This window comes from Candidatus Laterigemmans baculatus (assembly GCF_010367455.1).
GTDB classification, from domain to species: Bacteria; Planctomycetota; Planctomycetia; order Pirellulales; family Pirellulaceae; genus Laterigemmans; species Laterigemmans baculatus.
Genome location: NZ_WRPR01000042.1, coordinates 1 through 115,343 on the forward strand (window position 1 = coordinate 1; position 115,343 = coordinate 115,343).

The window sequence follows — 115,343 nt, forward strand, 5'->3', positions numbered from 1 at the left end:
CCGAGGCTAGCGCCTACGGCTCAAAAGACTGAAAACCCTGAGCCGACGGCGCTAGCCGCGGGTGTTGCAGCGAAAATTCTGGGGCTGCCAGGCCCGAGGCTAGCGCCTACGGCTCAAAAGACTGAAAACCCTGAGCCGACGGCGCTAGCCGGAGGCTAGCCCCCGGCGGCGGGTGCTTACGGGTTGAGATTCTTTGAGACGTCGGTGCGATAGCCGACCAGAGCAGGCAGCAGGCCGGCTAGCGCCGCCAGCACCAACACCAGCGGGACGACCATCAGTTCGGCTCGCGAAACGGTCAGCAACCCGACTTGGACCCCCGTCCGCTCCTCAATGAATCCGCCCGCCGCGTACATCGCCACGTGCGCCAGCACCCAGCCGATCAACGCCCCACCGACGGCGATCAAGAGACTCTCGAGCAAGATAATCGCCAGCACCGTATCGCGGCGAGCGCCCAGAGCTCGCATCACCGCGATATCCCGTTTGCGGTCGTTCATCGAGTTGTAGATGCTGACCAAGATCCCGACCGCGGCGACCACGCAGGTCAGGACGGTGATCAGCAGCAACGCCGAGAGGAGCGGTCCGACGATCACGGTCAGCAATCCCGTGATCTCGCCGACCGGCGCGGCGGCCTGCGTCCGCAGACTCTTGTTGATCGTCTTCTGCATCTTGGCCGCAAAGATTCCGTCCGCCCGCAGCAACACGGCGGTCAAATCGCGGCGGTCGATCGGCAGCGGTTCGTAGCTCAGCGTGCCGGCGGCTTCCGGTCCCGGCGATGGTTCTTGCGGCTCGCCTGATGCGACTTCCTCCGCAGACTCCTCTTCCTCAGACTCGCCATCCCCCGGGGCGGCCTCCGGATCGATCACCCGGGCGTGGCCTTCCATCAGGTAAAACCCTTCGAGGTTCACGAATGCCGCCCGATCGTTCGGCGTCCCGGTCGGCTCAAGAATGCCGACGATCGCGAAATGGACATCGTGCCCGTGCCCGTCCGGGTCGCCGTGCGAAGGATCGATCGTGTCGCCGACTCCGACTCCCATGTCGGCAGCGACCCGCGACCCGATGACCGCTTCGAAGGGCCCATGCTCGGGATCATCGAGGCGGAAGTTGCGTCCTTCGGCGAAGCGGAATTCCTGGTCCAGATTCGGTCCGTGTCGCAACAGCTCAAAAAAATCGGGAGTCGTCGCCACAACGCGGAAGGGACCAAAATAGTCTCCCAAGCCGACGGGGATCGCGAACCCGCCCATCATGTACGGGGCGTAGCGGCCGTCGCGATCGGTATCGACGTCGCCGATTCCGTTGAACAGTTCCGCTTGCCGCTGCCGCTCGCTCTGCGGCAAATACTCGAGGTACTCGTCGTAGGGGATCGTCTCGATCGGCTGGCTCAGGTAGTAGACGGTGTTCAGGGTCAGCTGCAGCGGGCTCCCCTTGGCACCGACGATCAAGTTGTAGCCGACCGAGGAATTGCGGCGGAACGCATCCTCGATGATCCCGTAGATGCCGAGCACCAGCACGGTCAGGGCGATCCCGAGGGCGAGCGACAGGAGCGTCAGGGCGGAGGACAATCCTCGCTGCCGCATGTTTCGCCAAGCGATTTGAATCAGGCTCATCGGAAAACGATCAGGTGGTTTGGAAGATGCGGTTGAGCGACTCGAGCGATTCGACCCGTTCGAATTGCTCGGAGACCTCGCTGGAGTGGGTGACCATCAGCAGCGTGATGCCCTCCTCGGTGCAGGTCCCGCGGATCAGATCGATCACCGCCTGCTGGCTCGCCGGATCGACGTTGGCGGTCGGTTCGTCGGCCAGGAGCAACTTGGGCCGTCCGGCCATGGCCCGGGCGATCGCCACCCGCTGCTGCTGGCCGACCGACAGTTGGCTCGGCCGGTAATCGAGCCGATCGCCGAGCCCCACCCGCTCGAGCAGCATCCGGGCCCGCTGCGAATCGTGCCGCCCATGACCAAACGTCATGCCCAGCCGCACGTTCTCCAGGGCGGTGAAGCCGGCAAGCAGATTGAACGTCTGAAACACATACCCGATGCGGGCAGCCCGAAAGCGATCTCGCCCCGATTCGCTCAGTGCGGCGATGTCGATCCCGTCGACGACGACCGACCCGGCATCGGGCAGGGTGATCCCGGCGATCGTGTGCAGAAGCGTCGTCTTGCCCCCGCCCGAACGGCCGACCAGGACGACTTGCTCGCCGGCGGCGACCTGCAACTCGGGGATGTCGAGCACCGTCAGCCGTCCGCCGCCCGGCTGCGGAAAGGTCTTGAGGACATTTTTCAGGTTCAGCATTATCGGCCTCGCATGGCCCGCTGCAGGCCTCTTTCGGTGTCGCGTTTCTTGATCGTTTCTCGTTTGTCGTGCAGCTTCTTGCCTTTGACCAGCCCCATCACGCACTTGGCCAGCCCGCGGCTATTGAAGTAGACCCGCAGCGGCACCAGCGTCAGCCCCCGCTCGTGGGCCCGGCCGGCGAACTTGCGAAACTCCGCCTGGTGCACCAGCAGCTTTCGCGGGCGGCGGGGATCGTGGTTCCAGAACCCGGCGTTGTGGTAGTGGGCGATGTCGGCACCGACCAGCCACAGCTCGTCGCTCTTCACGCGAATGTAGGCTTCATCGAGCGAGAGCTTGCCGTCGCGGAGCGATTTCACCTCGCTCCCTTGCAGCATCATCCCGCACTCGACCGAGTCGAGAATCTCATAGCGAAACTTCGCTTTGCGATTCTCCGAAATAATCTGGAAGGCTGGCTCCGACGACTTCTTCTTCTTGCCGCTCGATTTCTTGCTGTTTTTGGCCATGTAGTTCTCGTTTTCCGACGCTAACAGCCGATCTTCATGCGGACGTCGGTGATCCCGGCTTCGGGATGGTCCTGCTGCAGCTGCTTGAGGATCTGACGCTTCTTGAACGTGAGTTCCTGGAGCGACGGGGAATCGCTGGCGAACAGCTGCAGCACGCCGCGGCGGACGTTGCCGGCACGCACCCCGCTGGCGAGCAGCGGTCCGACCGCCGCAGCCACCGAACGCTGCAGACCTTCGGCCGATTCCACCTGAGCATAGCCGCGACGGGCCATCAGCTGGTTGAGAATCGAGCCGATGCGGCGGGGAGCATTCATGGGAATCGCCAGTTCACCGATCGCGGGCCATCGGCATGATCACGTAAGCATAGCCGTCGTCGGTCGTCAACAAGGCAGGGGACTGACCCGAATCGATCTCCAGCACAAAGCTGCTCTCGGCTTCGAGCACCTTGCAGAAATCGGCGATGAACCGGTGGTCGAGCGTCAGGGTCACCGAGTCACCGTCGTAGGCGATCGGCAGCTCGACGTGCGACTGGCCCACTTCCGCGGTGCTCGCGTCGAGCCGCAGCGTGCCGTCGGCGAACGTCAGGTCGATGCCGCGGCTCTCCTGGTCGGTGACGATCGCCGCTTGCCGGAGAGCGGTGAACAGCGGGCCGACGGTCATATCGATCCGCGCCGCATTTTCCCGGGTGGGAAGCACCTGCCGCCAGTTCGGGTACCGCCCCTCGACCAGCCGCGAGTAGATCGTGCAGCGGGGTGTGCGGAGCAGCAGATCGTTGCTGCGGGCGGCAATATCCACCGTCTCATCCCCGGCCGCCCGCTCCATCAACTGGATCGCCCGCGTCGGTACGATCGTGTTGGTTCCGGTCGTGTGATGCCCGCCGACCGCCGTCCCTTTGCCTTCCATCCGAGCCAACCGCCGCCCGTCGGTCCCGACCGCCGTCACCCGCTCCTCCTCCAGCTCGAGCAGCACACCGCCGAGGGCATACCGGCTGCTCTCGGCATCGGTCGCGAACACGGTGCGGCGAACCAGCTCGCGGAACAGTTTGGCGGGGATCGTGTGGTAGGCCTCTTCCTCGAAGCCGACGACGCGGGGGAATTCGTCCGGGTTGGAGCTGGGGAGCCGAAAACGGCTGCGGCTGCCGGAGATTTTGATCCCCGCCTCGTCGGTCTCCAGGACCAACGCTTCGTCGCTGCTCTCCCGCAGAATTGCCCCGGTCCGCGAAACCGGCAGCAACGCCGCTCCCTCTTGCTCGACCTTCAATCCCTCTTGGATCGCCAGCCGAATGCCGACTTCCATGTCGGTGGCCGTGAGCGTAGCGGTGTCGCCGGTGACGGTCAGTTTGACGTTTTGCAGGATCTCCTTCGGCGATCGCGACGGTGCGACACCGGCAGCCAATTGAAAGGCGGCAGCCAGAACGTCGCGGTCGCAGGTGATTTTCATCGAAGCAGACTCTTCAGAGGGCGGCGGGGAAGCGGGAGACAGCCAGGGCCATTTTTTACCCCTACCGCGGTGTTCTGTTCCAGTGGCACTCGAGGCTTCACCGCCCCAGCAGCCGAGAGGAGTCGAGGGCTCGCTCCGCCTCTGGCTCTTCTTCTTACTCTTTTAAAAATCGTCGTCGAAAGAATGCGGGCGGCCGAAGCGTCGAAAACCGCCCGCTGGTGGCCGCTAAGCCGAGGCGGCCGCAGGCTTTGAGAAAATCGCTCGGCGGTGGATAAGCGGTCGAGCGGGTGTCGATCGAGTGACGGAAACTGTCGAGCGTGAGGTGGGTTTCCAACGTCCTCGGCCGAGCCCCCGAAATGCGAACAAAACGGGCGACGCAAAGCTGACAGGGAAGTGACGAGTTATGCACCGAGAAAATTATTTTCGAAGCACCCGCCGCATCGACCTCTTCCGCCCCGCAGGGGCCCGAACAAATTAGCCCAGGGCACAGCGCCGCGGCGGAGCCGCAGAGCGACGCCCTGGGTTACGGATTTCCACAAAACCCATCCCGAGCCCCATCGGGGCGTAACAAACCTCCGCGACCGGCAGACCCTGTGACGCCCCTTCAGGGCTGTACATTCGGGGTGCGTTCGGAACCCAGGGCGGCGCTCTGCGGCTTCGCCGCGTTGCTCTGCCCTGGGCTGATCTGTTTCCGCCCTTCGGGCTGGAGAGCGACGTGCCGCAAGTTCCTACGCACTCACCCGTAAGGTTTCGGTGACTTCGTCGGCCGCCCGAGAGAGTTCGGGGTTTTCGCCCAGCAGCGATTCGGTTTTGCGGCAGGCATGCAGCACGGTCGTGTGGTCGCGGCCGCCAAAGTAGTCGCCGATCTGCTGCAAAGAGCGGTCGGTCAGTTTGCGACCGAGGAACATCGCCAGCGCCCGTGCGCGGACGACTTGCTGCCGCCGCGTGGGACCTTTGAGGTCGGAGGTGCGGAGTTTGAACCGCCGAGCGACCGCCCCGGCGATCGCGGGGATCGTCGGTTCATTCTGGTTCGCGGCGGCGTCGATCGCTCCTTGGATCGCTTCGCTCGTCAGTGGCCCCTCGGCGTTGCGACACCACAGGCGAAGGTGCTGGATCGAGGCGGCCAGCCGCGGGGCGGACAAACCGGCCGGGAGTCCCGCGGCGAGCAGCTCCAGCAGAGCATCGTCGAGCACCAGTCCCGCTTCATCGGCCAGAGCCCGGAGCAGCAGGGGGCGGGTTTCGGCTCCCGGCAGAGCGACCGAGATCGCCAGCCCCGGAAGCATCCGGCTGGCGAGCAACGGGCGAAAGCCGCGGATCTCCGTGGGGAGCCGGCGGCAGGTCAGGATCGTGACTCGGCCAGCGTCGAGCCGCTCGGCCAATCGCGAGGCCAGCTCTTCCTGGGCCGCTCCCTTGTCAGCGATCAGATGCACGTCGTCGAGCAGCAAGATCTCGGCTTGGCGGAGCGGCTGCCGAAAATGCTCGATGTCGTCGCCGTCGACCGCTTCGGCGTACCGGCGGGCGAAATCGATCGCCGGCATCCAAAGGACGTTGCCGCTTCGCTTGGGCTGGCTGCCCCCTCGGCTCGGTTCGGTGCCCGCTGAGTCGTCCTCGCCGCCCGCTGAGAGATGCTCAGCCTCGGCCGCCGCGAGCGTCGCGGCGAGTGCCGATTTGCCGCTCCCCGATGGTCCGATCAACAGCAGCGGATTGCCGCGGCCGACGATCGATTCACGGCCGCCACAGACGAACGCGGCCAACCGGTTCTCCGGGCCCGCGAAAAAGTAGGGCAGCAAGGGGCGATCGGCGACCGGCTGCCGACGCCGCTGACCCGTGGCCGGGGCTTTCAACTCGATGCGTACAACCGACCTGTTCACGCCAGGCAATCCGAAAGGTGGAAAACGAACCGATTCGTACGTTCATTAATCTAGTTCGTTATCGGCCCAAGTGGTACTGCTTTGGGCAACTTTTTCCACAGCTCAGCGGAATCGTAACTTGCTGTAGCAACTGATGATGCGGTCGGATGCGGAAATCACTTCTTCGGTTGTGGAAAACCTCGACAGCCCAAACCGCAGGGCGGCCTCGACCAACTCGGTCTCGACCCCCATCGCTCGCAGCACGTGGCTCGGCTCGCTGCTCCCGCTGCTGCAGGCCGATCCGCTACTGCACGCCACCCCGGCCATGTCGAGCCGCATCAGCAGCGTCTGGCGATCGACCCCCGGGAACGAGACGCAGGTGGTCCCCGGCAGCCGGGGAGCGTCGGCCCCGTGGATGACGCATTCGGGAATCGCTTCCCGGAGCCGCGACTCGAGGAGCTCGCGGAGCGCCGCGATCCGGCTTGCCGTCGCAGTCAACGATTCAACGGCCAACCGCAGGGCCCGCTCCATGCCGACGACCAGGGCCACCGGTTCGGTCCCCGGGCGAGCTCCCAACTGCTGCTCGCCGCCATGCATCAGCGGAGCGAGTTCGATCCCGGGAGCGAGCAGCAAGCCGCCGACCCCCGCCGGGCCATGGAACTTGTGAGCGGCAAAGCTCACCGCATCGAGCCCGAGGGCCGTGAAGTCGAAGGGGATCCGCCCGACGGCCTGCGTCGCGTCGGTGTGACAGCGAACCCGATACTCGCGGCACAGCTCGGCGATCTCCGCAATCGGCTGCAGAACTCCCGTCTCGTTGTTGGCCGTCATCACGCTGACGAGACCCCGCACCGCGGGTGCGGGTGCGGGCGCTGCACTCGGCGGAGCGAGCGTTTGGCGCAGCGAATCGGCCAGCGCGTCGAGCCGCACGCGGCCGCTGGAGTCGACCGGGATGACCCGCACCGAGCGGCCCTGCTGAGTGGCGACTTCGGCGGTCGCCAGCACGCTTGGGTGTTCGATCGCGCTGATCCAGAGAGGCGTCTCGGGTGGCGCCAGCGAGGTCAGCGCCCAGTGGTTCGACTCGGTCCCACCGCTGGTCAGCAGCAAGCGTGCCCCGCCGGTGCGGACGATGTCGGCTCCCAGCCGGCGAGCGATTCCCGCGGTCGCTTCGTCGAGCCAAGTCCGGGCGCGGCGTCCGGCCGCGTGCTGGCTCGAAGGGTTTTGGGGTCCGAGGGCCCAGATCTCGCAGATCGCCTCTACCACCTCCGGGTCGATCGCCGTGGTGGCATTGTTGTCGAGATAAATCATGCTCGAGCTCAGCGCCAGGGAAAAAGTTCACGGCCGTGAGGTTTCGGCGACGCTCTTCCGCAGCTCGTCGATCCGCGGATCGTCGGGGAAGTCTTGGGCCGCATCGGCCAATACGGCCGCGGCCAGCTCGCGATGGTCGGCCGCACGGAGGTCGATCGCCAATTCGGCGTAGGCATCGCGGAGGTAGCGGTCGATTTCGCTCGCGAGCTGCGTGGGATTCGTGTGGTGGCTGGCCAGCTCGAACAGTTCGGGGAGCAGGATGTACAATTCCCGCTCCGAAAGCCGCTGGACGACGGGCCACAAGACGCGAGCCGCCGCGGGGTTGTCGCTGCTCCACTGCTCCCAGATCGGTCCGTCCGGATCCTCCAGCTTCAAATAGCTGATCAGGATTTCGGCGTCGGCGGGAGCCGGGCTGTTGATGCCGCGGCGCAGCTCGACCAGATGCCACTGCCCAGCTCCAGGTGCCTGCTTGGGGACGCTCACCAAGTTCTGGCTGCGGAGATAATTCGTCACGGAAATCGTCTCCGCGTTGCGGCGGATCGGCGAGACCTGCAGATGCAGGATCGGCAGTTCCCAGAACGAGAAGGTCCGAGCGGTGAAGTGGGTCGGAGCGAACTCGGTCCCCTGGACTTTGCCAACGAGCAACGTGACCAGCGAGACGAGCCCTCCCAGAAGCAGGGCCGAGAGAAGACCGACGAGGATCGCTCGGCGACGTCGGGAGCGGATGCGAGCCATAGCGATCGGGAAGCAAGCAGCGAAGAATGAACCGGAGAGGAAGTAGTTTACGCGGGCGGGCGGTTCGTGTAGCAACGGCTGGTCAGAGTTTTTGGTTTTTTCGAGCCCCGAGCAGACGGCGACTGGGAGCATGGAGAGATTTGGCTGGCGGAAGTCCGCGACAGGCGGTCGCGCAGCCGGAGGTCGTGCAGCCGGAGGTCGTGCAGCCGGCAGCGGCTGGGGGGGCGGCGGCTGGGGAAGCAGCGGCGTGCGGGAGGCGGCGGCGTACGCAGTCCTCTCTCCGGGGCTGGTGCCGCTGGGCGAGGCCGCGGGATGGTCCGTCGGTGGGCCGGGAGTGGGCGAGTCGCAGCCGGATGGGCCCGAGCCGGATGGGGCTGGACCGGATGGGGCTGGACCGGATGGGGCTGGGCCGGGTGGGGCGGATGAGGAGGATTCGCTGGTCCGCCGTCAGCGGGTCGAGGCGGTGTTGTTGCTCAGCCGCACACCGCTGACGGCGCGCAAGCTCTCGCAGTTGGCTGGCTTGGCGGACGCGACCGAGGCGCGTACGCTTGTCCGACAATTAAATCAAAGCTATGCCGAGTGGGGGCGAGCCTTTCGGGCGGAGGAAGTCGCCGGGGGATTTCAACTGCTCACCCGGCCGCAATTGGCACCTTGGTTGCGGCGGCTCGGACACATTCCCAAGTCGGTCCAGTTGACGCCGCCGGCGATGGAGACGCTGGCGATCGTCGCTTACCGCCAACCGGTGCTGCGAGCGGACATCGAGGCGATCCGTGGCGTGGCCTGCGGGGAGATCCTGCGGCAGCTGATGGAGCGCGACTTGGTGCGCATCAGCGGTCGCAGCGAGGAATTGGGGCGACCCTACCTTTACTCGACGACAAAGCGTTTTTTACAACTCTTCGGTCTTGGGGCCGCCGAAGCGCTGCCCGCGGTGGAAATTTCCGAACTGTCGGATTGGAGTGACACCCCCGCGTCATCCGATCCGAATCTTGAGCAACAACCTGTTTTAGGCGTCCCCGAGGAGGAATCTGACGTGAGCACCGCTGTGGCCGAAGTGGGCCTCGAGTACCCCGTAAGCGACGACCCGCAGCTCGGCGGGATGGGCGAGCCCTCGCTCCACCCTTCGCAACTCGCGCCTTCGCAACTCGCGGTCGCCGCGATCGATGACGATCCGGAAGACGACATCGACGATCTCGACGACGAGGAAGACGAGGACGATCGCGACCTCGACGACTTCGACGACGAAGATGATGAGTGGGACGAGGATGACGACGAGGAGGAGGATGAAGACGCCGACGAAGAAGACGTCGACGCCGACTCCGACTGGGAAGAAGTCGACGACGAATGGGTCGACGAGGATGAGGACGAGGACGCCGACGAAGACGAGTGGGACGAGGAAGAGGGAGAGGGAGAAGACGAGGACGAAGACGAAGAGGAGTGGGACTGAGGAACTAGTCGCCGAGCTGAAAGAGCCGACGGAGGGCGTCGAGCAGCCCCTGTCGGTGACCGTCGGCCGCGTCGTCCCGCAGCGAGGCGAGCGGTGGGTGCAGCAGTTTGTTGACCACGCGGTCGAACGCCTGCGTGATCTCGGCTCGTCCCGCGTCGCTGCTCACCTGAGGAGCGACCATCTCGAGCCGTTCGAGGCGTTTGAGCAGCCGGTCGAGCTCTTCCCGCTTGACCGCTTCGGCCCGTTCGCGGAGTTGCCGGATCACCGGCCCGGCCGCCCGCTGCTGCAGCGAAGCTAAGAACTGCTCGGTCTCTTCAGCGATGATCGCCCGCGCCTTGGGCCACTCCCGCTCGCGCTCCCGCCGGTTGCGATCGCAGGAGGCTTGCAGGTCGTCGACCGAGAAGAGGTAGACATTCGAGAGGTCGCCGATCGCGGGATCGAAATCGCGGGGGACCGCCAGATCGAGCACCAGCAGCAGCCGCTCGTACCGCGCGGCTTGGATCGCTCGGAACCGCTCGAGCGTCACGATCGGCTCGGTCGATCCGGTGGTACTGACGACGAGATCGGCGGCGGCCAAGTGCTCGTCGAGCGATTCCCAGGGTGCGGTCTGGGCGGCGAGGTCCGCGGCCAGGCGGGTGGCCCGCTCGGCCGAGCGGTTGATGACGGTGATGTCGCGGGCTCCACCGTCGCGGAGGTATCGCAGCGTCTCGGCCCCCATCTCGCCGGCACCGACCAGCAGAATTCGCTTGTCGGCGAGCGTCTCGAAAAATTCTGGGGCGACTTCGCCGACCGCCACGCTCGGGACACTGACCCGGCGGCGGTGGATCGCCGTCTCGGCCTGGACTCGCTTGGCAACCCGGCTGGCCGTTTGGAAGATCGCGTGCGTCAGGGCCCCGGTCGAGCCGGTCGCGGTGGCCCGCTCGTAGGCTTGCTTGACTTGCGAAAGGATCTGGGCTTCGCCGACCACCATGCTGTCGAGCGCCGCGGCGACGGTGAAGAGATGCTCGACCGCTTCGGCGCCGCTGCGATGGTTCAACCGCTCGAGCAGCTGGTCGGGCGGCAGCTTCCGCTGGGCGGCGAGAAAGCCGACCACTTCGGCGTATTCGGGACAGGCATCTTCCTCGACCGCCGCGGTGTACAGCTCAACGCGGTTACAGGTGCTCAGGAGGACGATTTCGGCCGAGGGAAACCGCTGCCGAAACTCCTCCAACGCCTCGACCGCTTGCGATTCGGTGAAGGAGAGTTGCTCACGAAATTCGACCGCCGCATCCTTATGGCTGCAGCCAATCATTTGCAATTTCACCGGGCCGCCTCCCCGCGCGCGGCGGTCCGCTCCGCGCTTCCGACCGTGCCCGGCGTCGCTTCGGGAAGATTTTTACCGCCAGTGGACAGTTGTGCTCCAGCCTTGGTGCCGTGGTTGCTCTCCAACACGCCTCCCATCGCCAGCACCAGAAAGCCGAAGCTGGCCAGGGTCAGGTAGGCGACTTTCCGCCCTTGGCGAGCCGGCTTGTAGAAGAACTCGATCCCCACGGCCGCGAGCAGCCAGATGAGCAAGACGAACGAGAGCACGATCCCGCGGCTGGTCCAGGCCACGCTCCCCGATTCGTTCAAACTCATGATCACCCCGGCCAGCGTCCCCAGGCCAACCGCTCCGGTGCTGAAGACCAGACAGCCCCGGTTGAGCTTCTGAAGCCATTCGAGCGTTGGCAGCCGCAGCCCCCGCGATCCCGGCCGCTTCTGTTTGAGCCGCACCGACTGGACCAAGAACATCACCCCGGCGACGAATCCGAGCAGCACCGCAGCCGCTCCGAGCAGCATCGAAAATCCGTGCATCGAACGCCAAAACCCGGCCGCCCGCTGCCGCGTGAACGGTTCCCAGTCCTGGACGAGCATCGCCAGCACGATCAGGCCAAGGACCGGCGGAAGCAGGAAGTAGCCGATCGTCGTATCCGGCCGCCGCAGGAAGAGGACCAGATAGCAAGCGGCCACCGCCCAGGCGAGCAGCAGCGACCAACTGTACCAACCGGCCAGCAGCCCAATCTCCGCCGCGGTGGCCGACGGATCGGCCAACATCACCAGGTAGACCAGATGGGACAGCAGCCCGGCGACAATGAAGCCGACGGTCACCACGCCGCGGACCGGAACGCGGAACAGCGGGCGGGTGAGCTCCAGCGCGAGGGCGACCAAATAGCTGCCGACGAAACAGGTGACGGAAATACCAGAAAGGAATTGCTGCATCGCTTCGGGGAACGGGGGAGAGTCCGATTGTTCGCGGCGGCGGGAGCACAGGGCCCCCTCAATCGTACTCGCCGGAGCAGGGAACACGAAGCGGCGGTCGCGTTTGCCGCCGATTCCTGGTCATAATGGACCCACCCTCGTACTCCCACTCGTACTCAGCGCAGCGGTACTCGTACTCGTACTCAGCGCAGCGGTACTCGTACTCGACTCCCGCACTGACGCCCGACCCGCGGCGATAACCCGCAGCCGGTTTTTCGAGTACGAGTACGAGTACGAGTAGGAGTAGGAGAAAGAGAAAGCGAAAGAGAAAGCGACGACCCCCGAAACCGAGCGCTGCCGGGGACAAGTTCTGACCACCGACCTTTTTTTGAGCCCGCCATGTATTTGCGGATGGCCAAACGGCTGCTGACCGAGACCGACAAACGCTTGCTCTGGAAAGCGGCTTGGACGCTGGGCGTCAAAGGGCTGCGGAGCGTCCACCAGCACAAGCGACGGCTCAAGCGGGGCGAGTTCTTTCCGCCGTTTTTGTATCTCTCGGTGATCAACAGCTGCAATCTGCGTTGCCAAGGGTGCTGGGTCGACGTGGCGTCGAAGCAGCACCGGATCGAGGTCGAGGCGGCGAATCGCACGATCGCCGAGGCCAAGGCGATGGGGAACAGCTTTTTCGGGATCCTCGGCGGCGAGCCGTTCATGCACCGCGATCTGCTGAAGATCTTTGCCGCCAATCGCGACGTCTATTTCCAGGTCTTTACCAACGGGCACTTCATCACCGACGACGTGGCCGCGGAGCTGCGGCGGCTCGGCAACGTGACGCCGCTGATTTCGGTCGAGGGGACGGAGATCATCAGCGACCAGCGGCGGGGCCGCGACGGCGTCTACAACGCCACGATGCAAGGGCTCGAGGCGGCCCTGCGGCACAAGCTGATGGTGGGGGTCTGCACGAGCGTTTGCCAGACGAACATCGATGATCTGGTCAACGACGCTTGGGTCGAGCGGTTGATCGAGATGGGCGTGATGTACTGCTGGTTCCACATCTACCGGCCGGTCGGCCCCGAGCCGAATCCCGCCCTTGCGCTGAGCAGCGCGCAGCAACGGCGGGTGCGGCAGTTCGTCGTCGACACGCGGGCCACCAAACCGATCATCGTGATCGACGCCTACCACGACGATGCCGGCAATGCGCTCTGCCCGGCGGCGACCGGCTTCACGCACCACGTCGGTCCCTGGGGGGACATCGAGCCGTGTCCGGTGATCCAGCTGGCGACCGACTCGATCCACGACTCGCGGCCGCTCGCCGAGACCTTCAACCAGTCGGTGTTTTTGAAAGAGTTCCGCGAGCTGACCGCCCAGCACACGCGGGGCTGCGTGATCATGGAGCGTCCGGACTTGCTGCTCGAGTTGGCCGAAAAGCACGGGGCCCGCGATACGACCGCGCGGAAAGCGGTGATCGACGAGCTGCGGGCGGTGACGCCGCGCCGCAGCCAGTACCAACCGGGAGACGAAATTCCCGAGCGGAGCCTGGTCTATCGCTGGGCCAAGAAGTACGCCTTCAACGACTTTGGAACCTACGGCCGGCACTTCGACGCGTCCCGCTACCGGGATCCCGACCCGCAGTCGAAACCCGAGGGCAAGCTCCCCATCCTCCAGTAGACGCTGTCAGAAAACCGCCCTTTCCTATCACCCACCCGCTTGCGGGAGGGTCGGGCTCTCAGGCCCGGGGAGGGCCAGCTAAATCCCGGTGCTTCGACGTTGACGTCCCGGCTTGCCCTCCCCGCTCGTTCCTAGCGACCCACCCAGGGGGAGGGTGTCGATTCGGTTTTCTGACAGAGCCTCGCCTCGGGCCTCGCCTCTCCCGGTTTTTCCGCTGCAGAACCCGCGGCTAGCGCCGTCGGCTCAGGCCGATTTCCGCAGCGGCGATCCGCAGAGGCTGCGGTAGAAGGGATTGCGTGCGAGCAGTTCCGCGTGCGAGCCACAGTCGCTGACTTGGCCCGCTTCGATCACGGCGACGCGATCGGCGAGGGCGAGCGTGGTCGGGCGGTGCGTGATCATGATCCCGGTGCGGCCGACGAGGAACTCGGCCAGCGCTTCGTGGATCAGCTGCTCGCTTTCCAGGTCGATTTGGCTGGTCGCCTCGTCGAGGATCAGGATCTCGGGATCGCGGAGGAAGGCCCGAGCCAGGGCGATCCGCTGCATTTGGCCGCCGGACAACTGCGCCCCGTCGTGCCCGAGGATCGAGTCGTAGCCGTGGGCGGTTTTGGTGCGGATGAATTCGTCGGCGTGCGCCCGCTCGGCCGCGCGCTTGACCTCGGCGTCGCTCGCTCGCGGTGAACCGTAGCGAATGTTGTTCAGGATCGTGTCTTCGAAGATCACCGTCCGCTGGGTGACCAGACCGATCCGCCGCCGCAGGTCGCGGGTCCGCATCTCTCGCAGCGGCACGTCGTCGAGACAGATCTCGCCGCGCGAGGGATCGTCGAAGCGGCACATCAGCCCGACCAGCGTGCTCTTCCCCGAACCGTTCGGGCCGACCACCGCCAGCGACTCGCCGTGCGGAATCTCGAGGTTGAAGTCGCGGAGCACTTCGGGACCGCTCGGATAACGGAAGGCGACGTCCCGCAGCGTGATCCGGTGATGGGGCAAAGCGACTGTCTGCGGATGCTCCGGTTCGGTCACGCGGACCGGTGCGTCGATGACTTCGATCAAGCGTTCCGAAGCCGCGATGCCTCGCTGCAGGTTGCTCCACACGTCGGTCAGTTTGCGAGCCGGATCGGAGGCCCCGATCAAAAACCCAAAGAACAGAATCATCTCACCGACGCTCAACGGCATCGTCGTCAGCCGCACTCCGAGCAGATGCGTTTCCTGATTCAACACCAGGTAGCCGCCGGCGAGCAATCCGATGCAGAGCACGGTCGTGCCGAGCAGCTCGCTGGTGAAGCGGGTGGCCGCGTTGTAGAAGGCGACCTTCATCGATTTGCGGTAATACTTCCTCGCTCCGATCCGAAACCGCGAGCGCTGGAAGGCTTCGGTGTGATAGGCCCGCACGATGCGAATCCCGGCAAAAGATTCGCTGAGCATCCCATACAGCTGGGTCATCTCTTCCATCACGCGGCGGCTCGAGCGACGGATGCTGCGGCTGAGCGAACCGATCGCCAGCCCCACGATCGGGGAGATGATGAACGTGACCAACAGCAACCGCCAACAAACCACGCCGGCTCCGATCAGGCAGACGATCATCTTCAGCGGTTCGCGGACCATCCGCCCGAGCATCACGCTGACGCCCATCGCCAGATCGTTGATGTCTCCGGTCAACCGGCTGGTCAGCTGCGACGAGCCGGTCTCGCCAAAATGCTCCAGGTCCTGGCGGAGGGCGCGGCGAAAGAAGAGCTCGCGAATCTGCATCGCGACCCGCTGAGATAGCTCCTGGACCAGCATCAAATTGGCGATCAAGGCGAGCAGCTTGACGAGCGTCGCCAGCACGAACACGCCGATCACGAGCAACAGGGTCTCGTAGGGCCCCGCAGGCAAATACCGCTCGGCCGCCGGCTCGATCCACCGCAACCACTCGCCGCTGCGGCGATAACCCTCGCTGAGCGTCTCGGCCGATTCGATCTGCAGGATCAGCGCGCGGCGGGCCGCCGGGTCGGTGGTCGCGGCAAGCTGGCGGCGATAGTCTCCCGCCTCGGCCGATCGGACGCACGCCAGCTGCTCGCTCTGCTCCGCCTGCTCGCTGACGTAGACCGCAGCCCCCCGCCCGCCGAAAATTACCTCGACCATCGGATACAGCGTGGAGATGTTGAAGCCCCACAGCAGCGCCACGAGCAGCGAAGAGAGGAGACAGCCGCCGAGCGTCCACCGCCGACGTGCGACCATCCGCAGCACGCGTCCAAATTCTCTCATGTCTGGTCTTCCCTGACCCTCGAAGCGATCGCTGAGTTTGAGCCGACCCTAGCAAACCGCTGTCGTGGAAGCAATCCGCAACGAGATGCCGACGAAAAAAAGAGGGCGGCAGAGCCAATTTCTCTGGCTTTTGGGGAGAGCGCGACGGTATTTTTAACTAGGAGCCGAAAAATACGCTTCACCCGCAATCGATCGTTTTGTTGCGACAAACCGGAGTAATGGAGGGTTTCGGCGATTTCGCGAATCTAGGTGATTCACCCCGAGGGGAGGTCCGAGAGATGAGCGCAGATTGGTTTTTCCTTCGCCACGGCTGGTTCTACAACTGGTTTCACAAAGGCAAGAAGATCGGCCCGATCGACGAGCACGACTTCTTGGAGCGGATCGATCGGGGGGAGATCCTCCCCGACACGCTCGTGCAGAGCGCCCACAAGACGCGTGGGCATTGGGTGCGGATGGCCAAGGTGAAGCCGGCCATCGAACGCTGGAAGCGAGCCCACCCCGAGGAGCTTCCGGCAGGGAAGTAAGCGGCCCGCTCCGCCCCCTTTCGCTCCGCCAGAGTCGCCTTTCGCTCCGCGAAAGTAGCGTTCTTTCACGCAACTTTCGCGGAGCGAAAGGCGACTATGGGAAGAATTTGGCCAGCGTCTCGGGTTTCGGTTTGGGGGTTACCAGCGAGACGGCGACGGTGGTGAGGCTCGAGCTGAGCAGCATCACGACGACCGGCATCAGCTCGATCGACTCGCTCCCCAGCTTCCAGTGGAGGTGAAATCCTCCGAGTCCGCCTTGCTCGATCGGCACCTGCAGCCCGTGATAGAACAGCACCGACCAGCTGATGATCGCCGCACAGATGCCGCTGATCGCTCCGGCGGCTGAGAGTCCTCGCCAGTAGAGCGCCGCGACGATGATCGGGAACAGGGCCGTAAAACCGCTGAAGCACCACACCCCGAGGGCGAAGACGCTCCGCACGTTCCCGAGGCTGAGCAGGTAGGTGACGGCGACGATCGCAATGATGAAGATCCGCGTGAGCAGCACTTGGCGGCTGTCGCTGATCCGCTCTTTGCCCACGTAATGGGTCACGATGTCGTTGCTGAAGATCGTCCCGATGCACAAGAACTGGCTATCGAGGCTGCTCATGATCGCTGCCAGCAGCCCGGCCGCGAGGAAGCCGCTGAGGATCACGCCGGTCTGCGTATTGACCAGGAACGGCAGAATCTTGTTGGAGTCGACCGTCCCGCCAGCGGTCATCGGCAGCGGCGGCTCCGAGGGCATCAGCGACCCGGTGGCCCAGGCGCCGATGAGCACGCAGGGAAACCAGACGATCATGATGAACAGCGGGTGGAAGACGACCGGCAGCTTGAAGGTCGCCGCGCTGCGGGCTGTCATCCAGTGCTGGAAGACGTGGGGAAACATGCCCACCGAGAGCGGGATCAGCAGATAGCAGAAGAACAGCGACCGGCTCATCTCGACCCGCGTCGCCTTCTCGTACGGAAGCGATTCTCCGAGGGCGACCAGATTCGCATACAGCCCGTCCTGGCCTCCGAGGCGGCTGGCAATCACGACGAACGTGACCACGCCGAGGATCATGAAGATCAGCGTCTGAAAAGTGTTCGCCCAGGTCGTTCCCCGCATGCCGCCGAAGAACACGTAGACCAGAACCACACCGCAAATCACCAGCGAGCCGAGCCAAGCGGGAACTCCGCCGTGCAGGGCGAGGTCCGGGGTGCCGTCGTCGGTGAGCACCGGAAACATCTCGGGCGCCAGTCCGGCGGTCAGCGCTTGAATGACCCCGCCGCCGCCGATCACGCCGATCAGCAAGTAGGGGATCACCAGCCCGACCAGGATCGGGAACAGCAACAGCCCGATCAGATCGCTGTCGAGCCGCTGGCGGAAAAACTGGATCTGCGTCGTGTAGCCATGGGTTCGAGCGACCGACCAAACTTTGACGCCGATCAAGAAGAAGCACAGCGAATGGACGATTCCACTGCTGCTGGCCAGCATCCCGTAGACGCCGATCCCTTCGCGAAACGCTTCGGCGCTGCTCCCGACCAGCGCAAACGCCGTCATCGTCGTCCCGAACATGCTCATCAGCAGCATGAACGGTCCGATCGAGTGACTCGCCACCTGGTAATCGGCCAGCGTTCCCCGAAACAGCCGGCTGGAAAACAGCCCCAGGACGAGCAGCGCCGAGAGGTAAACCAGGATGATGATCAGCTGGGGAAGGCCGGGATGATTCACCGCTCGCTCTCCTCCCGAGGTCCTGTCGAGTGAAGGGGGTTCGCCGCCGGAGTGGGACTCGACGCTGGAGTGGGAGTGGCCAATTGGGCGGCGCGAATCGTCTCGGCCGGCCAAGCGATCTTCGTCGCCAGGATCCAGACGAGCGAAGCCAGGATCGAAAGGCAGACGTGGTAGAACAGCCCCAGCGGGATCCAGCCGAAGACGAGCGTGTCGTTCCGCCAAAACCAGTAGTCCTGGTGAAGCACCAACAGGACGACGACCAGCACCCCGATCAGCAGCGGCCCACCTCGTCGCGACGCAGTCCCCTTGGAGCCAGTCTTTTGCGGCGTTCGCTGACGCTCGGCTGCGGGGCTCTGGTACGGATCGGGCGGGGAGGCGTGCATCTCTGCCATCGCTTTGACTTGGACATCCGCGGTTCGGGTCGGCACGAGCAACAGCGGCAAGTGTAACGCGGAGCGGGGAGAAAACCCACAATGGCAACTGCTGCGGGGGCGACGAGTCGTGAACCTGCTGTTCTCTGGTGATGTCTTCTGAATGCCATCTACTTTCGCGGATTTTTGTTATCAGCCGCAACGCGCTAGCGTCCGGTTCCTGGGGAAATGCAAAGAACCGGAGGCTAACCCCCGGTTTCTAAAAAACGCCGTGACAACCGGACGCTAGCCCGGATTATTCATCAGCCGCCGGGCGCTAGCCCCCGGTTCCCGAAAACGCCGTGATAACCGGACGCTAGCGCGTGGCGGCTGATGGTCCAAAGTAGATAGCATTAGGCTAGCGCCGCTGGCTGCGGGTTTTCTCACGGTGCCTAGCCGTGGAGCGATTATTTTTATATACGCTCGAAGCTGATATACGCTCGGGGGGCCAAGCGGCTCTTCCTTTACTTCACTCCGTCGGACTGCATCGTGCTCCCCTGGGAAGCTTGGTTTTCACTCTCGATCGCCCTGTTCTTGTTGTTGGGACTGGCCCTGCGGATCGCTTCGACCGACTTGTTGGCGATGTTCAGCTTGGCCCTTCTGGCGGTGGTCGCCGACCTGAGCGGCTCGCCGTTGCTGCCGGGATTGGGGGAGTTGGTCGCTGGCTTTGGCAATCCCGCGCTGGTGACCGTGGGATTACTGTTCGCGGTCGTCGCCGGGTTGGAGCTGACCGGCGGCACGGATCTGGCGACCTCTTGGCTGCTCAGACGGCCGCGGAATCTGTTCGACGCCCAGCTCCGCTTGCTCGCTCCGGTGGCGGGGCTGTCGGCATTTTTGAACAACACGCCGATCGTGGCGGCGATGCTTCCGGTCGTGACCGATTTGGGCAAACGCACCGGGCTGCCCAACAGCCGGTTCTTTCTGCCGCTCTCCTACGCGGCGATTCTGGGAGGGATGTGCACGACGATCGGGACCAGCACGAATCTGTTGGTCAACAGCAAGATCGTGGAGCAGGGGGGGGTGCCGCTCGGCTTTTTTGGTCCCGGTTGGGTCGGCCTGCCAGCGACGCTAGTCGGTCTGGTGTATATGTTCGTCGCCAGCCGGCGGCTGTTGCCCGACCGTCGACCGGCGCTCAGCCCGCACGATGACCCTCGCCAGTACACGGTGGAGGCGACCGTGGTGACCGGGGGACCGCTGGTCGGGCAGACGATCGAGGACGCCGGGCTGCGGCACCTGCCCGGGTTGTACTTGGCGGAGATTCAGCGGGACGGCGATAGTTTGCCGGCGGTTGCTCCGACCGAGCGGCTGATGGCGGGCGACCTGCTGCTGTTCGTGGGGATGCTCGACTCGGTGGTCGATTTGCAAAAGATGCGGGGGCTGAGCACCGGGACCGACCAGGCCCGCAAGCTGAACGTCCCGGCGTGGAGCCGCAAGATGGTCGAGGCGGTGGTTTCGAGCCGCTGCCCGCTGGTCGGCAAATCGATTCGCGCCGGTCGCTTCCGCACGCACTATGGGGCGGCGGTGATCGCGGTCGCCCGCGGCAATCAGCGGGTGGCGGGAAAGATTGGCGACGTGGTGCTCGAGCCGGGCGATGTGCTGCTCCTGGAAGCCTCGCCGCAGTTCATGCAGAACCGCCGTGAAAGCCGCGACTTCTTTTTGGTCAGCACGATCCACAACGCGGCGGTCCGGCGGCCGGAGCGGGTCTGGATCAGTCTGGGAATCCTGCTGGCGATGGTCACGCTGGCGGCAACCGGCACGCTCGACATTCTGTCGGCCGCCTTGGCTGCCGCCCTGGCGATGATCCTCTTCCGTTGCTGCACGATGATCGAAGCGCGGCGAAGCGTCGACTGGTCGATCCTGCTGGTGATCGGTGCAGCCTTGGGGATCGGCGCGGCGCTCGACCGCAGCGGGGCGGCCGAAGCGATCGCCCATGGACTGCTGAACGTCGCCGGGACCAATCCGCTGATGGCTCTGGCCGCGGTCTACCTGGCGACGATGCTCTGCACCGAGATGATCACCAACAACGCCGCGGCGATTTTGATGTTCCCGATCGGCTGGGAAGCGGCCGAGTCGCTCGGGGCCAACCCGATCGCCTTTTCGGTCGCCGTGATGATCGCCGCTTCGGGCGGGTTTTCCACGCCCTTCGGTTATCAGACCAACCTGATGGTGTTTGGACCCGGAGGCTACCGGTTCAGCGACTTTCTGCGGTTTGGAATCCCGCTGAACTTGCTCGTGTTCCTGGTCGCGATGATCGTCATACCGGTCGTCTGGACGCTTCGTTGATCGCCATGTTGTCGCGGTGGACGACCGATTCGTAGGGGCAGTTGCCGAGCATCTTGGCGATGTCCTCGCTGGCCACCCCGCGGATCGAGCGAATCTCTTCGCTGCGGTAGTGCGTCAATCCGCGGGCGATCTCGGCACCGTCGAGCGAGCAGATGGAGACGACCGCTCCCCGCGGGAAATTCCCTTTGACCTTGCGGATCCCGACCGCCAGCAGGCTCGCCCCGCCGCTGAGGATCGCCTCGCAGGCTCCCTTGTCGACGAACAGGGTGCCGGAGATTTCGGCGGTCGAACCGATCCAGCGGCGGCGGCCGCGGACCGAGCGTTTGCCGGGCACGAACAGGGTGCCGACTTTCTTGCCGCGGAGAATTTTTTCCAGCACGTGGTCGTCCGAGCCGGCGGCGATGATCGTGTGGTGTCCGTGCGAAGTCGCCAACCGGGCCGCCCGCAGTTTGCTGATCATCCCTCCGCGGCTGACTCCGCTCTCCTTGTCGACCGCCAGCTCGAGGATCGATTTATCGACGCGGCGGACGGTGTCGATCACCTTGCTCCCTTCGGCTCCGGGGGGGCCGTCGTAGAGCCCGTCGATGTCCGAGAGAATCACCAGCAGCGCCTCGGGGAACAGGCTGGCGACGGCGGCCGCCAAGCGATCGTTGTCCCCAAACGTCGTCCGCAACTCGGCGACGCCGACCGAATCGTTCTCGTTGACCACGGCAATCGCTCCCAGGTTGTGAATCTGGCGAAGCGTATTGCGGACATTCAAGTAGCCGCTGCGGCGTCGCAAGTCGCCGGCGGTCAACAGGACTTGGGCCGCATGCCGGCTGGAGGGAGCGAAGGCTCGCTCGTACGCCTGAATCAGATCGGCCTGTCCGATCGCCGCGACCGCTTGCAGTTTGGAGAGTAGCTGGGGGCGTTCGGCGAGCCCCAATTTGGCGACTCCGGCTCCCACCGCGCCGCTGCTGACCAGCACCGTTTGTCTTCCGCTCTCGGCCAGCAGACAGAGCTGGGAAGCTAAAATATCGATCCGTCGCCGATCCAGTTTGCCATCCTTATCGGTCAGCACTTGGGTGCCGACTTTGACCACCACGGCTCGTGCCGAGTTGATCGCCCGCTTGCGAAGATCCGCCAAAGTTCTTTCCCTCCGGGGACGTAAAAAAGACGACGCTCCACGTCGTTTCCAATCTCCAATAATCTCATTTAGCGCACCGGGCCGTGAAGCCCGATCAGTAACATCATGAGGGAAGCGGACAGATTGCGGAACCAACGATGCGCGGAAAGTCCCCCATTCGGCTGGGAAAACCGTCGTTTTCCAGCCTTGCCGGCCTCGCCCGCTTTGCCGCGGCCGGTCCGCTTTGCCCTCGACCGACTCGTGGCCAGGTGTAGACTTAAACCGAGTCTCCCGATTCGCGCCGTTCTCTCAGGTCGCCGCCCCTCACCCCCTTCGGTTTCGTGAGCCAACTGCACCACGAATGCGGCGTTGCCGCCGTTTACCATCTGCTCGGCCATGAGGTCAGTCCGCTCTGTCCGTCCCAAGGCCCCGGGCAAATCTCGCGGCTGCTCCCGCGGATGCTGCTGGACATCCAGAACCGCGGCCAGCTCGCCGCCGGGATGACCGCCTACGACGCCGATCGCTCCGAGATCCTCCGCACGCTCAAGGACGTCGGCACGGTCAGCGAAGTGTTTCGGCTGAACCATCGGGCCAAAGCAGAAAATCTGATGAAGGCCCACACCGGCAACGCGGCGATCGGACACGTTCGCTACGCCACCTGCGGCAAGGACGATCGCTCCTACGCCCAACCGTTCGAACGCGAACACATCCACAAGCGGAAGTGGTTCTCGTTCTGCTTCAACGGCCAGCTCGCCAATTACACGTTTCTCCGCAAACGGTTGCTGGCCGAAGGGGACCACCACCTGTCGCGGAACACCGACACCGAAATCATCCTCCACGAACTCGGTCGGCTGCTCAGCGAACTCAAGGAACAACCGAACTGGGTCGAGCTGATCTCGCGAGCCACAGCCGATTTCGATGGCGCCTACTCGTTGGCCCTCCTGACCGCTCAAGGCGAAATGATCGTCGCCCGCGACCCGCTGGGCATCAAACCGATCTGCTACGTGCAGGAAGGCCCGCTGTTCGCCTCGGCCAGCGAGAGCGTGGCGCTGCTGAACCTCGGCTTCGAACCCGAGCAAATCCACTCGCTCGCCCCCGGTCACCTGATCCACATCCGCCCCGAGGGAGGCGTGCGGGTGGCCCGCTTCGCCCGCCCCGTCGTCACGACGACCTCGGTCGGAGTTGCCGCCTCGCTGGGGGCTGCCGCCGCGGCGAACGGCGAACTGGACGCGGGCGAATCCGAAGCGGTGGAAGCCGAAGCGAGCGAGTCGGACGCGAATGAGTCGGGTGCGAACGAGAACGGGGCCCGCAAGACGTGCTCCGAGCAAGACGGCAGCGCCCACTGCTTCTTCGAGTGGGCCTACTTCGCCAACGTCGCCAGCACGCTCGACCAGCGGAGCGTCTACCTCAGCCGCACGCGGCTCGGCGAGGAACTGGCGCGAGCCGAATTGGCCGACGGCCGCGTGCCGCTCGACCCCGAAGACACGATCGTCGTCCCAGTGCCGGACACCAGTAAAGCGGCCGCCGACGCGATGGCCTACTACCTGAAGATCCCCAGCCGCGAAGGGCTGATCCGCAATCGCTACGCGGGCCGGACCTTCATCGAAGGGGGCGTCGGGCGGAAGGCGAAAGCGTCGACCAAGTACACGCCGCTCCGCGAAGTCCTCGAGGGACGCCGCGTGATCCTGGTCGAAGACTCGATCGTCCGCAGCACGACGATGAACGTGCTGCTCGATCGAATCCGCGAGCAGGGACGGGCTCGGGAAATCCACGTCCGCGTCGCCTGTCCGCCGATCATCGCTCCCTGTTTCTACGGGATCGACATGAGCGACATCGACCAGCTGATCGCCCCCAAGTACTTCCGCGACGGAAAATTGACGGCCGAAGACCAGCAGCGATTGGCCGACGATCTGGGAGCCGACACGCTGCGGTATCTGCCGGTCGAGGCCCTCTCGCGGGCGATCGATCTGCCGGCCAACCGGCTCTGCCAAGCCTGCGTCACCGGCCGCTACCCAACCCCCTGCGGCCAGGAGCTGTATCAGCTGCAGGTCGATGGGCTCCGCACCCAGCAGAGCACCGAACGGGCATATGAGCTGACTTAGTCCCAGGAGACGGGATCCCAGGAGACGGGATCCCATGAGGACGGGGGAACCACGAAGGACACGAAGGACACGAAGGACACGAAGAGCACGAAGAGCACGAAGGCGGGGGAGCTGAATCGCGGATAGCACAGATAACACCGATTCTTGGTGCTTGAACTTTCCTTTCATCTGCGTTCTCCGTGCTATCTGTGGTCCTTCCCCCTCTGCGCACCCATTCGTTTGATTCGTGTCATTCGTGGTTGTTTACCTGACTAGGTCCAGGCATCGATTCGCTGTGAGCTAGGCGAGTGGACCCAACCCGCGCAACCCGATTCTGGCGATCTTCGTTTCAACTGGGTCGCCAGAAAGTTCGATACGTTCAGACAGCGCCACGGAAGGCCCGCGTCGTCTGAACGCCGCAGCAGTGCGAAGGTTGTTCGGCGGGGACTCTCCGGCCGCTCCGGTTACGTTCGCCACTTCGGCCCCCCTCGCCAAACTCGCTTCGCGGTTTCTCCATGAGCCATGCCGCAGCTCTGCTGCTCGCGATCTTCGCTGCGTCTCCCTCCACTGCTGGAGAGGCGACCGTGGCGGAGCACTGGAGCGCCGACCAGGTGGGGCAGATGGCCAGCGCGCATGCGCCGGCCGCTCGCGTGTTTGAGTCCGAGCGGCGGGCGATCGCCTGTGGAATCGACCGCGACGATCCGGCGGTGTGTGCCCAAGTCGCGCTCGTCCAGTCGATCTATGCTTCGCTCGCCGCCCACGAGCGGAACAATGCAGCAGCCGAAGCGCTGACCGCTTACTGGCAAATCGTCGCCGTCAATCGCCAACTGCAGACGCTCGATCAGGCCGCGCCGCTGCTCGACTCGCTCGAGGAGTTGGCCGAGACGGCCGAGCGGTTGGAGCTGCCCAGTGGAGTTCGTGAGGGAGCTCGCGGGGAAGACCGCGACGGGCTGGCCGAGCGGCGGCTCGAGCTCGAGGACCGCTGGTTCGAAGCCGACTTTGCCCGCCAGCGACTCCGCAATCAGCTGGCGGCGCTTCTCGGCACGAGCCCGACCCGCGCCCGAACCGCGACGCTCAGCGACCCGCTCAGCGATTTCCTGCCGGCGGCCGACGAGACCTCGCCGTGGGACGTGGAGCGCGAGATCGCCGTGGCCCTGGCCAACCGCAGCGACCTCGAGGCGCTCGAAACGCTGTGCCGCTGCACGACCGCCGAATCGTTGCCGGCCGCTCGCGAGTTGCTGGGAACCCTCAGCCCAGGCGTGGGACTGGCCCTCGCAGCCGCACCGAGTGGCGGCCGGCTGCTCGCGGTGCTGCACGCTCCACGGCCTTCGCCAGCCGATCTTGCGTGTCGCCGCACGCAGTGTCGCGAGCTGGTCGAGCGGCGCCGCGAACAGATTCGCTTTGAGGTCCGCGATGCGGTGCTCGAGATCGAAGCGGCCACCGCCCGGGCCGATGTCGCCCGCCGCCGTTTGGCGCTGGCCCAAGAAGCAGCCAGCCGAGCCGCTCGAGCGACCGAGCTCGATCAACAACCGCCTGGGAGCGAGACGACCGCCGAGCTGAAAGTCCTGGAGCGGCGGGGAGAGCTCGTCGAAAAACAGCTCGCCATCGCCGAAGCCCGGGTCCAACTGCGGAAAGTGCAAGGCATCGCCGCGTCATCCGCCGCTTCATCAGCCGCCACGCGCTAGCGTCCGGTTCTCACCGCGTTTTCGGAAACCGGGGGCTAGCGCCCGGCGGCTGATGAATAATCCGGGCTAGCGCCCGGCGGCTGATGAAGCAAACCGCTCCCCCCATCACCCTCCCCCCGGGAGGGTCGGGCTCTCAGGCCCGGGGTGGGTCCGCTGAATTCCGCCTCGCTTCGATCTTTACCTCGCGGCTCGCCCTCCCCGCTCGTTCCTCGCGACCCTCCCCCCGGGAGGGTGTCGAATGCCTCAAAACAAATTTGCCGGGTCGGCGCGGACGAGCTTTCGCAGGGCGAGCAGACCGCTGACCACGCACATCGCCAGGGTCAGCAGGAATACTACCGCGACGCGCTCCGGCGTCATCAGCATCGGCAACCCGGCCAGCTCCTGGAGGAGCTGAAAGAGACCCCAGCTGACCAGCAGCGCCGGGACGAACCCCAGCACCGACAGATAGATCGACTGGCGGACCACGACGCCCATGAAAAAACCATTCGCGTAACCCATCGCCTTGAGTGTCGCGAGTTCCGGAAGCGAGTCGTGGATGTTGGTGTAGAGGATCTGATAACAGATGATCACACCGACGGCGAAACCCATCACCGTGCCGATGAAAAAGATCATCCCGATCGGCGTCTGAGCGTCCCAAAAAGCGATCTCGCGGGCGACGATTTCGGAGCGGGGAACCACTCGCCACTGCTGCGGCGCTAGCGCCGAGAGCCGGGCGGCGACGACTTCGGGATCGGCTCCCGGCCGCAACCGGATCAGGCCAAAATCGACGACCGAGAGCGGATCGCCGTTGCCACGGAAAGGGAAGTAGTGCGCCAGACTCTCGGGGCTGAGCAGCAGATTGCCGTCGTTGGCAAAGTCGGTGCCGATCTCAAACGTCCCCACCACCCGCACGCGGCGGTCGAGCAGCTCGATCCGCTGAGCGGCAAGTCGCTCGGGATCCCGCCGCGCGAACCCATACTGCCGCTTGCTCTGACGGTCGACCAGCGCGTTGCCGAGGGGACGCAGGGCGGGCAGCTGCCGCCGGATCTCGGCGTCGTCAAAAAGGTGCTCCTCGAGCGGCGCGGCGATCACGCGAATCGAACGCCGAGGCTGATCCTCAACCCGGATCCGGGCACTCGCTCGCTCGATCATCACCGGGGCGACCCAAGCGACGTCCGGGTCGCTGCCGGCTCGGCTCAGCAGATCGCGGGGGAACCGCTGCTCGGCGGTCATCGCATAGCGGATCACGCTGGTCGCGACCAAGTCGCCGCGGACCGCTTCGACCAGCTGGACAGGGCTGTCGAGCAGCGCGTTGCGAAATCCGTTTTGCATGAACATCAAGACCGCGGCAAAGCACACGCCCGCGGTGCCGGTCAGCAACCGCCGCCATTCGCCCGTCAGATTTTTCCAAGCCAACGCCGTCCGCATCGCAAGATCTCACCAGCGGAACGATTTTAAAACAAGCTGGCCGGTTCGGCCCGCGACAACTTCCGCAGCGCGATCAGACCCGCCGCCATGCACATCGCCACGCTCATCGCGGCGACCAGCACGATCCGCTCGGGCGTCATCCGAATCGGCACCGCGGCCAGTTCGCTCGTCAAAGAGTAGAGCCCGAGCGAGATTCCCAAAGCGGGAAGAAAGGCCGCGGCGGCCATCAGGAGCGATTGCCAGAGCAGCGTGCGGTTGAGAAAGGCATTGGAGTAACCGATCGCTTTGAGCGTCGCGTACTCGGGCAGCTTCGCCAGCACGTCGGCCGAGAGGACCATGTAGCAGATCACGCCACCGACGACGACCGCCAAACCCACTCCCATCGCAAAGATCAAACCGATCGGGGTCTCGGTGTACCACCGCATCCGCTCGAGCCACATCGCCTCGCTGGCGGTCAAAACCTCCAGCCCTCGGTAGTCGCTGCGGGCGAGCGCCTCGGCAACCGCGTCGCGTCCGCGGTCCGCATCGATCCCCGGCTGCAGGCGGACCAGCAGCAGCGAGGCGCGGTCTTCGTGCGGCAGCGGCGAAATGCGGCGAAAGCCTTCGCGGTTGAGCACCATCGCTCCGGCTGCCGCCAGCCCGGTGCCCATCTCAAAGGTTCCCACGATCCGCACGCGGCGACCACTCACTTCCGCCGTTCGCCCCACATCGTCGACGCCAAACCGCACCCCGCTCGCCGGCCCGAACTCCTCGCGGCTGGCGCGGTCGACGAGCACGAATTCGGGACTCGAGAGCCGCCGGAGCTTCTCGCTCAGCTCCGGCAAGACCACGCCGGGGCGGGGCGGGTCGAGGCCGATCGCGGCGATCGCCCGCGTCTCAAACGTTTCCGGATTTTGCCAAGGAGCGAGGACCGCATCGAGCGCGCGGACCTCGGCGACCTCCGGCATCGCGGCCAGCGCATAGACCGCCCCCTCGTCGATCGAGTCGGGCTCGAACAGGTGCAGGTAGTCCGGCGAGCGGACCAGCACGTCCATCGGCAGCCGCTGGTAGACGACCGTCGCAGTGTCTCCCACCGCTCCCAAAAAACCGAGCTGCATGAACATCAACGTGATCGCCAGCGTCAGCCCGCCGATCGAGACGAGCGAGCGGGAGGCCTGGTGGGTCAGGTTGCGGATCGCGAGCGGAGTCCGGCGCATGCTCACCGCCCGTCTGCCCCGCTCGCCCCCGCCTCGACTGCCCCCGCCTCGACTGCCCCCGCGTCGGCTGGCCCCGCGTCGACTGCCCGAATCGCGACGTCGACGCGGGCATGCACGACGCGGGCGGCGGCCTCGGCGTCGGCCGGATCGATCTCGATCACGACGTCGACCGCCCGCCAATCGACCTGGGCCATCGGATTGGGGCTCGGCAGACGTGGGGCGCCGATCACGCGGCTGATCGAGGCGACGCGGCCGCTGAGCGGTTGGGGCAAGCCGCCCCCGTCCATCTTCGCTTCGGCTCCGAGCGCGACCCGCGTCAGCTCGGCGATCGGAACTTCGGCTCGGCAGACCATCCGCGAGGTGTCGGCGACGCGGAGCACGGCCGCCCCGCTGGTCGCTGCGCCCGACGAGGCGTCGACGGCCAGCACGACGCCGTCGATCGGGCTGATCAGATCGCTGTTTGCGACTTGCAATTGGAGCAACTCGATCTGCTTTTGCAGCGAGGCGAGCGGCGCGGTGGCCGTGGCGGCTTGAATCGCCAAGCGGCTTGCCTGCAGCTCCTTTTCGGCCGCTTCGAGCGCCAGCGCCGCCGACTCGACGGCCGCCTCAGCTTCCCGCTCGGCCGCTTCCAGCTCGGCTCGAGCCGCCTCGGCCGCGAGCGCCTGTTGGCGAACCGAGGTTTCGCTGACCAGCCGCCGCGAAGCGGGCTCGGCGGCTGCCTGCCGCAGCTGGGCGAGTTTTTCTTCGGCCAAGCGGGCGGTCCGCTCCAGCAATTCGAGCTCGCCTCCTTCGGCTCTCGCCTGGGCGAGGTAGTTTTCGGCCCGGCGGAGCTGGTTCTGGTTTTGCGTGACTCCCACCTGAGCGACCTGCAACCGGGCCTGAGCGGTTGCCGTTTCCGCTTCGACCGTTTGCCGCGCCTCGGCCAGCCGCGCCTCGGCGACCGCCAATTCCGCCTCGCGAGCGGCGCGACCGGCCAGGCGAACGACGACCATTCCCTCGCGGACCGCATCGCCCGCAGCGACCGTGATCGCTTCGATCCGATCTCCTGGCGGTGCGACGATTGCAAGCACTCCCCCGGCTGGTTCGAGCTGGCCCTGCGCCAAGATCGCTTCACCGGGCGGAGCGTCGAGGGCCGCGATCACCGGTAGCCGCTGCGGCTCCTCCACGGCGGCTGCCGGGCGCTCGCGATCGCAGCCGGCCAACGGAAGTGAAGCCAGGAGTAACGCGAGGCAGGGGAGGAGGGGCTGAGTCAGGCGTTTTCTTGCCCCCTCTCCCCCGGAGAGCCGGCGTCCCAAAAACGCAGAGACACCTACCGACGATATCGCCGGCTCTCTGGGGGAGAGGGACGGGGTGAGGGGGTCTTCAATAGCGGCCGGCTCACCGGTTGCCGTCCGCTGAGTGCCAAGCCCCCTCACCCTAACCCTCTCCCCCAAACGGCTCGCGGTCGAGTCTCGGATTCCAGTGGAGCTTTCCCGCGCGAGCCATTTGGGGGAGAGGGGACCGGAAAGGCGTACGCCCTCCTTACGGGAGGGTGATGAACCGAAGCCGGCGAATGGCGAGGGACGGGTACTCATGCGGCGGATTGTATCGCGATGTAGATTAACGTTGCTGGCTTACCACTCGATCGGCTTCTTCCTTGATGCTCGCCACTCAATACGATCCGGCTTTCGCCCATCTTGCTCCGGCTATCGCGGTCGACGAGGTGTCGCATCATTACGGCACGGGAGAGGCTCGCAAGCAAGTTTTGTTCGACAATCGCCTGGCGGTCCGCCCGGGCGAAATCGTGATCATGACCGGGCAGAGCGGCTCGGGGAAAACGACGCTCCTGACACTCGTCGGCACGCTCCGTCGCGTCCAGGAAGGGAAGCTGACGGTGCTCGATTGTCCGCTGCACCAGGCGAGCGACCGCGACCTAGTGCAACTTCGCCGCCGGATTGGATTTATTTTTCAGGCCCATAATCTGTTTTCCTCCCTGACGGCGCTCGAAAACGTGCGGATGGCGCTCGAACTGCAACCGGATCGCGGCTCGCGGCGAGCTCAAAATCGGCGTTGCCGCGAGATGCTCGAAGCGGTGGGACTCGGGGACCGCGTGCATGCCAAACCGTCTTCCCTCTCGGGAGGACAGAAGCAGCGAATCGCCGTCGCCCGCGGTCTGGTCCACCAGCCCGAGGTGCTGCTCGCCGACGAGCCGACCGCGGCGCTCGATGAGGAGTCGGGGCGGCAGGTGGTGTCGTTGTTTCAGCGGCTCGCTCGCGAGCATCGCGTGGCGATCGTGATCGTCACGCACGACAACCGGATCCTCGATGTGGCCGACCGGATCGTGAAGATGGATTTCGGCAGGATCACCCGCGATGCCCGCGTGGGCGAAGCGGCGCGGATCGGCGAAATGCTGTCCAGCTGCGAAGTCTTTCGCGGCGTGACCGTGCGGACGCTGACCGAATTGGCCGAAGCGATGCACGCCGAACTCTTCCCGGCTGGCACGCGGATCATCCGCCAGGGTGAACCCGGCGACCGATTCTACGTCGTGCGCAACGGCCAGCTGACGGTCCGCCGTGAGGGCGAAGCAAACCCGCTCGCGCGGCTCGGCCCCGACGACTTTTTTGGCGAAGCGGCGCTACTGACCGGTCAACCGCGGAATGCCCACGTCGAGGCCGACACCGACGTCGTCCTGTTTTCGCTCGACAAAGCAGCCTTCCACCGGGCGATGGCCGAGCGGGCGACGATCGACGAAGAGGTCCGCAGCACGTTGTTCAATAGCTGAGGGCTGCCCTGCTTGGCGGCTGCGGGTTGCTCGAGTTGCTCGCCGCAGGACGCGCGAGCATTTTTACGACGGCAACCACACAGAACCAGGTGATCAGAAAAAAGACGATCAGCCCAATCGTCGCCCACCATACCGGTGAATCCTCAGGTACGACCTGCAAGACCAATTCGGCAACCGGGTGATGAACGGCATATGCGATCAAGGCATTCTGTCCAAACAACGTAAACAGACGCACGCGCATCGATGCCAGGTCACAGAGCACGACAAAGACCGCGTAGGTCAAGCAAGTAAAACCGGTCGAAAACCAAACGAAGCTCTGAGTGACCACCCGCTTATCCATCATCCAATAGTTCAGTTTCCGCTCCGCAGTGCCCGGCGGCTCGACAAACGGGGGTTCCGACAACAGCGAACTCCAAGGCCGACCTGCGGCGTTCGCCCACGGAGGACTCACCGGAGACTGGGCAAAGGGGCTGTCGGTTTTACCGGTGATTGGAAACGGATTCTCCTCACGGACATCATAAAGCCTCGTCAGGCAGGAGGCGGCATAACCGACTCCCATCAACACGAGGCTCCAGAGAACCAGTGTCGATGCGGCGTGGCGGGCGGTTCGAGCCGACATCAGGTCGTAGGTGAGGGTGCCGGCCAGCATCACGACGCTCCAGCTGATGGTGCCAAAGAAACCCCCGTCCCAAGCGCGGCGGCCGGTCGTCCCCAGAAACGTATCCAACGCATTGGCTTGGCCGTACACGAACCAATAGTTAAACCACCCCGATAGAGCCACGTGGCCGAGCGAAAGACCGACCGCAATCGCCAGCCGCAGACGCGGCGACGCTTCGATCACCGGTAATAGCAGCAGCTGGACAACCCCGATGATCGCTAAAACTTCCCAAAGGTCGGCTTTGAGCATCTGAGCGGCGAACGATTGCACGGCGAGTGCATCAATCGATTGCCAAGAATCGAAGCTGTTCCCTGCCCCATATAACACCAAGGACAACAGCACCAAACCGAGCGATCGACGCACCACACCCAGCCAGGTTGCCCGACGGCCCAGCTCAGGAATTTTCCGCAGGATCGAGAGCCGATACGAAAACCCGCAAGCAAACAGAAACCCGGGCATGATCGAGTCGGCCCAGCTGAAGTGCGTGTTGTTGTGCTTGAGTACCTGATGCGTGACCGCAAGTCCGCCGAGAAAATTCACAACGAACATCCCGGTGACGGCGAACCCGCGAAATTGATCCATCGAAACCACTCGCGACGTTCGCGATAGCGAGCATCGCGATCGCGACGATGAAGCTCGAGCGGTTGACAGTAACATGCCGCATCCCTGAGAAGAGAAACCCGCGATCGGGTCACAACCGAATGAATATTTTTTGTTTCTCCAGACTCCGGACGAACGCCCATGTAATCACGAAGAACACGAGCAATCCCGATGCGACGTACCAGCCGGGGGAGTCTTTTGGAATGAACGGTTTTACCGCCATCCCGACCATCTCATGCAATACGTACGCGGCCAGTGCGTTGGTGCCAAACGTCGCGAGGAACGAAGAATGGAAGCGGAACTGGTCGCAAGCGATGTAAAACAGCAGATACAGTAACACCGACAGTCCGGCACAGAACGTCGTATACGAAAGCGTGCTGCCCCGCTGACTCATCATCCAATAGTTCCACTTGCGACTTTCCTGATTGGGCGGTGCGACAAAAGGCGGCTCGGCCAGCCACTCACTCCAGTGGCCGGCTTGCAACCAAAGTTGAACTCGCTGCGACGAAGGGAGCACGGGGTCGCTGGCTAACTTCGAATCGCTCGCTGCCGCGTACGACGGGTGTGGGACATCGTAGAACCGCGTCCCGCAAGACATCAAATAGCCCAACATCATCAGGCACAGTCCCCAACTCGCAAGTCGCATCCGCAATGCTCCTCCGGGGGCGGCCATAATCGCATCGCACGTGAAGGTGCCCATCATCGCCGGTACCGACCAAGCCAAAAAGCCCAACGGTCCCCCATCGATCCCATTGGGACTGGTGTTCACCCATTCGTAGTTGAACCCATAGGAAAGCAAAACATGCAATACTGCGCTGCCAGTCATCCAGGCTAGTCGAACCTTGGCGCTGGCGGTGATCACCGGCAACAACCACAGCGAAGTCACCGCGATATGCATCAGCGTTTGGAACCAGACCCGTTTCACCAGTTCGGGAAGAATCCCACTCGGCCCCAACGCCGTCAATCCAGCCCACGTGGTTGCCGGCGGTGAGATATTGTAGATCACCACCGATACCAGCATGAGGCCCAAAAGACGCCTCACCATTCGTAAATTGGCAGCGGTCGCACCGTCACGCTTCACCCGGCGGCCGAAGGTGAGCCGGAAAGCGAATCCAACCGCAAACAGAAATTGCGGCATGATCGTGTCGGCAAAACTGCAATAATCGTGGTGGTGTTTTAGAGCCGTTGGCGAGATGGAAAAGCTGGCAAGGAAATTCACCAGCAACATGCCGGCAACCGTGTAGCCACGGAACTGATCAAGCGACAGGATTCGGGTGCCGCCAACGGTCTTTTCTGCGACCGCCGAAGAGGAATCGAAAGAGGCCGACATGGATGCGCGTTCCGTGGACCCGTGGTTGAACCGAAGCGAGCGTTACGGTGCGGTCGCGAGGGCTGATTCAATCTCCTTGATTGCCGCTTCGGCATCGGACCGCACCTGGGCGTCGGAAGTGCCTTCCATCGCTTTGCGCAGTTCGGCGATTGCCGGCGCCGCGATCGCTCCCATGCGACCGAGCTCTCGCGCCGCTTGAGCATTTTTCTTGAGGCTGTTCTCTCGATGCAGCATTTGGATGAGGTAATCCATTTTCTGTTCGTCGGTCTTCGCCATTTGGCCGGGCGCTTGCGGTTCGGTCGCTGTCGGTACCGGATCGCCACCGCAACCTGGCAATACCATAAATACAGCCCACATGCAGGCCCAAAGAACGCTTCGCATCATCGAGAGGTCTCCAGTGGTCGTAGGATCGCCAGCGATATCGCGGCGGCAATATCGCGGCGGCAATATCGCGGCCGCGATGGCCTGGTGCCGAGCGGTCCATGCATTCCCGGACCGACCGGCAAACCCTATCGCGGGCACTCGCCAGTCCGCATACTGGCGCTCGCACAGGGGAGTCGAGGTCTTGGTTCGGTACGCTTAGAACACGGCAGCAGGCTCGCCGCCACCGATTGTTGATGTATTGCGATAGATCGTCATATCGATCGTTTCGCTGACGAAGTGCACCGAGCCATCGGCCATCAGGAACATCCCGCCGCTCGGATGCTGGCTGCGGAAATTGGAAGTGCTATTGAGGCCTCCGTTGGCGCTGCTCCGCGTGTCGCGTTGCTGCGCACGGCGGTCACCTCCCAACGCCATATAGCTGTCGGTAACCGGCCACTTGTTGAGCCGTTCCATCGTACATCCAAAGGCATTGGTGCCGAGCACGCTCGGTTGATCCTCATCACCGGGCTGGCCGATCAGCCATCCGGTGTTCGCAGGAAAGCGTCGCCCATTGAAGACCGGATCGGTGCAGTTCACGCCTCGGCACAACGGCCATTGGGTACCTCCCGCCGCTTCGCCCATTGCGAAGGTGTTGGTTGTTCCATCGGTGATCTCGGCAATCCGTACCTTGAGAGCGCGATTGAACATCCCCTTTTCCGAAGCGGGAATGGGGCCGTTCAAATACCCCTTCTTCGAACCTCGCTGAGGACGGCCGTTGTCCGGTAGAATAAATCCAGGTGCACTCTGATCGGCGCGATCCCAGTCGACGGCCCAGGAATCGTTGATGCCTTTGCAAAAGGCGTAGTGCATCGCCCCAAACTCCGGCACCCCGACGCTGGGGCTGTGAATCTCATCGCCCATCGGTCCCCACAGGTCGACCGGGTTTGTGGGGCCATTCGTCGCGGAGGGGCAAACCGCGGGCGGGAGCACAGCCAGATCGACATCCGTATCGGCTGCGGCCTCGTACCAGTCTGTAGTCACGCTCGGCGCGTCCTGCAAGGTCGACTGTTCCATGTATGGCAGCAGGGCGATCGTCGCATGAGACCGGACATACATATATCCATCTCCGGCGGCACGAGGTGCGTCGCCCAGCGGAAATGCGTTGTACACGCCGTGAAAGTTGTGCAGCGCAAGTCCGAACTGCTTCATGTTGTTGGTGCACTGCATCCGGCGTGCGGCTTCGCGAGCCGCTTGAACGGCCGGCAGCAACAATCCGACCAGAACGCCGATGATCGCAATCACCACCAACAATTCAACGAGCGTGAACCCACGCTTGGGGGAGCGGGCATTTCTGACATGGGACATGTCATGCCTCCGTAAGAAAGAACGTGGAAGGTGCGAAGAGAAGAACACGCGATCGCGCAGGGGGGTCTAGACCCCCGGCCCCCGCGGGCGGCGGACAATGACCGCTATTGTAGGGGGACGAGGACCCGAGTCAACTTTTTATCCTGCGATCGTGAAAAAAAGTATCCGCAGGGCCCCGCGGCCGGCCGAGGTCCGGTCGATTCCTTCCCACCGCGGCGACCATTCTCGTCGCGACTCAACTTCATCGGCTCTTCATTTACTTCTTGCTGGCTCCTCATACGCGCGCGATAGCATCCGCCTCCAACGGAAGCGGACGCGTTCATCTCGGCGGTGAAGGGTCCCTCCGCCGCAGTTCTCAACTGGAGATCATTGAAGTGTCTTCGTCGTCACGATCGTTTTTCGGTTCCTTCGCGTTTGCGAGCTCTTCGAGCCACCGTGGGCGTCGGCCGAGAGCCAACCGACCCCACGGCTTCACGCTGGTCGAACTGCTGGTGGTGATCGCCATCATCGGCGTACTGGTCGGGCTCTTGCTGCCGGCCGTCCAAGCGGCTCGCGAATCGGCTCGGCGGATGCAGTGCAGCAACAATCTAAAACAGATCGGCTTAGCCGCTCACAACTTCCAAGACACGTTTGGACAGCTTCCCAACGGTGCTCGCGACGGCGATGTAGGAGATCCGCTCAATAGTTGCTGCAATTCGCTTAGCCGCCACGGTTGGAGTTGGGCCTACCACATCCTCCCCTTCATGGAGCAAAACAACGTCTATGAACTGGGCGATGAGGATGATCCAGTGGGAACGCAAAATATAGTTGCCCAGCAGGGCATTCCAGGTTACTACTGCCCCACGCGGCGAGCGCCCAAAGCGTATGGAAGTGGAAAGTTCTATCGCACCGACTATGTGGGCAACGGTGGGATCTACAACACCGATGGTCTCGATGGCGTGATCATGAAAACCGATGCCGGGACGATCACGATCGAGCAGATCCGCGATGGCTCGTCGAACACGATCATGTTCGGTGAAAAGGCGCTCCACCCCGACGCGCATGGCACCGACGGCGGCGACAACGAACGCTGGAACAACGCCGGCTGGGACCAGTGCGTGATCCGATTCGGCTCGGTCAAGGATTCCTCGGGCAATCTGGTCGGCGTCCCGCCGCTGTTCGACAACGACGCGCCTTCGCCGGTTGGTGGCACCAAGTGGTACCCGAACTTCGGCTCGTCCCACGCCGGAGCCTTCAACGCTTGCATGGCGGACGGTGCGGTCCGCTCGATCAGCTATACGGTCGACGTGGAAGTCTTCCGCCGGGCCAGCCAGGCCAAAGACCGCATGCCGCTCGACACGAGTGCGCTGTAGTCAAGCCACTGACACCGCTCGGTCCTGATACGTCACCCTCCCCCCGGGAGGGTCGCGAGGAACGAGCGGGGAGGGCATTGCGGTCTGGAGCAGGCGTCCAGCTCGAAGCCAGCAAACCGCCGCCATCACCTTCCACGACCCATCATCCATTGCGGCTCTGGTGCGTGGATTACGCCGGCCCTCCCCGGGCCTGAGAGCCCGACCCTCCCGGGGGGAGGGTGACAATTTTCAAGCTGCTTATAGCCACTTGGCATATCTCAACTTCCACCCAAAACCTAACACCCATGAAACGCTACGCTCACGAGTTTATCCTCTCCTCGGCTCTCTGCCTGACCGCAGCCGTGACGCTCGGCTGTGGCTCGGAACTCGAGCCGGCACCGCAGCTGACCGATTCGGTGCAAGCTGAAATCGCAGCCGAGGACGCGGAGGTCGAGTCCGCAGAGATGCAGCAGATGAACCAGCAGTAAGCCGCGTTCTACGACTCAGTTCTGCGAGGGGTGTTTGACGACCCTGTGCAAGACGCGGCCGGTGTCATCGCGAAACTCGATCACCAGCCGCGACTTGTTTGCGCCCTCAGCAGAACCTTGGGGTTCGCTGGTGACCTGCAGGAATCCGCCGGTCGGTTGGTCGTAGGTATAAGGCTGGTCGATCAAGGCATCGGGATCGGTGCCCCGCTTCGATCCCGGGGCGACTCCGCGGCGGGAGTTTTCATCATTCAGCGCCCCGCAGCTAAACTCCTCCACTCCAGAGGGATGGATGCTGTGGTATTGCCAGTGACGATCGCCACAGAAGGTGAGTAAATTATTGACCTCGTTTTCCTTCAGCCACGCAAAAAACTGCTCGGCTTCGTGGCGAAAACCTTCAAGATTGGTGTGGTTGTCTTTCTTGTATGCGTCATCGGGACCGACCATTGGAGTCGGTGTGATCAGGATCTTCCAAGTGGCGTCGCTCTCTTTCAGCGTTCGCTTGAGCCACTCCCGCTGTTCGCTTCCCCATAGCGATTTCTCCGGACCATCGGGCATCCGATTGGGTGAGCGATAGTCGCGGCCTTCGGTGAACCAAAGTTGCAGATCGCGATTGATGCGATGTGTCCGATAGGTGGGGGTGCTGCGATCGCCCGCCGCGAGAATCGGCATTTGTTCGCGAAACAGATCGATGCCGGTTTCGGGCAAGGGGAGCTTGTCGCCCACCAAGTCGGAATCATTAAAACGGAAATCGTGGTCGTCTTTAGACCAGTAGGCCGGGGTGTGGCGAAAGAGGTCGATCATCCGCGGGAAGCGAAACTGCTCGTGCCAGCACTTCCGTAGCTCTTCGAGTGTTTGAGCCGGGGCCGGATTGAGGTGGTCGTAGTAGACGATGTCGCCGGTTCCGATAAAGAAATGGGGAGCGAGGGCATCGATTGCCGCGAACGCTGGGTAACCGAGCTGTCGATCTTCTTCGGTCGCCGTGATCGGGCCGCTCGCTCTGGATTTTTTTCCCAGCATGAACGAGGTGTAATTCATGCAGCTGCCCATCACGAAGGAGACCGCTGCGTGGGAATCGCTTACCGGCAGGGTGCGGAACTCGCACACGGGTCCCGGCTCGGCGTGCTCCGCATCCCCGCCGTAGATGGCTCGGTAGTAGTAGGTCGTGCCGGGGCGGAGATCGCGGAGCGCGGCCCGGACGATGAAGTCGGACTCGGCTGTCGCTCGGCTCCAGGGAGTCCGCTGGGCGTCCGCAAACTCGCCGCTCGTGCTCCACTCAAAGCAGGCCACGCCGGGGGCACCCGGCAGATCGCCGGACGCATCCAAGCGGTCGCTGGCGGTCAGCCGCGTTTGCAGCAGCACCGACGATGCGGTCACTTCGCCGCTCATCGTCCCTTGAGCCAAATGAATCGCGGCACGGGCGGAGAGAGGAGCTGCGAGCAACAGGCTCAGCAGCGAAGCGGCGAACAGCATGCGCATGAGGAGCACTCGTGGAACAAGTTGAGGGTCACGGTGAGGCGGGCACAGGGTTTGCGTTGAACCTGCGAACGGTCCGAGGCGATTGGGCGAGCCCGGTCCGCGGGCACGATTCATTGCGCGGGCTTGGTCCGCCGCCCGCACCTGAGATTCGCAGATCGAGATTCCCAGCACGGAGTTCAACGACGGATGTTTGCCTTCTTCTCCAGCCGGCTCGGCTGCCTCGGATCGATCGCCGTCTCGATCATCGGAACGCTGATTCTGATGCTGTTGCTCGGTTTGCTTTAGGACTTGAGCCGACGGCGCTAGCCGCGGGTTCCGTCGCGCTGCCGAATGGTCCAACTTTGGGACGGGATGGCGCTCCAACGAGACCTTTTCCCGCGGTGCGGACCGGATTGGGCCCGCGGCTAGCGCCGTCGGCTCAGGGTGCTCTGACAGAGGTTCTCAGGTGATCGGGAACCGGGGGCTAGCGCCCGGCGGCTGATAAACAGTCCCGCCGCCGGGCTCCCTTTATGCAATGATTTCCAGCCCGGTGAGGGTGCCGGTGCTGGTGGCAAAACGGTCTTGCTCGAGCCCCATCCGCTGCAGCAGCGAGACGTACAGGTTGGGCAGCGGATGGTTCTTGGAGCGGTCGAAGGCGAGGTGTTGGCCGTGGCGGAAACCGCCGCCAGCGAGCAGCACAGGCATGTTGCGGTTGTCGTGGTTCGAAGCGTTGCCGAGGTTGCTGGTCAGCAGCACTGCGGTGTGGTCGAGCAGGCTGCCCCCCTCGTCATCGGTCTCGCGCAGCGAGCGGAGGAAGTCGCCCCAGGCGCGGAGGATCGCCGCTTCGACTAGCGCCAGTTGGACCAGCTTCTCTTCGTCACGGCCGTGGTGGCTGAGCGCGTGGTAGCCTTCTTCGACTCCTTCGATCGGCAGCACGCCTCCGCTGCCTCCCATGTGGAAGGTGATGAACCGCGTCGAGTCGGTCGCCAGGGCCAGACGGATCACGTCGCTCATCAACCGCTGGCGACCGACGAAATCATTAGCGTTGCCGATGTCGACTGGCCGGCGGGCGTCGACTTTGGGTTTGGGCAGGTGAGCCCATTTCTCCGACTCGGCCATCCGCTGCTCGAATTCGCGAACGCTGGTGAAGTAGTTGTCCAGCCGATCGCGGTCGCCGGAGCCGAGTTCCCGAGACAGCCGGCGGGCGTCTTCGCCGACCAGATCCATGATGCTTCGCCCCTCGCGAACCCGCTCCGCTTGCCGCGCCCGCTCGGCGGGGCTGTCGTCGACGAACAAGCGGGTGAAAATCCGCGACGGAGAATCTTCCGCCGGAATCATCGCTCCATTCTCGGTGTAGCAGGGGCTGTTGCTGCCGTTGATGCTGGCGACCAGCGAGGGGAATCGCGTCCGGTCGCCGAGGTGTTTGGCCAAGAGCTGATCGAGCGAGATCGTGTTTTTCGATCGCCCCGAGGCTCCGCCGGGATTGGCGGTCAGCAGGCTCGCTTCGGCGCGGTGCCCGCCGCTGACGCCCGGGTGAGAAGTTCCGGAGATGACGGTCAGCGATTCGCGGAGATCCTCGAGCTCGCGGAGGTACCGGCTCGGCTGGTAATTTCGCCCGGCCGCTTCGGGGTAGAGATTCTCGGCGTGCAGACCGAGCCCCATCGTCATGGCGACGAACCGCCGCGGCCGAGCGTGCTCCGCGGTGGGAGCGGCGAACGACTCCTGCATTGCGCTCAGCCACGGAATCCCCAGCGCAACGCCGGTCCCTCGGAGCACCGTGCGACGGTCGAGGCGGCGACGAAAATTGAAGTGGATGCGGTTCTTCACGCTTCCGATTCCTGTTACTTGGACAAAAAGATCGGGCTGGCAACGACAGCGTGAACGAGCGACCGGAATCCATAATCGGACTCGGCCGATGCGTCGACGATCTCGGAGATCATCGCGTTGTCGACAAATCGAGGTGCAGCACCGGTACCGTAGGTGACTAGCTTTTCGGTCACGTTGCGAGCCAAGCGACGCGGATCGCTGAGCACCAGGCGGCGGAAGCCGGCGAGGTCTTCAAAGGGACGCCCATCGGCCATCGTAAAGCTGGTATCGATCGCCGGGCCGCGGTTCTTGCGGCCTTTGCGAGGATCGCCGTAGTGCGTCCGCCACCGCCCCGCGGGATCGTAGTTCTCCAAAGCGATCCCCGGGGGGTCCATTTTTACATGGCATGAGGCGCAGCTCGCGTCGGCCAGATGCTTGGCCAGCATCTCGCGAATCGTGGTCGCTCCGCGGGTGTCGGGCTCGATCGCCGGGACGCTCTCCGGGGGCGGCGGAACATGCTCGCCGAGCAATCGCTCCGCGACCCACACTCCGCGGATCACTGGCGAAGTCGTCGTGCCGTTGGCGGTGACTTTCAGAATCGCTCCCTGGGTCAGCACGCCGCCGCGGTGATCCTCCGGCCGCAGCGCGACGCGCTGCAGATGCTCCGCTTCCCATTCCTCGTTGCGATTCTCTCCCTCGGCAGCAATCTCATAAAACCGGGGAATCTTATAGAACCGAGCCAGGCGGCTGTTCAAATAAGTGAACTTTGAATCGATCAAGTGGGTGACGCTCAAGTCCTCGCGGAGCATCGTGCTGAGAAAGGCATGCGTCTCGTCCAACATCGATTGCTGGACGATGGAGTCAAAGTCGGGATGCAAGCGGCGGTCCGGGACGGTCGCGTCGATCTGATTCAGGTCGAGCCACTGGGCGGCAAAGTCGCGGATGAAATCGGCGCCCCGCGGGTCGTCCAGCATCCGCTCGACCTGGGCGCGGAGAACGAGCGGATCGCGGAGCCGTCCGGCAGCGGCCTCGGCCATCAGCGGCTCGTCGGGCATCCGGTTCCAGAGCAGGTAGCTCAACCGGCTGGCGATTGCATAATCGTCGAGCGGCCCCGGCTCCTCGTGGAAATAGAGAAAGCGGGGAGAGCAGAGCAGGGCGCGATAGCCGACGCGGAGGGCTTCGAGCAGCCCTTGCTCAGGTGACTCGCCGGCCAACACGTTTTGGGCCGCCGCGACGTAAGGTTCCAGTTCCCGATCGCTGACCGGGCGGCGGAAAGCGCGGCTGGCAAACCGCTGGAGCAACCGCCGCGCGTCGCGCTCGGGATCCTCGCTGATCAGCCGTGGCCGCCCGTTTTTGGTGTGCAATTCGAGATCGTCGAACAGGAGTCGCCGGATCTCGTCGCTGCGCGGACCGCGGTAGATCCGCTCCATCCGAATCGACTCGATCGCGATCCCCGGAACGTCCTGGGCGCCCCCTTCGCCGTTGGCCGCTTGGCCTCCCTGGAAGCGAGCCATCTTGAGCGTGCTGTCGCCGGGGCGAACCTCCAGCATGTGTCCCTTGGGGAGCCACGTCTCGTAGACCCACGAGTTCGTCTCCCGACGGGCCTCGAAGATGCCGATCGGCTGCATCAGCGGAGCGCTCGAGACGCAGGGGCCGCTCTGCACGGTGCACCACACGCCCCGTTCCTGTTCTTCTTCCACCGGCGGCTTGAGCGAGCGCGCGCGGATCGTAAAGCGATACCAGCCCGGTTCGCGGGCCTGGGTCGCCGGGATCCGGCCGTAGAACGACAGCCGCGACGACCAGACCACCGCTTCCCCGTCGATCAACTCCGGCTCGCGGGTTCGCGTCCGCGTCCGCGACAACCGTTTGGCGGAGAGTTCCTTAGTCCACGGATCGTCTCCCTCGAGGGCTCGTCGCCAGGCTTCTTCGAGCGCCGCATCGACGACCGTCAGGTACTGTTCCAAGTGGAAGTGCGAGATCGATTGCCCTTCGGCGACCGTCGTAAAGCCTCCGCTGGGCAGATCCTCCGGGAGCCGGTTGGCCAGCGGAATGTCGATCCCGAGCAGGTCCTGAAGCGTGCGTGCAGTCTGCAGACTGGTCAGCCGCCGGCCGCGGACGCGACCGAGCTGTTCGTGCTCGGCCTGCTGGGCAGCGCGGATCCAGTCGCCCGTGACGCGGAGAAACGTTTGCGTCTCCGCATCCAGTGCGGCTTCGTCTTGAGCGGCGGAACGATTGGCGGACTCATCGGACTGATCGGACTCATCGGGCGGTGGCATTTCGCCGCTGCGGACGCGATCGTGGATCCGCACCCAGCGGGCGGCCGCCGCGACGTCACTCAAATCGGCGCCGAGCGACTCGAGGTCGAGTCCCCCCTCGGCTCCGCTCCCCGAATGGCAGTCGAGGCACGCGGCGGCGAGGAAATCGAGAGTCGCTTGGGGCGGATTCTGACCGCTAGCGGGGGAGCCCGTGATCGCGAGCAAGCTGAGAGCGAAGATGACGGCCGAGCTGCGGGACGGGGCGACCCGCAACCGGTGGAGCCGCGAGAGGGGAGAGTTCATACGCAGGGGGGATCGGTACGCCGGGAAGAAATTCAGCGAAAGGCGGGAGCGTCTTGAGCGAAGCGGCGAGAGGCGGAGCCATCCCGCCGTCCCAATCTGAAACCCCCGCAGCCCCAAAACGGTTCGCGAATTCTACACCGAGAGAGCCGATCAGGCGAAATTTTTCATGTAACCGCGGTTCCGGAATTTCCCAGCTGAGATCTGCTGACTCCGATGGAATCGGCATACGGAACTGGCAGGGAAACAACCACGAATGACACGAATCGCACGAATGGATGCGCGGAGAGGGCGCCTGAAAAAACGGACCTTGAACAGGAGGCAAGAGAGTCAACAGAGAAGCCTCATCTCCGTGGCCTCCGCTTCCTCCTGTTCCTTTCAACTCCTGCGGCGGTGGCGGTGGCGGATGCTGACTTGGGTTCCGGTGGTACACTGGGGGGCGTATCGATTGGTGGCCTCGGCTGGGGGCGGTTCGCGCGGGCTTGAAATTAAGGGCAGGATGGACGCGGAGGAATATTTTGAGCGGCTCGCTCGCTGGTTGGATTTGGAAGCCGAAGCCGAGATCGAGCGACTGGCTCTGCGGCGGCAGCGGCAATCGGCCGAGTATGCCGAGCGTTCGGGTGACACGTTGCTCGACTTGGTCGTCGATGATCACGAAGGGGGACTCGGCGGGCGGTTGTTGCTGACGCTGGTCAAACGCAACCGCAGCTTGGGGCTCCCCTGGAATCGGCTGCGGGTCGGCTCTCCGGTGATCGTGACGGCCGATGAAAAGCACTTCACCCAGCCGCTGCATGGGGTCGTCAGCGCTCGCAACCGCCGCTCGATCCAAGTCGCCGTCAACGGTTGGCCCGCGGCCGACCGGCTGCGGCTGGACCTTCGCCCCGATGAGATCACTCGCAAACGTCAGCTCGCGGCGATGCGCGAGGCGCAGCAGGTTCGCGGCCGAATCGCCCAGCTGCGGTCGATCATCCTGCTCGAGCGGGAGCCGCAGTTTTCCGAGCCGGTCGAGCTGTGCATCCAGGCCAACTTGAATCCGTCGCAGCGGGAAGCGGTGCGGTTCGCGATGTCGGCCAAGGACTTGGCGGTGATCCATGGGCCGCCGGGAACGGGCAAGACGACGACGGTTGTGGAGCTGATCCAGCAGGCGGTGGCGAGGGGCGAACGGGTGCTCGCCTGCGCCCCGAGCAACACGGCGGTCGACAACATGCTCCAGCGGTTGGTCGCCGCCGGAGCCAGCGCGGTCCGCATCGGGCACCCGGCCCGCGTCGCCGAGGAGCTGCGGCCCTACACGCTCGATGCGCTGGTCGAGGATCACGAGCTGATGCGGATGGCCAAGAGCATGTACCGCGAAGCGGATGAGCTGCGGCGAAAATCGGAGCGGTATTCACGGGCCACGCCGGCGACGGCCGCTCGCCGCCAACAGCGGGAGGATGCCCGCGACCTCCGCCGCGAAGCCCGGGCCCTCGAGCAGCAGGTCCTCGATCTGATCCTCGACGACGCCGACGTGATCTGTGCGACGACGACTTTCGACGACGCGCTGATCGGAGGCGACTCGTTCGATTTGGTTGTGATCGACGAAGCGGCCCAGAGCACCGAGCCGGGCTGCTGGATTCCGCTCCTGCGGGCTGGCCGCGTCGTGCTCGCCGGTGATCATCTCCAATTGCCGCCGACGGTCCTCTCCAAACCGGCGGCCGCCGAAGGGTTTGAGACGAGTCTGCTCGAGCGGATGGTCGAGGCCTACGGCAAGACGATCAACCGGCGATTGACCGTCCAGTACCGGATGCATGAGCAGATCATGCGGTTCTCCTCCGACCGGTTTTACGATGGCGAGTTGGTCGCCGACGCTTCGGTCCGCGACCATCGGCTGGTCGATCTGCCCGAGATGCTCGACGAGCCGCTGACCCGCGAGCCGGTGACGTTTATCGACACCGCGGGCAAGGGCTGGGAGGAAGAGCTGGAAGAGGAGGGGGAGAGCAAGTTCAACCCCGGCGAAGGAGAGTTCGTGCTTCGCAAAGTCGGCGAGCTGTGCGATTGCGGGTTGCCAGCCAAAGACATCGCCGTCATCGCTCCCTACGCGGCTCAAGTCCGCTGGCTGCGCGATCGCTGCGAATTGGACGAGCTGGAGATCGACACGGTCGACGGTTTTCAAGGCCGCGAAAAGGAAGCGGTCGTGATCTCGCTGGTCCGCTCGAACTTCACCGGCGAAATCGGATTCCTCGGCGATATCCGCCGGATGAACGTGGCGATGACGCGAGCCCGCCGCAAACTGATCCTGATCGGCGATAGCGCCACGCTCGCCGGACACGAGTTCTACAATGCGCTGCTCGCCTACTTCGAATCGATCGGAGCCTACCGCAGCGTTTGGGAGGAGGAATGAATGCCCTCGACGAACTCTACCGCGGTTCGCTTGCCCTGCTGACCGATCTGTATCAGTTAACCATGGCCTACGGTTACTGGCGGCAAGCTGAGGCGGCGGGCGAGGCCAGCTTTCATCTGTTCTTTCGTCGCCTGCCGTTCGCGGGCGGATATGCCGTCGCCGCGGGGCTGGAGACGGCACTGCAAGTTCTCGAAAGATTTCGCTTCGAGGCGAGCGACCTCGACTATTTGAGTTCGATTCGCGGCAACGATGGAGCTCCGCTGTTCGAATCGGAATTCATCGAGACGCTGGGAAGATTGAGATTGAGCTGCGAGATCGATGCGGTTCCCGAGGGAACGCTCGTCTTCGCTCACGAACCGTTGCTGCGGGTCAGCGGACCGATTCTGGAATGCCAGATTCTGGAAACGATCCTGCTCAATATCATCAACTTTCAGACGCTCATCGCCACCAAGGCGGCCCGCATCTGCCAAGCGGCCGGCAGCGATCCGGTGCTCGAGTTCGGACTTCGCCGCGCTCAGGGAATCGACGGTGGGCTGTCGGCTTCTCGAGCGGCTTATCTCGGCGGCTGCGCGGCGACGTCGAATGTGCTCGCCGGCAAGCTGTACGGGATCCCGGTGCGGGGAACGCATGCTCACAGCTGGGTGATGTCGTTCGATACCGAGCTCGAATCGTTCGAAACCTATGCCCGCACGATGCCCAACAATTGCGTGTTCTTGGTCGACACTTATGACACCCTCGAAGGCGTGCGAAATGCGATTCGCGTGGGGCAGCAATTGCGGGAGTCGGGGCACGCGATGGTGGGAATTCGGCTCGACTCGGGCGATCTGGCCTACCTCAGCATCGAAGCGCGGCGAATGCTCGACGAGGCGGGATTCGCGGATGCCACGATCGTCGCCTCAAACGACCTCGATGAGTGGACGATCGAGAGTCTCAAGCATCAAGGGGCGACCGTCGGTGTCTGGGGAATTGGAACGCGCTTGGTAACGGGCAACGATCAGCCAGCACTCGGGGGCGTCTATAAATTGACCGCCGTCCGCCACGGCCCTGGCAAGTGGACTCCGCGGATCAAGATCTCCGAGCAGCTGATCAAAACGAGCATTCCGGGAATCTTGCAAGTCCGGCGATTCGAAGGGAGCGACGGGTTCATCGCCGACATGATTTATGAGGCGCAGCAGGGGGTCGATCCGCGGCGGACGATCGTCGATCCGCAAAACCCGTTGCGGCGCCGCGCGATCGATCCGCAGAGCGAGGGACGGGATTTGTTGGAAGCTGTTTTCCGCAATGGCTCGCGGGTTGCTCCCCCGGTACCACTCACCGAGAGCCGAGCCCGCGCCAAACGTGAATTGTCTCGGCTGCATCCCGGGACGCGGCGGTTTTTGAATCCTCACGGATATCCGGTCGGGATCGACGTGGGGCTGCACGAGCTGCGAGCCCGCTTAATCGACGCGCACCACGCCTCGCGAAGGAGCTCCGATGAAGGCACTGCTGCTGATCGACATCCAGAATGATTTTCTGCCCGGCGGCCCCTTGGGGGTCGAGGATGGATACTCCGTGATCCCGGTCGCCAATCGACTCATGCCCCGTTACGCGGAGGTGGTGGCGACTCAGGATTGGCATCCTCCCAACCATCACTCGTTCGCCAGCCAGCATCCGGGGCGGAAAGTGGGGGATGTGATCGAATCGGGCGGTCGCCAGCAGGTGCTGTGGCCCGACCACTGCGTCCAGGGAGGCGAAGGGGCGGCGCTTGCCGCCGGCTTGGAATTCGAAGCGATCGACAAAATCATCCAAAAAGGCACCGACCCCGAGCTCGACAGCTACAGCGGTTTTTTCGACAACGATCACCGCACGGCGACGGGGCTGGAGAGCTACTTGCGGAGCCAAGGGATCGACGCGGTGGATATCGTCGGCTTAGCCACCGACTACTGCGTCCTCTTCACGGCCCTCGATGCGGTCCAGCTCGGTTTCGATACCACGGTCATCCTCGAAGGCGTGCGGGGGATCGACCGCACGCCGGGGGACAGCCAACGGGCGGTCGAGCGGATGCAGGAAGCCGGAGTGCATATTGCGCGGCTGACCGATCTGCCCTGATTCAGTTGAACCCGATGAAGTGATGCTGGGCGATCGCCGCTGCCGCTCCGGCCAAGTAGCCGATGAGAGCCAGCAGACTGATGTTGCGGACGTACCACAGGAAGTCGATCTTTTCCAAGCCCATCGCGGCGACTCCCGCGGCCGAACCGATGATCAAGAACGAGCCCCCGGTGCCGGCACAGTAGGCTAGCATCGTCCAGAACGGGTGGCCCACCGGGTAGTCGTACATCTCGATCCCAGCAGCCACCAGGGGAACGTTGTCGACCACCGACGAGAGCAGCCCGATCAGCAGGGCGATCGCGTCCTGGTTGCCGATGGCTCGGTTCAACGTCTCCGCGGCGACGTCGAGCATGCCGTTCGCCCCCAAACAGGCGACGGCCAGCAGCACGCCGAGAAAGAACAGCACGCTGGCCAAGTCGATCCGCCGCAGAATCTTGACCACCTGCGTTCCGCTGCGAACGTGGGGCGGAAGCCCGTGGTTCAAGATCTCGGCGCCGAGCCAGAGCACGCTGAGCGACAGCATCATGCCCATGAACGGGGGCAGGTGCGTGAAGGTCTTGAATGCGGGGACGGCTAACAGACCGGCCAGTCCCAAAAGCAGAATGGCGATCTGGCGACTGACCGGGATCTCCGGGCCGTGGTGAGCGGCGGCTCCGTCTCCCCCGTCGGCGGCCTTGAGCACCGGCCGGGTGACGTGCCCGCGGGTGAAGGGGGTCAGGATCAACAGGGGCGTGACCATGCAGACCAGGCTGGGAACGAACAGGTCGATCATCACGTTGACCGGGTCGATCCGCCCCTGAATCCAGAGCAGCGTCGTCGTCACGTCCCCGATCACCGTCCAGGCACCGCCGGAGTTCGCTGCCAAAATCACCAGCCCGGCGAGCCTCAGCCGGTCCTTGCGGTCGGCGACCAGTTTCTTCAGCAGCGAGACGACGACGATCGTGGTCGTCAGGTTGTCGAGGGCCGCGGAGAGAAAAAAGGTGAGGATCGAGACCGCCCACATCAGCTGCAGTCGGCTGGTCATCCGCACCCGCGACGTGATCGGCGAAAACCCTTCAAAGGCGTCGACCAGCTCGACGATCGTCATCGCCCCCATCAAGAAGAAGAGGATCCCGGAGATCTCTCCAAAGGACTCGGCGAGCTGCTCCGATGCGTGCTCGCGGCCCCCCCACAGGGCATAGATGGTCCAGCAAAGGACGCCGGTGGCGAGAGCTGCCGAGGCTTTGTCGATTCGCAGCGGGTGTTCCAGTGCGATCGCCAAATAGCCGATGACGAACACGATGAGGATGGCAGTGGTCATCGGAAAATCGCAGCAGCTCAGAGTTTTGGACGATGGTGTCGATTGAATCAGCCCGGCGATCGCCTCGCAGGCACCCTGTCCGCTGTATCTTATCGAGCTTGCGGGATTCAGCACGGGGGTAGGGCGAGAAAAACCGCCTACGGCTCAGGCGATGCGTCGCCGAGCCCGACCCATTCGAGCAACCGCAGGGCGTTGGTCGTCGGGGTGACCCCTTCCCGCATCCGATAGTCGAACCGCATCGTCTCGGCCCCTTGAGCGTCCCGCTCGATCGTTTCGCGGAAGTGGACGACGTGGGCGAGGTGCTCGAGCTGCGGATCTTCGGCGAGCTCCAAATCGTGCGTGCTGACCGCTCCGATCGCCCCGGAGCCAATCAAGTGGCGAAGCACTCGGACGACGGCGATCGCCCGCTCGCGGCTGTTGGTGCCCTGCAGAATCTCGTCGAGCAGATACAGCACGCAGCGGTCGCTCTGGTGCTGCAAACGCCGCGCATGTTCGACACAATCGCGCAGCCGGTGCAGTTCGGCCATGTAGAACGAGACCCCTTCGCGGACGCTGTCGCGCACCCGGATGCTGGTCGTCAGCTCGACCGGGGGAAGCTGCATCGAGGTCGCGCACACCGGGCCGCCGGCGCCCGCCAGAACAACGTTCAAGCCGACCGAGCGGAGCAGGGTGCTTTTGCCCGACATGTTCGAGCCGGTGACCAGCAGCAGCGTCCCGGCCGGTCCGATCCGGACGTCGTTCGCCACCCGAACCCCATCGGGCAGCAGCGGATGGGCGAGGCCGACGGCGGTGAGCCGCGCTTCCGGCCCGCTCGGCGTCCACTCAGCGACCGCCCACTCGGGGTAATCGTCGTGCAGGGCCGCCAACGACTCGAGCGCCTCGAGCTGGCCGAGCGCGGCGAACCACTCCTCCGCAGCGGTGCCGTACTGCGCCTGCCACCGCTCCAGCCGGCTGAGGAGGTGGACGTCCCAAAGGACCAGGATCTGCAAAATCGTGAACAGCAGATAGCCGGCCCCGCCGCGGCGGGCCGAGACGAGATTTGCGAGCCGACCGAGCCGCTGCATCCCTTCGGTGGCGCTTCCCGAACGCCCTCCGACCAGCTTCTCGCGGAGCGTGGCGATCATCTCCGGAGACTCCGGGAGCGAACCGGCGGCGGCAAACATCTCCGCATAACCTTCGATGTCCCCGCGGCGGCTCACGGCCCTCGCAAAAATTGCATGCACCGGGCCACTCATCCACACCGTCAGGAGCAGATTGATCACCAGCGGAACGGCGGCGGTGAGAAAAGCGGTGGCCAAGTCGAACCACTCGTACTCTCGAGACAGGAGCCCCGGCAATAGCCAGCCACCGAGCACGAACCCGAGCAGCGTCAACACCGGCGCGATCCAAGCCCAAACCACCAGCCAATGCCGCCGCGCCAGCCAGCGGGGACCGGCGGCCCAGGCGGTGAACGCATCGGGCTCGGCGGCCGAGGCAGCCGATTGCCGAGCGAGTTCATAAAACCGCAGCCGCCCGGCTCGATCGGCGGCCAGCGCGCGAGCCGCCGTCGCCCGGGCCGAGCCCTGCTCGGGCAGCGCCGCTTGGGTCAACCATTCCGCCAGGGCGCGGAGCCCCGGCCCGGTGTAGGCCATCGAGACCAGCTGCATCAGCGAGCCGCGGCCGAACAGATCGAGATCGTCGGCGACCCCGCCTCCCTCGAGGGCCCCCTTGAAGGCAACCCCCGGCGGCGGTGCCCACACCGGCAACCGGTCCCAGTTGCGATCCAGCCGAGCGGCGAGCCTCCGCAGCACGTTCCGGCGGTTCCGCAGCCGCTCGATCTGCTCCCGCCGCCCCTCGTGGATCGTGACGACCGCTAGAAAGCCCGCCAGCGCAAGCCAGCCTCCCCACCACAGCAGCTCGGCCCCGGCCGGAGCCGAGGCGTCCGCGGCCCAGCCGAGAACGAGCAGCAGGATGCCGCCGAAAAACAGCCCCACGCGAAGCCCATTCAACGTCCGCTCGGTTCCCCGCAACCGGTCTCGCTCGGCTTGCACCGCCGCGGTCTGTTCCGCGTACCAGGCCTTCGACTCCACCAATTCTCTCCAAGCCAAGTAAGTCGTTTAACGGCAAGCCGCAGGCGACTGCTTTTCCGAAACACCGACGCCTTCGGCTTGCCGTTAAACGAACTGGCAGCCGACCCACTATCTACGCCGCGTCGGTACCGAGACCGGCGGCGAGGGGACGCCGCACCGAACCGCTGCTGCCAAGCACTTTCAGGGCGACGCGGTCCTCGAGGTTCGGGCGGAAGACGGTCAGCAGCATCAGCGGCAGAAACCACGCGATGTACAGCCCGCCGCCGAAGCCATGCCAAAATTGGGCGGCCACCATCAGGGCCGCCGAGCAGCTCATCAAGGTCCCCAGATTCTTCTGTCCCGGCCAAACCGCGTACAGCCCCGAGAGCAGAACGAAGGCGACCAACACCGGCAGCCTCCAGATCGGAGACCAGCCGAGCCCCCACAAGCCTTGCAGGTTCTCCTCGGTCCATCGCCAGGGAACCCAGAGCCCAAACATTTGCCGCAGCCGGTCGAATAATTGCTCGCCGCCACCGAGGCTGAGCAGCACGGTCAGCACGAGCAGCGTGATCGCGAATCCGCCGACGAACCGGGCGAGACCCCGCTTGCGATAGAAACTGATCCACAGCGGAAGCAGGAACAGCGGATAGTAGACGACGCCCGCGGCCGAGCCGAGGCAGATCCCGGCGACCAACGGGCGACGGTACATCAGCACCGCCCAGACCAGCAGGGCGGCGGGCAGCACGTGATCGACGCGGCCGGTCATCTGCGCGGTGTAGGGGAGCATCAAGTACAGCGTCGCACATCCCGCCCCGGCTTTGAAATTGCTGAAGTGGCGGTAGCCGATCATCGTGATCCCGACCACGACGGCGACATGGGCCAGGATCGCGAGCGTCCGAGCCAGCGCGGCGTAGGCCACCGGAGGCGGCGGCTCGCGGTCGATCCCGCTCCTCTCAGCGACCCCCTCCACACCAGCGAGCCCCCCAGCACCAGCAAACCCCCCAGCACCAACAAACCCCCCTGCGCCAGCGAGTCCCCCTGCGCCAGCGAGCCCCCCTGCGCCAGGCTGGCTATCGGGGGTCGTCGGGATCGCCGGCAGCATGTTCAGCACCGGATAGCCGGGCCCGAGTTGCGGACCCTGCTCGCGCTGCATCTGCGGCGTGCTGGTGACGACGTTGGCCATCAAGAAGATCAGCATCGAGACGCCGATAAACGCCAACCCGCCGGTCGTCAGGTTCGGGTCGAGCAACGGGCGGCGGACCATCATCGGGTCGAGCAGCAAGCGGATCAGGATCAGCAGCTCGATCGCGAACAGCCACAGGAATCCACGCCGCTCGATCGCCTCGGGAGGCAACCGGCGGGAGCCGCCGTCGCCGGCTATCGCGTCCCCTTCGCCAGCGGCTCCTGCGGCAGGGTCCCCTGCCGCAGGGGGCGCGTCCAGCGTGCGGTGGGCCGTCTCACCGGCCGCAGTGGCTGGAGCATCCGCGAGGGTCGCCGACGCAAGCGTGACGGGGGGAGCGACGCCACGATCAGCCAACTGACGCTTGCGGCCTTCGTTGACCATCAGCACGCCGGGAGCCAGCAGGATCAGCAGCAGGATGTCGAGGTTCCGCACGCTCCAAAAACGATGGAAGACGAAATAGAGTCCGATCGTCAGGAACGACGACAGATAGACCCAGGTTGTCGGCTCGGGTCGCTGGTAATACAGCAGGAACTGACTCACCCGCTATTTCTCCACCATCTCTCGAGCGTGGTAGCTGCTGCGGACGAACGGGCCCGCGGCGACTTCGCGAAAGCCCATCTGCCGCGCGATCTCGGCCAACTCGTCGAACTCTTCCGGTGGAACGTAGCGGACCACTGGCAAGTATTTTTCGCCTGGCTGCAAGTACTGGCCGAGGGTGAGGAAGTCGACGTCGGAGCTGCGGAGGTCGGCCAGAGCTTCGAGCAGCTCCTCCCGCGTCTCGCCCAGCCCGAGCATCAGTCCGCTTTTGGTCAGCGTCGTCGGGACGAACTCTTTGACGCGGCGGAGCAATTCCAGCGTCCAGCGGTAATCGCTCTTCGGTCCCCGCACGCGGCGGTACAGCCGGGGAACGGTTTCCATGTTGTGATTGAACACCTCGGGCCGCGACTGCATCACCACTTCGAGCGCCTCTTTGCACTCGACGAAATCGGGCGTCAGGACTTCGACGGTCGCTCCGGTGCGCTCCCGGACCGCCACGACGCAGCGGCGGTAATGCTCGGCGCCTCCATCGGGCAAATCGTCCCGCGTGACGCTGGTGATCACCACGTGCTTGAGACCGAGCCGCGCGGAGGCTTCGGCCAATCGCTCCGGTTCGTCCTGTTCAGGCTCCGCCGGCGGACGCCCCCGGTGCACCGCACAGAATCCACACGGCCGGGTGCAGACGGCCCCGAGAATCATGAACGTCGCGGTCAGCTGGCTGTAGCACTCCATGCGGTTGGGGCATTTTGCATTGTCGCAAACCGTCTCCAGCCGCAATTCCTCCAACAGCCCGGCGGTAAAATGGTTGACGTTGCTCTTGGGAATTGGTCGCTTGAGCCACCCGGGTAATCGGCCACTGCCGCTGAGCGCCGCGCCAGCGGGCATTTCCGGAGCCGCCACGACGGGCAAGCGAAACGCCATCGAACTTCACCTTCACCAGACTCGAGTCAACTGCGGCCGCTCCGAAGCAGTTTTACTCCGAAGCATTCTCACAGCGGATTTGCGGAGAACCTTCCCCAATCATAGACGCCGCCTGCGAACAGGGGCAGACGTCTGGAGAGAGGTGAGGGGCGAGTGGCGAGAGGGATTCTTTGCAATTGGCATCACCCTCCCCCCGGGAGGGTCGCGAGGAACGAGCGGGGAGGGCATCCGCAACGGTGAGTTTCACTTGGGGCTATCGTTAGGGATCACTCTCCCTCCCCTCGCTGACGCTCGACCCTCCCGGAGGGCGGGTGATGACAGGCCACGTTTGCCCGCTGCGTCGCTACTCTTCGCGGGCCGTCCAGGCCTCGTTGGCGATCACTGCCGCGGTCTCGTCGGCCAGCCGGCCCATCAGATCCTCGGCCGCCGGGACGCTCGTTTCCCGCGCCGCTTGGCGGAGCGTCGCGGTGACCGCCGAGTAGTAGTCGGCAACCGGTTCGAAGATTGCGGCCGGTTCGTCGGGAACCGACTCGGGAAGATTCGAAATCGCCTCTTTCACGTCGCTGACCGATTCGTACTGCAGCTGGGTCGTCAGGGCGTCTTTGGGGGAGCGGCGAATCGCATCCCGCAACGCCTCCTCGCGGACGCACGCGTCGGCTGCGATCTTTTTGAACAGCATCTCGCAGGCTGGGGTGGTGCAGCTCGATTTGTGTTGTTTGGCCCAGCGGCAAAACAGCCGCTGGCAAGCGAGCAGTTCGCCGAGCACGAATTCGACAGACTTGTAGCTCATCGGAAAATCCCTTCTGCGGGTTCGGTAACGCCAGCCATGCTCAAGTTCTTCATTCTCGTGAGAAGCAATTCTCGCAAATGGCGGGCCACCGATCTGCAAACCCCGGACCATCGCCTTATAGCAACCGCAACAGTTGCTCGGGGGCGTCGATCAGGTGCTCGGCTCCGTTGGCGATGAGTTCTTCGACCGAGCGAAACCCCCAGCTGACGCCGACGGCCGTACACTTGGCGTTGCGGGCGGTTTGCATGTCGGTATTGGTGTCGCCCAGGTAGAGGCACGACTCGGCGGTCGAATCGAGTTTGCGGAGGATCTCTTCGACGCCCGTCGTATCGGGCTTGCGGGGCACGTCGGCCCGGTGTCCAAACACGGCTCCGAAAGGGATCTGCGGAAAAAAGTGCCGCACGCACTCGACGGTGAACTCGTGCGGTTTGTTGCTCAGCACCCCCAGCCGCAGCCCGCGGTCGACGAGTTCCTCGAGCAGCTCGGGGATGCCGTCGTAGGGACGGCTGGTGGCGCTCCACAGCTGGTCGTAGTGGCGATGGAAGGCGACGACGCACTGGTCGACGACCACCGAATCGTCGGCGACGGCCGCAGGCAGAGCGCGGCGAAAGAGGATAAAAACACCGTCACCGACCAGCGTGCGGTAGTCCTTCAGCGGGTGGATCGGAAAGCCGAACTCGGTCAGCGACCGGTTCGAGGCCTCCGCGATGTCCGATAGGGTATCGAGCAACGTGCCGTCGAGATCGAAGATTACCGCGTTCGGTTTCATGGGATGCGGATCAGGAAATAGTTTCGAAGCGAGAGTGGAAGATCCGATGAGTCAGTCGTTATGCCGATGGGGAATCTTGGGAACCGCGGCGATCGCGCGGAAAAACTGGCGGGCGATCGCCCTCAGCGGCAACGGTCGGGTCGCTGCGGTGGCCAGTCGCGATTTCGGTGCCGCGGAGCGTTTCATCGCCTCCTGCCAAGGGCACTCCCCGCAGCCCGAGCCGGCGATCGCCGTGGGCGACTACGCGGCGCTCATCGACCGCGAGGACATCGACGCAGTCTACATCCCACTGCCGACGGCGATGCGCCACGAGTGGGTGATCCGCGCGGCGGAGGCCGGCAAGCATGTGTTGTGCGAGAAACCGATCGCGGTCTCCGAAACCGCGGCCCGCGAGATGATCGCTGCCTGTGCCGAGCATGGCGTCCAGTTCATGGATGGGGTGATGTTCATGCACAGCGGCCGACTCGAGGGGCTGCGGCGGAGCATCGACGACGCCGAGCGGATGGGCAGCCTGCGGCGGATCGCTTCTCAGTTCTCGTTCTGTGGCGACGAGGCCTTCCGCCGCTCGAATATCCGCACCTGCCGCCAGCTCGAGCCGTTCGGCTGCTTGGGCGATCTCGGTTGGTACAATCTGCGGCTGACGCTGTGGATCATGAACGGAGCGCTGCCGCAGCGCGCGAGTGGGCGGATCCTCAGCGAACTTTGCGGCGGTGAGAGCGACGGCCCGGTGCCGGCCGAGTTCAGCGGTGAATTGTTCTTCGCCGATGGTGTCTCGGCTTCATTTTACTGCTCGTTCCTGGCCGAAAACCAGCAGTGGGCGGTCATCAGCGGTGAGCGGGGCTACGTCCGCGTCGACGATTTCGTGCTCCCCTGGATGGGTCCCGAGCTTGCCTGGGAGACCTGCCAGCACGTGTTTGACACCGAGGAAGCTCGCTTCAACATGAACCGCCATGCCCGCCGCGAAGCGATTGCCGAATACTCCCACGGGGCCCCCGGTGCCCAAGAAGTGACGATGGTCCAGCGGTTTGCCGAACTGGTCCGCAGCGGCTCCCCCGATCCCTACTGGCCGGAAATTGCCCTCCGCACCCAGCAGGTGATGGACGCTTGCCTGCGAAGCGCCCAGCAGGATGGTGCGGCGGTCGAACTCGGTGGGGCGGTGGAGTCTGGCGCGGCGGTGGAGCCCTGAGCATGTTCACCTTCATCACCTTTTTGCTGTTCACCGGGCTGGTCGGGCTGTTGACCTGGCTGATGACGCGGCACCGGGAACTCGACACGGCCGACGGTTACTTTCTTGCCGGCCGGAGCCTCGGGGCTGGCGTGATCGCCGGCTCGCTGCTGCTGACCAACCTCTCGACCGAACAGCTCGTCGGACTCAACGGCTCGGCGTTCCAGGATGGGCTGAGCGTGATGGCCTGGGAGGTGATCGCAGGGCTCTCGCTGGTCGTGATGGCGATCTTCTTCCTGCCGCGGTACCTGGCGCGCGGGATCACCACGATCCCCGAATTTCTGGCCGGGCGCTTTGATCCTACGACGCAGGCGATCACCAATGCGATCTTCATCCTCGCCTACATGCTGATCCTGCTGCCGATCATCCTCTATTCCGGAGCGATGGGGCTGAAGGAGATCCTCGACCTGTCGGCGCTGACGGGGATTGAGTCCGACGCCGCGCTGCTCTGGCTGACCGTGTGGGTGATCGGCGTGATCGGTTCGATCTACGCGATCTTCGGCGGTCTGCGGTCGGTCGCCATCTCCGACACGCTGAACGGATTTGGGCTGCTCGTCGGCGGCACGATGATCAGCTACCTCGGGCTGCGGCTGATCGGTGACGGCAGCATGTGGGCAGGGCTCGAGACGCTGCGGACGGCGAATCCCGAAAAGTTCCGCTCGCTCGGCGACCACGGCTCCTCGGTGCCCTGGCCGACGCTGTTCAGCGGTGTGCTGCTGCTGAATCTGTTTTACTGGACGACCAACCAGCAGATCATTCAGCGGACGTTCGCCGCCAAAACGCTCGCCCACGGCCAGCGGGGAGTGCTGCTCGCGGCGTGCTTCAAGATCCTCTCGCCGCTGATTCTGGTGCTCCCCGGAATCATCGCCTTCCACCTCTTCGTCACCTCTCCGGAGACGGTAGCCGTGGTGGAGGGGGCGGCCGTGGCGGAGCAAACCGCGACGCGGCCCGACGAGGCGTACGGACGGCTGGTGAAACTCGTCCTCCCCGATGCGTTCACCGGATTCTTTGCGGCCGTCATGGTCGGAGCGATCCTCAGCTCGTTCAATTCCGCGCTCAACGCCACCGCCACGCTGTTCAGCTTGGGCGTCTACCGCACGCATCTGCATCCCGGGGCGAGCGACCATCAGACGGTGCGGGCTGGGCGCTGGTTCGGCACCGCAATCGCCATCGGCGCGATGCTGACTGCACCGATGTTGGCCGGCCAAGAGAGCATCTTCGGCTATCTGCAAAAGATGAACGGGTTGTACTTCATCCCCATCTTCGCGGTCGTGCTGATGGGAATGTTTACCCGCCGGACCCCCGCGCTTGCCGCCAATGTCGCGCTGATCGTCGGCGTCGTCGCGATCGCCGTCGGCTATTTTGTTCCCGGACCGGCCGGGTGGCTGGCTGCGACGATGCACGAGTTCCATTTCCTGGGACTGGTGTTCGTCAGCCTGATCGCGCTGATGGGAGCAGTCGCCCTCGTCGCACCGGCACCGAGCGCGGAGGGCGCGAGTCGCTCGACGCGGGAACTCCAAGAGGATCGGCCCGCCGTGGCCGGGCGGGCACCCGAGGCTTCGAGCAATCCCTACCGCACGCCCGAGCCGCTTGAGCCGCTTGAGGGCGAGCGTGGGCTCGGTGCGGATCGCTCGCGAGCATCCGAGCGGGCGCCGGCGACACCACCGCCGCTCGACATGACCCCCTGGCCGTACGCCAAGCCAGCAGGAATCGTGCTGGCGGCGATCGTGCTCGGGATCTACCTCTGGTTCGCGTTTTAGCCGCGGGTTCGTCAGCCCGAAGGGTTGAAACAGACCAGCCCAGGGCAGAGCGGAGCGGCGAAGCCGCGGAAGCGCCGCCCTGGGTTAGGGCGCAGATTTGACGCCAAGCCCTGCAGGGGCGAAACAGGTCCGGGAGCGGGCGATTGTGGCGCCCCGTTGGGGCCCAGGGGGGTAATTCGCGGGCGCGTAACCCAGGGCGTCGCTGTGCGGCTTCGCCGCGGCGCTCTGCCCTGGGCTGGTCTGTTACGGCCCCCTGCGGGGCGGACGAACCTACTCCTCTTCGGTTTCGTCCGCGGGTGCCTCCGACTCTGCGTCCTCCGATTCGGCTTCGGAATCCGCCGGCTCGTCCGTCGCCTCTTCGGCGTTCGGCTCTTCCTGCGGCTCCGCTTCACTCATCTCCGGAGTTGCGGCTTCGGTGCTTTCCGCAGCCGCGTTCGCGGTGCCTTGGTAGGGGCGGGCGAGGTCGAACGAGGGAGCGTCGGGCGTGGTGTCGGTCTCCTCCTGGCGAATCCGCGCGTACTCTTCCGAATCGGCCTCGTCCATCGTCCGCATTTCGTAGAACGTCTTGAGCGGAAAATCATCCGGCAATTCGCTCTGGTCGGTGGCCACGCGGTAACGGTTGATCGAGTCGAGCAGATCGTCGCTCGCGGCGTCTTCGATCAACACCGGGTAGCGGTCGAAAACTTCGGCCCATTTGACCCAGGCTTTGTCGTAGGCCGCGATCGCTCCGTCGAGATCGGCGCGGTCGTTGAGCTGTTCGGCTTCGTAGACTAATCGCCGAGCCTCGATCATCACGTCCTCCTGCTCGGCCCGGGTGCGGGTCTCCCAGTACTCGTAGTTCATTTGACCGCGATAGCTTTCGGTCTTCTGAATCCGCTGGTCGACGTCATCGATCTCGACGGCCAACTGCAGGGCTTTGAGCTGGACGTTTTCGGGGCTCGCCTTGGCGACCAGGAAGTAGGGCGGCTCAAGCGTCGGCTCGGCCTGGGCGGCCAGAGCCACTTGTTCGGCAGTCCGCTCGGCGGCCGGGGTTTCGATGGCTCGCAGCTGCGCGTCGCTCAGCGCGTCGCGTCGCTCCTGACGCATCTTCTCCAGCGTCTCGCCGGCGGCTTCTTCAAAGCGTTCGACGAGCCCAGCCCGCCGCCGCCGCAAATCTTCCAGCCCGGCTAGCTGGATGGTGAAGGGCGAGGTCGTTTGAATCGAGCGGGTGCCGTAGCGATACCAGTCGTCGCCGGCTCGCTGCCAGGCATCCTTGGCGCGGTCGTCGAGCGTCCCTTCCTCCTCGATCGCCACGGCGTGCAGGATTCGCCACTTGGGTCCGATCTCAAAGAACGTCAACGGCGTCTTGTTCACCAGCCGCACGCCGCTGTCGACCAGGTCATAGCCGCGATTGAGCCACAGCCGGCCGACCAGCCAGTTGTCGGGCCGTCCGTCGGGACCGCGGGCTTCGGGACTGTCGACGGCGATCCCTTCCTCGAGCAACTCGGCGTGCAGCGGATCGTCCTCGCGGAACAATTCGCGGAACTGCCGCTTCTCGTCGCTGAGTCCCAGCTTCTGGCCGTAGAACCAGCCGGTGTACCAGATCAACCGCGGCGCGTTGCGATTCTTGCGGACGCCTTCGGAGAGAAAGCTCATCCCTTTCTTGACCCAGTCGTAGCGCTGGGTGTAGTCGTCGAACTCGGCCGAGACATTGTAAGAAAGGTTATGGGCTTGGTGCTCCCAGACCGCCTCATAATGCGGTTGCAATTTTGCGATCTGGTTCAGCGTCGCGCTCAGCCGGTCCCACTCGTGGTGCCGCTTGTAATCTTCGGACTTTTTCCAGAGCAGCGTCGCAGCCACGCCTCGCAAACCGAGCGAGGCCAATTTCATGCTCTCGCTAGCCGGGTCGATTTCGCCAAGATCGGCTTCGGAGATATCGAAATCGTTCCGCAGCTGGTTGAGTTTGCCGGGCGTGTCGCCGCTCTGGCCAGTCGCCGGTTGGCCGAGCAAATACAACGGCAGCAACATCACGATGATGACTGCCAAGTAAATCAATTTATTCCGTAAGCCACTGGATCGGTTCATGCCGCGATCTCTCGGGTTTTCAAGAAGAAGTAGCCAATAAAACAGGCGAGAATGAAATACCCTAACGTCGTCACTGTATGCCGGAGCAAGAGCGCCCCAAACACATCAAACCCGCTGGCCACGTACTCGGCCGTGCCAAGCATTTTGGGCAGGTTGGGGAGCGAAGTGACGACGGCGTCGAGCGTATATACCGCGACGCTATCGATGCCTTGAATAATTTTTAGCGGCGTCGATTGAATGTCCAGCTCGACCGTCATCGCGTCTTGGCGGAAAGTGCGAATCAGCGATTCAATCGGACCGCCGCCCATCGTCTGGCCACGGTCGATGTAGTACCGCGTGTCGTAGACCGATTCGGCGGAAAATCCGAGCAACACCAGAACAAACGTCGCGATCATGGCGACCGGGCCGCTCAGGGTCGTGCTGAACATCACACCAAAGGCGATCACCATCACCATCTGCAACCAGATGCTGAAGTAGGCTTTTGTCATGTTCCAGCCGAAGGTCGATTCGCGGGGCCGCAGGTAGACGTCCCCTTGAGTCAGACCGAGATACTGGCCGGGGTCGGAGCATCGCACGACGATCTCGACGTGGCCGTTCTCGTCGACCAAATCCTCGAACAGATTCAAGGTTCGCGACTCGCCGCCCGCGGTGCCATCAAATTCGATCGGCAGCTCGGTTTCGTCGACCTGGTATTCCTGGGCAACGAATGGGAAGGGTTCCGATTCGATCGCCTGGTTTTGAGGATTGCGAACGGTGACCGTGCCGCGGACCCCGGTCACGATATCCCCCTTATAAGTCCGGAAGACGCGGAGCTTCATCTCCAGCGGCAGTCCGTCGGGGTATTTGTCGGGAGTGATCTCATCAAACGTGAAGATCGCTGCGCACAGCGTTCCCCCTTCGATGTAGCCGTGTTCGATTCGCCGGGGGCCGATCGTGCGGCCGATGAAGCGACTGAGTCCGCCACTGCCGTAGCCACCGCGGATGTGTTCGTATCCGACGTCGATGCCTTGGGTGTCGGGCAGCCCTTGGCGGTTGAGGAACTGCAGTCCGCCGTACTGGGGCACCCGCGCGCGGAGCGCTCCTTCGGGATCGCCGACGATGAACTCGTCTCCCACTTTGGTGACGACGTGGCGGTGGCCCCGTTCACTCTCGGCCAAGCCATTCCCCTCGGCGTCGATCGTGAACTCGTGGCGGTGGAAGCGGTCGTAGGAGGTTTCGCCGACGAACCGGCCGTCGCCGAGCTCTTCGATCGAAGCGACCGTATGGGTGTGGTCCAAGCCGCGGGTCACGAACAGATAGCTGAGCAATCCCATCGGGACCAACAGCAGCGTGCCGACAGCGGTGAAGCCGAAGATCCGGCCGAGCACGATCTCGGTCGCGCGGACCGGTTTGGTGACGATCGTATAAATCGTGCGACTTTTGATATCGGCCGGCAGGCTGAAGCAGCTGATGAACAGCGCGAGCATCAAAATCAAATAGTTCGTCGCCGTCAGCACAAAACTGATATACAGCCGCGCCGGATCATCGCTGGTCGGATCGAGGTACCAGCCGGCCAACAGCAAGCCGACGGCGAACAGCCCGATCACGAACAGGATCCGGCGGCGAATCGCCTCTTTGAACGCTAGCCGGGCCAGCGCATACACCCGCCGCGGAGCGGTGCCGGGGAGGTCGCGGGTGAACAGGTCGCGAAGCACTCCGGCGACCGCGTAGAACGCTTCGCCCGGTCCGTACCGCACGGCCGACACGATGTACCCGATCACCAGCCCGAGCAGAACCGCCAAAATCAGCAGCGCAACGCCCTGCAGCAAGGCGCTTTCGAGAAACGCACCCGGGCGGAGCAACCACTCGGAAAAGGACCAAAAATCTTCCGGCTGAAGCGTCATGATGGGGCATCTCCGCTGGACTTCGACGAGCGGTCCGCGGGGCTCTCGGCCGACGGCGGAAGGGCAGCGGGATTGGCGGGCGGATTGCCACTGGCGGGCGGATTGCCACTGGCATCGGGGGGCAGGGCGGCGGCGCGGCGGTGACCGGGCCGCTCTTCGCTTTCGCGGACGATGTTCAGGAACAGGTCTTCCATCGTCGTCGTCGGGTTGTCCATCGACTGCAGCTGCCCGCCATGGCGGCGGATCACGTCGGCGATCTCGGCTTTGGCCTGCTCGCTCAGCCCGCGGGCGTGGACTTCGGTCACGTCTTGGACTTTGAGCAGATCCTCGACTCGGCCCAGCTCTTTCAGCTCGCCCTGGTGGAGGATCGCGACTCGGTCGCAGACATCCTGGACGTCGGCCAGCTGGTGGCTGCAGAGCAGGATCGTTTTGCCGGCGTCGCGGAGGCTGAGGATCAGATCCTTCATCTCGCGGGTTCCGATCGGGTCGAGGCCAGTCGTCGGTTCGTCGAGCAGGATCAGATCGGGATCATTGATCAGGGCCTGCGCCAAACCGACCCGCCGCGTCATCCCTTTGGAGAACTCGCGGAGCTGGCGATAGCGGGCCCGCTCGAGCCCGACCATCTTGATCAGCTCGTCGACCCGCCGCTGGCGATCGGCCGCCGACATGTTGAACAGCCGCCCATAGAAGTCGAGCGTCTCTTCGGCCGTCAGGAACTTGTAGAGGTACGACTCTTCGGGCAGATAGCCGACCCGCTCGTTCTTGGACGTTTCCGAGGCGTCTTTGTCGAACACCAGCACCCGTCCGCTGGTTGGAAACAGCAGCCCGAGAATGAGCTTGATGGTCGTCGACTTGCCGCTGCCGTTCGGTCCGAGCAACCCAAAAATCTCGCCTTGCCGAATCTCGATGTCGAGCGAGTTAAGGGCTTGGACCTTCTTCCGGCCCCAAAAGTCGCGATATATCTTGCTGAGGTTGCGAGTCTCGATGACCACCTGCGACGCGGTGGCGTCGGGCGAGGTGGGAGCGGGCCGCTCGGCGACGGCGACTGGATCGGTTTCCAACGGAACCCTCGGGGAAGCGGGGGTTAAGGGGTACAAAGAGAACGGAGCGATGGTGTTACGGTGGACCGCCAACGACGGTTCGAACCGCTCACAGTCTAATCGTCCCGACGCAAAAGGGGGCCGCCGGAATCATTCTTCTGAGCTTAATTGTCCGATCGTTCGCCATAGGAAAAGTACATCCGCGATGACCACACCGGCGACAGCCCCAGCAGACGCGGGAGATGCATCGAGAGAGGATCGTAAAAATCCGCTGCCCGGCCAGCAACCGACCGCCGCGGAACCCGCAAGCGCCACCGGGCAGGCGAGCGCCACCGGGCAGGCGAGCGCCACCGGGCAGGCGAGCGCCACTGGGCAGGCGAGCGGGGAGCGGGCCGCGGCGCTCGAGTATCTGTTCGGCCGCTTGAATTACGAGCGGATCGCGCCTCCCACCCAGCAAGGCGCTTTTCGTCTCCGGCGGATGCGGCACTTGCTGGCCGAGCTCGGCCATCCCGAACGGGCGACCCAGATCGTGCACGTCGGCGGGACCAAGGGCAAAGGGAGCACGTCGAGCATGATCGCGGCGATGCTCACCGGCGGCGGGCGGCGGGTCGGGTTGTACACCTCGCCCCATCTGGAGCGGTTGGAGGAGCGGTTCAGCGTCGACGGCGAGCCTTGCAGCGAACAGGAGTTGGTCGAGCTGGTCGCCGTGGTCGCCGCGGCGGCCGACGCGATCGAAGCCCGCGGCGAAGGGCCCGCCACCTTCTTCGAGCTGACGACGGCGATGGCGCTGGAGCACTTTCGCCGCCGCGAGTGCGAGATCTCGGTTATCGAAGTCGGTCTCGGCGGGAGGCTCGACAGCACCAACGTCTGCGATCCGGTCGTCACGGTCGTGACCACCGTGGGGCTCGACCACCAGCATCTGCTGGGCGACACGGTGGAGAAAATTGCGGTCGAGAAAGCGGGGATCATTAAACCGGGCGTGCCGGTGATCACCGGCGTGCGGGATTCGACGGGAGGCGGAGTGCCCACGGGAGGCGGGGCGTTTGAGGTGATCCGCCGCACGGCCGAGGAGCGAGGAGCGCCGCTGTGGGCGCTCGGCCGCGACTTCCGCCTCGAACTGCATCCCAGCGAGCCGGGGGGCTCCAGCGAGCCGGGGGGCTCCAGCGAGCCGGGGGGCTCGAGCGAGTGGGGGGGCTCGAGCGAGCCGGGAGAGCGCTTCGATTTCCGCCCCCAGTCGCATCGCTCCGGCGCGGGGCAGTTGGAGCCGGGTCAACCCGAGGCGGAGGGGCCCGCTGCAAAGGGGCCTGCTGCGGAGGGGCTGCGGCTGCGGGAGAATTGGCGGGTGGGGCTTGAAGGAGCCCATCAGGTGGACAACGCGGCCCTGGCCCTGGCGGTGCTCGACGCGCTCGAGCCGCTGGGGCTGGGGGTTCCGCTGGAGCGGCAGCGCGCGGCGCTGGCGGCGGTCCGCTGCAGCGCGCGGGTCGAGCGGTTTGGGGGAACTCCTGAAATAATCCTCGATGCGGCCCACAACGTCGATTCGATTCGGGCGCTGCGAGCGGTTCTGCTGAATCGTCCGGTCTCGGGGAAGACGGTCGTGGTCTTCGGCACCAGCGCCGATAAAGATGCCCAGGAGATGCTGGCATTGCTTTGCGAAGCCGCCGACATCCTGGTCCTGACCCGATACTGGTCCAACCCGCGTTGGTTCGATCCGACGGTACTGGCGGGTTTCGCGCGAGATACACCGACAATGATTCAAGAGCGACCCAGCGAGGCTCTCGAGATCGCCCGCCACGCCGCCGGCCGAGAGGGCCGCGTCGTGATTTGTGGCTCCTTCTTCCTGGCCGCCGAGCTGCGGCCCATCCTGCGAGCTAGACTGCCGTAACTTCTAGCAACTTTTTTCCGGCAGCATGACCAAACGTGTCCGGAGCCCTGGCGATAACTTCTCCTGTCCCCGGGACGCAGGTGAAAACCCTCCCTGCTTTGCTCGACGGCTTCGGAACACGTCCCTCCAGCACAGATTCAAAGGAACGGAAGAATGGCCAAGTTCTACATTCAATCGGGAACGATGCGAGCAACGCTTGCCGCCGAAGATTCTCGCCGCGCCGCGCTGTGGGCCGTCCACCAGGCGATGCAGCAGATCGTCCCGGTCTACGACGATCCCGATCTGACTCCCGAGCAGAAAAGCGACTCGGCGATGATCGAAGGAATGCTGGTCCTCGGCGATACGATCCGGCTGAGCGAACAGGGCTATGACCGCGAGGACGCCGAAGAGCTGCCGACGTTCGACGTCGTGACCGAGTGGAACCAGCTGATGATCGCCCTCGATCGCCTCGAACGCCTGTTCGGCGGCAAAGAGTAGGGGGCTCCGCGGTTCGGAGGCATGGTTCGGGGCGGCACCCGATGTCACCCTCCCCCCGGGAGGGTCGCGAGGAACGAGCGGGGAGGGGCCGGTAGACGCTCGCGCGATGAGTGCGTGTGACCCTTTTTCCTCAACGAATTGGCGTCTTTTCTAACGGCTCAGTCGAGAGTTCGTGCTGAAACCCATTGCCCTCCCCGGGCCTAAGAGCCCGACCCTCCCGCATGCGGGAGGGTGATGTTTTGGACTCGCCGTTTCTACTTCTGGCGACCTTTTCTTCCGGGCTTTTCACCATCCCAGCCCGACCCTCCCGCAAGCGAGAGGGTGAAATCGGAAGGATGTTTACTGCCGGTCCTCGGCCTGCCGGCGGGAAAGGTAGCCCGCGCTGGTTTCAAAATACCGCCGGCGGCGCGTCTCGCGGTGCTCGGAGGTTTCCTCCCGCTTGGCCGCTTCCCGCTCGCGCTCCAGGTCGGTCAGGTTGGCGGTGCAGAAGCGGCAGCCGATCCGCTCCAGATGAAACCGAACGTAGCCCTCGGCCGCGGGATCCATCACGCCCAGCAGATACTGGCTGAGCTGTTCGCGGTCGGGGCAGGAGAGTCGATGCCGCCGCCAGATCGCCCCGATCGAGTGCATCCCCGCATCGACCTGCCCGCGAATCGTCGCCAAGCGGTGATGGAGTTCCTCGTCATCCCGCAGTCGCAGCTCGATCTCCGCCATCTGGTCGGGCGGCAGGACCTCGTCGAGGAAGCCGCGGAGCTGAGAATCGGTGAACATGGCGAGCCCTTTACACGTCCCGAGCCAGGCAGAGCGTGACGTTTTGGCCGCCGAAGCCGAACGAGTTGTTCAGCGCGTAGGCGATTTCCGCGTCGCGCGCCTCATTCGGCACGTAGTCCAAATCGCATGCCGGATCAGGGTTTTCGTAGTTGATCGTCGGCGGCAGGACCGAATCCCGCATCGCCAGCAAGCAGACGATCATCTCGGTCACGCCGGCCGCGGCGATCAGGTGCCCCATCATGCTCTTGGTGCTGCTGACCGGAACTTGAGCGGCCGCCTCGCCAAAAACTTCCTTGCAGGCCTGGGTTTCGACTTTATCGTTGACCGTGGTGCTCGTGCCGTGGGCGTTGACGTACCCGATGTCGCCCGGGTTGAGTCCGGCATCGGCGATCGCCATCCGCATCGCTGCGATCGCGCCGTGCCCATCGGGGGGAATATCGGTGATTCGGTAGGCGTCGGCCGTGGTCCCGTAGCCGACCACTTCGCCGTAGATCGTCGCTCCGCGGCGGCGGGCCTGCTCGTACTCTTCGAGAATCACCATCCCGGCGCCTTCACCGAGCACGAACCCGTCGCGGGTTTTGTCGAACGGCCGGCTCGCTTTGGTCGGCTCGTCGTTCCGCGTCGAGAGGGCGGTGAGGAGATTGAAGCCGGTCACGCCGAACGGGTGGATCATGCTGTGGGTGCCGCCAGCGAGCATCGCATCGGCGTCGCCCCGGCGGATGATCTCGCTCGCTTCCCCGACGGCTTGGCTGCTCGCGGCGCACGCGGTCAAGCAGTTGTAGTTGGGGCCTTGGGCATTGAACATGCCCGCCAGGTGGGCGGCCGGCATGTTCGGCTCCTGCTCGAGTTCGGCCGACGGATTGAGCAGTTCCAGTCCGCGGGCGATGAACTTGGCGACGTCGTATTCTCCCTTTTCGAGAGCCGCGGCCATCATCCGCGTGAACGTCAGAAAGTCCTGGTTCCCTTCGCCGCTGCCGAGGTAGATCCCAAACCGCACCGGATCGATCGAGGTTTCGAGGATCCCGCTGTCGGTCACCGCCTGCTTGGCCGCGCCGGCCGCGAAGCGGGTGTGGCGACCGCGGAGCTTCCAGACTTCCGGGTCTTCACCGGAGTCGGTGATGTCCCAGTTTTTGACTTCGGCGGAGATCTTCGTGGGAAAGCCACTGGCGTCGAAGAGCGTGGTGTAGCCCACCCCGCTGTGCCCCTCGCGGAGCCCGTTCCAGACCGTCTGGGCATCATGTCCCATTGGGTTAATCAGGCCAATTCCAGTGACGACAACGCGGCGGCGGGACATGGGAGGTCCAGGCTTCGTAAAAAATGAGGAAACAATCCGTAGCGGCCAGAGCCCTTTGTGGGGGCTCTTACCGCTCGACCGTCACCGGCAGCGGTTGCCCGGAGGCATCCACGGCGACTTCAAAGAAATTCATCAGCTGCAGCATCGTTTGCAGCTCATCGGGCGGGAACAGCGTGTGCTCTCCAAACCGTTCATCGTCGAGGAACGCAAACATCAGTTGGACGTCCGCTTGGGGGCGGCCCCCACTCAAGGGACCCTCGCTCAGATGGCTCGTGCAGCTCACCATCGCCCCATCCTCTTGGACCGTCTCCAAGCGGGCGTGGTAGCGGAGCTGGTCGCCGGGGGTCGCTGGAAGATAGAACTCGGCTTTGGCAACTTTGGCCAGCACGACGCGCTTGCGAAAATCGAGGTGCTCCGACACCAGAATCCCCCCCAGCTGCGCCAGCCCTTCGATAATCAAAGTGCTGGGCAGGTAAGGGTATCCCGGGCAGTAGCGATCGAGCGCTTCCTCGTCGAGCGCGACGTTTTTCACCGCCGTGGCCTCGCTGCCGCTGTGAAAAGTTTCAAAGCGATCGATCCAAAACCAACGCATAGCAGGGGTCGCTCGGGGAGAAAGCGGTCGGTGGGAAAACGCTAGCTGCCGATTTTCGATTCGACGTAGCGGCACATGTCCTGAACGGTCAGCAGGTCGCCGAAATCCTGGACGCGGGGGTTCTCTTCGAACTTGCTCAGGTCGGCCCACGGCATCCGCCGCTTCAGTTCGGTCAGCCCTTCCGGGGTGACCTTGCCGTCCTGGACATACTGGCTGTTGGTCAGGATGTCTTCGGGCGACAGTTCTTCGCGGGGAATCTGGATGTTGAAGGCTTTTTCGAGCTTGAAGACGATGTCCAGGAAGTCGATCGATTCGGCGCCGAGGTCGCCGACCAAGGTCGCTTCCGGAGTGACTTCTTCATCATCGACACCCAGAGCGTCGACGAGCGCTTCCTGGACCTTCTCGAAAACTTCCTCGCTGGTATGCGCCATCATCCGGTTCCTTCTAAAAGGCAATGGAGTAACTTGATTTCAAACGTATCGTCGCCATCGGGGCGGTGACTTTGACGGCAATCGGCCGCTGCGGTCCCGCCGCTGGGGTTTTGCCCGCCGCTGGGGTCCTGCACAAGTTCCGCTCAGGGGCCGACCTCGCCTGCTGCTCTACCCAGTCATCCCAGGGTGCCCAAGCTGCCTCGGTGTTGCGGCGAGCCCAAGCTGCGCGGTAAGCCCAGCCCGCTGCGGCTTATGCCAAAGGTACAGTGGCGGGGACTTCGCCGAAAAGCTCAGTAAATTGTTTTCGCACTCGGCTGCGGACATCCTCGTTCCGCTTCAGCCGCGGATCGCTCGGCAGTTCGCCCCGCTCGAGCACGAGCCTGGCCGAAACCGTCGTCCGCTCTCCCTTGCGTGCGAGCGTCTTGACGGTCACCAGCGGGCCCGCTTCGCGGACCAGTTCGGCAACGATCTCGAGCGTTTCGCCGGGGGCAAGAAAATCGGCGAATTTGACGCTCTTGGCCTCCCGCATCATGACCAGCGGGTGAGCGAAATCGTCGCCCGTGCGGACCATCCACATCGCCGCCTGATAGGCCGCTTCCAGCATCATCACTCCGGGCATCACCGGAAAATGGGGGAAGTGGTCGCGGAGGTATTCCTCCTCGGCCCGCAGGGTGCGACGGGCGACGATCCGTCGACCAGGCTGCAGTTCAGTAATGGAATCGAGCTGGGAGAAACGCATGGGCGGCGACGGTTCCAAAGGTCCCGGAAGCGATAGAGGCGGCCCTAGAATAGTTTCCCCGTTTTTCCCACTCAACCGCAGTTGCGAAACTCTGCCCATGCTCGGCAAATTCGCGTTGCGGTGAGTCGAATCCGAAAGCACTACCCCGCGCCGGAAAATAACTCGCGTGGGGCGCATATCGGATTCGCACGGAAAGCGTCAATCCCGATCGCCGCTCAGCTGAGGGCGAACAGCACGATGCCGATCAGCAAGCCGATCACGGCGAGCACGGCGAGGTAGGCGAGGCCCACCAAGGCGAACGGAGCCTGCGGCGCTTTCCGCTCCATCGGCTTATCATGCGAGACCGCCGACTCCTGGACTGTCTCGGCCATGCCGTGCTTCTCCGCAGGCTCGTTGCCGACTCCGTCCGAGCCGCGACGAAGCGCTCCTTCCCGCCCTGCAGCGGATTCGGGTTTCACGTTTTCATACTCCGCGCCGCGGCCTGATTCCTTGAGCGATGTCATCGCAACGACCCTGCTTACGAGTTCTTTCTGAGGGGCAGCCGGTGCGTCTTCGCAACCGGTGGTGCCACGTTCGGCGGCAGACGGGCGAGTGCGAAAGCCTTCAGTAAAGGCTTAGCGAAGGCTCAGGGGAGTCCCCGTGAAGCCTTAGCAAAAGTCTTGGCTCGCCTCTGCCGGAAGAAAAACTTCGCAACTGGCGTACCAAATGCTGGTTCGTTGGCTGGGGCTGTACGTCTCATCGGCTCAACGCATCAGCTCAACTTGCCACTCGGACTGCGAATAGGAGAAAGCCTGCATGACGAGCTCCACGGTCTCCCACTCGAACGGTTCCGCCTCGAACGGTTCTGCCCGCGATGGGTCCGATCACGAGGTCGCCCGCGAGCTCCAGGCGGACGGGAAAGCTGCCGCGGGAAAACCTCGACGGCGGTGCCTGTTGTTCGTGGTCGACGCGCTGGCCGAGGCCTACATCCGCGAGGCGATCGCGGACGCTCGCTTGCCGCACTTGGCCGAGTTGCTTGAGGAGGGAGGGCAGCTGGTCCGCTGCACCTCCATTTTTCCGTCGATCACGCCCGCTGCCACCTGCACGCTGGCCACCGGGGCCTATCCGCAGGAGCACCGCGTCGAAGGGGCCTACTGGATCGATCAATCGAGCGGAGAAATGGCCTATTTCGGGGACGATTTCGAGCTGGTCCGCAAACGCGGGCTGCACCGCTACTTGGTCGACTTTGGCGAGCGTCTGAATGCCCAGCGTCTCGACGCCCCAACGATTTTCGAACGCGTCGAAGCGGAAGGTTTGAGTTCGGGCTGCGTCAATTACATGTGGTTCCACGGCGACCATCTGCACCACCGAGCGACTCCCTGGAGCTTGCGGGCTCTGGCCGGGCGGCTCTCGGGTTCGACCCGCGGCCCCGAGGTCTTGTTGCTCGGCGATTTCGTCACCACCTGGCCGCGGTCGATGCGTCCGCCGCGCTGGAACCGCTGGGGATTGTGGCATCGCTATGGGTTTGACGACGCCACCACGATGGGGCGGTTGATGGAGATGGCCAAGCAGGACTGCCTCCCCGACTTCACCTTGGCGTACTTTCCCAACAACGACTACGAAAGCCACGGGAAAGGGCCCCGCCGCGCCCTGGAGACCGCAATCCGCCCCTTCGACGAATTTCTCGGCCGCTTCGTGCGGTGCCTGGGAGGCTGGAAGAAATTCCGCGAAGCGTACTCGCTCCTGATCGTCGGCGATCACGCCCAGAGCCGCACGGCCGACGATCCGCTCGAGCGGGGAGTGGAGCTCGAGGAACTCCTCGATGGACTGGGCATCGCCGACGCGGCGGGAAATTGGCAGGAGGGGGAGCGGATCTATATCTGTCCCAACATGCGGGCCGCGGCGGTCTACCAGCGAGAGCCCGAGGACGTCCAGCTGAGGAAGGAGATCGTCACCCGATTGCTCGCCGACAAACGGGTCGATCAAGTGCTTTGGGAAGAGCTCGCCAGCCACGATCGCCCGGCTGCGGACGGCAGTGCGGGGAGCAGTGCGGGGAGCAGTGCGGGGAGCAGTGCGGGGAGCAGTGCGGATGGCCCGCGGTGGTACTGCGTTAAGACGGCGGACCGCGGCCAGTTCCGCTTCGCCCGGGCCGAGGCCCATTCAGCAGCCGAATCAGGAGCAGCCGCGGGACGGGGCGAGGTAGTCCGGGACGAGCGGGGAAACCGCTGGCGGGTCGAAGGGGACTGGCGGGCGCTCGATTTATCGCTCGCCGACAGCGACTCGGGAGGGGGGGACTCGGGAGGGGAGGGCTCGGCCTCAGGTGCCGCCGCCGCGGGGGCGAGCGGCCAGGAGCGGCAGCTGGCCTGTGGCAATTACCCAAACGCCTTGGAGCGGATCGCCCACTGCTTTCCGGCCGGCTCTTCGCCGGTCTGGGCCACGGCCCGGCTGGGGTGTGAATTCAAGACTTCTGAAACGAGTACCCATCCCGGCGGCAGCCACGGAGGGCTCAACTGGGAGGACTCCGACGCGGCGCTGCTCGTGCTCGGGCTGCCGCAGACGATTCCCGAGCGCGTCGCTTCTGTCGACGTGGTGCCCCTTTGCCTGCAGGCTCTGGGGATCGGCGATGGCGGCTTGGGGGAGATGACGGGGACCCGGCACATCACTTGCAACCCGTAAGGCACCTGGGCTGATTTATCGAACCAACTTCCCCGAGAGGACAATCCGATGTCGCTGGAAACTGCACATACGCTGGCACCCGAGACGGTCGACGCGCTTCAGGAACTGACGCAGATGAATATCGACAGCCGCGACGGGCTGCGCTATTCGGCGGAGCAACTCAAGGATTCGCCGATCGCGACGATGTTCCGCGAGGCGGCAGAGGAGCGGGCCCGGCAAGCGGCCGAGCTGCAGCATTACGTGTCGCTCAATGATCAAGACCCGCAGCGCAAGGGGTCGCTCGCCGCAGCCGTGCACCGCAGCTGGATCGCGATCCGCGACTCGATCTCAAGCGACGACGTGCACGCCGTGTTGGCCGAAGCCGAACGAGGCGAGGATCACATCAAGGCAGCCTACGAAGACGTGCTCAAGCGGACCGCCGGAAGCGCCGTCAACGACGTGCTTCAGCGGCAGTACGCGGCGGTCAAGAAAATCCACGATCGGATTCGCGACCTCCGCGACAGTACTCGCAAGTAAGTTGCTGAAATTGCTCAGCAGCGAAAGTTAACGACACCGCCAATCCACCTCCCACCGCAACGGGTCGTGGATTGGCGGTTTTTTTTGGGCTCCGAGCCGATCTTCGAAGCCGCGGGAGGCGTAGTGGGGGAGAACTTTCTCTGGGAGAAGGGGACGCTGTGGGATCACTGGATCGGATCGGCTGGACCGCTGTGGCCGCTCATGGGGCCGCGTCGAAACCCCGCTGATGGCCATCATGCCTGTTTTTTCAGCCCTTCCAGCTGTTATCATTTTCTGTACCGAAGCCAGCCGTCCGGCTCCGTCCTCCGCTCTGTGATCGCTACCTCCCTTTTCGGATCCCGATGGAACACACACAGCTCGCGAAGATCCTCGTCGTCGACGACGATCGATCGGTGCATTTGTTGGTGCAAAAGTCACTTGCGGACATCGCGGAGGTGCTCTCGGCGACGACAGCCCAGGAGGGGCTTCGCCTGGTAGCCGAGAAATCGCCCGACGTGGTGCTGCTCGACATCCAGCTGCCCGACACCAACGGACTAGCGCTGTTTTGCCAGATCCACGAATTGGACAACCGGTTGCCGGTGATTTTCATCACCGTCGATGCCGGCAGTGAAACGGCGATCGAAGCGATGCAGCTCGGAGCCTACGACTACGTGGGCAAGCCGTTGCGGGTGCAGGCGCTGGTGGAGCTGGTCAATCGAGCGATCACCACGCGGCGGATGGTCAGCACGCCGGTGGCAATCGCCGCCGACGAAACGGGACCCTCCTCAAAGGGCGAGTTGTTTGTGGGCCGCAGCCCGCAGATGCTGGAAGTTTTCAAAGCGATCGGCCGCGTCGCCAAGCAGAACGTGACGGTGCTGGTGCGGGGCGAGAGTGGCACGGGCAAGGAATTGGTCGCTCGGGCGCTGGTCCAGTACGGCGACCGCTCGGATGCTCCTTTTTTGGCGGTCAACTGCGCTGCGCTTCCGGAAAACCTGCTCGAAAGCGAACTGTTTGGGCACGAAAAGGGAGCCTTCACCGGGGCCGAGAACCGCCGGATCGGGAAGTTCGAGCAGTGCAACGGAGGGACGCTGCTGTTGGACGAGATCGGCGACATGTCGCCGACGGTCCAGGCCAAGGTGCTGCGGGTCCTGCAGGAACAGCACTTCGAGCGGGTCGGCGGCACCAAGCTGCTGAAGACCGACGTGCGGCTGATCACCGCCACCAACCGCGACCTGGAGACGATGGTCGAGGAAGGGGAGTTCCGCGAAGACCTGCTGTACCGATTGAACGGGGTCACGATCAATCTGCCGCCGCTTCGCGATCGCGTCGGTGACATCCCCGATTTGCTGCACTACTTCCTCAAGCGAGCCAAAATCGACCTTAAAAAGCCGGAGCTCGAAGGAATTTCGGCCGAAGCGACTGAGTTGTTGTGCGCCTTCGACTGGCCGGGAAACGTCCGGCAGCTGCAGGCGGTGATTCGCCGGGCAACGCTCAACACGACCGGACCCGCGATTCTGCCCGAAGCGCTGCCGGAAGAAATTCAGCATCTGGAAAAGAAGCCGAAAGCCCCTAAAACGCCCGAATTGGACCACGAATCCGACCTTTCGCGGTTCATCGACGAGCGGTTTCGCAGCGGCTCGACGAACATGTATGCCGAGACGATCGAGTACGTGGAACGCTATTTGCTTTCTCGAGTGCTCGGTGAAACCGAAGGCAACCAGTCGCAGGCGGCTGAGATCTTGGGGATCACTCGCGGCAAGATCCGCGACCGGATCGCTGCGTACGACATCCAGATCGACCGCAAAGTGTCACTCAGCTGATCGAGCCGACCGCGAGCCCCCCTTCGCTTTGCCGCTGGGGCCGCAGCGCCTCGATCAGTCCCGCTGATTGGTGAGGCCGCCGATTGGTGAGGCCGCTGGGTTCACCCGACCCGCTCGCAGCAGGGACTCACGTGATGAGTACTTTTATGACCGACGGATCTTACATGTCACCGACGCCCTACCCGCCGAATTCGGCCGTCGCGAACTTCTCTGGCGCCCTGGAGCGTCTTGACGGTGACGTGGAACTGCTTCGCGAGATGGCGCAGTACTTTTTGGCCGATGCTCCCCCTCTGATCGCCCAGCTCAATGCCCAGTGGGATCGCGGCGGGGACTGGGAGGAAATGTCGTTCACGGCCCACAAGTTGAAAGGTCTCGTCGTGACCTTTGACGATTCCCGCGCCGGCCAGCTCCTGCAAGATCTCGTCGACGCCACCCGGGCTGGCGACGAAGCGACGATCCGCGAACTTCGCCCAGAGACGAACGCGGCGATGACCGAGCTGCTGCGAAGCGTTCACCGGTTGGTGGATACCCGCGGCCGCGGCTAACGCTCCCTCTTGCGGGCGATCTATAGTCCCCTGGCTGTTCAGTGGTTCAGACGCTTTGCTGGACCACGTTCCACGCAGGGGTCTTGGTTATGCTCGCTCGCCTGAGAACATACACGCTGCTGGGGATCGACGCGCTGCCGGTGGAGGTCGAAGTCGATCTTTCGCCCGCGGCTCTTCCCAAGACGATCCTGGTCGGACTTCCCGAAGCGGCGGTTCGCGAGAGCACCCATCGGGTCGAGCGGGCGATCGTCAACAGCGGCTTCGTCCGTCCGCAGGACCGCGTGGTGATCAACCTCGCTCCGGGCGATCTTCCCAAGCAGGCTCCGTCGTTCGATCTGCCGGTGGCCCTGGGGGTGCTCGCCGGCAGCGGTCAATTCGCTTCCGATCGGCTCGAGCATTATGCGGTCGTCGGTGAGCTCGCGCTCGAGGGTTACACGCGGCCGGTCAAAGGTGCTCTCTCGATGGCGATGGCCGCGGCGGCTCAGGAGGGGCTGCGGGGGATCGTCGTCCCGGCAGCGAGTGCTCAGGAGGCGGCGGTCGTCGAAGGGCTCGATGTGATTCCCGTCGAGACGCTCGCCCAGGCGGTCGGGTTCTTCTCCGGATCGCTGCACATCGACCCCGCTCCGAGCCGACTCGAAGAATGGTTTGCGGAGCTGAGCACTTATGAGCTCGACTTCGGAGACGTCCGCGGGCAAGAGATGGCCAAGCGCGCCCTGACCCTCGCCGCCGCCGGGATGCACAACCTGCTGATGATCGGTCCGCCGGGGAGCGGGAAGACGATGTTGGCCAAACGGCTGCCGACGATCCTGCCGGAGCTGACGGCGGCCGAGTCGCTCGAGACGACGCGGATCTACAGCGCGCTCGGGCAGCTCACCCCCGGCCAACCGCTGCTGGCGACGCGTCCTTTTCGCAGCCCCCACCATACGATCAGCGACGCGGGGCTGGTCGGTGGCGGCAGCCCGCCCGGGCCTGGCGAAATCTCCAAAGCCCACCACGGGATCCTGTTTCTCGACGAACTTCCCGAGTTCAATCGCAAGACGCTCGAAGTCATGCGACAGCCGCTCGAGGATGGCGTGGTCACGATCTCCCGCGCCCTTCGGAGCACGACCTTTCCCGCCGATTTCATGCTGATCGCCGCCGCCAATCCCTGCCCCTGCGGGTATCGGGGAGACGCCCGCAGGACCTGCAACTGCACGCTGCCGCAGATCGAAAAGTACGTCAATAAGATTTCGGGGCCGCTGCTCGATCGGATCGACATCCATATCGAAGTTCCGGCGGTGCCGTTCGAGGAGCTGGCGGGAACGGGAACCGGAACCGACAGTCAAAAGATGCGCGACGACGTGCTGCGGGCTCGCGTCGCCCAGTCGAAACGGTTTGCCGAGCAGCTGACCAGCTACAACGCGCAGATGTCATCGCGCGAAGTCCGTCGCTACTGCCCGCTCGACGACGCGTCAAAAAACCAGCTTCGCGACAGCGTCGAGGAGCGGGGGCTTTCGGCCCGGGCGCACGACAAAATCCTCCGCGTCGCCCGCACGATCGCCGACATCGACGGCGCCGACGAAATCTCCCTCGTCCACCTCAACGAAGCGATCAACTACCGCAGCCTCGACGCCAACATCTGGACGTAGAAGTTTCCATCACCCTCCCGCCTGCGGGAAAGTCGGGCTCTCAGGCCCGGGGAGGGCTGATGAAAATGTTTGGGAAGCTAGATGATTCTGCGCGGCACTTTACCCTCAGCCCGAAGGGCTCAAACAGAACAGCCCAGGGCACAGCGTCGCGGCGAAGCCGCAGAGCGCCGCCCTGGGTATCGGAGCGCACCAGTGCGTGAAGCCCTGAAGGGGCGACACAGGCTCGGACGCGTTGCGTGGAGGTGTGTTTCGCCCTTTCAGGGCTGTTGTGGGTGTGCGGGACACGCGTGACCCAGGGCGTCGCTCTGCGGCGTTGCCGCGGCGCTGTGCCCTGGGCTGGATTGTTTGGGCCCCTGCGGGGCGGGAAGACTTGAGCAGAATGCCTCGCTGTCGCCAGCCGTAGCAGTTTCTAACCCTGTACCCTCTCCACTTCGCCCAGAACTGGGCATTTTCATCAGCCCAGGCCCGGGGAGGGTTCTGCGGAGATCTCATTCGTGTCGAAATGATATCCCAAGCACTACCCACCTCCGAAGTGCATTCCAACTGACGCTACGGCAGTCTCATCCTATGCGAGGTGTCTACGACGATCGCAGAAAATGGCCTGTCGTTGGTGCTCCACAGTGTTCGAGCCAGAAAGGCTCCGAGATACGCCGGGCCAAACCGGCTGGGTGTGGGTGTAGGCTCATTTTCCACATCTCCCTCTACCGGGTTGCCCGATGCAGGCTGTGCCGGGACAATCAGAGGGTGAGGGGTCGGTGACCCGATTGCGTGTCATAGCTCCAAATCCCCCGTCTCTCTCTATGTTTCCAGCTCTGTAGCTCCTGCTGCGGTAACCGGAGGGGATGTGTGGGGTGCGTCCTCCCAGGCGACTGCCGCAACGGCTTCTTGCTTTCTTCCCTGTTCCATGTGGTGACGTTTCCTCTTTGTCATTCACATGGTCTTGTTGTTTACTTCGCTGAAATCGCGACGGCGTGCTAGTTATGAAATACGATCAGATACGAGAGGTATTGCATAAGACTATGAAGGCGAGTTCCAGCAGTTTTTGCAATGAGATGAGCCGGCTAAGCTTCGATTTCTACTGGTCAGTAGACGCAGTCGTTAGGCCTGTAGATGACATACTAAATGCATTGGACGACCTTGGGCGATCGTCACAGGAGCAAGCCGGACACGCATACAAGACACTGACCGAGTTGATGAGCAAGGGAGCGGATGAATTTGTCGTAAGTGCGGCACACCACGAGGCCTATTCCGCGACCCAACGTATCGCAACTTACTATGGCGCAGTAGACGCACTGCCGCGGACGCTGCTGGTTGCGCTCGTCAGTCAAATGGAATGCCTGCAGGGCACGCTGATAGGTTGGATGCTTAAGGTAAAGCCTGATCTCGTGAGGGAAGACCGCAGGGGAGAGATCACTTTCGAGCAATTGTTGAGTTACGCTTCCATCGAGGAGGCGAAGAACGACCAGATTGAGCGCTTCGTTCGCAAGCGCACCTCAGGGGGTCCTGAAGCTGATATTCGTTGGTTCACTCGCCACCTAAACGTGGCGATTGAGGAGATGCCATGTTTTAAGGTATATTTGGAGGTAAACGACCGCAGGAATAGGTTTGTCCACCACAACGGTCTGGTGTCGCCTGCGCATTTGGAGCAGCGAAAAGCACGCGGAATGTCTACGCATGGCATGAAAACCGGCGAAATCATTCCTTGCGACAGCAGTTACCTCAGGGAAGCGCAGCGGGCCATAGTGCAACTTGGGGTCGTACTAACGCAATTGGTCTGGCGCAAATTTCTGCCCGGCGAGGGAGCGGATAGTGGCCAGGCGACATTCACGCTCGCGACGCTACAGAAGGATCTAATTTATAACCGCGAATACGATCTAGGCGCCTTTATTGGCGAGTTCTACCGAACAAAAATTGCAGAGAGTGACGAAAGTGGCAGTGATTATTCCATTTTCGTCAATGAATGCAGTGCCCTAAGGCAACTTGGGAAAATGGAGGAATCTCGGCGAGTGTTCGATGCGTTTGTGCAAGGCGAGGGCAAAAGTTTGGCGGGACGCTCGCACACGGCCGCATTCATCGAGGCTTATTTGAACGACAAAAAAGATCAGGCGATGAACCATATGGTCACGTTGATCGAAACTAGGCCTAACGAGAAAGTGAGTCTCAGCATCTTCCCTGCTGTCGCGGTGGAAGTGTTCGGCGACGTAGACTTTCAGAAACGCTACAAGCAAGTGACCGGCAATAATCTCGTCAGCGATGTCGAAAGTCTGATTGGAACGTCCGGTGGCATAGATAAGGGGCTGCGAAATGAATAGCGCGGGGCGACTGAATGGAGTCAATTGTTAGAAAGTAGTTCAGCGTAAGTCCACCGCCTCCGAGCCAAGTAGGGTACACAAGTGAGCTCTGCTTCCCTCGTGCCTCGTCGGTCTTGAACTCGAAAACAGCGTCATGCACATCTTCTGCTTCCGGTGCGGGGGTGGCGACGTTACTGGTGATCGGCCGCGGGCGTTTTGCTTTTTCGACTTCGTTTTCCATTCCGTTGCTGGCGAGCCTCGCCGACACTCTTGCCGGCGGCCAGCATCGTATCGGCGTCCCGCAGCTTCTTGACGATCCGCTCGGGCGTGTGCCGTCTTGGTTTCTTGCTCAAGTGAAAATCCTCCAGCCGGAACTGGCTTCAGACTTTCATAACCGCTGGATCAGGATTTGAGGAGCATTCCAACTCCACCTTTCGCTGGCACAGTAGCCTCGCGATTGCTTTTTAGTAGCTTGATTAGCTGTTCAAGGCTGCAGGCGAGGCGGAGCTTGATGCAGCAAATCCAAACGCGGCGCTCTGCGGCTTCGCCGCGTTGCTTTGCCCTGGGCTGGTCTGTTTCCGCCCTTCGGGCTGCGGGTGAGGCGCGGCTTAGTAGAGCAAGTGCTTGTCTCGACGCTGTTTGAATTCTTTCATGCCTTGGGCGGCGACTTCTCGGACTTGCTCGAGCGATTGGAGTTCGTCGATCGCTTGGTAGGTTTTCGACGAGTTCAAAAGCCTTGCATACGGCTTCATGTCCCAGTCTTCAGGGTAATCCCGGTGCAGGGCGAGCGCGATGGCGAATCCGACTTGCAACGGTTCGATCTGCTCCCGGTCGGTGATCAGGATTTGAATCCCCTCACACACCTCTCCCTCATACTTGCTGCTCTCCGGCGTGAACCGTTCCGGAATGAAGGTGACGCCCGGCAGGTCGAGCGCATTTAAGTCGCTGGCCAGTTTTCCCGCATCGATCCAGGGGGCGCCGATGTGCTCGAACGGGGTATCGGTGCCCCGACCGACCGAGAGATTGGTGTATTCGAGCAGGCCGATGCCGGGATAGAGAATCGCCTGATTCAAGTTCCGCATATTGGGCGAGGGATTGATCCAGTAGAGCCCCGTCGCATCGAAATATTCGTCGCGCTGCCAGCCCTCACACTCGATGACTTGCAGGTCCAGCTCGGGATACTTTTCGCTCTTGAGCATCTTGGCCAGTTCGCCGGTGGTCATCCCATGCCGCACCGGCAGGGTGTGGTAACCGACGAAAGTCTGCTCGCCTTCGTCGAGGACCGGGCCGGCGATGTCGACGCCGTTGATCGGGTTGGGGCGATCGAGGACGACGAACCGAATCCCCTTTTCCGCGGCGACTTCCATGGCACCGCCCATCGTGGAGATATAGGTGTAAAAGCGGGTTCCGATATCTTGAATATCGAAGACCAGGGTATCGATTCCCTCGAGCGACTCGTCAGTGGGTTTCCGCGAGGCTCCGTAAAGGCTGAAGACTTTCACTCCAGTGACCGGATCGATCGTGTCGCCGATATCGGATTGGTCGAGCTTGCCGGCAAAGCCGTGTTCGGGGCTAAAGAGTGCGACCAGGTTGACCGCAGGGGCTTTGGCCAGGAACTCGCCAGTGGTCTTGCCGCTGCGGGTCACGCCGGTGTGGTTGGTGATCAGACCGATCTTGCGCCCGCGGAGCAGCTCGGCGCCATCACGCTCGAGCACATCGACGCCGCACAGCACCGGCTCGGTGTCGGGCTTGCCAGTCTTGTTCTCGGGCTTCACGGGCTTCACGGCTTGGGCGTCTTCGTCGCCAGCAGCCAGCACGGCGTCAGCGGCGATCGTGCCAATCGCTCCGGCCAGCGGATTGACGCTTCCCTTGCCGTTGGGATGCACGCGATTGCTGAGGAAAATCACGAACAGCTCGAGCTCGGGATCGATCCACATTGCGGTGCCGGTAAAACCGCCGTGGCCAAACGCCGAGGGACTCATCGTGGCCCCGCGATTGGACGAGTAGCCCGAACGTTTGTCCCATCCCAGGCCGCGCTGGCCCTGGGGCACGCTGTAGCCGGCGGTCATCGTCCGCACGGTAGCTGGACTGAGGATCGAGACTCCGCCGTACGCTCCCTGGTTGATCATCATCTGCGCGTAAACCGCCAGGTCAGTCGCGGTGCTGAACAGGCCGGCGTGACCAGCGATACCGTCCATGGCGTAAGCCCGCGGGTCGTGGACTTCGCCCCGCATCCATCGCCCCTCACGCTGCTCGGTCGTCGCCGCCCGCTCCTGCAATTTTTCCGGCGGGAGGTAGCCGGTTTCTTGCATTCCTAACGGTTGAAAGATTGCCTCTTGGGAAAACTCATGCACGGTTTTCCCCGTCACGCGATGGACGAGTTCACCCAGAATCTGAAAGCCGACATCGGAATAACGAAAACGCTTTCCAGGTTCATAATTCAAACCAATATTCAAGAGGTTCTCGACCGCCTTGTCTCGACCTTCCTTGTATTCCGAGAGTGAGTTATCCGGGATCATGCCACCGACATGTAGAAGCAGTTGTTCGATGGTGATGTCTTGTTTCTCATTGGCAGCAAACTCGGGAAGGTGTTTGCTGACCTTATCATGCAAGCAGATCTCTCCCCGGTCGCGAAGGATCATCACGCTCGTTGCCGTGGCGACCGGTTTGGTGATCGATGCCATGTCGAACACCGTATCCGGCTTCATCGGCAGCCGTTCCGGTTGGAGCTGGCGGTGTCCATAGGCTCGGTGAAAGACGATCTCTCCGGCGTGGCCGATCATGACCACCGCTCCCGGCATCTTTTCCTCTTCGAGGGCTTGTTCGACGAGTCCGTCGATCGCTTCAAGCGAAGTGGTATCGATACCCTTGGCGTCGGTAGCCACCGGTAGCTTGGTCGGTTTCGAGCTCGCCGCTGCTTGCGGGGACGCTGGTTCCGCAGCGGAGCTCTCGGCTGCTAGGAAAAGAGAGAGGGAACTGAGAAGAAAAATACGGAAGTAGCTATTCATTATTCTAATGCTTGCGCAGAGATGGTGGATGCAGACGGACCCTGATGTTAGTCGGTCGAGACGCGGATTCGAAGTCTAGGGTGGATTCCAGGCTCTGTCAGAAAACCCTGAGCCGACGGCGCTAGCCGCGGGTGCTGCAGCGGAAATCCCGGGGCTGCGAGGCCCGAGGCTAGCGCCTACGGCTCAAGAGACGGCCCGAGCTAGGCTCTGTCAGAAATCCCTGAGCCGACGGCGCTAGCCGCGGGCGCTGCAGCGGAAATCCCGGGGCTGCGAGGCCCGAGGCTAGCGCCTACGGCTCAAGAGACGGCCCGAGGCTAGCGCCTACGGCTCAAAAGACGGCCCGAGGCTAGCGCCTGCGGCTCAAAAGACGGCCCGAGGCTAGCGCCTACGGCTCGGGCGAGGGGGCTGGGGCTGGAAAGGCGAGGTCGACCGCCCAGGCGACGACGAAGGTCGTACCGCTGGCGATCACCGCGGCCCACCAGCCATGGACTGCCCAGGCGGCTTCGGGAGGGGGCATGATGCAAAGGACGGTGACAAAAAAGCCGGAGAGCATCGCGATCAGGATCGAGCGCTCGGCGAATCGCCGCCGGGCATGCCCGAGAATGAAGACGCCGAGCACCAATCCCGAGGTCAGGGCGGCGACCGTGATCACTTGGTTGACGACCGATTTGGAGGCCAGGCTGGGGCTGTTGACGACGATCACCCCCACCAGGATTTGGCAGCCGCCGAAGATCGCGGTCCAGAGGCGGCTGGCTCGGGTGAGCCGCCGGTCGAGCCAGGTATTGCCTTCGACCGAGTCGCGGTCGACCAGGTGGGAGGAAGGTCGCTGTCGCTCGTAGCGCGGTTTGAGGAAATCGTTGACGACTGCCGAAGCACTGCTGCTGAGGGAGCTGGAGAGGGTCGACATGGCGACGCTGAACACGGCGGCGAGCGTCAATCCGCACAGCCCCATCGGCATTACATCGACGATGAAGCGAGCAAACACTTCGTCTTTCTCGAGCGTCACCTCGGTCCCCAGGTGCTGATAATGGGCGGCAAGGGCAACGCCCACGAACAGGAACAGTGCGAACTGGAGGAACACCAGCGGCCCGCTGCCGCCGAGCGCGAGTGCCGCGCCGCGGCGATTGCGAGCACACAACAACCGCTGGACCATCATCTGGTCGGTTCCGTGGCTGGCCAACGAGATGAAGCTGCCGCCGATGACGCCTGCCCAGAGATTCGCCGAAGCGAGCGAAAAGCTCCCCCGGATCCACTGGAATTTTTCACTCGCTCGGCCACTGTCGACGATTTCTTGAAGGCCCCCGGGGAGCCCGCTGGCGATTACCCAGATCGCGGCCACGGCGCCGGCGAGATAGACGATCAGCTGAATGCAGTCATTCCAGACGACGCTCTTGATGCCCCCGAGCGTGGCGTAGACGATCGTTGCGGCGCCGATGGCCGCGATGCAGATCGAAGTGTCAATTCCCGTGACTTTTTCTAATACCAGCCCGGTGAGGTACAAACGCAAACCATCCGCGACGGTTCGCGTGATCAGGAAGATCAGCGAAGCCGTCCGCTGGGTCAGGCCGCCGAACCGCTGGTGCAGCACGTCGTAGGCGGTAAAGATTTCGCCCTTGAAGTAACTCGGCAGCAGCCAGCCGATCACGATGAAGCGACCGAGGATGAAGCCGAGGGCGAGCTGTAGAAAACCGAAGTTCCCATCCTCGGCGAAGGTGATTCCGGGAACGCTAAGAAAGGTGACGGCGCTCGTCTCGGTGGCGATGATCGATCCGAGGACAGCGAGCCAGGGGAGGCTCCGTCCGCCCACTAAAAATCCGCTGAGAGTATTTGAGCTCCGGCCGATCCAGACTCCCATCGCCAACGTCGCCGCGACATACAGTAGTACGATTGCGGCATCGACGCTTGAGATATTGAGATTCAAAGACATGCAGTCTCTGGTGGTTGCATGGAGAGACGTTATATTTTAATGCAAGCAGGCCCATCAGTAGTTCATCGAGCCATTCACTCAGCTCCCGGCGATCCTAAGTTCCCGGTGAGTGGGGGCTGCGATGGTCCCGCCGAGCGGGGGTTTTTGATTCTCTTGGAGAAGGGGCCCGTTGGGCGACATCAGCGAACGCGGAATTATGTTACACCATCTTACTACCGAAAGCGTCAATCCGGCCTCCGCAGAGATCGATAGTCTGTCGGCGCTGGAAATCGTGCGGCTGATCAATGCCGAGGACGCGGGCGTGGCAGCGGCGGTCGGCCAGGAGGCTGAGCCGATTGCCGCGGCGATCGAGCTGATCACCGAGGCGCTGCGGCAGGGGGGGCGGTTGGTCTACATTGGGGCAGGTACCAGTGGACGGCTGGGAGTGCTCGACGCGAGCGAATGCCCACCGACGTTCAATTCCGAGCCTTGGCAAGTGGTGGGAGTGATCGCCGGCGGACCGACCGCGCTGACTTCGGCGATCGAAGGGGCTGAGGATTCGCCGGAGCAGGGCGTCGAGGATCTGCGGAAGCTGCAGTTCTCCTCCCGCGACGTGCTGGTTGGGATCGCCACCAGCGGCCGCACCCCCTACGTAATCGGGGCGTTGCGTTACGCGCAGCAGATCGGTGCTCCGGCGATTGGGCTGACCTGCAACGCGGCTTCGGAGCTGGCGTCGGTCTCGGACGTGGTGATCGCACCGGTCGTCGGCCCGGAGGTGATCAACGGCTCGACGCGGATGAAAGCCGGGACGGCGACCAAGATGGTGCTCAACATGTTGACCACCGGAGCGATGGTCCGGCTCGGGAAAACCTATGGCAACTATATGGTCGATCTACGCTCGACCAACACCAAGCTGGTCGCCCGGGCCAAGCGGATCGTCGCCCGGCTGACCGAGCTCGAGGAAGCGGAAGCCGAACGGTTGCTGGGCGACTGCGACGGCGAAGTGAAGACGGCGATCGTCATGCACCGCCGCCAGGTCGATGCGGAGCAGGCCCGGGCGCTGCTCGCCGAGGCCGGAGGCCACCTCCGCCGCGTCATCGGCTAAGCGGATAGCGAAACCCACAGTGCCCAGCGGTGAGTGGCACCGTCGTTTAACGGCAAGCCGCAGGCGACTGCTTAGTCGAAACTCAGTCGCCTGCGGCTTGCCGTTAAACGATTTTCTGCGAGCGGTTTCGGAAACCGAGGGTCAGCATCCGGCGACTAACCCATTGCTAGGAATAACTGCTTTGCAACCGACCGACGTGCAACCGGCCGACGCTGAGAATCGTCCTCTGGTGATCGGGGTCGATGGTGGGGGGACGAAGACCGAGGCGGTGCTTGCTGGCGTGGAAGCCGATGGGGGGCTCCGCGTGCTGCACCGCTGCACCACCGGACCGAGCAATCTGCAGCTGGCTTCGTTCGACGCGATTGCCAACGAGGTTCGGGGTGCGGTCGAGGGGCTGTTCGCCGATCATCCGGAATGGCGGCGACGGGTCCAGGCGATTTGTTTCTGTATGGCGGGGGCCGGAAATGAGACGCTCCGCCAGAGGTTCGAGGGTTGGGCTCACGCCGAACGGCTGGCGCCGCAGATTCAGGTCACCCACGACGCCCGGTGCCTGATTGCCGCCGGGACGCGGCGGGGGGTGGGCGTGGCGCTGATCGCCGGGACCGGCTCGCTGGCGTATGCGCGCAATGCGGCCGGGCATCAATCGCGATGTGGGGGCTGGGGCAGTTTGTTCGGCGACGAGGGGAGCTCCTACTGGTTGGCGTTGGCGGCTTTTCGCGCGGCGAGCCAAGCGCTCGACGGTCGGGGGACACCCACCCAGCTCGTCGCCGCCCTCTCGGAGTGGCTCGAGTGCGGGCGTCCCGAGCAGTGGCTCGTCAAGCTCCGGACGCTCGAGTCGCACGCGATCGCTTCGGCGGCACGGATCGTGAGCCGGTTGGCCGAGTCGGGGGACACGGTCGCTCGCCGGCTGCTCGAGCAGTGCGCCGAGCAGCTGTCGTTGATGCTGGTGACGCTCGCTCACCGCTGTTTCCCCAACGAACCGATCGACTTGGCGTTGGCCGGGGGGTTGATCCTTCACAACGAGACGCTTCGCGAGGCTGTGCTGCGCCGGACCGGCGACGCGGGAATCCGAATCGAGCACTGCCAGCAGGTCGCCCATCCGGTCGACGGCGCGGTGCGGTTGGCCGCCGAGTCGCTCCGCGATTTGCACCCCACCTTGGACTGACGCTGGCAGCCGCTACGATCGAGCCCGCAGTGCGAGCCGTTGGCGATCGGGCCCGGGGGACGGCTCGAGCCGCATTTCGCCCGCAACTGAATTCCTGGGGTGACGCACGCGATGATGTTCTTAATGATGCTCGGCGGCTTGGCATTTCTGGTCGTCGGGGCCGAATTCTTGGTCCGCGGAGCTTCCCAGTTAGCCGCCGCGTTGGGAGTTCCCTCGCTGATCATCGGGCTGACAGTCGTCGCCTTTGGCACCAGCGCCCCGGAGCTGGCCGTCAGCATCCAATCGGCGCTTGCCGGCGAGGCCGACATCGCCTTGGGCAACGTCGTCGGCAGCAACATCTGCAACGTCCTCTTCATCCTCGGGCTCTCGGCGCTGGTCACGCCTTTGATCGTTTCCAAGCAGCTGATCCGGATCGACGTTCCGTTCATGATCGGGGTCTCCTGTCTGCTCTACCTCTTGATGTGGGACGGGGAGCTGAGTCGGCTCGACGGAGTGGTGCTGACGATCGGCTTGATCCTCTACACCGGATTGCAGGTCGTGCTCGGCCGCCAAGGCGACGGCGAGCTGGAAGGGATTTTGGACGACGAGCCCGAGAAAGGAGGGCAGGCCGCGTTGTTTTTCCGGCGAATCGTCTACCTCGTCGGCGGCTTTGCGATGCTGGTCTTCGGCGCCCGGTGGTTGGTCGACGGAGCGGTCTCGCTGGCGCGGTACCTGGAGTTCAGCGAGGCAGTCATCGGGCTGACGATCGTGGCGGCTGGGACGTCGATGCCCGAGGCGGTCACCTCGGTGGTGGCGAGTCTTCGCGGAGAGCGGGACATCGCCGTCGGCAACATCGTCGGCAGCAATCTCTTCAATATTCTGTCGGTGCTCGGGATCGCCTCACTCGTCTCTCCCGCCTCGATCGCCATTCCCCCTGCGATGCTCTCTTTCGACATGCCCGTGATGCTGGCCGTGGCGTTCGTGTGCATGCCGATCTTCTTCACCGGCGGAGTGATCACCCGCTGGGAAGGTGGGATTTTGTTCGCCTATTACTTCGCCTACACGATCTATTTGGTGCTGGACGCCCAGGAACACGAGCAGCTCTCGACCTATGGCACGGCGATGCTGTACTTCGTGATCCCCATCACCTGCCTGACGCTGGTCGTGCTGTTCCTCCGCGCCCACCGCCAAGGGCCCCCCAGCACCGAACAGGGTTAGCCGAAAGGCATCCTCCCGCTTGTGGGAGGGTCGCGAGGAACGAGCGGGGAGGGCATCCGCGACTCAGTTCACGGAGAAGCTGTCTTCGTAGGATGCCATTGGCCCTCCCCGGGCCTGAGAGCCCGACCCTCCCGGGGGGAGGGTGCAATCTGAAGTCGGACCGGTTCCTGCCGTTTTCTTGCGGCACCTGTCGGCGTCAGTGGCCGGTGTCGCTGTCGCCCAGCGGCAGCATTCGGCCGGCGGCGATCGAAGCGAGCAGCACGAGCGAGGCTGTCGCCAGGGCGGTCGACAGGCCGCAGGCTCGGGCGACCCCGCCCCAGAGGAGCGCTCCGCCGCTCATCGCCGCGGCAAAGGCGGTTAAGTAGCTGCCCATTCCCCGGGCCCGCAACTTCCGCGGAAGCGTCATCTGCGCGGTCGAGTTGAGCGTCGTCAGGGTCATCATCCAGCCGCCGCCGGCGAGCAGCATCAGTAGCGCCGTCCCCGTGCGGCTGGGGCTCAAGGCGGTCAGGGCCAGAGCCGCGGCCGTCGCCAAGTGAGAGACGACGAGCGTGCGGTCCGCTCCCCAGCGACCACGGACCAGCGGAAGGACGATCGCCGCAAGCACTGCTCCCAAACCGATTCCGCCGACCAGCACGCCATAGCCCAAGGCGTTCCACTGCAGCATGTCGTGGGCGACCAGCGGAAGCAGCGACCACAGGGCGCCGGCCGGCAGGACGTACAATCCGACGCGGACCAGCACGTGTCGCATCGTCCGATCCCCGGAGGCAAACCGCAGCCCGTCGCCGAGCGACCCCAGGAAGGAACGCCCCTCGGCCGATTCGGTCTCGCTCCGCTTCCAGCACATCAAAACGCCGATCACGCCCGCGAACGAGCCGGCGTTGATCGCAAACGCCGACCACGAGCCGAGCCAGGCGACCATCAGCCCGCCGAGCGCCGGCCCGGCCGAGCGGGCCAGGTTGAAGCTGATCGAACCGAGCGCGATGGCCGAGGCGAGCGAATGGCGGGGAACCAGCTCCGGGATCGACGCTTGCCACGTCGGCCCGTGGAGCACCATCCCCAGCCCCGTGGCGGCGGTCAGCATCAGCAGCACCCACGGCGTGACCCAGCCCTGGAAGGCGAGCGTCGCGAGCAGCACCGCGGTGAGCAGCATCCACCACTGCGTGCCGATCAGCAGCCGGCGGCGGTCGATCCGGTCGGCCAGCACCCCGGCCGGCAGGGCCAGCAGCAACATCGGCAGCGCCATCGCCGCACGGACCGAGGAAACCATCACCGGGGATGGATCGAGCTGGGTCATCAACCACGAGGCGCCGACCTCATGGATCCACGTCCCCAGATTCGACATCAGCGAAGCCATCCAAAACGCCCGATACATCGGGATCCGCAGCGGATGCCAGGCCGCTGCCAGGGCCGACGGAGGCGGCGAGACCGGTTCCGCCTCCAATCCTCCGGCGGTCCCGTCGGGCACGAGCCGATCGCCCGTCGGCACCGCGACGTGGCCGAGCGAGCGGCGCGACTCCGGAAGATAAGTCTCCGCGCGCGGCGGACGCAAATCCGATGGGTGCAGCTCGCTGGGGGCCAGACGATCGGTCATGAAGCAAGGAACGCGGGGCAAGGAATCGGAAGCGGGGACCGTTCACGGTAGCGACGTGCCGCGAGGGACGGAAGAGTCGCCTTTCGCTCCGCGAAAGATGCAGGTTGGCGCCCATAGTTGCCTTTCGCTCCGCGAAAGATGCAGGTCGGCGCTACTTTCGCGGAGCGAAAGGCGACTATGGCAATCCGCGAAAGATGCAGGTTGGCGCTACTTTCGCGGAGCGAAAGGCGACTATGGCAAATCGTGTTGACCGTGAACGGTGTGGCTGGAGCAACACGCCCTCTCGGCTGCCGCGGCCGCGGACTTGAGTAAATCGCTCTCACGACCGAGCCAGCTTTTCTGATAGCCTGCGCGGTCGGAGCGAATCCCGTTCCCGCCGCAGCGTCTCTGAGTCTCTCCCGCTCCCCGTGGTAACCGCTGGAATCCGCTGACCGCCATGGATGGCTTCGCGACGACCGAGCCGACGAGGTCTCCCGCCCCTCTGGGGTCCTGCGCCCGCCTGGAGTCGTGCATCCCTCTGCTCCGAGCGGTCTCCAAGGTCTTGTGCTGGGGGCTGATCGCCACCGCTTGGGCTGCGCCGTTCGGAGGGGCGCTGGGAAGCGGAGCGGCGGCGTGGGCTCAGCCGCCGGGGCTGGCGATGCCGCCCTTTCCCGAATACGTCCCGCCTGCGACGCCACCGCAATTTCCGTTGCAGTTGCCGATGGCATCGGCGTTCGCCCATGGCCACGAGCCGCTGATTTTCACGCCGCACGCGGCCCACTCGGGGCTGCAGTTCTTGCCTCCCGAGACGCTCTACTCGGCCTACTTAGCCGGGCCGACGGAATCTCGTTTGGGGACGCAGTACTTTTCCGAGGCCGACGACGGGGCGCTGTGGGATTCGACCCTCGGCGGGCGAGCCGGCCTGTTTCGCTGGGGAGGCTTTCCGGGGGCGATCGGTTGGGAGCGGGCGGTCTGGCAGCTCGATGCCGAAGGGGCCGCGATCCTGCGGCTCGATCCGGAAGAGAACATCGACTTGACCAGCGTCGACTACCGCGCCGGAGTGCCGCTGACGATGGCCTGGGGAGCCCACCGGTTCAAGTTCGGCTACTACCACTTGAGCGCCCACATCGGCGACGAATTCCTGCTCAAGAACCCGACGTTCGAGCGGCTGAACTATGTCCGCGACGCCCTCGTCTTTGGCTACTCCCGCTATCTGACCGAGCGGCTGCGGGTGTACGGCGAAGCGAGCTGGGCGTTCTATCGCGAGATCAGCGATCCGTGGCACTTGCAGTTCGGCGTCGAGTCGGCTCCGACGCGGCCCACCGGCATCCTCGGCGTACCCTTCTTTGCCATCAACGGCTTGCTCCGCGAGGAGGTCGATTTCGGCGGGACTGTCACGATGCACGCCGGATGGGCGTGGCGCGAAGCCCGCGTCGGCCGAATGCTGCGGACCGGACTGTTCGTGCAGGCGGGGAAAAGCCACCAAGCCGAGTTCTACGACGAATCGGAACGGCAAATCGGCGTCGGCTTGTGGTACGACTTCTAGGGTGCCGTGTTGGCTTCTTCGATCTGCTCGTTCAGAGTCAGCATGTCGTAGATGTAGCCCAGCCCGAACAACCCGCCGGTCAGCAGCCAGACGACGCCGCTGATGATTTTGCCCAAGTAGAAGCGGTGGATCCCAAAAATCCCCAAGAAGACCTGCAGCAACCAAGCCACCGAGTAGTCATAACGTCCCGGGGCATAGCGACGGGAGGCGACGTCGGCCATCGAGGGAATCAGGAACAGGTCGACGATCCAGCCGATCAGCAGCAGCCCGCCAGTGAAAAACCACAGGATCCCGGTCAGCGGTCGGCCAAAATAAAAGCGGTGGGCTCCGGTGAATCCGAGGATCCAGAAGATGTAACCGATGAGCGCCGGATGAGTCGGTTCGGCTTGCCGGGAAGGATCCGTCACGCCCGCGGGGCGAGCCGCCATCGAGGGGTGGGCCTGAGGGGGAGCCGGTTTCTCGGGTGCCCCCGGTTTTTGAGGGGGTAGGGCGGAATCGGGCGAGGACACGGCAGTTTCCTGAGCAAGAGTGAGGCGGGTCGGTGCGTGGATTCTAAAGCACATCGTCCATAGTCGCCTTTCGCTCCGCGAAAGTAGCGCAGACTCTCTCGCAACTTTCGCGGAGCGAAAGGCGACTATGGACCTCCGCAACTTTCGCGGAGCGAAAGGCGACTATGGACCTCCGCAACTTTCGCGGAGCGAAAGGCGACTATAGCTTCCCGTTGCTCGACACTCGGCTTCTTCTGTATGTTCGTTTGTCTAGGTAAACATGCGACTACGGGTCCAGCCACGGGGCTTTTGATGCGCTACGTCGAGCTGCACTGCAAAACGAACTTCACCTTTCTCCAGGGCGCCAGCCATCCCGACGAACTGGTCGAGCGGGCGGCCCAGCTTGGCTATGCGGGGCTGGCGATCACCGATCAGGCTTCGCTGGCTGGCGTCGTGCGGGCGTGGGGACCGGCGAAAGAGCACGCGCTGAAGCTGATCATTGGCACCGAGCTGGCCCCGCTCGACGGTCCCCCGCTGGTCCTCTGGGCGACCGATCGGGGCAGCTACGGTCGGCTCTGTCGGCTCATTTCTCGGGGGCGGCTGCGGTGTGAAAAAGGTGCGGCCGAAATCCGCTGGGACGACATCGCCGAACTCGGAGCAGGGCTGCTCGCCGGAGTCTGCAGCGGTGCAGGCGGAACCGGCGGAGCGGGGGGAAGCGGCGGAGCCACGGGGAGCCAGGCCGCAGTGGAGCTGACGGCGACTCAGCTGGGGAAGTTCCGCGACACGTTTGGCGACCGCGGCTATCTGCTCTGCGAGCTACTCCGGGGCGTGGACGATGCGGGGCAACTCCAGCGGATGCGGGAGTTGTCGCTGCGGACGGCCGTGCCGTTGGTCGCGGCGGGCGATGTGCATTACCACCGTAGCGAGCGGATGCTGATGCACGACTGCGTCACGGCGATTCGCAACGGCACGACCATCGACCGCGTGCATCGGGAGCGGTTTGCCAACAGCCAGCGGCATCTGCGGACGTTGCCGCAGATCGCCCACATCTATCGCGAGGCGACGGACCTGATCGCCCGCACTGTAGAGATTGCCGACCGCTGCACGTTTCGCTTGGACGAGCTGCGGTATGAGTATCCCGAAGAATTGGTGCCGGAGGGAAAAACGCCGATCGAGCATCTCAAGCGGCTCGCTTGGGAGGGAGCCCGCCAGCGGTGGCCGGAAGAGGTGCCTGAGAAAATCATCGAGGCGCTGCGGCATGAATTCGAGTTGATCGAGGCGCTGCGGTATGAGGCTTATTTTCTAACCGTATGGGACATGGTCCGGTTTGCTCGGTCACGCAATATCTTATGCCAAGGCCGCGGTTCGGCAGCGAACTCCGTCGTCTGTTATTGCTTGGGGGTGACCAGTGTGGATCCCAGCAGTACGGATTTATTGTTCGAGCGATTTATCAGCCGCGAGCGCGACGAGGCTCCCGACATCGATGTCGACTTTGAGCACGAGCGTCGCGAGGAGGTGTTGCAATATCTGTATGAGAAATATGGGCGTTCCCGAGCCGGGATGACCGCCACGGTGACCACGTATCGGGCCAAGAGCGCCGTCCGCGAAGCGGGCAAGGCCTTGGGGGCGTCGCCCGATGCTATCGATCGTTTAGCGAAAATCTCGGAGAGCTACAGCCGACAGATCGATCTGCGAGAACGCTGCGTGGAAGCAGGCATCGATCCCGAATCGGAACTGAGCCGCCGATGGCTGTACTTGATTGAAAACTTGGTCGGTTTCCCGCGGCATTTATCACAGCACGTTGGCGGGATGGTCATGACGGCTGGCCCGCTGTGTGAGCTGTGTCCGATTGAGAACGCGGCGATGGAAGGCCGCACCGTGATCCAGTGGGATAAGGACGATCTGGAAGAGCTGGGGATTTTGAAGGTCGATTGCCTGTCGCTGGGGATGCTGTCGGCGATCCACCGAACATTTGATTTGGTAGAAAAACACCACCACCGCAGCCTTTCCTTGGCGACCATCCCTCAGGATGACAAGCCAACGTATGAGATGATTTGCCGCGCCGACACGATGGGGGTTTTCCAAATTGAGAGTCGGGCGCAGATGAGTATGTTGCCGCGGCTCCAGCCTCGCTGCTACTACGATCTGGTCATCGAGATCGCCATCGTGCGGCCCGGTCCGATCCAAGGTCAGATGGTGCACCCGTTTCTTCGCGCCCGTGAAAATCCTGCCGCGGTCGAATATCCCAGTCCCGAAATTCGCCAGGTCTTGGAAAAAACGCTGGGGGTGCCGATCTTTCAAGAGCAAGCGATGCGGTTGGCCGTGGTCGCGGCCGGGTTTACTCCCGGAGAGGCAGACCAGTTGCGGCGCGCCATGGCTGCTTGGAGACGGCCCGGCGTGATCGATCGCTTTCGGATTAAGCTGCTCGAGGGGATGCGGGCGGGCGGCTTAAGCGAAGCATTTGCCGAGCAGGTCTTTCATCAGATCCGCGGGTTTGGCGAGTACGGTTTTCCGGAGTCGCATGCCGCCAGCTTTGCTTTGTTGGTATACGCGTCGGCGTATCTCAAGCGGCATTATCCGGCCGCCTTTTGCGCGGCGCTGCTGAACAGTCAGCCGATGGGTTTTTATGCGCCGGCTCAATTGATCGGCGACGCGCGGCGGCAGGGGGTCGAGGTTCGTCCGCCCGACGTGAACGCCAGCGATTGGGATTGCACGCTCGAGGAGAGCGGACGGGCAAGTCCCGCGATCCGCTTGGGGCTGCGGATGATTCGCGGGCTGGCCCAAGGCGATGCCGAGCGGATCCTGGAGGCGCGCGGGCAAGCTGGTTGCGCTGCCGAGGAAAGTGTCGAGGGGAGCGCCCAACGCAGCGGGAAGAGAGGGGCCGGCCGCTTTGAGAGTCTGGCGGAGCTGGCTCGCCGGACCCGGCTCGGCCAAGCCACGCTCGCTCGCTTGGCCGATGCCGACGCGCTCGGTTCGCTGGCCGCCGATCGCCGCGCGGCGCTTTGGGAGACGCTGGCCCAGGAGCGGCGACCGCGCGAGATGCCGCTGCTCGAGGGACTCGATGCGGGGGAGGGACTTGAGGGAGCTGAGGGGCTGGAGGGGCTCGATGCGGGGGAGGGGGGCGACTGGGGAGCCGCGGTGCCAGCCACGGGGGAAGGCCCGTGGCAGGGGTTACCGGCGATGTCGCCGCTGGAGGAGGTGTATGCGGACTATCACACGACGGGGCTGAGTCTTCGCGGGCACCCGCTGCAATTTTGCCGCGAGCAATTACGGGAGATGCGGTGTGTGAGCGCCGCGGAGTTGCCTGCGAAGCGGCACGGTCGGCGGGTCCGCGTTGCGGGTTTGGTGTTGCTCCGGCAGCGTCCCGGGACGGCCAAAGGAATCACTTTCGTGACGCTCGAAGACGAAACGGGGACGGTCAATCTGGTGCTCTACCCCGCGGTCTGGCAGCGTTTCTCGTCGGTCACGCGGGCGAGCAATGCTTGGTTGGTCGAGGGCCAACTGGAGAACCGGCGAGGCGTGATCCACGTGGTCGCCGGTCGCGTCGAGGATCTCTCCTCCCGCGTCGAGGGGCTGGTGATCCGGTCCCGCGACTTCCACTGACCAGTCACGCTCCCCGCTCGTTCCTCGCGACCCTCCCGGGGAGAGGGTGATGGGAAAAGCGGTTTTCTAAGACAGCTTAGCCCTCTCGCCCGCGGCTGATTCAGTCGGCGTACCGGATGTTGAACACGTGCCACTGCACGAGGTCCGCCGTGGCCGGGTCGTCCTCCTCGTAAAAGCCGCGGGTGGCTTCATCTTGCGGCAGCGGCGGGATGCGGAGCAGGGCCACGTTGATGGCCTGCGGCACTTGTTCGCTGCGGTCGCGGAACTGGAGGATGATCATCTCCGCCTCCTCGTACCGCACTGGACCGCTGCGATCGACCAATTCCCACTCGAGCGGCGCGTCGGCGGCGAGGATCGCTTGAACGACGTCCTGCGCGGTAAAGCCCTTGAAGTTCTCGAGCGCCGGGGTGTCGGTCTGGTAGAACTCGACGAGCGACATCGACTCGAGCTGCCGCTCGTTCGGCGGGAGGGTCAATTCGAAGGCCAACTCGCGCTGGCCCGCTTCGAGAACGGCCAGCCAGTTGCGTGCAAACGTCTCACCGTCGTCGCTCATGTAACGCGTCTGGACCATCCGCTGGGCCAGCGCCCAGCCGCCGAAGAAGATGGCCAGCGACGCCCCGGCGACGGCCAACATGCGACCGGCGGGGACGACGCTCGGGTCGCGCGAGGGGCGGAAGGCGAACAGCGCGAACAGGATCGCGATCAGCGGGAGAAACAGCAGCACGGTGCTCGCCAGCACCCCGACGCTGATCAGCCCGAACAGCAGCGACAGCAGACCGCTGACGCGAAACGGACGCTGCGGTTCTTCGGGACCGAGCGAGCTGTCGGAGAAGACAGGGCGAGCGGGAAGGGAGTCCATCGGGAGAGCGGCGCGTGGTGAGCGGCGAGAAGCGAGGGGCTGAAATCCAGATCGCCACTATCTTAAGTGCTTTGGCTCGGCAGTGCCGCACCGCGAGTGGCTGAATTTTTTCTCGCGTCCGTCACCGACACCCTCCCCCGGGAGGGTCGGGCTCTCAGGCCCGGGGAGGGTCAGCTGAGTCTAGCCGCGTTCACTGCCCAAAATCGCAGACGGCCCTCCCCGCTCGTTCCTCGCGACCCTCCCGGGGGGAGGGTGTCGTTGTGCGTTTCCGGCAGAGCCTCGCCACTTGCTGCTGCTCAGGCCGCCGCTCGTTCGGTCTCGCAGTTCGCTGCTTCGCCGCAGGCGGTCGGCAGGATCCCCAGCGACTGGCTGAGCACGTCGGCGGTCCGTCCGGTCGCTCCGGGGCGGCCGTAGCGGAGCCGCAGTTCCTGGAGCTGAGTGCCGAGCTGTTGGCGATAGGAGTGATCGGTGAGCATCCGGCCGACCGAATCGCGGAGGAAGCGGACAGCCGGTTCAGGATTTCCGACGCTGGCGAATTCCGGAAACACCGTCTTGCCAGCGATCAGATTCGGCAGCGTGATGCTGGGCACGCGGACCAGCGCCCGTCCGGTGGCGTAGAGCACCCGGCCGGCTCGGTAGATGACCGCGGCGGGGGTGTTCCGCGCCATCAGCTCCAGGCTGACCGAGCCGGAGACCATCATCGCGCATTCGGCGGCCTCGATCGCTTCGCTCGTCTTGCCGACGAAGAAGTCGATCGGCAGCGAAGCGTCGGCCGGGTTCATCTGATCGCGACACCACAGGCAGTGGGAATCGCGGAAGGCGGCGACCAGGAAGTGGACGTCGCGGTGCTGGGCCGCCAGGCGGCGGATCGCTTCGAGCATCACCGGCCAGTTGCGGTGCACTTCGTGCTGTCGCGAGCCGGGGAGCACGGCCACCAAGCGACGCCCGCGGCTGCGGTGTTCCTCGAAGCGGCGGAGGACCGTTGGATCCAAGGGCCGCTCGGCCACCGCGTCGAAGAAGGGATGGCCGACGAATTGGGTGTTGAGTCCTTGGTCCGAGTACCACTGGTGTTCGAACGGCAGCACCGAGAGGACGTGGTCGACGTACCGCCGCATCTTGCGAATCCGCCACCGGCCCCAAGCCCAGAGTTGGGGCGGGAGGTAGTAGTAGACCGGAATCCCAAACTTTTTGGCCCGCTTGGCGATGTGCCAATTGAAGCCCGGGAAGTCGACCAGCACGACCGCATCGACTTGGCCGCTGGCAAACGCGTCGGTTGCCAGGTCGGCGATCGAGAAGAACTTGCGGAGCTGAGGCAGAACCTCGACGATGCCCATCACCGCCATCTGCGTCAGCTCGTAATCGAGCTTGCAGCCGGCACGGCGCATTTCAGGGCCGCCAAAGCCGCGGAAGCGGAATTTGGGATGGCGGTCCGCCAAGGCTTCGATCAACCGCGCGGTGTGTTGGTCACCGCTCGGTTCACCCGCCGAGAAGAAGATCGTTTTGGTCATCGTGCGGTTTGCCCAATGGGGGATCCGGGTTGCTCGGCGACCGTAATTAGCAGCCGGCGGGAAAGCGGGTCAAGAGAAACCCGATCCGCCAGGAGCCCCAGAGTCGTTATCCTGGACCAAGAGCAGACAACGCGAACACCGCCCGGTGGGGGAACAAACGGGGATGGATTGGCCAGAGTCGGATTTTCATGGGCAGATGGCTGGCAGCTGGGAAGCGCTCGGCGAGGGCGCTCCGACGCTTGCCGCGCTTGCCGGGGTCTGTGCCCGGGCGGTGGTGCATCCGCCGGCCCCGGTGGCGCTCGAGGAGCTCAGCGGCGAAGCCCAGGCGATCCTGTTTGCCGCTGGCGAGCGGGGGGTGATCGAGGTGCGGGGGGTGAGCACCGCGTTCGAAGCGCCCGCCCGGATGCTGGCGATCTACGTCGAGGAAGACCCGCAGCGAACGATCGCGTTTCGCGACCGCGAGCGGCCCGAAGTCACGCTGCGGTTTTTCGAAGGGTTTTGTGAGCTGTGCCGCGGAGGGCTCGTGCTGCATCACCTGCACCGCGACTTCTCGCTCACCAAGCGGGGCTTTGAGCTGGCCCGGCGGGTCGAGCGGGAGAAAGTCGCCGAGCTGCTCGAGCTAGCGACCGAATTCGGGCTGCACGATTGAGAGCGGCTTCAACTCGTACTCAGCGAAGCGGTACTCGTACTCAGCGAAGCGGTACTCGGGGGCGAATCGAGTGCGGTGACTGCTCGGCTCAAGGGAGTCGAGTACGAGTACGAGTACCGCTGCGCTGAGTACGAGTACGAAAGGAAATCGGAGACTGGAAAACGAAAAAAAGCGGCCCCGGGGGTTTGCACCCTCGGGGCCGCTTTCGAGTTCGCATCTTAAGGGATCAGTACCCCACTCGCTAAATTAGCGGGTGTAGTGGGTGCTGGCCTGAATGACGCGACGCTTGCTGTGCAGGTAAGCACTGGGGTCGACGACCGGTGCCGGGGGCATCGGCGAGACTTCCTGGGCCGGGTCGGCTTCGATCGCCGGGGCCTGGGTGGGAACACCGACCGGGGTGCTCATGCAGCTGGTGCAGGCGGGGCCCGCTTCGCAGCCGATTTCGCAGCAGTCGCTGTTCTTGTGGCGGAGGTGTCCGAAGAGTTTCTTCAGCAGCCCGCCGTGACCTTTGCCGCAGCACGACGCGGTGTCACAGCCGCCACAATCGGAAACGACTTCCAGCCCGCAGGCCGGTTCGCAGCTGCCACAGCCGCAAGCCGACGCTTCCAGCCCACAAGCCGGTTCGCAGCTATCGCAGCCGTGGTGTCCCCGCTTCAGCTTGCCGAACAGCTTGCCGAGCAGGTGGTGTTTCTTGCCACCGCAGTGGCCGGCATCGCAGCCACCGCAGGGAGCTTCGAGGCCGCAAGCCGGTTCGAAGCAGTCACCGCAGGGAGCTTCCAAACCGCAAGCCGGTTCGAGGCAGCCACCGCAGGGAGCTTCCAACCCGCAAGCCGGCTCGAGGCACTCGTTGCAGCCACCGCAGGGAGCTTCCAAGCCGCAAGCCGGCTCGAGGCATCCGCCGTGTCCGCCGAACAGCCCGTGTCCGCCGACAGCCGTGTCGCAGCAGGTGCTGTCGCAGCCGCTGCCTTTGAGTCCGAGCATACGATCGAGCAGGTCAAAGCCAAAGCTCTGGGAACAGATGCTAGTTCCGAGAACCATGACGCCGACGAGAATTGTCCGTTTCATGGAGCCACGTCTCCTACGCTTTTTCACTGGGTCGGCACGTTGCCACAGTTGATTCCACTTCTTCCGGATGGCCGCGGACGCGATCGGTGGACGAAGTCGCCGCCGATCGAGCCCTGCCTAGCCGGCGAGCACTCTCGGACGAGCCGCTCGCATCGCGAGCCGCTCGCCGATCGACTTCGTTCTGCTTGCCATGTCCGGACGGTGAGGCTCCTCGAGAGGGGGAGCCGCCGCCGTTTCCGTGTATTCTGTGGGCCGTGCTGCAAATGTCCGTTCCATCCGATGGTCCGGATCGCAAACTCTGCCGCGGGTCCTGCGGGCAACCGTCTCGAGGGTGAGCCGGAGGTGCCGAACAAGCGACACACACAATATCGGCGCGAGTCCCGCAACGGATGAGTCTCGCCCTGGGATTTTGGGCGGTTGGTAAAGAGTTACGACTGGGTGGAGATTGCACTCGCGGCCGTCCGCAGCGGTCGCGCCCGGGGGGGTGGGACCCGAGCAATGGAAGTTTGCTCGCGGCCGGTATAAACTCTGCAAGTGCGGGATCCGCTCCCGCCGCGAGAATTCTTCCGACCCCAGCGACCTGCTCGGTGCGTAGCGTGAGTATGCAACCGTCGATCCGAGAGGACCTCTCGACCCACTCCCCGCCGCCCGAGGTGGTCGATTTGGCCAGCTTGCCTGGCGTCGCCTGCCCCTGTGGAGTCGCCCGGCGAGCGTTCGCCGAGCGAAGCGATTTTCCCGCCACGGTTCATCTGACCGAAATCAGCACCGCCGCCCGCACGCACTACCACCGCCACTCGACCGAGACCTACGTGGTGCTCGAGTGCGGACCGGGGGCGGCGATCGAGCTGGACGGGGTACCCCGTCCGGTTCAACCGGGAGTCGCGGTGCTGATTCCGCCGGGGGTGCGACATCGAGCGGTCGGAGAAATGAAAGTGATCATTTTCTGTCTCCCCAAATTCGACCCCTCCGACGAGCACTTCGACTGACCCGACTCCTTTGCCGATCGCCCCTTTGCCAAGTGGGGCTCTGCCAAGTGGGGTGGTCCCCTCGACGAGGGCCGCAAACGGTCGCCCCAATCCCCCTCCCCAAAAACCGGGCGCCGCTGGCCTCCAACCGCGGCGCCCGTCTCCTGGCCCCGCCTTCCCTCCATCAACCACTGAGCACCCATGCACCGATCTTCCTCTGCTTTGGTGATCCTCACTTTGCTGTGGGCGACGCTCCTCCCTTCCGCCCCCCCGCTCGAAGCTGCTGAGCCGCTTGAGGCTGCTGAATCCGGCGGGGCGGCTGAGTCTGGCGGGGCTGCAAAGGCGACCGCCCGCGAGGGCGACTGGACGTACTGGCGGGGACCGAATTTCGACGGCATCTCGCCGGCGACCGGGTTGCCTGAAACCTGGGATTCCGAGGGAGGCGAAGGAAGCAATCTGCTCTGGAAGCGAGAGGACCTCGGGGGCCGCAGCACGCCGGTGGTGATGAACGGCCGGCTGTACACGGTGCTTCGCTCGGAGCCGGGCACCCGCCGCGAAGGGGAGCGGGTCGTGTGCCTCGATGCGGCCAGCGGCGAGCTGCTCTGGGAGAATCGGTTCAACGTCTGGCTCTCGGACGTCCCGGCTGAACGGGTCGGTTGGTCGAGCGTCGTGGCCGATCCTGAAACCGGGTACGTCTATGTGCTCGGCGTCTGCGACTACTTTGCCTGCATCGACGGCGAGACCGGGGAAACCGTTTGGGATGTGCCGCTGCACGAACAGTACGGGATGCTCAGCACCTACGGCGGGCGGACCAATTTCCCGGTGATCAGCGACGAGCTGGTGATCATCAGCGGAATCATCATCAACTGGGGCGACCGGGCGCGACCGAACCATCGTTTGCTGGGGTTTGACAAGCGATCGGGCGAGCTGGTGTGGTTCCAGGGCTCCCGCGATCTGCCCGACGACACGACCTACTCGGCTCCGAGCGTCGTCACGATCGACGGCCAAAAGCAAATCATTCTCGGGCTCGGTGACGGAGCGGTGTGGGGTTTCCAGCCCCGCACCGGTCGCCCGCTGTGGCACTACGACCTCTCCCGCCGCGGCCTGTTCGCGACGCCCCTGGTCATCGGCGACCGCGTTTTCGCCAGCCATAGCGAAGAGAACATCAACGGGGCCACGATGGGGGCCATCGCAGCACTGAAAATTTCCGGCACCGGTGAGAACACCACCGCCGAAGAGCTCTGGAAAATCGAAGAGCTGGTCGTCGGTCGCAGCAGCCCGATCCTGCTCGACGGACGGCTGTACGTCGTCGACGACCGCTGCAAGCTGTGGATCATCGATGCCGAGACGGGCGAGATGATCGCCGAGCGGATCACGATCGGCGACCGCAAACAGTGGGCGAGCCTGCTGTATGCCGACGGCAAAATCTACGTGCTCACTGAAAACGGCCGCTGGGCGGTGCTCAAGCCAACCGACGAGGGAGTCGAATTCCTCGACAAAGGTCGGCTCCGCGAGGAAGCCTTCCATGGCTCGCCGGTCGCCGTCGACGGCCGACTGTACTTCCAGGGCACCTCGGCGCTGTACTGCGTCGGCTTCCCCGAGCCGTCCCAGGCGTCCGCTGCAGCCAAGTCGTCCGAAGCCGTCGCCGCCGCGACGAGCCGCGAGAGCGCCGCGGAAGCTCCGGTTTCGAAAAACCCCGAACCGGCGTGGCTGCAGATCGTGCCCGCCGAATCGCTGATCGAACCTGGCCAGACGGTCGAGCTCCAGCCGCGGCTGTTCAACGCCCTCGGGCAACCGCTGGAGGCTTCGACCGAAGGGATCAGCTACGAGGTCGAAGGAGCCGGGAGCGTCTCGGGCAATACCTACACCGCACCGAGCGGCTCGGAGCACCTGGCGGCGACGATCACCGGCCGGATCGGCGAGCTGACCGGAGTGACCCGCGTGCGGGTGATTCCGCCGCTCCCCTGGAAGTTCAATTTCGATGAAGCGGACGACGCGCCGGAAACCTGGGTCGGCGTCCGTTATCGCCACACGATTCGGCCGGTCGATGGTTCACCGGCGCTCGTCAAAGTCACCACGATCCCCAAGGGTGCCCGCAGCCAATCGTGGATGGGGCCGAGCGACCTCTCCAACTACACGGTCTCGGCGGACATCCAGGGCACGACCAGCGAAGGGCAGATGCCCGACATCGGGGTGATCGCCCAGGGCTACACCTTGGACCTCCAAGGCAACGCCCAGGTGCTGCAGATCCGCACCTGGACCCCTCAGCTGCGGATGGCCCAGACGGTCCCGTTCGCCTGGGAGCCCAACAAGTGGTACCGGATCAAGTTCCAAGCCTCCACCGAGGAAGACGCGTCGGTGCCGGGCGGCAAGGTCGCCGTCCTGCGTGGCAAAGTGTGGCCCCGTGACGCCGAGGAGCCGGCCGAATGGACCGTCACCGCTCGCGACGAATCTCCGCAGCTCGCCGGTAGCCCCGGGCTGTTCGGAAACGCCCAAGTCACCGAGCTGTACGTGGACAACCTGGAAGTCACTCCCAACGAAAGCGAGTAGTTCGCCCGCCGTGGCCTCCCTCCCACCACCCGCTGGGAGGCCGCGGCAGGACTGTCGTTCGTTCGCAATCTCCAAAGAAAATATTCTCTCCGCGGAAAGATCCAAGGCGTCCCATGAAGAAAGAACTCTCGATCTACTTAATGCTCTCCTCGTCGGTGGTCCTGGGAACCATCTCGGCGACGGCGATTGGTGGCTGCCAACCCGCACCGGTGGCCGAGCGGACTGACGCCGAGGCGGCCGAGCCGGTCGTCCCAGTCGTCGCCCCCGCGGAAGCCCCGCTCGAAGCCGAGCCCCAGCCGGAAGCGACGCCCGAGCCGGAAGCTGAAGCGACGCCCGAGCCGGAAGCTGAAGCGACGCCCGAGCCGGAAGCTGAAGCGACGCCCGAGCCCGAAGCGAAGCCCGAGCCCGAAGCGAAGCCCGAGCCCGAAGCGAAGCTCGAGCCCGAAGCGAAGCCCGTAGCGGAGCCTGCTGACCAGGCGAGCGAAGGGGCGAGTGACGCGGAGAAAGCGGAGCCGGCGGGTGAATCGGCCGCGGCAGTCGCCGAGCCCGACGATCCTCAGGCGGTGCTCGAGGCCGGTGGCGATTGGCCGCAGTGGGGCGGCACGCGGCTTCGCAACAACGTCCCCAACGTCAGCGGCTTGCCGGAGAGCTGGAACATCGGCGAGTTCGATCGGCGGACCGGCGAATGGGATAGCTCGAGTGCGGAGAACATCAAGTGGGTCGCGAACCTCGGCAGCCAGACGTACGGCAACCCGGTCGTCGCCGATGGCCGCGTCTACGTGGGGACGAACAACGGTGCCGGCTATCTGCCGCGGTATCCCAACGAAGTCGACTTGGGCGCTTTGGTTTGCTTCGATGAAGAGACCGGCGAGTTCCTCTGGCAGCACAGCAGCGAAAAATTGATCACCGGCCGCGTCCACGACTGGCCGCTGCAGGGCATCTGTGCCGCCCCGTTGGTCGAGGGGAAGCGGTTGTGGTTCGTGACCAGCCGCGGCGAAGTCCGCTGCCTGGACACCGAAGGGTTCTACGACGGCGAGGATGACGGCCCGGTCAAGGGGGAAGTCGTTCGCCTCCTGGACGTCGAAGCCGCTTCACCCGACTACAGCGAGGCGGTTGCCCAGCTCGACGAAGGCAAGCTGACCGAGGCGGTCCGCAAGCGATTGGCCGAGGCCGGTTTGACGGTCGAGGGTGAGCCGCAGGTCGAAACCGAGACCGCCGGCAAACAGTGGAAGATGACGGTCGAGTCCGACGGCGGCTCGCGGGAAATTTCGGCCAAGGTCGCTGGTCCGCGGCTGACTTTCTTCAAAACCCTCTCGCCCCAAGACAAGCACGAAGCCGACGTGATTTGGGTCGTCGACATGATGAAGGATCTCGGCGTCAGCCAGCACAACATGGCTTCCTGCAGCGTCACCAGCTACGGCGATCTGCTGTTCGTCAACACCAGCAACGGCGTCGGCGAGTCGCACCTCAACCTGCCTGCGCCCGAGGCCCCCAGCTTCATCTGCATGGATAAGAACACCGGCGAGGTGCTGTGGACCGACCGGGCCCCGGGCGACAACATCCTGCACGGCCAGTGGTCGAGCCCGGCGGTCGCAGTGCTCGGCGGCGTGCCGCAGGTGCTGTTCGCCGGTGGCGACGGTTGGCTTTACAGCTACAAAGCCGACCGCGGCCAGAACGGCGCTCCCGAAATGCTGTGGAAGTTCGACTGCAATCCGAAGGAGTCCGAGTGGATTCTCGGTGGTGCGGGAACGCGGAATAACTTGATCGCCACGCCGGTCGTCTACGATGGCTACGTCTACATCGCCGTCGGCCAGGACCCTGAGCACGGCGAAGGGGAAGGCCACTTGTGGTGCATCGATCCGACGAAGCGCGGTGATGTGAGCCCTCAGTTGGCGGTTAAGATCGGCGACGACCAGCGGAAGCCGATCCCGCACAAGCGGATTCAGGCGGTGGAGCCGGAGCAGGGTGAAGCGGCGATCGATAATCCCAACTCGGCCGCCGTGTGGCACTACTCGGTCGCCGACCAAAACGACGACGGCGAGATCGACTTCGAGGAAGAGCTGCACCGCAGCATCGGCACCGTGGCGATCAAGGACGACGTCCTGTACTTGGCCGACTTCTCGGGGATGCTGCACTGCCTCGACGCCAAAGGGAACGAAGATGGCAGCCCCAAAGTCCATTTCACCTACGACATGCTGGCCCAGTCATGGGGCAGCTGCCTGATCGCCGATAACAAGGTCTACATCGGCGATGAAGATGGCGAAGTGGCGGTGTTCGAGTTCGGTCCCGAGAACACGGAGCCGATCGAAGAGATCTTTATGGGGTCGAGCGTCTACAGCACGCCGGTCGCCGCCAACGGAGTGCTCTATATCAGCACCAAGGACAAGCTGTTTGCAATCGAGGACCAGTGAGATGCCAAAGCGAGTGATTGATTGCGGCAACTGCGCGCCGGATCATAGCGCCATTCGGAATATGATCCAAAGCCACTTCGATGCCGTCGTTGAGCAGACGCACGACGGCGCCGAAACGCTCGCGCGGCTTCGCAAAGGAGGCGTCGATCTGGTCCTCGTCAACCGCAAGCTCGATCGCGATTACAGCGATGGGCTCGACGTCATCCGGCAGATCAAGTCGGATGACCAGCTGAGCGATGTCCCGGTGATGCTGGTGACCAATTACGAAGAACACCAGCAGGCGGCAGTTGCGGTCGGCGCCGTTGCGGGGTTTGGTAAGCTGGCCCTGTCCGATCCCCAAACCCACGCGCTGCTCGAGCCGATCCTTGGCTGACGCTCCCATGACGTTTCGTAAATTGCTGCACGCCAAAATCCACCGAGCGACGGTCACCGCCGCCGACCCGGATTACGAAGGCAGTTTGACGGTCCCGCCAGAATTGCTGGCGGCTGCCGATATCGTGCCCTACGAGTCGCTGCACGTGTGGAACGTCACCCGCGGCACGCGGCTCGAGACGTACGCGATCGAAGGCCGGCCGGGATCGAGCGACGTGTGCGCCAACGGCGCCGCGGCCCACCTGATCTTTCCCGGCGACCGCGTGATCCTCGCGGCATACACGTTCGTCCCCGCCGATTCGATCCGCAGCCATCGGCCGCGGCTGATCTTCGTCGACCACGCCAATCGGATCACCCACACCGGCCCGGAAATCCCCGGACCGGAAATGCGGGCTATAGCCTCCAGTACCTCAGCCTTTCCAGGCTGACGCTCGCTGGCGACGCCGACCAGCCGCCACGCGCTAGCGTCCGGTTTTCCCTAATCCCAGGGAACCGGATGCTAGCGCATGGCGGCTGATTTTTTGCCGCGAAACCCTGGCGCACTCAGACCGCTTGCGGTTCTTCGCTGACGCTGGCCAGGGGGCGGCCGATGCTGTGGTAGGTGAAGCCGTGCTCGACCATCCGCGCCGGCTCGTAGAGATTGCGGCCGTCGAAGATCACGTGCCCGTTCATGCGGGTCCGCATCTCAGCAAAGTCGGGGTTGTGATACGCCTTCCACTCGGTGTTGATCGCCAGCGCGTCGGCACCGTTGAGCGCGTCCATCGCCCCTTCACAGTAGATCAGCTGGCTGCCGTAGATTTGGCGAATATTCTCGGTCGCTTCCGGATCGTGCACCTGCGGCACCGCTCCCCGCTGGAGCAGATAGTCGAGGAGGGTCAGTGCGGGAGCTTCGCGGATGTCGTCGGTCCGCGGCTTGAAAGCCAAGCCCCAGACGGCGATCCGTTTGCCCACGATCTCGTCGCCAAAGTGCGATTCGAATTTCTCGACCAGCACTTTCTTCTGCTCGCGGTTCACCAGGTCGACCGCGTCCATGATCCGCGGTTCGAGGCCGTGGTCGCGGGCCATGCTCGCTAGCGCCCGCACGTCTTTGGGAAAGCAGCTGCCGCCGTACCCGACGCCGGGAAACAGGAAGGCGAAGCCGATCCGCTGGTCGTGGCCGATCCCTCGCCGCACGTCGTTGATGTCGCCCCCCATCCGTTCGCAGAGGTTGGCCATCTCGTTGATGAACGAGATCTTGGTGCTCAGCAGGGCGTTGGCGACGTACTTGGTCAACTCGGCCGATTGGGGGCTCATCGACAGGAACGGCCGATCGGTTCGCAGGAACGGACGGTAGAGTTCATGCAGCGTTTGGGCGACCTTTTCGCTGCGGACGCCGACGACGACCCGGTCGGGCTTCATGAAGTCCTCGATCGCGGCCCCTTCCTTAAGAAATTCAGGGTTGCTGGCCACGTCGACGTCGCGGCCGAGGATCGCCCGCAGACGCTCGAAAATCCACTGGTTCGTGCCGACCGGAACCGTGCTCTTGGTGACCACGATCGCGTTCTCGCGGAGGTGCGGAGCGATTGCGTCGACCACGCTGCGAAGCGCCGAGAGGTCGGCCGATCCATCGTCCGCCGGCGGCGTGCCGACGGCCAAGTAGACCAGTTTCGAAGCGCTCACCGCCTCGGCCAAATCGGTCGTGAAGCTCAGCCGCCCCGACTCGGCGTTGCGGAGCACGAGCTCGGACAGCCCTGGCTCGTAGATAGGAATCTTGCCATTGCGGAGAGCGGCGATCTTGGCTTCGTCGATGTCGACGCAGACGACATCATTGCCGCTGTCGGCAAAGCAAGTTCCGGTCACCAGTCCGACGTAGCCGGTGCCAATCATCGCGATCTTCATGCAGAAAACTCTCTTTCTGGCTCAAACGAAATTAACATGGATTCGCTCCACGATTGTAGTCAACTGTAGTCAACCGGCTCGGGGGCCAAATGGAATTCAACGAATCCAGCAGCAAGGATGCAGTCTCCCCAGCGTCCGATCAAGCGGATAATCGTCACCATACGGACGACCGGCCTCGGGTGGGCTGCGGTGTGATCACGGTCAGCGATACGCGGACCCGAGCGGACGACCGTAGCGGCGCGGAGATCGAGCGGTTGCTGCTCGAAGCGGGCCATCGGGTGGTCGACCGGCGCATCGTGCCCGACGCCAGCGAGCAACTGCGCCAAGCCGTGCTCACCGCCTCGGCTGACCCCCGAATCGACGCCGTGCTGATCACCGGAGGAACCGGGATCGCGCCGCGGGATCAGACTCCCGAGGTGCTCGAGCCGCTGCTCGAGGTTCAGCTGCCGGGGTTTGGGGAGCTGTTTCGCGCGGTCTCCTTCGCGGCCATCGGTCCCGCCGCGATGCTCAGCCGAGCCGTCGCCGGGAGGCGCGGCAGGACGGTGGTGTTCGCCATGCCGGGATCGACCAACGCCGTCCGCACGGCGGTCGAGCAGCTAATCCTCCCGGTCCTGACCCACGCCGTCGCCCAAGCCCAGCAGAACTGAGGCGTGAACGACACCCTCCCCCCGGGAGGGTCGCGAGGAACGAGCGGGGAGGGCGATCCGCGGCGTAGAGCCTAATCGCGGAGCGGATTCAGCGAGCCCTCCCCGGGCCTAAGAGCCCGACCCTCCCGGGGGGAGGGTGAATTTTGGACGCCGTTCCTCCTGTTCCTCGCCCCCTACGCCTCGCTGGTCGAGGGGCTGAGGAGTCCGGCGAAAGCGGCGTCGAGCAATTCGGCCTGCTCCAGCTTGTGGGCGTTGAGGCTGCCGGTGCTGGGGCTGGCCGAAGGGTTGCGGCTGACGCGGCGGAACTGGAACCGCTCGCTCAGCTCGTCCCCGAAGTTCAGCTTCATGTAGGGCCAAGCCCCCATGTTGGCCGGTTCTTCCTGGACCCAGATCAGATCGCTGCCGGTCGGCACGCCTTCGAGTGACTTGAGCAGCTGGCTCGAGGAGAGCGGGTAGAGCTGTTCGATCCGCATGATCGCCACGTCCTCGATCTCGCGTTGCTGACGCGCTTCGAGCAGGTCGTAGTAGATCTTGCCGGTGCACAGCAGCACTCGCCGGGCGTCCTCGGGGAGCACGTTCGGGTCGGGCAGGATCTTGCGGAACGAGCCGCCGGTCAACTCGCTCAGGTCAGAAACGCAGTGCGGGTGCCGCAGCAGACTTTTGGGGGTCAGCGCGATCAGCGGCTTTCGCCACCGCTGCAGCACTTGCCGCCGCAGCAGATGGAAGTACTGAGCGGGAGTCGTCGGTTGGCAGACCTGGATGTTGTGTTCGGCCGCCATCGCCAGGAACCGCTCGAGCCGAGCGCTGCAGTGCTCCGGCCCTTGCCCTTCGAACCCGTGGGGCAGCAGCATCACGAGGCCGCTGAGCCGCTTCCACTTGTCTTCACCGCTGGCGATGAACTGGTCGACGATGACTTGCGCCACGTTCCAGAAGTCGCCGAACTGAGCTTCCCAGGCCACGAGCCCTTCGGGGCAGTCGAGCGAGTAGCCGTACTCGAAGCCGAGCACGCCGACTTCGCTGAGCGGGCTGTTGATGATTTCGACCGGCGCCTGGTCGGGCGAGAGATTGGCCAGCGGCATGTAGGTCTGGCCGTCGCTCGAATCGTGCCATACAGCGTGGCGCTGGCTGAAGGTCCCCCGCTCGCTGTCCTGACCGGTCAACCGGATTCGGTGGCCTTCGCTCAGCAGCGACGCGAACGCGGCCGCTTCGGCCGAAGCCCAGTCGAGCGGCAGGTTGCCGGCAGCCATCTCGCGACGCTGCTGGATCGGTCGCTTGAGCTTTTTGTGCAGCTTGAACCCGACGGGGACCTGGGTCAGTTTTTCGAGCAGCGGCGAGAGCGTCTCGGCCGGGACGCCCGTTTGCGTCTCGACGCCGACCGGCTCGGGGCCGCCGTAGTACTGCTGCCAACAGCCGCCGAGCGTCTGCAGGTCGGGGACGAACTCCTGGGTGTGGCTGGCTTCGAACTCGGTCTCGAGCTTTTCCTGCCGCAGCCGGTGAATTTCATCGGCCTCTTCCTGCGTCATCTCGCCGAGCTCGAGCAGCCGCTGCAGATAGCTTTCGCGGACGCTCTTGCGGCTGTCGATGGCTTGGTAGATCAGCGGCTGGGTGAACCGCGGTTCGTCCCCTTCGTTGTGCCCCCAGCGGCGGTAGGCGTAGAGGTCGATCACGACGTCGCGGCGGAACTCGCGGCGGAAATCCATCGCCAAGGAGACGACCTGGGCGACCGCTTCGGGATCCTCGCCGTTGACGTGGAAGATCGGAATCTGGAGCATCCGCGCAACGTCGGTCGCGTAGGTCGTGCTCCGTCCCTGGAACGGCTCGGTGGTGAAACCGACCTGGTTGTTGATCACGATGTGCAGCGTGCCGCCGGTGTGGTAGCCGGCCAACTGGCTGAGGTTGAGCGTCTCCTGGGCCACGCCTTCGCCAGCGAAGGCAGCGTCACCGTGGATCAGGATCGTCAGCCCTTCCTGCCGCTTGCTGTCGCGGCGGCGGTCCTGCTTGCTGCGGCAGCGGCCGAGCGCGACCGGGTTGACGAATTCCAGGTGGCTGGGGTTGAAGCACAGCGAGATGTGCAGCTTGTCGCCAGTCGCCGTCGTCCAGTCGCTGCTGTAGCCCAGGTGGTAGCGGACGTCGCCGCCGCCGCGGCTGAGCTCCGGCCGCGGGTCCTCGAACGACCAGAAGATGTTCAACGCCCGCTTCTTAAAGATGTTCGCCAACACGTTCAAGCGTCCGCGGTGGGCCATTCCCATGACCACTTCTTGCACCTTGTGCTGGCCCGCTTTCTCCAGCGCCAGGTCGATCATCGGGATCAGGCTCTCGGCCCCCTCGAGCGAGAAGGTCTTGGCGCCGACGAACTTCCGCCGCACGAACTCCTCGAAAATCGAGGCGTCGGCCAACCGCGTGTAGATTCGGCGTTGGACTTGATGGGCCAGCGGCAAGCGGTTTTCGGTCAGCTCCATCCGCCGCTGCAACCAATCGCGGATGTTGCGATTGTCGATGTGCATGAACTGCGCACCGATGCTCCGACAGTAGGTGTTGCGGAGCTTTTCCAGGATGTCCGAGAGCGTCCGCCCGGTCACGTTCTCCAGCGAACTCGAGTCGAACGGCCGGCTGAGGTCTTCCTCGCTGAGCCCATAGGAGCTCGGATTCAGTTCGGCGCTGGTCGGCCGCGGCAAGCCGAGTGGATCGAGCTGGGCGTTCAGGTGACCGCGGACCCGATACTCGCGAACCAGTTGATCGATCCGGTCCTGGACGCGGGCCAGCCACAGCGCTTCGTCGGTCACCGCCGTGGCAGCCGGTCCTTTGGCCGCGGTCCCGCTCGCCGGCGAGCCGCTGGGGGGCGAACCGTTGGCCCCGCCGGCAGCCTCCTGCGAGGCTCGCAGCACCGCGCCATCGGAAGCAACCAGGAATTGCTCAAAATAGCGGCGCCAGCTGTCCGAAACGCTGTTTGGATCGTTGACGTACTTGACGTACAGATCGTCGATGTAGTCCAGGCTGTAGGTATTCATCCCAGACAATCCGCGGTCGATGCGGACTGATTAAAAGGTGAGCCCACACAGGTTTGACGGCTCGCGCCACTGAGTGGACGTGACAGAGAAACCGATCCGCGCCGCAGCGAGAACCTGAACAACCACGAGAGCGTCAGGGGGTAGCAATGCATGCGGCGGTTGCAGTTTGGGGGGGGCGGCAAGAGGAAGTACGTCCTATCTTACTGAATTGGACGATTATGCATACGGCATTTTTTGCCGCGACCATCGGTTCGACCGCAGGCCGGCCGCTGCGGATAACGAGCCGCCGCTCCGGATAACCAGAAAGCGACTGCGATGCCCGAAGTGGTGATTGTCGGAGGAGGACTCGCCGGACTCGCCTGCGCCACGCGGCTCGCCCAAGCGGGCATCGACTTCCGGCTGCTCGAAGCGAGCGACCGCGTTGGCGGACGCGTGCGGACCGACTCCGCCGAAGGTCTCCATCGAGCCGGGCGATTTCAGCTCGATCAGGGATTCCAGTTCCTCGACCCCGACGATCCGCTCCTCGGCCCGTGGCTCGATTACGACCAGCTGCGGCTCCGCAAGTTCGATCCCCAGCTCTCGGTTCGCACCGGCCAAGGGTTCCAAAAACTCCCCGCTGGGACACCGCTGCCAAGCCCCTGCCGGTTCTGGACGCGGATGCTGCGGCCGTTCACCAGCGGCGAGCCAGCGGTGCCGGCCGATGGAATCGCGGCCATCCCGCGGCAGTTGGCCGAGCGGCTGCCCCGCGGCTCGCTCGCCCTGGAGCACACGGTGGTCCAGCTGCAGCTGAACGGCATGAACGGGGACGATGTGAACGGGGACGATGTGAACGGGGGCGGTGTCAAACTGAGTGACGGTCGCTCGCTCGCGGCCCGCGTCGTGGTCCTGGCGACCGAGAGCCCCGCGGCCCAGCGGCTCACGCAGCGGCTCGCCAGCAGCGGCTCGCCTTTCGACACGCCCTGGGACGCCGCTCTGACAATCTACTTTGCCGCCGACGCGGCAGCGCTCGGAGCGTGGCCGGCCGCCGAGCGCGGGCTGTTGCTCGCCGGCGCGGAGGATCCAGGTTCCTTTCACCCCGCGGCCCCCATTCACCCCGCGCCGCCCATTCATCACGTAACTCTGCTCAGCCGCGTCGCCCCGGAGTACGCCCCGCCGGGCCGCGTCCTCGTCTCGGTCAGCTTGGCCATCGACGAAGGCGATCGCCGTTCGCTGCCGATCGGCACACCGCTCGTGGAAGGCGTCCGCGACCAGCTGCGGTCGTGGTTCGGCGGCGTGGTCGACGCCTGGCAGCATCTGCGGACCTACTCCATTCCCTATGCGGCCCCGGCGGAATATTTTGGCAGCAAGGAAACGCCCCCGAGTGTCGAGCCGTTCGGCGAAGCCGGCCCGGTCGTCTGCGGCGACCATCGCGAAGCGGGGACGATGGCCGGAGCCCTCAGCAGCGGCGAGCGAGCCGCCGAAGCAGTCCAGCGGCGGCTGGGGGGACCATGAGCCGTAGGCGCTAGCCTCGGGTGGCGCATCAGCCGCCACGCTTCTTGCGTCCGGTTCTCACGGATGTTGCATCAGCCGCCACGCTTCTTGCGTCCGGTTCTCATGGCATATTCGGGAACCGGGGGCTAGCGCCCGGCGGCTGATCACCACACCGGACGCCCGCGTTACCTGACGTCCACCTCACTCCAGCACCGCGTCGTCGGGCAGGGGCCGGATCTGGAGGTTCCGCCAGCGGACTTCGAACGGGCCTTCGTCCTTGCCGATCGAGTGGACTTGCAGCCCGAGAAACCCTTCCTGCGACGATTCTTTGTCGCTCAAGTCCTCGATCTTTTGGCCGTTGACCCAGGTCTGCAGGCGGGGACCGACGGCGCGGACCAAGTATTGATTCCACTGGCCGTTCTGGAACGCGTTCTCGATCGAGTGCGATTTGCTCAGCCAGTTGCGGCCGGTTCCTTCGCTGTAGAGATAACCCGCTTCGCCGGGAGACGATTCGATTTCGACTTGGGGTCCATGCACCCGTCCATTCTTGACGCTGGAGAGGCTTTTGGAGCGGATCTGGACTCCCGAGTTCAGTCCCTCGTCGAGTTTCACTTCGAAGCTCAGCTCAAAGTTGTGATAATCCCGCTCGGTGCAGAGGAACGAATTGGGGCTGCCGACGGTGGTTCGCCCGACGATCACGCCATCCTCGACCGTGTACCGCGCGGTGCCGTTCTTCTGTGCCCAGCCCTGCAGGTTTTGCCCGTTGAAGAGGGGCATCCAGCCGGCGGTCCCGGGCTCCGGTGGGGCGCTGGCCGAAATCCGCGTGGCTGCCGGGGCATTCGATGTCTGCGAGGCTTTCCCGCGATTCGGAGCGGAGATCAGGGTCGCCGGATCGCGGACCGCCGGCGCGTCGCTCGGGAGCGTCTGGCGGTCGACTGCCGGGAGGGTGACTTCGCCGGTCGCAGCCCATTCGGTGCCGCGCTGCAAGGTGACCTGAAAAGCAACGCCTCGCATCGCCGTGGTGTCGTGGCCGAGCGTCGTATGGAAGACGCGTCCCTGGCCATACTCGACCGCCATCAGGATCGGTTCATGCTCGCCGCTGCCACCGGTGCTCGGGTCGCTGTAGGCGGTCGCCAGGACGTCCAAGTTCTCGGCCGGTCCGCGGAGCTGGCCGTACAATTCGTCCTCGGCCTGCATCCAACTTCTGGGCAACCCGCGAGTGATCGGGTGCTCGGCGTTTCGCACGACGACCAGGAACGGGTGCCGTCGGCCGTGGCTGCCTCCGCGCCCGGGCGTCGGGTCGCGGACGATCTGGTTGTCTCGCCAGCGAAGGTACGGCCCGTCCTTCTCGGTGCGGCCTCCCCAGCCGCCGAGCCCGATCATCCGGTTGTAGGCGGGCCACTCCGGAAACGCGTTGTCGGCCGCATGGACGCTGACGAAGCCACCACCGCCCGACACGTAAGCTTCAAACGCTGCTTGCGTCGCGGGGCTCCACGGCTGGCCGTTGTAATTCGAGACGACGACATCGTAGCGGCTGAACTCGGGCTTGAAGCCGCTCATGTCGCCGCCGGCCGGTGGCGTGGTGACGACGTCGACCGTGAACCGCCGCCTCTCCCCTGTCTCAGCATCCCCTGCCTCAGCCCCGCCTGCCTCAGCACCGCCTGCCTCAGCACCCTCAAGCGTCTGGACGATCAGCGGCGTCGTCTCTTCCCACTTGTGGTTGTTCTGGCCGTCGATCAGGAGCACCCGCAGCGGCTCGCCGGCTTCGGCAATTCCCGCTGCGTGCAGCATCAGGAATGGGGCGAAGAGCAGTCTCGCGAGTGAAGTCGGCAGCAGGGTGGGGCGAGGCATGGAGTGCTTTCGGGGCGACGAGGGGAGTGGAGGAGGTATTCTGTCCTTCCCAGGGCACCGGTATTTTGAACTCCGACTGGTCCCGGGGCAACATTCGCGCAACCCGGGAAGCGCAATTCCGCCGACCCTGGCCGAGCAACGCTGGCCGATCGAAGTAGAGCAACCGCATGTTCAGTTTTGTCCGAGGCTCGTATCCGCAGACCCGCCTTCGCCGCTCTCGGCGGCACCCGTGGTCCCGCCGCCTGGTTCGCGAGACGAGGCTCACGGTCGACGACCTGATCTGGCCGATTTTCGTCCGCGACTTCGCCGAGGGGCGGGAGCCGGTACCGAGCATGCCCGGGGTGCACCGCTTGGGTCGCGCCGATGCGGTGCGGGCGGCGGCCGAAGCGGTGGAGCTGGGGATCCCGGCGATCGCAGTTTTTCCGGCAACCGATCCGCGGCTCAAAAGCGAAGACGCTCGCGAGGCGGTCAATCCCGAGAACCTCGTCTGTCGAACGGTCCGCGCGATCAAAGCCGAAGTGGGCGATTCGCTGGGAGTGATCTGCGACGTCGCCCTCGATCCCTACAGCAGCCATGGCCAAGACGGGCTGGTCGAAGGGGGATACGTGACGAACGATCGCACGGTCGAGCTGCTCTGTCGCCAAGCGGTCGTGCAGGCCGAAGCGGGCTGCGACGTGGCGGCCCCGAGTGACATGATGGATGGCCGCGTGGGAGCGATCCGCCGAGCGCTCGACGAAGCCGGATATCTCGACGTGCAGATCATGTCGTACGCCGCCAAGTACGCGAGCGCTTTCTATGGCCCCTTCCGCGATGCGGTCGGCTCGGCCGCCAATCTCGGCGGTGGAGATAAAAAGACGTACCAGCAGGATCCGTCCAATGGCGACGAGGCGCTGCACGAAGTCGCGCTCGACCTCGGCGAGGGAGCCGACAGCGTGATGATTAAGCCGGGGATGCCCTATCTCGACTTGGTCCACCGCGTCAAAGCGACTTTCGGCGTGCCGACCTACGCGTATCAAGTCAGTGGCGAGTACGCGATGATCACCGCGGCAGCCGAGCAAGGCTGGCTCGACCGCGACTCGGCCCTGCTCGAGAGTCTGCTGGCGTTCAAGCGGGCCGGAGCCGACGGGGTGCTGAGCTATTTTGCCCCCGAAGCGGCGAGGTTGCTGAGGAGGTGACGGCGGTTGGCATGTCGCCGGCTGCCGCGTTGCCCACACATCAGCCGCCACGCGCTAGCGTCCGGTTCCAGCCGTGTTTTGGCAAACCGGGGGCTAGCGCCCGGCGGCTGATGAACAAATTGCGGTCCCCCAGCCCCAACCAACCTCACTCCGCCTCGGGGGGCCGGTCTTGGGCGTTGTCCTGGGCCGGGGGGCTGGTCGCTTCGATCGCACGGAGCGGTTCGAGCACCCGGTACGCGTGCTCGGCACCGGCCGGTACGATCCAGGCATCGCCCGCTTTGAGGCTCGTCTTTTCGCCCTGAATCGTCAGCTCCACGCGGCCCTCGAGCACGTAGCCGACGGTTTCGTACGAACGGGTGCGCGGGCGATCCGGCTCGCCAGCCGGTTCGTTCCACATCCGCATCGCGACGTGCGTGCCACGGGCGAGGTGAATTTGTCCCATCTCGCCTTTGACCGCGGTTTCGGCGTCACCGTGCTTGCGTAGATCGAGACCCATGGGGAAAGGCTCCCTTTCGAGCTGTTGCCAGTTGAGCTGTGTGTTGCCTCCAGGAATGCAAACGTTGGACCAAGCGAACCGCTCCGCCGCCGAGGACTCGCCCCCTTCTTCGCACCGCCAGTTGCGGCTGGAGCAGCGGGCTTCGCAGCGGTTCCGTTGGCACTGGGCGCCGCAGCGGATCGCTGGCCGAGTGTGGCGGGTCGCCACCGCTTCGGATCCCGATGGGATGCTGGTCGAGGCCTGCCGCCGTCAGGATGCTGGGGAGCAGGGAGTGATCGATCCCTTTTGGGCGACGGTTTGGCGAGCCGCCGCGGGGCTCGATCAGTTTCTCGAGGCGTACGAGCTCGAGAACCGCCGCGTCCTGGAGCTGGGCTGCGGAACGGGCCGCGCGGGACTCGCTGCAGCGCTACGGGGAGCCGACGTCGTGCTGACCGATGGCGTCA

The 115,343-nt window shown here is 64.2% G+C and carries 88 protein-coding genes (1 of these 88 running past the window's edge); 38 read left to right on the plus strand and 50 right to left on the minus strand.

Going from position 1 to position 115,343, the window contains the following annotated elements; translation table 11 throughout:
- Positions 1-176: 176 nt before the first annotated feature.
- The 8 genes from GNK13_RS08710 to GNK13_RS08745 form a co-directional block, all read right to left on the minus strand.
- Positions 177-1,604 (minus strand): ABC transporter permease, encoded by a 1,428-nt coding sequence (locus GNK13_RS08710; RefSeq protein WP_164102131.1) that lies wholly within the window; start codon positions 1,602-1,604, stop codon positions 177-179.
- Between the two features lie 10 nt (positions 1,605-1,614).
- Positions 1,615-2,286 (minus strand): ABC transporter ATP-binding protein, encoded by a 672-nt coding sequence (locus tag GNK13_RS08715; protein ID WP_164102132.1) that lies wholly within the window; start codon positions 2,284-2,286, stop codon positions 1,615-1,617.
- Positions 2,286-2,789 (minus strand): SsrA-binding protein SmpB, encoded by a 504-nt coding sequence (smpB, locus tag GNK13_RS08720; protein ID WP_164102133.1) that lies wholly within the window; start codon positions 2,787-2,789, stop codon positions 2,286-2,288. The genes GNK13_RS08715 and smpB overlap by 1 nt, the downstream gene beginning before the upstream one ends.
- Before the next feature lie 20 nt (positions 2,790-2,809).
- Positions 2,810-3,103, minus strand: coding sequence for a DUF721 domain-containing protein (locus tag GNK13_RS08725; RefSeq protein WP_164102134.1), 294 nt, complete (start codon positions 3,101-3,103; stop codon positions 2,810-2,812).
- 13 nt (positions 3,104-3,116) lie between these two features.
- Positions 3,117-4,229, minus strand: coding sequence for a DNA polymerase III subunit beta (dnaN, locus tag GNK13_RS08730; RefSeq protein WP_164102135.1), 1,113 nt, complete (start codon positions 4,227-4,229; stop codon positions 3,117-3,119).
- A gap of 728 nt (positions 4,230-4,957) precedes the next feature.
- A complete protein-coding gene (locus GNK13_RS08735) occupies positions 4,958-6,100 on the minus strand; it encodes a helix-turn-helix domain-containing protein (RefSeq protein WP_164102136.1) in 1,143 nt (380 codons plus the stop codon).
- Between the two features lie 102 nt (positions 6,101-6,202).
- Positions 6,203-7,384 carry a cysteine desulfurase family protein gene (locus GNK13_RS08740; protein ID WP_164102137.1) on the minus strand — a complete coding sequence of 394 codons (1,182 nt, stop codon included), beginning with the start codon at positions 7,382-7,384 and terminating at the stop codon, positions 6,203-6,205.
- A 27-nt stretch (positions 7,385-7,411) separates the two neighbouring features.
- Positions 7,412-8,119: a hypothetical protein gene (locus GNK13_RS08745; protein WP_164102138.1), complete on the minus strand. Its 708-nt coding sequence runs from the start codon at positions 8,117-8,119 to the stop codon at positions 7,412-7,414.
- 130 nt (positions 8,120-8,249) lie between these two features.
- Between GNK13_RS08745 and scpB the strand changes: the two genes are divergently transcribed.
- Positions 8,250-9,563, plus strand: coding sequence for an SMC-Scp complex subunit ScpB (gene scpB, locus GNK13_RS21460; protein WP_235934976.1), 1,314 nt, complete (start codon positions 8,250-8,252; stop codon positions 9,561-9,563).
- A 4-nt stretch (positions 9,564-9,567) separates the two neighbouring features.
- Here scpB and hemA read toward each other — a convergent pair whose 3' ends face one another.
- Both hemA and GNK13_RS08760 read right to left on the minus strand, forming a co-directional pair.
- Complete coding sequence (gene hemA, locus GNK13_RS08755) at positions 9,568-10,866, minus strand: glutamyl-tRNA reductase (RefSeq protein WP_164102139.1); 1,299 nt, start codon at positions 10,864-10,866, stop codon at positions 9,568-9,570.
- Positions 10,863-11,801, minus strand: coding sequence for a cytochrome C assembly protein (locus GNK13_RS08760; protein WP_164102140.1), 939 nt, complete (start codon positions 11,799-11,801; stop codon positions 10,863-10,865). Before GNK13_RS08760 ends, hemA begins: the two co-directional genes overlap by 4 nt.
- Before the next feature lie 390 nt (positions 11,802-12,191).
- Here GNK13_RS08760 and GNK13_RS08765 point away from each other — a divergent pair, with 390 nt between their 5' ends.
- A complete protein-coding gene (locus GNK13_RS08765) occupies positions 12,192-13,448 on the plus strand; it encodes a radical SAM protein (protein ID WP_164102328.1) in 1,257 nt (418 codons plus the stop codon).
- A 243-nt stretch (positions 13,449-13,691) separates the two neighbouring features.
- On the opposite strand, the gene GNK13_RS08770 is transcribed toward GNK13_RS08765, so the two are convergent.
- Positions 13,692-15,692, minus strand: coding sequence for an ABC transporter ATP-binding protein (locus tag GNK13_RS08770; protein ID WP_164102141.1), 2,001 nt, complete (start codon positions 15,690-15,692; stop codon positions 13,692-13,694).
- Between the two features lie 278 nt (positions 15,693-15,970).
- Here GNK13_RS08770 and GNK13_RS08775 point away from each other — a divergent pair, with 278 nt between their 5' ends.
- A complete protein-coding gene (locus tag GNK13_RS08775; RefSeq protein WP_164102142.1) occupies positions 15,971-16,216 on the plus strand; it encodes a DUF4339 domain-containing protein in 246 nt (81 codons plus the stop codon).
- A gap of 94 nt (positions 16,217-16,310) precedes the next feature.
- On the opposite strand, the gene GNK13_RS08780 is transcribed toward GNK13_RS08775, so the two are convergent.
- Together GNK13_RS08780 and GNK13_RS08785 are read right to left on the minus strand one after the other, a co-directional pair.
- Positions 16,311-17,924, minus strand: a complete 1,614-nt coding sequence (locus GNK13_RS08780) for a sodium:solute symporter family protein (RefSeq protein ID WP_164102143.1) — start codon at positions 17,922-17,924, stop codon at positions 16,311-16,313.
- A complete protein-coding gene (locus GNK13_RS08785) occupies positions 17,921-18,352 on the minus strand; it encodes a DUF3311 domain-containing protein (protein WP_235934978.1) in 432 nt (143 codons plus the stop codon). The genes GNK13_RS08780 and GNK13_RS08785 overlap by 4 nt, the downstream gene beginning before the upstream one ends.
- A 471-nt stretch (positions 18,353-18,823) precedes the next feature.
- Here GNK13_RS08785 and GNK13_RS08790 point away from each other — a divergent pair, with 471 nt between their 5' ends.
- The gene (locus tag GNK13_RS08790; RefSeq protein WP_235934980.1) at positions 18,824-20,617 is read left to right on the plus strand and encodes an SLC13 family permease; all 1,794 of its coding nucleotides are present in this window, start codon (positions 18,824-18,826) and stop codon (positions 20,615-20,617) included.
- On the opposite strand, the gene proB is transcribed toward GNK13_RS08790, so the two are convergent.
- Positions 20,589-21,743 carry a glutamate 5-kinase gene (proB, locus tag GNK13_RS08795; protein WP_164102144.1) on the minus strand — a complete coding sequence of 385 codons (1,155 nt, stop codon included), beginning with the start codon at positions 21,741-21,743 and terminating at the stop codon, positions 20,589-20,591. The genes GNK13_RS08790 and proB overlap by 29 nt on opposite strands.
- Positions 21,744-22,063: 320 nt before the next feature.
- Between proB and GNK13_RS21700 the strand changes: the two genes are divergently transcribed.
- Positions 22,064-23,824, plus strand: a complete 1,761-nt coding sequence (locus GNK13_RS21700) for an amidophosphoribosyltransferase (protein ID WP_164102145.1) — start codon at positions 22,064-22,066, stop codon at positions 23,822-23,824.
- Between the two features lie 494 nt (positions 23,825-24,318).
- A complete protein-coding gene (locus GNK13_RS08805; protein WP_164102146.1) occupies positions 24,319-25,488 on the plus strand; it encodes a hypothetical protein in 1,170 nt (389 codons plus the stop codon).
- Positions 25,489-25,731: 243 nt separating this feature from the next.
- Here GNK13_RS08805 and GNK13_RS08810 read toward each other — a convergent pair whose 3' ends face one another.
- Genes GNK13_RS08810 through GNK13_RS08820 form a run of 3 tightly spaced genes read right to left on the minus strand, consistent with a single transcriptional unit; the run spans position 25,732 to position 29,293 of the window.
- Entirely contained in the window at positions 25,732-26,895 is a 1,164-nt protein-coding gene (locus GNK13_RS08810) for an FtsX-like permease family protein (protein ID WP_164102147.1), read from the minus strand.
- Positions 26,896-26,921: 26 nt separating this feature from the next.
- The gene (locus GNK13_RS08815; RefSeq protein ID WP_164102331.1) at positions 26,922-28,091 is read right to left on the minus strand and encodes an FtsX-like permease family protein; all 1,170 of its coding nucleotides are present in this window, start codon (positions 28,089-28,091) and stop codon (positions 26,922-26,924) included.
- A gap of 2 nt (positions 28,092-28,093) precedes the next feature.
- Complete coding sequence (locus GNK13_RS08820) at positions 28,094-29,293, minus strand: HlyD family efflux transporter periplasmic adaptor subunit (protein ID WP_164102148.1); 1,200 nt, start codon at positions 29,291-29,293, stop codon at positions 28,094-28,096.
- A 437-nt stretch (positions 29,294-29,730) separates the two neighbouring features.
- On the opposite strand from GNK13_RS08820, the gene GNK13_RS08825 reads away from it, so the two are divergent.
- On the plus strand, positions 29,731-30,852 hold the full coding sequence (locus tag GNK13_RS08825) for an ATP-binding cassette domain-containing protein (protein ID WP_164102149.1): 1,122 nt from the start codon (positions 29,731-29,733) through the stop codon (positions 30,850-30,852).
- On the opposite strand, the gene GNK13_RS08830 is transcribed toward GNK13_RS08825, so the two are convergent.
- The 4 genes from GNK13_RS08830 to GNK13_RS08845 all read right to left on the minus strand — a co-directional run bounded on the left by GNK13_RS08830 (position 30,842) and on the right by GNK13_RS08845 (position 35,168).
- Positions 30,842-32,092 (minus strand): heparan-alpha-glucosaminide N-acetyltransferase domain-containing protein, encoded by a 1,251-nt coding sequence (locus GNK13_RS08830; protein ID WP_203328995.1) that lies wholly within the window; start codon positions 32,090-32,092, stop codon positions 30,842-30,844. The two genes, GNK13_RS08825 and GNK13_RS08830, sit on opposite strands and share 11 nt — an antisense overlap.
- A gap of 109 nt (positions 32,093-32,201) precedes the next feature.
- The gene (locus GNK13_RS08835) at positions 32,202-33,440 is read right to left on the minus strand and encodes a heparan-alpha-glucosaminide N-acetyltransferase domain-containing protein (protein ID WP_164102151.1); all 1,239 of its coding nucleotides are present in this window, start codon (positions 33,438-33,440) and stop codon (positions 32,202-32,204) included.
- Positions 33,441-33,482: 42 nt separating this feature from the next.
- Positions 33,483-33,824 carry a hypothetical protein gene (locus GNK13_RS08840; protein ID WP_164102152.1) on the minus strand — a complete coding sequence of 114 codons (342 nt, stop codon included), beginning with the start codon at positions 33,822-33,824 and terminating at the stop codon, positions 33,483-33,485.
- A 195-nt stretch (positions 33,825-34,019) separates the two neighbouring features.
- Complete coding sequence (locus GNK13_RS08845; protein ID WP_164102332.1) at positions 34,020-35,168, minus strand: DUF1559 domain-containing protein; 1,149 nt, start codon at positions 35,166-35,168, stop codon at positions 34,020-34,022.
- Positions 35,169-35,542: 374 nt separating this feature from the next.
- Between GNK13_RS08845 and GNK13_RS08850 the strand changes: the two genes are divergently transcribed.
- On the plus strand, positions 35,543-36,520 hold the full coding sequence (locus tag GNK13_RS08850; RefSeq protein WP_164102153.1) for a DUF1559 domain-containing protein: 978 nt from the start codon (positions 35,543-35,545) through the stop codon (positions 36,518-36,520).
- A gap of 284 nt (positions 36,521-36,804) precedes the next feature.
- Complete coding sequence (locus tag GNK13_RS08855; RefSeq protein ID WP_164102154.1) at positions 36,805-36,987, plus strand: hypothetical protein; 183 nt, start codon at positions 36,805-36,807, stop codon at positions 36,985-36,987.
- A 15-nt stretch (positions 36,988-37,002) separates the two neighbouring features.
- On the opposite strand, the gene GNK13_RS08860 is transcribed toward GNK13_RS08855, so the two are convergent.
- The 3 genes from GNK13_RS08860 to GNK13_RS08870 form a co-directional block, all read right to left on the minus strand.
- Complete coding sequence (locus GNK13_RS08860) at positions 37,003-38,463, minus strand: alkaline phosphatase D family protein (protein ID WP_235934982.1); 1,461 nt, start codon at positions 38,461-38,463, stop codon at positions 37,003-37,005.
- 507 nt (positions 38,464-38,970) lie between these two features.
- A complete protein-coding gene (locus GNK13_RS08865) occupies positions 38,971-40,269 on the minus strand; it encodes a DUF1552 domain-containing protein (RefSeq protein WP_235934984.1) in 1,299 nt (432 codons plus the stop codon).
- Between the two features lie 14 nt (positions 40,270-40,283).
- Complete coding sequence (locus tag GNK13_RS08870; RefSeq protein WP_164102155.1) at positions 40,284-42,806, minus strand: DUF1592 domain-containing protein; 2,523 nt, start codon at positions 42,804-42,806, stop codon at positions 40,284-40,286.
- A gap of 496 nt (positions 42,807-43,302) precedes the next feature.
- Between GNK13_RS08870 and GNK13_RS08875 the strand changes: the two genes are divergently transcribed.
- From GNK13_RS08875 to pncA, 3 genes are read left to right on the plus strand one after another with little or no spacing between them, the layout of a single operon-like run.
- The gene (locus GNK13_RS08875) at positions 43,303-45,180 is read left to right on the plus strand and encodes an IGHMBP2 family helicase (RefSeq protein WP_164102156.1); all 1,878 of its coding nucleotides are present in this window, start codon (positions 43,303-43,305) and stop codon (positions 45,178-45,180) included.
- Complete coding sequence (locus GNK13_RS08880; RefSeq protein WP_164102157.1) at positions 45,177-46,688, plus strand: nicotinate phosphoribosyltransferase; 1,512 nt, start codon at positions 45,177-45,179, stop codon at positions 46,686-46,688. Before GNK13_RS08875 ends, GNK13_RS08880 begins: the two co-directional genes overlap by 4 nt.
- Positions 46,654-47,268: a bifunctional nicotinamidase/pyrazinamidase gene (gene pncA, locus GNK13_RS08885; protein WP_164102158.1), complete on the plus strand. Its 615-nt coding sequence runs from the start codon at positions 46,654-46,656 to the stop codon at positions 47,266-47,268. Before GNK13_RS08880 ends, pncA begins: the two co-directional genes overlap by 35 nt.
- A gap of 1 nt (position 47,269) precedes the next feature.
- Here the strand turns inward: pncA and nhaD are convergent, their stop codons facing one another.
- The 6 genes from nhaD to GNK13_RS08915 form a co-directional block, all read right to left on the minus strand.
- Positions 47,270-48,568, minus strand: a complete 1,299-nt coding sequence (gene nhaD / locus GNK13_RS08890; protein WP_164102159.1) for a sodium:proton antiporter NhaD — start codon at positions 48,566-48,568, stop codon at positions 47,270-47,272.
- 137 nt (positions 48,569-48,705) lie between these two features.
- Entirely contained in the window at positions 48,706-50,637 is a 1,932-nt protein-coding gene (locus GNK13_RS08895; RefSeq protein WP_164102160.1) for a MutS family DNA mismatch repair protein, read from the minus strand.
- Between the two features lie 112 nt (positions 50,638-50,749).
- Positions 50,750-52,339 carry a hypothetical protein gene (locus GNK13_RS08900; protein WP_164102161.1) on the minus strand — a complete coding sequence of 530 codons (1,590 nt, stop codon included), beginning with the start codon at positions 52,337-52,339 and terminating at the stop codon, positions 50,750-50,752.
- Between the two features lie 3 nt (positions 52,340-52,342).
- Positions 52,343-53,257: a lipoyl synthase gene (gene lipA / locus GNK13_RS08905; RefSeq protein WP_164102162.1), complete on the minus strand. Its 915-nt coding sequence runs from the start codon at positions 53,255-53,257 to the stop codon at positions 52,343-52,345.
- A 343-nt stretch (positions 53,258-53,600) separates the two neighbouring features.
- Positions 53,601-54,047: a hypothetical protein gene (locus tag GNK13_RS08910; RefSeq protein WP_164102163.1), complete on the minus strand. Its 447-nt coding sequence runs from the start codon at positions 54,045-54,047 to the stop codon at positions 53,601-53,603.
- Positions 54,048-54,162: 115 nt separating this feature from the next.
- The gene (locus GNK13_RS08915; protein WP_164102164.1) at positions 54,163-54,816 is read right to left on the minus strand and encodes an HAD family hydrolase; all 654 of its coding nucleotides are present in this window, start codon (positions 54,814-54,816) and stop codon (positions 54,163-54,165) included.
- A 46-nt stretch (positions 54,817-54,862) separates the two neighbouring features.
- Here GNK13_RS08915 and GNK13_RS08920 point away from each other — a divergent pair, with 46 nt between their 5' ends.
- Together GNK13_RS08920 and GNK13_RS08925 are read left to right on the plus strand one after the other, a co-directional pair.
- Complete coding sequence (locus GNK13_RS08920; protein ID WP_164102165.1) at positions 54,863-56,002, plus strand: Gfo/Idh/MocA family protein; 1,140 nt, start codon at positions 54,863-54,865, stop codon at positions 56,000-56,002.
- A gap of 2 nt (positions 56,003-56,004) precedes the next feature.
- Entirely contained in the window at positions 56,005-57,801 is a 1,797-nt protein-coding gene (locus GNK13_RS08925) for a solute:sodium symporter family transporter (protein ID WP_164102166.1), read from the plus strand.
- Between the two features lie 270 nt (positions 57,802-58,071).
- Here GNK13_RS08925 and GNK13_RS08930 read toward each other — a convergent pair whose 3' ends face one another.
- Genes GNK13_RS08930 through GNK13_RS08940 form a run of 3 tightly spaced genes read right to left on the minus strand, consistent with a single transcriptional unit; the run spans position 58,072 to position 62,809 of the window.
- Complete coding sequence (locus tag GNK13_RS08930; RefSeq protein ID WP_164102167.1) at positions 58,072-59,865, minus strand: IRE (iron responsive element); 1,794 nt, start codon at positions 59,863-59,865, stop codon at positions 58,072-58,074.
- Positions 59,862-61,748, minus strand: coding sequence for an ABC transporter permease (locus tag GNK13_RS08935; RefSeq protein WP_164102168.1), 1,887 nt, complete (start codon positions 61,746-61,748; stop codon positions 59,862-59,864). The genes GNK13_RS08930 and GNK13_RS08935 overlap by 4 nt, the downstream gene beginning before the upstream one ends.
- The gene (locus GNK13_RS08940; protein ID WP_164102169.1) at positions 61,745-62,809 is read right to left on the minus strand and encodes an ABC transporter ATP-binding protein; all 1,065 of its coding nucleotides are present in this window, start codon (positions 62,807-62,809) and stop codon (positions 61,745-61,747) included. The genes GNK13_RS08935 and GNK13_RS08940 overlap by 4 nt, the downstream gene beginning before the upstream one ends.
- A 184-nt stretch (positions 62,810-62,993) precedes the next feature.
- On the opposite strand from GNK13_RS08940, the gene GNK13_RS08945 reads away from it, so the two are divergent.
- Together GNK13_RS08945 and GNK13_RS08950 are read left to right on the plus strand one after the other, a co-directional pair.
- Entirely contained in the window at positions 62,994-64,670 is a 1,677-nt protein-coding gene (locus GNK13_RS08945) for a bifunctional folylpolyglutamate synthase/dihydrofolate synthase (protein ID WP_164102170.1), read from the plus strand.
- A 153-nt stretch (positions 64,671-64,823) separates the two neighbouring features.
- Positions 64,824-65,147, plus strand: a complete 324-nt coding sequence (locus tag GNK13_RS08950) for a hypothetical protein (RefSeq protein ID WP_164102171.1) — start codon at positions 64,824-64,826, stop codon at positions 65,145-65,147.
- Positions 65,148-65,486: 339 nt separating this feature from the next.
- Here GNK13_RS08950 and GNK13_RS08955 read toward each other — a convergent pair whose 3' ends face one another.
- From GNK13_RS08955 to GNK13_RS08980, 6 genes are all read right to left on the minus strand, one after another.
- Positions 65,487-65,918: a hypothetical protein gene (locus GNK13_RS08955; protein WP_164102172.1), complete on the minus strand. Its 432-nt coding sequence runs from the start codon at positions 65,916-65,918 to the stop codon at positions 65,487-65,489.
- 10 nt (positions 65,919-65,928) lie between these two features.
- On the minus strand, positions 65,929-67,212 hold the full coding sequence (gene fabF / locus GNK13_RS08960) for a beta-ketoacyl-ACP synthase II (RefSeq protein ID WP_164102173.1): 1,284 nt from the start codon (positions 67,210-67,212) through the stop codon (positions 65,929-65,931).
- A 67-nt stretch (positions 67,213-67,279) separates the two neighbouring features.
- Positions 67,280-67,804 carry a 3-hydroxyacyl-ACP dehydratase FabZ family protein gene (locus tag GNK13_RS08965; protein ID WP_164102174.1) on the minus strand — a complete coding sequence of 175 codons (525 nt, stop codon included), beginning with the start codon at positions 67,802-67,804 and terminating at the stop codon, positions 67,280-67,282.
- 41 nt (positions 67,805-67,845) lie between these two features.
- A complete protein-coding gene (locus tag GNK13_RS08970; RefSeq protein WP_164102175.1) occupies positions 67,846-68,235 on the minus strand; it encodes an acyl carrier protein in 390 nt (129 codons plus the stop codon).
- Between the two features lie 250 nt (positions 68,236-68,485).
- A complete protein-coding gene (locus GNK13_RS08975; protein WP_164102176.1) occupies positions 68,486-68,974 on the minus strand; it encodes a polyketide synthase dehydratase domain-containing protein in 489 nt (162 codons plus the stop codon).
- A 215-nt stretch (positions 68,975-69,189) separates the two neighbouring features.
- Complete coding sequence (locus GNK13_RS08980; RefSeq protein WP_164102177.1) at positions 69,190-69,477, minus strand: hypothetical protein; 288 nt, start codon at positions 69,475-69,477, stop codon at positions 69,190-69,192.
- A gap of 292 nt (positions 69,478-69,769) precedes the next feature.
- Here GNK13_RS08980 and GNK13_RS08985 point away from each other — a divergent pair, with 292 nt between their 5' ends.
- The 7 genes from GNK13_RS08985 (at position 69,770) to GNK13_RS09015 (ending at position 78,821) form a co-directional block, all read left to right on the plus strand.
- On the plus strand, positions 69,770-71,629 hold the full coding sequence (locus GNK13_RS08985; protein ID WP_164102178.1) for an alkaline phosphatase family protein: 1,860 nt from the start codon (positions 69,770-69,772) through the stop codon (positions 71,627-71,629).
- A gap of 48 nt (positions 71,630-71,677) precedes the next feature.
- A complete protein-coding gene (locus GNK13_RS08990; protein WP_164102179.1) occupies positions 71,678-72,145 on the plus strand; it encodes a PA2169 family four-helix-bundle protein in 468 nt (155 codons plus the stop codon).
- A gap of 341 nt (positions 72,146-72,486) precedes the next feature.
- On the plus strand, positions 72,487-73,944 hold the full coding sequence (locus GNK13_RS08995) for a sigma-54-dependent transcriptional regulator (protein WP_164102180.1): 1,458 nt from the start codon (positions 72,487-72,489) through the stop codon (positions 73,942-73,944).
- Positions 73,945-74,078: 134 nt separating this feature from the next.
- Complete coding sequence (locus tag GNK13_RS09000; RefSeq protein WP_164102181.1) at positions 74,079-74,489, plus strand: Hpt domain-containing protein; 411 nt, start codon at positions 74,079-74,081, stop codon at positions 74,487-74,489.
- 89 nt (positions 74,490-74,578) lie between these two features.
- The gene (locus GNK13_RS09005) at positions 74,579-76,117 is read left to right on the plus strand and encodes a YifB family Mg chelatase-like AAA ATPase (RefSeq protein ID WP_164102182.1); all 1,539 of its coding nucleotides are present in this window, start codon (positions 74,579-74,581) and stop codon (positions 76,115-76,117) included.
- Positions 76,118-77,097: 980 nt separating this feature from the next.
- Positions 77,098-78,429: a hypothetical protein gene (locus GNK13_RS09010; protein ID WP_164102183.1), complete on the plus strand. Its 1,332-nt coding sequence runs from the start codon at positions 77,098-77,100 to the stop codon at positions 78,427-78,429.
- Positions 78,430-78,590: 161 nt separating this feature from the next.
- Positions 78,591-78,821, plus strand: a complete 231-nt coding sequence (locus GNK13_RS09015) for a hypothetical protein (RefSeq protein ID WP_164102127.1) — start codon at positions 78,591-78,593, stop codon at positions 78,819-78,821.
- A gap of 195 nt (positions 78,822-79,016) precedes the next feature.
- On the opposite strand, the gene GNK13_RS21705 is transcribed toward GNK13_RS09015, so the two are convergent.
- Together GNK13_RS21705 and GNK13_RS09025 are read right to left on the minus strand one after the other, a co-directional pair.
- On the minus strand, positions 79,017-81,293 hold the full coding sequence (locus GNK13_RS21705; RefSeq protein WP_164102184.1) for an exo-beta-N-acetylmuramidase NamZ domain-containing protein: 2,277 nt from the start codon (positions 81,291-81,293) through the stop codon (positions 79,017-79,019).
- 508 nt (positions 81,294-81,801) lie between these two features.
- Positions 81,802-83,343: a sodium:solute symporter family transporter gene (locus GNK13_RS09025; RefSeq protein WP_164102185.1), complete on the minus strand. Its 1,542-nt coding sequence runs from the start codon at positions 83,341-83,343 to the stop codon at positions 81,802-81,804.
- A 196-nt stretch (positions 83,344-83,539) separates the two neighbouring features.
- Between GNK13_RS09025 and murQ the strand changes: the two genes are divergently transcribed.
- The 3 genes from murQ to GNK13_RS09040 all read left to right on the plus strand — a co-directional run bounded on the left by murQ (position 83,540) and on the right by GNK13_RS09040 (position 86,789).
- Complete coding sequence (gene murQ / locus GNK13_RS09030; RefSeq protein ID WP_164102186.1) at positions 83,540-84,427, plus strand: N-acetylmuramic acid 6-phosphate etherase; 888 nt, start codon at positions 83,540-83,542, stop codon at positions 84,425-84,427.
- Between the two features lie 181 nt (positions 84,428-84,608).
- Positions 84,609-85,592 (plus strand): N-acetylglucosamine kinase, encoded by a 984-nt coding sequence (locus GNK13_RS09035; protein WP_164102187.1) that lies wholly within the window; start codon positions 84,609-84,611, stop codon positions 85,590-85,592.
- A 99-nt stretch (positions 85,593-85,691) separates the two neighbouring features.
- Positions 85,692-86,789, plus strand: coding sequence for a calcium/sodium antiporter (locus GNK13_RS09040; RefSeq protein ID WP_235934986.1), 1,098 nt, complete (start codon positions 85,692-85,694; stop codon positions 86,787-86,789).
- Between the two features lie 196 nt (positions 86,790-86,985).
- Here GNK13_RS09040 and GNK13_RS09045 read toward each other — a convergent pair whose 3' ends face one another.
- Positions 86,986-88,380 (minus strand): MFS transporter, encoded by a 1,395-nt coding sequence (locus GNK13_RS09045; RefSeq protein ID WP_164102188.1) that lies wholly within the window; start codon positions 88,378-88,380, stop codon positions 86,986-86,988.
- Positions 88,381-88,816: 436 nt separating this feature from the next.
- Between GNK13_RS09045 and GNK13_RS09050 the strand changes: the two genes are divergently transcribed.
- Positions 88,817-89,905 (plus strand): DUF1207 domain-containing protein, encoded by a 1,089-nt coding sequence (locus GNK13_RS09050; RefSeq protein WP_164102189.1) that lies wholly within the window; start codon positions 88,817-88,819, stop codon positions 89,903-89,905.
- On the opposite strand, the gene GNK13_RS09055 is transcribed toward GNK13_RS09050, so the two are convergent.
- Positions 89,902-90,333, minus strand: a complete 432-nt coding sequence (locus GNK13_RS09055) for a TM2 domain-containing protein (protein WP_164102190.1) — start codon at positions 90,331-90,333, stop codon at positions 89,902-89,904. The genes GNK13_RS09050 and GNK13_RS09055 overlap by 4 nt on opposite strands.
- Before the next feature lie 372 nt (positions 90,334-90,705).
- Between GNK13_RS09055 and GNK13_RS09060 the strand changes: the two genes are divergently transcribed.
- Positions 90,706-93,996: an error-prone DNA polymerase gene (locus GNK13_RS09060; RefSeq protein WP_164102191.1), complete on the plus strand. Its 3,291-nt coding sequence runs from the start codon at positions 90,706-90,708 to the stop codon at positions 93,994-93,996.
- Between the two features lie 100 nt (positions 93,997-94,096).
- Here the strand turns inward: GNK13_RS09060 and GNK13_RS09065 are convergent, their stop codons facing one another.
- Together GNK13_RS09065 and lpxB are read right to left on the minus strand one after the other, a co-directional pair.
- Positions 94,097-94,855 (minus strand): hypothetical protein, encoded by a 759-nt coding sequence (locus GNK13_RS09065; RefSeq protein ID WP_164102192.1) that lies wholly within the window; start codon positions 94,853-94,855, stop codon positions 94,097-94,099.
- 296 nt (positions 94,856-95,151) lie between these two features.
- Positions 95,152-96,363: a lipid-A-disaccharide synthase gene (gene lpxB / locus GNK13_RS09070; RefSeq protein ID WP_164102193.1), complete on the minus strand. Its 1,212-nt coding sequence runs from the start codon at positions 96,361-96,363 to the stop codon at positions 95,152-95,154.
- 163 nt (positions 96,364-96,526) lie between these two features.
- Between lpxB and GNK13_RS09075 the strand changes: the two genes are divergently transcribed.
- Positions 96,527-97,012, plus strand: coding sequence for a hypothetical protein (locus tag GNK13_RS09075; RefSeq protein WP_164102194.1), 486 nt, complete (start codon positions 96,527-96,529; stop codon positions 97,010-97,012).
- Between the two features lie 246 nt (positions 97,013-97,258).
- Here GNK13_RS09075 and GNK13_RS09080 read toward each other — a convergent pair whose 3' ends face one another.
- On the minus strand, positions 97,259-98,077 hold the full coding sequence (locus GNK13_RS09080) for a hypothetical protein (RefSeq protein ID WP_164102195.1): 819 nt from the start codon (positions 98,075-98,077) through the stop codon (positions 97,259-97,261).
- Between the two features lie 587 nt (positions 98,078-98,664).
- On the opposite strand from GNK13_RS09080, the gene GNK13_RS09085 reads away from it, so the two are divergent.
- The 5 genes from GNK13_RS09085 (at position 98,665) to panD (ending at position 104,803) form a co-directional block, all read left to right on the plus strand.
- The gene (locus tag GNK13_RS09085) at positions 98,665-99,063 is read left to right on the plus strand and encodes a cupin domain-containing protein (RefSeq protein WP_315852977.1); all 399 of its coding nucleotides are present in this window, start codon (positions 98,665-98,667) and stop codon (positions 99,061-99,063) included.
- Between the two features lie 180 nt (positions 99,064-99,243).
- Complete coding sequence (locus GNK13_RS09090) at positions 99,244-101,592, plus strand: outer membrane protein assembly factor BamB family protein (RefSeq protein WP_164102196.1); 2,349 nt, start codon at positions 99,244-99,246, stop codon at positions 101,590-101,592.
- Positions 101,593-101,705: 113 nt separating this feature from the next.
- Positions 101,706-104,003, plus strand: a complete 2,298-nt coding sequence (locus GNK13_RS09095; RefSeq protein ID WP_164102197.1) for an outer membrane protein assembly factor BamB family protein — start codon at positions 101,706-101,708, stop codon at positions 104,001-104,003.
- Between the two features lie 61 nt (positions 104,004-104,064).
- A complete protein-coding gene (locus GNK13_RS09100) occupies positions 104,065-104,376 on the plus strand; it encodes a response regulator (protein ID WP_235934992.1) in 312 nt (103 codons plus the stop codon).
- 7 nt (positions 104,377-104,383) lie between these two features.
- On the plus strand, positions 104,384-104,803 hold the full coding sequence (gene panD, locus GNK13_RS09105) for an aspartate 1-decarboxylase (protein WP_164102199.1): 420 nt from the start codon (positions 104,384-104,386) through the stop codon (positions 104,801-104,803).
- 115 nt (positions 104,804-104,918) lie between these two features.
- Here the strand turns inward: panD and GNK13_RS09110 are convergent, their stop codons facing one another.
- Positions 104,919-106,253 (minus strand): UDP-glucose dehydrogenase family protein, encoded by a 1,335-nt coding sequence (locus GNK13_RS09110; RefSeq protein ID WP_164102200.1) that lies wholly within the window; start codon positions 106,251-106,253, stop codon positions 104,919-104,921.
- A gap of 89 nt (positions 106,254-106,342) precedes the next feature.
- Between GNK13_RS09110 and GNK13_RS09115 the strand changes: the two genes are divergently transcribed.
- On the plus strand, positions 106,343-106,900 hold the full coding sequence (locus tag GNK13_RS09115; RefSeq protein WP_164102201.1) for a MogA/MoaB family molybdenum cofactor biosynthesis protein: 558 nt from the start codon (positions 106,343-106,345) through the stop codon (positions 106,898-106,900).
- Positions 106,901-107,073: 173 nt separating this feature from the next.
- On the opposite strand, the gene GNK13_RS09120 is transcribed toward GNK13_RS09115, so the two are convergent.
- A complete protein-coding gene (locus GNK13_RS09120; protein WP_164102202.1) occupies positions 107,074-109,908 on the minus strand; it encodes a 2-oxoglutarate dehydrogenase E1 component in 2,835 nt (944 codons plus the stop codon).
- A gap of 315 nt (positions 109,909-110,223) precedes the next feature.
- Between GNK13_RS09120 and GNK13_RS09125 the strand changes: the two genes are divergently transcribed.
- Positions 110,224-111,399: an FAD-dependent oxidoreductase gene (locus GNK13_RS09125; protein ID WP_164102203.1), complete on the plus strand. Its 1,176-nt coding sequence runs from the start codon at positions 110,224-110,226 to the stop codon at positions 111,397-111,399.
- Positions 111,400-111,579: 180 nt separating this feature from the next.
- Here the strand turns inward: GNK13_RS09125 and GNK13_RS09130 are convergent, their stop codons facing one another.
- A complete protein-coding gene (locus GNK13_RS09130) occupies positions 111,580-113,229 on the minus strand; it encodes a family 16 glycoside hydrolase (protein ID WP_164102204.1) in 1,650 nt (549 codons plus the stop codon).
- A 167-nt stretch (positions 113,230-113,396) separates the two neighbouring features.
- Here GNK13_RS09130 and hemB point away from each other — a divergent pair, with 167 nt between their 5' ends.
- The gene (hemB, locus tag GNK13_RS09135; RefSeq protein ID WP_164102205.1) at positions 113,397-114,404 is read left to right on the plus strand and encodes a porphobilinogen synthase; all 1,008 of its coding nucleotides are present in this window, start codon (positions 113,397-113,399) and stop codon (positions 114,402-114,404) included.
- A gap of 145 nt (positions 114,405-114,549) precedes the next feature.
- On the opposite strand, the gene GNK13_RS09140 is transcribed toward hemB, so the two are convergent.
- Positions 114,550-114,900 (minus strand): cupin domain-containing protein, encoded by a 351-nt coding sequence (locus GNK13_RS09140; RefSeq protein WP_164102206.1) that lies wholly within the window; start codon positions 114,898-114,900, stop codon positions 114,550-114,552.
- A 55-nt stretch (positions 114,901-114,955) separates the two neighbouring features.
- Between GNK13_RS09140 and GNK13_RS09145 the strand changes: the two genes are divergently transcribed.
- Positions 114,956-115,343, plus strand: partial view of a methyltransferase domain-containing protein gene (locus tag GNK13_RS09145; protein WP_164102207.1) — the 5' portion only. The gene runs 341 nt beyond the window's last position; the window shows 388 of its 729 coding nt (coding positions 1-388); it begins with the start codon at positions 114,956-114,958; the stop codon falls past the right edge of the window.

Coding starts and splice junctions, on each gene's coding strand:
- GNK13_RS08710 (WP_164102131.1), bottom strand. CDS start 1,604: ATGAGCCTGATTCAAATCGCTTGGCGAAACATGCGGCAGCGAGGATTG.
- GNK13_RS08715 (WP_164102132.1), bottom strand. CDS start 2,286: ATGCTGAACCTGAAAAATGTCCTCAAGACCTTTCCGCAGCCGGGCGGC.
- smpB (WP_164102133.1), bottom strand. CDS start 2,789: ATGGCCAAAAACAGCAAGAAATCGAGCGGCAAGAAGAAGAAGTCGTCG.
- GNK13_RS08725 (WP_164102134.1), bottom strand. CDS start 3,103: ATGAATGCTCCCCGCCGCATCGGCTCGATTCTCAACCAGCTGATGGCC.
- dnaN (WP_164102135.1), bottom strand. CDS start 4,229: ATGAAAATCACCTGCGACCGCGACGTTCTGGCTGCCGCCTTTCAATTG.
- GNK13_RS08740 (WP_164102137.1), bottom strand. CDS start 7,384: ATGATTTATCTCGACAACAATGCCACCACGGCGATCGACCCGGAGGTG.
- GNK13_RS08745 (WP_164102138.1), bottom strand. CDS start 8,119: ATGGCTCGCATCCGCTCCCGACGTCGCCGAGCGATCCTCGTCGGTCTT.
- scpB (WP_235934976.1), top strand. CDS start 8,250: ATGGAGAGATTTGGCTGGCGGAAGTCCGCGACAGGCGGTCGCGCAGCC.
- GNK13_RS08760 (WP_164102140.1), bottom strand. CDS start 11,801: ATGCAGCAATTCCTTTCTGGTATTTCCGTCACCTGTTTCGTCGGCAGC.
- GNK13_RS08765 (WP_164102328.1), top strand. CDS start 12,192: ATGGCCAAACGGCTGCTGACCGAGACCGACAAACGCTTGCTCTGGAAA.
- GNK13_RS08770 (WP_164102141.1), bottom strand. CDS start 15,692: ATGAGAGAATTTGGACGCGTGCTGCGGATGGTCGCACGTCGGCGGTGG.
- GNK13_RS08775 (WP_164102142.1), top strand. CDS start 15,971: ATGAGCGCAGATTGGTTTTTCCTTCGCCACGGCTGGTTCTACAACTGG.
- GNK13_RS08805 (WP_164102146.1), top strand. CDS start 24,319: ATGAGCCATGCCGCAGCTCTGCTGCTCGCGATCTTCGCTGCGTCTCCC.
- GNK13_RS08810 (WP_164102147.1), bottom strand. CDS start 26,895: ATGCGGACGGCGTTGGCTTGGAAAAATCTGACGGGCGAATGGCGGCGG.
- GNK13_RS08815 (WP_164102331.1), bottom strand. CDS start 28,091: ATGCGCCGGACTCCGCTCGCGATCCGCAACCTGACCCACCAGGCCTCC.
- GNK13_RS08825 (WP_164102149.1), top strand. CDS start 29,731: ATGCTCGCCACTCAATACGATCCGGCTTTCGCCCATCTTGCTCCGGCT.
- GNK13_RS08830 (WP_203328995.1), bottom strand. CDS start 32,092: ATGGATCAATTTCGCGGGTTCGCCGTCACCGGGATGTTCGTTGTGAAT.
- GNK13_RS08835 (WP_164102151.1), bottom strand. CDS start 33,440: ATGTCGGCCTCTTTCGATTCCTCTTCGGCGGTCGCAGAAAAGACCGTT.
- GNK13_RS08840 (WP_164102152.1), bottom strand. CDS start 33,824: ATGATGCGAAGCGTTCTTTGGGCCTGCATGTGGGCTGTATTTATGGTA.
- GNK13_RS08845 (WP_164102332.1), bottom strand. CDS start 35,168: ATGTCCCATGTCAGAAATGCCCGCTCCCCCAAGCGTGGGTTCACGCTC.
- GNK13_RS08855 (WP_164102154.1), top strand. CDS start 36,805: ATGAAACGCTACGCTCACGAGTTTATCCTCTCCTCGGCTCTCTGCCTG.
- GNK13_RS08860 (WP_235934982.1), bottom strand. CDS start 38,463: ATGCGCATGCTGTTCGCCGCTTCGCTGCTGAGCCTGTTGCTCGCAGCT.
- GNK13_RS08870 (WP_164102155.1), bottom strand. CDS start 42,806: ATGAACTCTCCCCTCTCGCGGCTCCACCGGTTGCGGGTCGCCCCGTCC.
- GNK13_RS08875 (WP_164102156.1), top strand. CDS start 43,303: ATGGACGCGGAGGAATATTTTGAGCGGCTCGCTCGCTGGTTGGATTTG.
- GNK13_RS08880 (WP_164102157.1), top strand. CDS start 45,177: ATGAATGCCCTCGACGAACTCTACCGCGGTTCGCTTGCCCTGCTGACC.
- pncA (WP_164102158.1), top strand. CDS start 46,654: ATGAAGGCACTGCTGCTGATCGACATCCAGAATGATTTTCTGCCCGGC.
- nhaD (WP_164102159.1), bottom strand. CDS start 48,568: ATGACCACTGCCATCCTCATCGTGTTCGTCATCGGCTATTTGGCGATC.
- lipA (WP_164102162.1), bottom strand. CDS start 53,257: ATGGCGTTTCGCTTGCCCGTCGTGGCGGCTCCGGAAATGCCCGCTGGC.
- GNK13_RS08910 (WP_164102163.1), bottom strand. CDS start 54,047: ATGAGCTACAAGTCTGTCGAATTCGTGCTCGGCGAACTGCTCGCTTGC.
- GNK13_RS08915 (WP_164102164.1), bottom strand. CDS start 54,816: ATGAAACCGAACGCGGTAATCTTCGATCTCGACGGCACGTTGCTCGAT.
- GNK13_RS08920 (WP_164102165.1), top strand. CDS start 54,863: ATGAGTCAGTCGTTATGCCGATGGGGAATCTTGGGAACCGCGGCGATC.
- GNK13_RS08925 (WP_164102166.1), top strand. CDS start 56,005: ATGTTCACCTTCATCACCTTTTTGCTGTTCACCGGGCTGGTCGGGCTG.
- GNK13_RS08930 (WP_164102167.1), bottom strand. CDS start 59,865: ATGAACCGATCCAGTGGCTTACGGAATAAATTGATTTACTTGGCAGTC.
- GNK13_RS08935 (WP_164102168.1), bottom strand. CDS start 61,748: ATGACGCTTCAGCCGGAAGATTTTTGGTCCTTTTCCGAGTGGTTGCTC.
- GNK13_RS08945 (WP_164102170.1), top strand. CDS start 62,994: ATGACCACACCGGCGACAGCCCCAGCAGACGCGGGAGATGCATCGAGA.
- GNK13_RS08950 (WP_164102171.1), top strand. CDS start 64,824: ATGGCCAAGTTCTACATTCAATCGGGAACGATGCGAGCAACGCTTGCC.
- GNK13_RS08955 (WP_164102172.1), bottom strand. CDS start 65,918: ATGTTCACCGATTCTCAGCTCCGCGGCTTCCTCGACGAGGTCCTGCCG.
- fabF (WP_164102173.1), bottom strand. CDS start 67,212: ATGTCCCGCCGCCGCGTTGTCGTCACTGGAATTGGCCTGATTAACCCA.
- GNK13_RS08965 (WP_164102174.1), bottom strand. CDS start 67,804: ATGCGTTGGTTTTGGATCGATCGCTTTGAAACTTTTCACAGCGGCAGC.
- GNK13_RS08970 (WP_164102175.1), bottom strand. CDS start 68,235: ATGGCGCATACCAGCGAGGAAGTTTTCGAGAAGGTCCAGGAAGCGCTC.
- GNK13_RS08975 (WP_164102176.1), bottom strand. CDS start 68,974: ATGCGTTTCTCCCAGCTCGATTCCATTACTGAACTGCAGCCTGGTCGA.
- GNK13_RS08980 (WP_164102177.1), bottom strand. CDS start 69,477: ATGACATCGCTCAAGGAATCAGGCCGCGGCGCGGAGTATGAAAACGTG.
- GNK13_RS08985 (WP_164102178.1), top strand. CDS start 69,770: ATGACGAGCTCCACGGTCTCCCACTCGAACGGTTCCGCCTCGAACGGT.
- GNK13_RS08990 (WP_164102179.1), top strand. CDS start 71,678: ATGTCGCTGGAAACTGCACATACGCTGGCACCCGAGACGGTCGACGCG.
- GNK13_RS08995 (WP_164102180.1), top strand. CDS start 72,487: ATGGAACACACACAGCTCGCGAAGATCCTCGTCGTCGACGACGATCGA.
- GNK13_RS09000 (WP_164102181.1), top strand. CDS start 74,079: ATGAGTACTTTTATGACCGACGGATCTTACATGTCACCGACGCCCTAC.
- GNK13_RS09005 (WP_164102182.1), top strand. CDS start 74,579: ATGCTCGCTCGCCTGAGAACATACACGCTGCTGGGGATCGACGCGCTG.
- GNK13_RS09010 (WP_164102183.1), top strand. CDS start 77,098: ATGAAATACGATCAGATACGAGAGGTATTGCATAAGACTATGAAGGCG.
- GNK13_RS09025 (WP_164102185.1), bottom strand. CDS start 83,343: ATGTCTTTGAATCTCAATATCTCAAGCGTCGATGCCGCAATCGTACTA.
- murQ (WP_164102186.1), top strand. CDS start 83,540: ATGTTACACCATCTTACTACCGAAAGCGTCAATCCGGCCTCCGCAGAG.
- GNK13_RS09045 (WP_164102188.1), bottom strand. CDS start 88,380: ATGACCGATCGTCTGGCCCCCAGCGAGCTGCACCCATCGGATTTGCGT.
- GNK13_RS09050 (WP_164102189.1), top strand. CDS start 88,817: ATGGATGGCTTCGCGACGACCGAGCCGACGAGGTCTCCCGCCCCTCTG.
- GNK13_RS09055 (WP_164102190.1), bottom strand. CDS start 90,333: ATGGCGGCTCGCCCCGCGGGCGTGACGGATCCTTCCCGGCAAGCCGAA.
- GNK13_RS09060 (WP_164102191.1), top strand. CDS start 90,706: ATGCGCTACGTCGAGCTGCACTGCAAAACGAACTTCACCTTTCTCCAG.
- GNK13_RS09065 (WP_164102192.1), bottom strand. CDS start 94,855: ATGGACTCCCTTCCCGCTCGCCCTGTCTTCTCCGACAGCTCGCTCGGT.
- lpxB (WP_164102193.1), bottom strand. CDS start 96,363: ATGACCAAAACGATCTTCTTCTCGGCGGGTGAACCGAGCGGTGACCAA.
- GNK13_RS09075 (WP_164102194.1), top strand. CDS start 96,527: ATGGATTGGCCAGAGTCGGATTTTCATGGGCAGATGGCTGGCAGCTGG.
- GNK13_RS09080 (WP_164102195.1), bottom strand. CDS start 98,077: ATGAAACGGACAATTCTCGTCGGCGTCATGGTTCTCGGAACTAGCATC.
- GNK13_RS09090 (WP_164102196.1), top strand. CDS start 99,244: ATGCACCGATCTTCCTCTGCTTTGGTGATCCTCACTTTGCTGTGGGCG.
- GNK13_RS09095 (WP_164102197.1), top strand. CDS start 101,706: ATGAAGAAAGAACTCTCGATCTACTTAATGCTCTCCTCGTCGGTGGTC.
- GNK13_RS09100 (WP_235934992.1), top strand. CDS start 104,065: ATGATCCAAAGCCACTTCGATGCCGTCGTTGAGCAGACGCACGACGGC.
- panD (WP_164102199.1), top strand. CDS start 104,384: ATGACGTTTCGTAAATTGCTGCACGCCAAAATCCACCGAGCGACGGTC.
- GNK13_RS09110 (WP_164102200.1), bottom strand. CDS start 106,253: ATGAAGATCGCGATGATTGGCACCGGCTACGTCGGACTGGTGACCGGA.
- GNK13_RS09115 (WP_164102201.1), top strand. CDS start 106,343: ATGGAATTCAACGAATCCAGCAGCAAGGATGCAGTCTCCCCAGCGTCC.
- GNK13_RS09120 (WP_164102202.1), bottom strand. CDS start 109,908: ATGAATACCTACAGCCTGGACTACATCGACGATCTGTACGTCAAGTAC.
- GNK13_RS09125 (WP_164102203.1), top strand. CDS start 110,224: ATGCCCGAAGTGGTGATTGTCGGAGGAGGACTCGCCGGACTCGCCTGC.
- GNK13_RS09130 (WP_164102204.1), bottom strand. CDS start 113,229: ATGCCTCGCCCCACCCTGCTGCCGACTTCACTCGCGAGACTGCTCTTC.
- hemB (WP_164102205.1), top strand. CDS start 113,397: ATGTTCAGTTTTGTCCGAGGCTCGTATCCGCAGACCCGCCTTCGCCGC.
- GNK13_RS09140 (WP_164102206.1), bottom strand. CDS start 114,900: ATGGGTCTCGATCTACGCAAGCACGGTGACGCCGAAACCGCGGTCAAA.